Origin of the sequence: Micromonospora noduli (assembly GCF_003264365.1) — a bacterium.
GTDB classification, from domain to species: Bacteria; Actinomycetota; Actinomycetes; order Mycobacteriales; family Micromonosporaceae; genus Micromonospora; species Micromonospora noduli.
The window spans coordinates 1-108,638 of record NZ_PYAK01000015.1; the positions used below are offsets into that span (position 1 = coordinate 1).

The 108,638-nt window shown below is 71.5% G+C and carries 122 protein-coding genes, 1 tRNA gene, 1 pseudogene and 1 riboswitch (1 of these 125 running past the window's edge); of the genes and pseudogenes, 79 read left to right on the plus strand and 45 right to left on the minus strand.

Annotated elements, in window-relative coordinates:
- Positions 1 to 74, plus strand: a pseudogene (locus tag GUI43_RS34580) (DinB family protein); the annotation flags it as partial.
- A gap of 239 nt (positions 75 to 313) precedes the next feature.
- Positions 314 to 1,216, plus strand: a complete 903-nt coding sequence (locus GUI43_RS14130; RefSeq protein ID WP_112698987.1) for an SDR family oxidoreductase — start codon at positions 314 to 316, stop codon at positions 1,214 to 1,216.
- Positions 1,217 to 1,414: 198 nt separating this feature from the next.
- On the opposite strand, the gene GUI43_RS14135 is transcribed toward GUI43_RS14130, so the two are convergent.
- Both GUI43_RS14135 and GUI43_RS14140 read right to left on the minus strand, forming a co-directional pair.
- Complete coding sequence (locus GUI43_RS14135; protein WP_112698988.1) at positions 1,415 to 2,074, minus strand: nucleotidyl transferase AbiEii/AbiGii toxin family protein; 660 nt, start codon at positions 2,072 to 2,074, stop codon at positions 1,415 to 1,417.
- Positions 2,071 to 2,412 (minus strand): hypothetical protein, encoded by a 342-nt coding sequence (locus GUI43_RS14140; RefSeq protein ID WP_091400038.1) that lies wholly within the window; start codon positions 2,410 to 2,412, stop codon positions 2,071 to 2,073. The genes GUI43_RS14135 and GUI43_RS14140 overlap by 4 nt, the downstream gene beginning before the upstream one ends.
- A gap of 780 nt (positions 2,413 to 3,192) precedes the next feature.
- Between GUI43_RS14140 and GUI43_RS14145 the strand changes: the two genes are divergently transcribed.
- The 11 genes from GUI43_RS14145 to GUI43_RS14200 all read left to right on the plus strand — a co-directional run bounded on the left by GUI43_RS14145 (position 3,193) and on the right by GUI43_RS14200 (position 16,089).
- On the plus strand, positions 3,193 to 3,753 hold the full coding sequence (locus GUI43_RS14145) for a hypothetical protein (RefSeq protein ID WP_112698989.1): 561 nt from the start codon (positions 3,193 to 3,195) through the stop codon (positions 3,751 to 3,753).
- A gap of 854 nt (positions 3,754 to 4,607) precedes the next feature.
- Entirely contained in the window at positions 4,608 to 7,880 is a 3,273-nt protein-coding gene (gene fdh / locus GUI43_RS14160; RefSeq protein WP_249037748.1) for a formate dehydrogenase, read from the plus strand.
- On the plus strand, positions 7,870 to 8,982 hold the full coding sequence (locus tag GUI43_RS14165) for a 4Fe-4S dicluster domain-containing protein (RefSeq protein WP_428842211.1): 1,113 nt from the start codon (positions 7,870 to 7,872) through the stop codon (positions 8,980 to 8,982). The genes fdh and GUI43_RS14165 overlap by 11 nt, the downstream gene beginning before the upstream one ends.
- The gene (nrfD, locus tag GUI43_RS14170) at positions 8,979 to 10,238 is read left to right on the plus strand and encodes an NrfD/PsrC family molybdoenzyme membrane anchor subunit (RefSeq protein ID WP_211326692.1); all 1,260 of its coding nucleotides are present in this window, start codon (positions 8,979 to 8,981) and stop codon (positions 10,236 to 10,238) included. Before GUI43_RS14165 ends, nrfD begins: the two co-directional genes overlap by 4 nt.
- Positions 10,239 to 10,251: 13 nt before the next feature.
- A tRNA-Sec gene (locus GUI43_RS33855) sits at positions 10,252 to 10,347 on the plus strand.
- Between the two features lie 23 nt (positions 10,348 to 10,370).
- Entirely contained in the window at positions 10,371 to 11,675 is a 1,305-nt protein-coding gene (selA, locus tag GUI43_RS14175) for an L-seryl-tRNA(Sec) selenium transferase (RefSeq protein WP_112587061.1), read from the plus strand.
- A 2-nt stretch (positions 11,676 to 11,677) separates the two neighbouring features.
- Positions 11,678 to 13,432 (plus strand): selenocysteine-specific translation elongation factor, encoded by a 1,755-nt coding sequence (gene selB, locus GUI43_RS14180; protein WP_112698992.1) that lies wholly within the window; start codon positions 11,678 to 11,680, stop codon positions 13,430 to 13,432.
- Between the two features lie 54 nt (positions 13,433 to 13,486).
- Positions 13,487 to 14,221 carry a hypothetical protein gene (locus tag GUI43_RS14185; RefSeq protein ID WP_112698993.1) on the plus strand — a complete coding sequence of 245 codons (735 nt, stop codon included), beginning with the start codon at positions 13,487 to 13,489 and terminating at the stop codon, positions 14,219 to 14,221.
- Between the two features lie 58 nt (positions 14,222 to 14,279).
- The gene (locus GUI43_RS14190) at positions 14,280 to 14,477 is read left to right on the plus strand and encodes a hypothetical protein (protein WP_112587850.1); all 198 of its coding nucleotides are present in this window, start codon (positions 14,280 to 14,282) and stop codon (positions 14,475 to 14,477) included.
- Between the two features lie 75 nt (positions 14,478 to 14,552).
- Positions 14,553 to 15,830: a hemolysin family protein gene (locus tag GUI43_RS14195; RefSeq protein ID WP_112587055.1), complete on the plus strand. Its 1,278-nt coding sequence runs from the start codon at positions 14,553 to 14,555 to the stop codon at positions 15,828 to 15,830.
- 73 nt (positions 15,831 to 15,903) lie between these two features.
- A complete protein-coding gene (locus GUI43_RS14200) occupies positions 15,904 to 16,089 on the plus strand; it encodes a hypothetical protein (RefSeq protein WP_036410487.1) in 186 nt (61 codons plus the stop codon).
- 5 nt (positions 16,090 to 16,094) lie between these two features.
- Here the strand turns inward: GUI43_RS14200 and GUI43_RS14205 are convergent, their stop codons facing one another.
- Complete coding sequence (locus GUI43_RS14205; protein WP_112587053.1) at positions 16,095 to 16,745, minus strand: hypothetical protein; 651 nt, start codon at positions 16,743 to 16,745, stop codon at positions 16,095 to 16,097.
- Positions 16,746 to 16,879: 134 nt separating this feature from the next.
- Between GUI43_RS14205 and GUI43_RS14210 the strand changes: the two genes are divergently transcribed.
- On the plus strand, positions 16,880 to 17,083 hold the full coding sequence (locus GUI43_RS14210; protein WP_091397934.1) for a hypothetical protein: 204 nt from the start codon (positions 16,880 to 16,882) through the stop codon (positions 17,081 to 17,083).
- An 8-nt stretch (positions 17,084 to 17,091) separates the two neighbouring features.
- Here the strand turns inward: GUI43_RS14210 and GUI43_RS14215 are convergent, their stop codons facing one another.
- The 3 genes from GUI43_RS14215 to GUI43_RS14225 form a co-directional block, all read right to left on the minus strand.
- A complete protein-coding gene (locus GUI43_RS14215) occupies positions 17,092 to 17,568 on the minus strand; it encodes a hypothetical protein (RefSeq protein ID WP_112587051.1) in 477 nt (158 codons plus the stop codon).
- Positions 17,565 to 17,777: a phosphatidylethanolamine-binding protein gene (locus GUI43_RS14220; RefSeq protein WP_088948250.1), complete on the minus strand. Its 213-nt coding sequence runs from the start codon at positions 17,775 to 17,777 to the stop codon at positions 17,565 to 17,567. Before GUI43_RS14220 ends, GUI43_RS14215 begins: the two co-directional genes overlap by 4 nt.
- 100 nt (positions 17,778 to 17,877) lie before the next feature.
- Positions 17,878 to 18,759 carry a universal stress protein gene (locus GUI43_RS14225; protein ID WP_112587049.1) on the minus strand — a complete coding sequence of 294 codons (882 nt, stop codon included), beginning with the start codon at positions 18,757 to 18,759 and terminating at the stop codon, positions 17,878 to 17,880.
- Positions 18,760 to 18,871: 112 nt separating this feature from the next.
- On the opposite strand from GUI43_RS14225, the gene GUI43_RS14230 reads away from it, so the two are divergent.
- The 19 genes from GUI43_RS14230 to GUI43_RS14315 all read left to right on the plus strand — a co-directional run bounded on the left by GUI43_RS14230 (position 18,872) and on the right by GUI43_RS14315 (position 33,576).
- On the plus strand, positions 18,872 to 19,618 hold the full coding sequence (locus tag GUI43_RS14230; RefSeq protein WP_112698994.1) for an SAM-dependent methyltransferase: 747 nt from the start codon (positions 18,872 to 18,874) through the stop codon (positions 19,616 to 19,618).
- Positions 19,619 to 19,689: 71 nt separating this feature from the next.
- A complete protein-coding gene (locus tag GUI43_RS14235; protein WP_112698995.1) occupies positions 19,690 to 20,862 on the plus strand; it encodes a PP2C family protein-serine/threonine phosphatase in 1,173 nt (390 codons plus the stop codon).
- Positions 20,863 to 20,918: 56 nt separating this feature from the next.
- On the plus strand, positions 20,919 to 21,380 hold the full coding sequence (locus tag GUI43_RS14240) for a MarR family winged helix-turn-helix transcriptional regulator (RefSeq protein WP_112587043.1): 462 nt from the start codon (positions 20,919 to 20,921) through the stop codon (positions 21,378 to 21,380).
- Positions 21,381 to 21,675: 295 nt separating this feature from the next.
- Positions 21,676 to 22,308, plus strand: a complete 633-nt coding sequence (clsA, locus tag GUI43_RS14245) for a cardiolipin synthase ClsA (protein ID WP_112698996.1) — start codon at positions 21,676 to 21,678, stop codon at positions 22,306 to 22,308.
- Positions 22,305 to 23,249, plus strand: coding sequence for a DUF881 domain-containing protein (locus tag GUI43_RS14250; RefSeq protein WP_112602420.1), 945 nt, complete (start codon positions 22,305 to 22,307; stop codon positions 23,247 to 23,249). Before clsA ends, GUI43_RS14250 begins: the two co-directional genes overlap by 4 nt.
- Entirely contained in the window at positions 23,246 to 23,578 is a 333-nt protein-coding gene (locus GUI43_RS14255; protein ID WP_030327710.1) for a small basic family protein, read from the plus strand. The genes GUI43_RS14250 and GUI43_RS14255 overlap by 4 nt, the downstream gene beginning before the upstream one ends.
- An 11-nt stretch (positions 23,579 to 23,589) precedes the next feature.
- Positions 23,590 to 24,621 (plus strand): DUF881 domain-containing protein, encoded by a 1,032-nt coding sequence (locus GUI43_RS14260; protein WP_112698997.1) that lies wholly within the window; start codon positions 23,590 to 23,592, stop codon positions 24,619 to 24,621.
- A gap of 60 nt (positions 24,622 to 24,681) precedes the next feature.
- Entirely contained in the window at positions 24,682 to 25,062 is a 381-nt protein-coding gene (gene gcvH / locus GUI43_RS14265; RefSeq protein ID WP_091397961.1) for a glycine cleavage system protein GcvH, read from the plus strand.
- A 214-nt stretch (positions 25,063 to 25,276) separates the two neighbouring features.
- On the plus strand, positions 25,277 to 25,729 hold the full coding sequence (gene odhI, locus GUI43_RS14270) for an oxoglutarate dehydrogenase inhibitor Odhl (RefSeq protein ID WP_007071101.1): 453 nt from the start codon (positions 25,277 to 25,279) through the stop codon (positions 25,727 to 25,729).
- 50 nt (positions 25,730 to 25,779) lie between these two features.
- Positions 25,780 to 26,481: a transcriptional regulator FtsR gene (gene ftsR / locus GUI43_RS14275; protein WP_181518541.1), complete on the plus strand. Its 702-nt coding sequence runs from the start codon at positions 25,780 to 25,782 to the stop codon at positions 26,479 to 26,481.
- Positions 26,482 to 26,666: 185 nt separating this feature from the next.
- Positions 26,667 to 27,131: a bifunctional nuclease family protein gene (locus GUI43_RS14280; protein ID WP_030327706.1), complete on the plus strand. Its 465-nt coding sequence runs from the start codon at positions 26,667 to 26,669 to the stop codon at positions 27,129 to 27,131.
- A 159-nt stretch (positions 27,132 to 27,290) separates the two neighbouring features.
- On the plus strand, positions 27,291 to 27,887 hold the full coding sequence (locus tag GUI43_RS14285) for a MerR family transcriptional regulator (RefSeq protein WP_112587035.1): 597 nt from the start codon (positions 27,291 to 27,293) through the stop codon (positions 27,885 to 27,887).
- A 259-nt stretch (positions 27,888 to 28,146) separates the two neighbouring features.
- Positions 28,147 to 28,545 (plus strand): group I truncated hemoglobin, encoded by a 399-nt coding sequence (locus GUI43_RS14290; protein WP_112587033.1) that lies wholly within the window; start codon positions 28,147 to 28,149, stop codon positions 28,543 to 28,545.
- A 2-nt stretch (positions 28,546 to 28,547) separates the two neighbouring features.
- Positions 28,548 to 29,729, plus strand: coding sequence for a globin domain-containing protein (locus GUI43_RS14295; RefSeq protein WP_112587031.1), 1,182 nt, complete (start codon positions 28,548 to 28,550; stop codon positions 29,727 to 29,729).
- A 52-nt stretch (positions 29,730 to 29,781) separates the two neighbouring features.
- Entirely contained in the window at positions 29,782 to 30,477 is a 696-nt protein-coding gene (locus GUI43_RS14300; RefSeq protein WP_112587029.1) for a DivIVA domain-containing protein, read from the plus strand.
- 76 nt (positions 30,478 to 30,553) lie between these two features.
- Positions 30,554 to 31,132, plus strand: coding sequence for an IS607 family transposase (locus tag GUI43_RS14305; protein ID WP_112698998.1), 579 nt, complete (start codon positions 30,554 to 30,556; stop codon positions 31,130 to 31,132).
- Positions 31,129 to 32,016, plus strand: coding sequence for an IS607 family element RNA-guided endonuclease TnpB (gene tnpB / locus GUI43_RS34915; RefSeq protein ID WP_211326693.1), 888 nt, complete (start codon positions 31,129 to 31,131; stop codon positions 32,014 to 32,016). The genes GUI43_RS14305 and tnpB overlap by 4 nt, the downstream gene beginning before the upstream one ends.
- Entirely contained in the window at positions 31,926 to 32,513 is a 588-nt protein-coding gene (locus tag GUI43_RS34920) for an RNA-guided endonuclease TnpB family protein (protein WP_211326701.1), read from the plus strand. The genes tnpB and GUI43_RS34920 overlap by 91 nt, the downstream gene beginning before the upstream one ends.
- Positions 32,514 to 32,616: 103 nt before the next feature.
- Entirely contained in the window at positions 32,617 to 33,576 is a 960-nt protein-coding gene (locus GUI43_RS14315; protein ID WP_208646741.1) for a class I SAM-dependent methyltransferase, read from the plus strand.
- 25 nt (positions 33,577 to 33,601) lie between these two features.
- Here GUI43_RS14315 and GUI43_RS14320 read toward each other — a convergent pair whose 3' ends face one another.
- Complete coding sequence (locus GUI43_RS14320) at positions 33,602 to 33,880, minus strand: DUF1905 domain-containing protein (RefSeq protein ID WP_112698999.1); 279 nt, start codon at positions 33,878 to 33,880, stop codon at positions 33,602 to 33,604.
- Positions 33,881 to 33,908: 28 nt separating this feature from the next.
- On the minus strand, positions 33,909 to 34,565 hold the full coding sequence (locus tag GUI43_RS14325) for an SDR family oxidoreductase (RefSeq protein ID WP_112699000.1): 657 nt from the start codon (positions 34,563 to 34,565) through the stop codon (positions 33,909 to 33,911).
- Between the two features lie 120 nt (positions 34,566 to 34,685).
- Here GUI43_RS14325 and GUI43_RS14330 point away from each other — a divergent pair, with 120 nt between their 5' ends.
- The 3 genes from GUI43_RS14330 (at position 34,686) to gcvP (ending at position 39,763) form a co-directional block, all read left to right on the plus strand.
- Complete coding sequence (locus tag GUI43_RS14330) at positions 34,686 to 35,753, plus strand: MerR family transcriptional regulator (RefSeq protein ID WP_112699056.1); 1,068 nt, start codon at positions 34,686 to 34,688, stop codon at positions 35,751 to 35,753.
- Between the two features lie 99 nt (positions 35,754 to 35,852).
- A complete protein-coding gene (locus GUI43_RS14335) occupies positions 35,853 to 36,695 on the plus strand; it encodes an NAD-dependent protein deacetylase (protein WP_112699001.1) in 843 nt (280 codons plus the stop codon).
- Positions 36,696 to 36,769: 74 nt separating this feature from the next.
- Positions 36,770 to 36,868: riboswitch (glycine riboswitch) on the plus strand.
- 72 nt (positions 36,869 to 36,940) lie between these two features.
- Positions 36,941 to 39,763: an aminomethyl-transferring glycine dehydrogenase gene (gene gcvP / locus GUI43_RS14340; protein ID WP_112699002.1), complete on the plus strand. Its 2,823-nt coding sequence runs from the start codon at positions 36,941 to 36,943 to the stop codon at positions 39,761 to 39,763.
- A gap of 150 nt (positions 39,764 to 39,913) precedes the next feature.
- Here the strand turns inward: gcvP and GUI43_RS14345 are convergent, their stop codons facing one another.
- On the minus strand, positions 39,914 to 40,114 hold the full coding sequence (locus GUI43_RS14345) for a DUF5999 family protein (protein ID WP_007460326.1): 201 nt from the start codon (positions 40,112 to 40,114) through the stop codon (positions 39,914 to 39,916).
- Between the two features lie 123 nt (positions 40,115 to 40,237).
- On the opposite strand from GUI43_RS14345, the gene GUI43_RS14350 reads away from it, so the two are divergent.
- Together GUI43_RS14350 and GUI43_RS14355 are read left to right on the plus strand one after the other, a co-directional pair.
- Positions 40,238 to 41,512: a chorismate-binding protein gene (locus GUI43_RS14350; RefSeq protein WP_112699003.1), complete on the plus strand. Its 1,275-nt coding sequence runs from the start codon at positions 40,238 to 40,240 to the stop codon at positions 41,510 to 41,512.
- 32 nt (positions 41,513 to 41,544) lie between these two features.
- Positions 41,545 to 42,054: a peptide deformylase gene (locus GUI43_RS14355; RefSeq protein WP_112699004.1), complete on the plus strand. Its 510-nt coding sequence runs from the start codon at positions 41,545 to 41,547 to the stop codon at positions 42,052 to 42,054.
- Here the strand turns inward: GUI43_RS14355 and GUI43_RS14360 are convergent.
- A complete protein-coding gene (locus GUI43_RS14360; protein ID WP_263972109.1) occupies positions 42,051 to 42,821 on the minus strand; it encodes a sulfite exporter TauE/SafE family protein in 771 nt (256 codons plus the stop codon). The two genes, GUI43_RS14355 and GUI43_RS14360, sit on opposite strands and share 4 nt — an antisense overlap.
- A gap of 183 nt (positions 42,822 to 43,004) precedes the next feature.
- Between GUI43_RS14360 and GUI43_RS14365 the strand changes: the two genes are divergently transcribed.
- The 4 genes from GUI43_RS14365 (at position 43,005) to GUI43_RS14380 (ending at position 47,802) form a co-directional block, all read left to right on the plus strand.
- Positions 43,005 to 43,784, plus strand: coding sequence for an endonuclease/exonuclease/phosphatase family protein (locus GUI43_RS14365; RefSeq protein WP_112587017.1), 780 nt, complete (start codon positions 43,005 to 43,007; stop codon positions 43,782 to 43,784).
- A gap of 108 nt (positions 43,785 to 43,892) precedes the next feature.
- Positions 43,893 to 44,693: an alpha/beta hydrolase gene (locus GUI43_RS14370; protein ID WP_112699005.1), complete on the plus strand. Its 801-nt coding sequence runs from the start codon at positions 43,893 to 43,895 to the stop codon at positions 44,691 to 44,693.
- Positions 44,694 to 44,922: 229 nt separating this feature from the next.
- A complete protein-coding gene (locus GUI43_RS14375; RefSeq protein WP_112699057.1) occupies positions 44,923 to 47,019 on the plus strand; it encodes a M14 family zinc carboxypeptidase in 2,097 nt (698 codons plus the stop codon).
- A gap of 93 nt (positions 47,020 to 47,112) precedes the next feature.
- Positions 47,113 to 47,802: a fasciclin domain-containing protein gene (locus tag GUI43_RS14380; RefSeq protein ID WP_146765906.1), complete on the plus strand. Its 690-nt coding sequence runs from the start codon at positions 47,113 to 47,115 to the stop codon at positions 47,800 to 47,802.
- Positions 47,803 to 47,808: 6 nt separating this feature from the next.
- Here the strand turns inward: GUI43_RS14380 and GUI43_RS14385 are convergent, their stop codons facing one another.
- On the minus strand, positions 47,809 to 48,804 hold the full coding sequence (locus GUI43_RS14385; RefSeq protein ID WP_112699006.1) for a tyrosine-type recombinase/integrase: 996 nt from the start codon (positions 48,802 to 48,804) through the stop codon (positions 47,809 to 47,811).
- Between the two features lie 60 nt (positions 48,805 to 48,864).
- Between GUI43_RS14385 and GUI43_RS14390 the strand changes: the two genes are divergently transcribed.
- The 3 genes from GUI43_RS14390 to GUI43_RS14400 all read left to right on the plus strand — a co-directional run bounded on the left by GUI43_RS14390 (position 48,865) and on the right by GUI43_RS14400 (position 50,913).
- Entirely contained in the window at positions 48,865 to 49,272 is a 408-nt protein-coding gene (locus GUI43_RS14390) for an AAA family ATPase (protein WP_211326694.1), read from the plus strand.
- 140 nt (positions 49,273 to 49,412) lie between these two features.
- Entirely contained in the window at positions 49,413 to 50,174 is a 762-nt protein-coding gene (locus tag GUI43_RS34590) for a hypothetical protein (protein ID WP_249037749.1), read from the plus strand.
- A gap of 310 nt (positions 50,175 to 50,484) precedes the next feature.
- Positions 50,485 to 50,913 (plus strand): hypothetical protein, encoded by a 429-nt coding sequence (locus GUI43_RS14400; RefSeq protein ID WP_112699007.1) that lies wholly within the window; start codon positions 50,485 to 50,487, stop codon positions 50,911 to 50,913.
- Here GUI43_RS14400 and GUI43_RS14405 read toward each other — a convergent pair.
- The gene (locus GUI43_RS14405; RefSeq protein WP_249037750.1) at positions 50,838 to 51,575 is read right to left on the minus strand and encodes an alpha/beta fold hydrolase; all 738 of its coding nucleotides are present in this window, start codon (positions 51,573 to 51,575) and stop codon (positions 50,838 to 50,840) included. The two genes, GUI43_RS14400 and GUI43_RS14405, sit on opposite strands and share 76 nt — an antisense overlap.
- Before the next feature lie 135 nt (positions 51,576 to 51,710).
- Between GUI43_RS14405 and GUI43_RS14410 the strand changes: the two genes are divergently transcribed.
- Positions 51,711 to 52,679 (plus strand): PhzF family phenazine biosynthesis protein, encoded by a 969-nt coding sequence (locus GUI43_RS14410; RefSeq protein ID WP_112699059.1) that lies wholly within the window; start codon positions 51,711 to 51,713, stop codon positions 52,677 to 52,679.
- A gap of 61 nt (positions 52,680 to 52,740) precedes the next feature.
- Here GUI43_RS14410 and GUI43_RS14415 read toward each other — a convergent pair whose 3' ends face one another.
- Entirely contained in the window at positions 52,741 to 54,336 is a 1,596-nt protein-coding gene (locus tag GUI43_RS14415; RefSeq protein WP_249037751.1) for a beta-N-acetylhexosaminidase, read from the minus strand.
- 213 nt (positions 54,337 to 54,549) lie between these two features.
- Between GUI43_RS14415 and zwf the strand changes: the two genes are divergently transcribed.
- Complete coding sequence (gene zwf / locus GUI43_RS14420; protein ID WP_112699010.1) at positions 54,550 to 55,929, plus strand: glucose-6-phosphate dehydrogenase; 1,380 nt, start codon at positions 54,550 to 54,552, stop codon at positions 55,927 to 55,929.
- A gap of 36 nt (positions 55,930 to 55,965) precedes the next feature.
- Here the strand turns inward: zwf and GUI43_RS14425 are convergent, their stop codons facing one another.
- Positions 55,966 to 56,643 (minus strand): TetR/AcrR family transcriptional regulator, encoded by a 678-nt coding sequence (locus GUI43_RS14425; protein ID WP_112602409.1) that lies wholly within the window; start codon positions 56,641 to 56,643, stop codon positions 55,966 to 55,968.
- A gap of 101 nt (positions 56,644 to 56,744) precedes the next feature.
- Here GUI43_RS14425 and GUI43_RS14430 point away from each other — a divergent pair, with 101 nt between their 5' ends.
- The 3 genes from GUI43_RS14430 (at position 56,745) to GUI43_RS34925 (ending at position 60,006) form a co-directional block, all read left to right on the plus strand.
- Complete coding sequence (locus GUI43_RS14430; RefSeq protein WP_112602408.1) at positions 56,745 to 58,172, plus strand: DHA2 family efflux MFS transporter permease subunit; 1,428 nt, start codon at positions 56,745 to 56,747, stop codon at positions 58,170 to 58,172.
- Between the two features lie 263 nt (positions 58,173 to 58,435).
- Positions 58,436 to 59,884, plus strand: coding sequence for an OFA family MFS transporter (locus GUI43_RS14435; RefSeq protein WP_249037752.1), 1,449 nt, complete (start codon positions 58,436 to 58,438; stop codon positions 59,882 to 59,884).
- Entirely contained in the window at positions 59,881 to 60,006 is a 126-nt protein-coding gene (locus tag GUI43_RS34925) for an MFS transporter small subunit (protein WP_256442137.1), read from the plus strand. Before GUI43_RS14435 ends, GUI43_RS34925 begins: the two co-directional genes overlap by 4 nt.
- A gap of 63 nt (positions 60,007 to 60,069) precedes the next feature.
- Here GUI43_RS34925 and GUI43_RS14440 read toward each other — a convergent pair whose 3' ends face one another.
- Positions 60,070 to 60,798 carry an SDR family oxidoreductase gene (locus GUI43_RS14440; protein ID WP_112699011.1) on the minus strand — a complete coding sequence of 243 codons (729 nt, stop codon included), beginning with the start codon at positions 60,796 to 60,798 and terminating at the stop codon, positions 60,070 to 60,072.
- 88 nt (positions 60,799 to 60,886) lie between these two features.
- Here GUI43_RS14440 and GUI43_RS14445 point away from each other — a divergent pair, with 88 nt between their 5' ends.
- From GUI43_RS14445 to GUI43_RS14455, 3 genes are all read left to right on the plus strand, one after another.
- Positions 60,887 to 61,720: a patatin-like phospholipase family protein gene (locus GUI43_RS14445; RefSeq protein WP_112699012.1), complete on the plus strand. Its 834-nt coding sequence runs from the start codon at positions 60,887 to 60,889 to the stop codon at positions 61,718 to 61,720.
- Positions 61,721 to 61,765: 45 nt separating this feature from the next.
- Entirely contained in the window at positions 61,766 to 62,227 is a 462-nt protein-coding gene (locus GUI43_RS14450; RefSeq protein WP_283016231.1) for a peroxiredoxin, read from the plus strand.
- An 83-nt stretch (positions 62,228 to 62,310) separates the two neighbouring features.
- The gene (locus GUI43_RS14455; RefSeq protein WP_112586986.1) at positions 62,311 to 62,994 is read left to right on the plus strand and encodes a hypothetical protein; all 684 of its coding nucleotides are present in this window, start codon (positions 62,311 to 62,313) and stop codon (positions 62,992 to 62,994) included.
- Positions 62,995 to 63,000: 6 nt separating this feature from the next.
- Here the strand turns inward: GUI43_RS14455 and GUI43_RS14460 are convergent, their stop codons facing one another.
- A complete protein-coding gene (locus GUI43_RS14460) occupies positions 63,001 to 63,453 on the minus strand; it encodes a MarR family winged helix-turn-helix transcriptional regulator (protein WP_112699014.1) in 453 nt (150 codons plus the stop codon).
- 97 nt (positions 63,454 to 63,550) lie between these two features.
- Between GUI43_RS14460 and GUI43_RS14465 the strand changes: the two genes are divergently transcribed.
- Positions 63,551 to 63,991: a winged helix DNA-binding protein gene (locus GUI43_RS14465; RefSeq protein WP_112602404.1), complete on the plus strand. Its 441-nt coding sequence runs from the start codon at positions 63,551 to 63,553 to the stop codon at positions 63,989 to 63,991.
- 121 nt (positions 63,992 to 64,112) lie between these two features.
- Here the strand turns inward: GUI43_RS14465 and GUI43_RS14470 are convergent, their stop codons facing one another.
- From GUI43_RS14470 to GUI43_RS14480, 3 genes are all read right to left on the minus strand, one after another.
- Positions 64,113 to 65,306 carry a GNAT family N-acetyltransferase gene (locus GUI43_RS14470; RefSeq protein ID WP_211326696.1) on the minus strand — a complete coding sequence of 398 codons (1,194 nt, stop codon included), beginning with the start codon at positions 65,304 to 65,306 and terminating at the stop codon, positions 64,113 to 64,115.
- 73 nt (positions 65,307 to 65,379) lie between these two features.
- Entirely contained in the window at positions 65,380 to 66,378 is a 999-nt protein-coding gene (gene cydB / locus GUI43_RS14475) for a cytochrome d ubiquinol oxidase subunit II (protein WP_112586980.1), read from the minus strand.
- A 14-nt stretch (positions 66,379 to 66,392) separates the two neighbouring features.
- Positions 66,393 to 67,805, minus strand: coding sequence for a cytochrome ubiquinol oxidase subunit I (locus tag GUI43_RS14480; protein WP_170158729.1), 1,413 nt, complete (start codon positions 67,803 to 67,805; stop codon positions 66,393 to 66,395).
- Between the two features lie 162 nt (positions 67,806 to 67,967).
- On the opposite strand from GUI43_RS14480, the gene GUI43_RS14485 reads away from it, so the two are divergent.
- The 6 genes from GUI43_RS14485 to GUI43_RS14510 all read left to right on the plus strand — a co-directional run bounded on the left by GUI43_RS14485 (position 67,968) and on the right by GUI43_RS14510 (position 73,590).
- Positions 67,968 to 68,738: a lysophospholipid acyltransferase family protein gene (locus tag GUI43_RS14485; RefSeq protein ID WP_112699015.1), complete on the plus strand. Its 771-nt coding sequence runs from the start codon at positions 67,968 to 67,970 to the stop codon at positions 68,736 to 68,738.
- 56 nt (positions 68,739 to 68,794) lie between these two features.
- Positions 68,795 to 69,370, plus strand: coding sequence for a TetR/AcrR family transcriptional regulator (locus tag GUI43_RS14490; protein WP_146765907.1), 576 nt, complete (start codon positions 68,795 to 68,797; stop codon positions 69,368 to 69,370).
- 48 nt (positions 69,371 to 69,418) lie between these two features.
- Positions 69,419 to 70,378: an SDR family NAD(P)-dependent oxidoreductase gene (locus GUI43_RS14495; RefSeq protein WP_112699017.1), complete on the plus strand. Its 960-nt coding sequence runs from the start codon at positions 69,419 to 69,421 to the stop codon at positions 70,376 to 70,378.
- A 262-nt stretch (positions 70,379 to 70,640) separates the two neighbouring features.
- Positions 70,641 to 71,408 carry a glycerophosphodiester phosphodiesterase family protein gene (locus tag GUI43_RS14500; RefSeq protein WP_112586971.1) on the plus strand — a complete coding sequence of 256 codons (768 nt, stop codon included), beginning with the start codon at positions 70,641 to 70,643 and terminating at the stop codon, positions 71,406 to 71,408.
- A 17-nt stretch (positions 71,409 to 71,425) separates the two neighbouring features.
- Complete coding sequence (locus GUI43_RS14505; protein WP_112586969.1) at positions 71,426 to 72,817, plus strand: MFS transporter; 1,392 nt, start codon at positions 71,426 to 71,428, stop codon at positions 72,815 to 72,817.
- 56 nt (positions 72,818 to 72,873) lie between these two features.
- The gene (locus GUI43_RS14510) at positions 72,874 to 73,590 is read left to right on the plus strand and encodes a thymidine kinase (RefSeq protein ID WP_112699018.1); all 717 of its coding nucleotides are present in this window, start codon (positions 72,874 to 72,876) and stop codon (positions 73,588 to 73,590) included.
- Here GUI43_RS14510 and GUI43_RS14515 read toward each other — a convergent pair.
- Positions 73,557 to 74,777 (minus strand): low temperature requirement protein A, encoded by a 1,221-nt coding sequence (locus GUI43_RS14515; protein WP_170158730.1) that lies wholly within the window; start codon positions 74,775 to 74,777, stop codon positions 73,557 to 73,559. The genes GUI43_RS14510 and GUI43_RS14515 overlap by 34 nt on opposite strands.
- Entirely contained in the window at positions 74,764 to 75,222 is a 459-nt protein-coding gene (locus GUI43_RS14520; RefSeq protein WP_373861155.1) for an Rv0361 family membrane protein, read from the minus strand. Before GUI43_RS14520 ends, GUI43_RS14515 begins: the two co-directional genes overlap by 14 nt.
- Positions 75,223 to 75,368: 146 nt before the next feature.
- Here GUI43_RS14520 and GUI43_RS14525 point away from each other — a divergent pair, with 146 nt between their 5' ends.
- Entirely contained in the window at positions 75,369 to 77,072 is a 1,704-nt protein-coding gene (locus GUI43_RS14525; RefSeq protein WP_112699020.1) for an acyl-CoA dehydrogenase family protein, read from the plus strand.
- Positions 77,073 to 77,103: 31 nt separating this feature from the next.
- Complete coding sequence (locus GUI43_RS14530) at positions 77,104 to 78,267, plus strand: outer membrane protein assembly factor BamB family protein (protein WP_112699021.1); 1,164 nt, start codon at positions 77,104 to 77,106, stop codon at positions 78,265 to 78,267.
- A gap of 7 nt (positions 78,268 to 78,274) precedes the next feature.
- Here GUI43_RS14530 and GUI43_RS14535 read toward each other — a convergent pair whose 3' ends face one another.
- Complete coding sequence (locus GUI43_RS14535; protein WP_112668670.1) at positions 78,275 to 79,120, minus strand: LLM class flavin-dependent oxidoreductase; 846 nt, start codon at positions 79,118 to 79,120, stop codon at positions 78,275 to 78,277.
- An 88-nt stretch (positions 79,121 to 79,208) separates the two neighbouring features.
- Between GUI43_RS14535 and GUI43_RS14540 the strand changes: the two genes are divergently transcribed.
- On the plus strand, positions 79,209 to 79,580 hold the full coding sequence (locus GUI43_RS14540) for a VOC family protein (RefSeq protein WP_112586954.1): 372 nt from the start codon (positions 79,209 to 79,211) through the stop codon (positions 79,578 to 79,580).
- 32 nt (positions 79,581 to 79,612) lie between these two features.
- Entirely contained in the window at positions 79,613 to 80,020 is a 408-nt protein-coding gene (locus GUI43_RS14545) for a RidA family protein (protein ID WP_112673263.1), read from the plus strand.
- Between the two features lie 28 nt (positions 80,021 to 80,048).
- Here the strand turns inward: GUI43_RS14545 and GUI43_RS14550 are convergent, their stop codons facing one another.
- The 8 genes from GUI43_RS14550 to GUI43_RS14585 form a co-directional block, all read right to left on the minus strand.
- A complete protein-coding gene (locus GUI43_RS14550) occupies positions 80,049 to 81,047 on the minus strand; it encodes a tyrosine-type recombinase/integrase (RefSeq protein ID WP_112586952.1) in 999 nt (332 codons plus the stop codon).
- A 71-nt stretch (positions 81,048 to 81,118) separates the two neighbouring features.
- The gene (locus GUI43_RS14555) at positions 81,119 to 81,544 is read right to left on the minus strand and encodes an Hsp20/alpha crystallin family protein (protein ID WP_112587834.1); all 426 of its coding nucleotides are present in this window, start codon (positions 81,542 to 81,544) and stop codon (positions 81,119 to 81,121) included.
- Positions 81,545 to 81,616: 72 nt separating this feature from the next.
- Positions 81,617 to 82,141 (minus strand): GNAT family N-acetyltransferase, encoded by a 525-nt coding sequence (locus tag GUI43_RS14560; protein ID WP_249037753.1) that lies wholly within the window; start codon positions 82,139 to 82,141, stop codon positions 81,617 to 81,619.
- Entirely contained in the window at positions 82,138 to 83,847 is a 1,710-nt protein-coding gene (locus tag GUI43_RS14565; RefSeq protein WP_112699022.1) for an ABC-F family ATP-binding cassette domain-containing protein, read from the minus strand. Before GUI43_RS14565 ends, GUI43_RS14560 begins: the two co-directional genes overlap by 4 nt.
- A 246-nt stretch (positions 83,848 to 84,093) precedes the next feature.
- Positions 84,094 to 84,507: a DUF6069 family protein gene (locus GUI43_RS14570; protein ID WP_112699023.1), complete on the minus strand. Its 414-nt coding sequence runs from the start codon at positions 84,505 to 84,507 to the stop codon at positions 84,094 to 84,096.
- A 76-nt stretch (positions 84,508 to 84,583) separates the two neighbouring features.
- The gene (locus tag GUI43_RS14575; RefSeq protein ID WP_112586945.1) at positions 84,584 to 85,060 is read right to left on the minus strand and encodes a MarR family winged helix-turn-helix transcriptional regulator; all 477 of its coding nucleotides are present in this window, start codon (positions 85,058 to 85,060) and stop codon (positions 84,584 to 84,586) included.
- A gap of 52 nt (positions 85,061 to 85,112) precedes the next feature.
- Complete coding sequence (locus GUI43_RS14580; protein ID WP_112699062.1) at positions 85,113 to 85,628, minus strand: DUF2087 domain-containing protein; 516 nt, start codon at positions 85,626 to 85,628, stop codon at positions 85,113 to 85,115.
- A 72-nt stretch (positions 85,629 to 85,700) separates the two neighbouring features.
- Positions 85,701 to 86,216 carry a MarR family winged helix-turn-helix transcriptional regulator gene (locus tag GUI43_RS14585; RefSeq protein WP_211326697.1) on the minus strand — a complete coding sequence of 172 codons (516 nt, stop codon included), beginning with the start codon at positions 86,214 to 86,216 and terminating at the stop codon, positions 85,701 to 85,703.
- Positions 86,217 to 86,284: 68 nt separating this feature from the next.
- Here GUI43_RS14585 and GUI43_RS14590 point away from each other — a divergent pair, with 68 nt between their 5' ends.
- The gene (locus GUI43_RS14590; protein ID WP_112699024.1) at positions 86,285 to 87,517 is read left to right on the plus strand and encodes an MFS transporter; all 1,233 of its coding nucleotides are present in this window, start codon (positions 86,285 to 86,287) and stop codon (positions 87,515 to 87,517) included.
- Between the two features lie 94 nt (positions 87,518 to 87,611).
- Here the strand turns inward: GUI43_RS14590 and GUI43_RS14595 are convergent, their stop codons facing one another.
- Complete coding sequence (locus GUI43_RS14595; protein WP_112699025.1) at positions 87,612 to 87,803, minus strand: DUF397 domain-containing protein; 192 nt, start codon at positions 87,801 to 87,803, stop codon at positions 87,612 to 87,614.
- Positions 87,794 to 88,561, minus strand: coding sequence for a DUF5753 domain-containing protein (locus tag GUI43_RS14600; protein WP_112699026.1), 768 nt, complete (start codon positions 88,559 to 88,561; stop codon positions 87,794 to 87,796). Before GUI43_RS14600 ends, GUI43_RS14595 begins: the two co-directional genes overlap by 10 nt.
- Positions 88,562 to 88,679: 118 nt before the next feature.
- On the opposite strand from GUI43_RS14600, the gene GUI43_RS33860 reads away from it, so the two are divergent.
- The 4 genes from GUI43_RS33860 (at position 88,680) to GUI43_RS14615 (ending at position 91,354) form a co-directional block, all read left to right on the plus strand.
- On the plus strand, positions 88,680 to 88,823 hold the full coding sequence (locus GUI43_RS33860; RefSeq protein WP_170158731.1) for a hypothetical protein: 144 nt from the start codon (positions 88,680 to 88,682) through the stop codon (positions 88,821 to 88,823).
- Positions 88,823 to 89,068 (plus strand): flavin reductase, encoded by a 246-nt coding sequence (locus GUI43_RS14605; RefSeq protein ID WP_112699027.1) that lies wholly within the window; start codon positions 88,823 to 88,825, stop codon positions 89,066 to 89,068. Before GUI43_RS33860 ends, GUI43_RS14605 begins: the two co-directional genes overlap by 1 nt.
- Before the next feature lie 104 nt (positions 89,069 to 89,172).
- Positions 89,173 to 90,474: a hypothetical protein gene (locus GUI43_RS14610; RefSeq protein ID WP_112699028.1), complete on the plus strand. Its 1,302-nt coding sequence runs from the start codon at positions 89,173 to 89,175 to the stop codon at positions 90,472 to 90,474.
- Positions 90,461 to 91,354 carry a hypothetical protein gene (locus tag GUI43_RS14615; protein WP_146765908.1) on the plus strand — a complete coding sequence of 298 codons (894 nt, stop codon included), beginning with the start codon at positions 90,461 to 90,463 and terminating at the stop codon, positions 91,352 to 91,354. The genes GUI43_RS14610 and GUI43_RS14615 overlap by 14 nt, the downstream gene beginning before the upstream one ends.
- Here GUI43_RS14615 and GUI43_RS14620 read toward each other — a convergent pair.
- The 6 genes from GUI43_RS14620 to GUI43_RS14645 form a co-directional block, all read right to left on the minus strand.
- The gene (locus tag GUI43_RS14620; protein WP_112699030.1) at positions 91,348 to 92,106 is read right to left on the minus strand and encodes a GNAT family N-acetyltransferase; all 759 of its coding nucleotides are present in this window, start codon (positions 92,104 to 92,106) and stop codon (positions 91,348 to 91,350) included. The genes GUI43_RS14615 and GUI43_RS14620 overlap by 7 nt on opposite strands.
- An 81-nt stretch (positions 92,107 to 92,187) precedes the next feature.
- Complete coding sequence (locus GUI43_RS14625; RefSeq protein WP_112699031.1) at positions 92,188 to 92,874, minus strand: Type 1 glutamine amidotransferase-like domain-containing protein; 687 nt, start codon at positions 92,872 to 92,874, stop codon at positions 92,188 to 92,190.
- Between the two features lie 241 nt (positions 92,875 to 93,115).
- Entirely contained in the window at positions 93,116 to 93,622 is a 507-nt protein-coding gene (locus GUI43_RS14630; RefSeq protein WP_225855067.1) for a mycothiol transferase, read from the minus strand.
- Positions 93,619 to 94,650: an aldo/keto reductase gene (locus GUI43_RS14635; protein ID WP_112699032.1), complete on the minus strand. Its 1,032-nt coding sequence runs from the start codon at positions 94,648 to 94,650 to the stop codon at positions 93,619 to 93,621. Before GUI43_RS14635 ends, GUI43_RS14630 begins: the two co-directional genes overlap by 4 nt.
- 111 nt (positions 94,651 to 94,761) lie before the next feature.
- Positions 94,762 to 95,589 (minus strand): DUF4232 domain-containing protein, encoded by an 828-nt coding sequence (locus GUI43_RS14640; protein WP_112699033.1) that lies wholly within the window; start codon positions 95,587 to 95,589, stop codon positions 94,762 to 94,764.
- The gene (locus GUI43_RS14645; RefSeq protein ID WP_112586924.1) at positions 95,582 to 96,094 is read right to left on the minus strand and encodes a SigE family RNA polymerase sigma factor; all 513 of its coding nucleotides are present in this window, start codon (positions 96,092 to 96,094) and stop codon (positions 95,582 to 95,584) included. The genes GUI43_RS14640 and GUI43_RS14645 overlap by 8 nt, the downstream gene beginning before the upstream one ends.
- A 158-nt stretch (positions 96,095 to 96,252) precedes the next feature.
- On the opposite strand from GUI43_RS14645, the gene GUI43_RS14650 reads away from it, so the two are divergent.
- The gene (locus GUI43_RS14650; protein ID WP_112699034.1) at positions 96,253 to 97,815 is read left to right on the plus strand and encodes an ArnT family glycosyltransferase; all 1,563 of its coding nucleotides are present in this window, start codon (positions 96,253 to 96,255) and stop codon (positions 97,813 to 97,815) included.
- 33 nt (positions 97,816 to 97,848) lie between these two features.
- Here GUI43_RS14650 and GUI43_RS14655 read toward each other — a convergent pair whose 3' ends face one another.
- The gene (locus tag GUI43_RS14655; protein WP_211326698.1) at positions 97,849 to 98,331 is read right to left on the minus strand and encodes an RrF2 family transcriptional regulator; all 483 of its coding nucleotides are present in this window, start codon (positions 98,329 to 98,331) and stop codon (positions 97,849 to 97,851) included.
- Between the two features lie 125 nt (positions 98,332 to 98,456).
- On the opposite strand from GUI43_RS14655, the gene GUI43_RS14660 reads away from it, so the two are divergent.
- Positions 98,457 to 99,197, plus strand: coding sequence for an SDR family oxidoreductase (locus GUI43_RS14660; RefSeq protein ID WP_112699035.1), 741 nt, complete (start codon positions 98,457 to 98,459; stop codon positions 99,195 to 99,197).
- Positions 99,198 to 99,333: 136 nt separating this feature from the next.
- Positions 99,334 to 99,807, plus strand: a complete 474-nt coding sequence (locus tag GUI43_RS33865; protein ID WP_170158732.1) for a GNAT family N-acetyltransferase — start codon at positions 99,334 to 99,336, stop codon at positions 99,805 to 99,807.
- A 27-nt stretch (positions 99,808 to 99,834) separates the two neighbouring features.
- Here the strand turns inward: GUI43_RS33865 and GUI43_RS14670 are convergent, their stop codons facing one another.
- Positions 99,835 to 100,419: a GNAT family N-acetyltransferase gene (locus GUI43_RS14670; protein ID WP_112699037.1), complete on the minus strand. Its 585-nt coding sequence runs from the start codon at positions 100,417 to 100,419 to the stop codon at positions 99,835 to 99,837.
- Positions 100,419 to 101,666, minus strand: a complete 1,248-nt coding sequence (locus GUI43_RS14675) for an MFS transporter (protein WP_249037754.1) — start codon at positions 101,664 to 101,666, stop codon at positions 100,419 to 100,421. Before GUI43_RS14675 ends, GUI43_RS14670 begins: the two co-directional genes overlap by 1 nt.
- Before the next feature lie 132 nt (positions 101,667 to 101,798).
- On the opposite strand from GUI43_RS14675, the gene GUI43_RS14680 reads away from it, so the two are divergent.
- The 4 genes from GUI43_RS14680 to GUI43_RS14700 all read left to right on the plus strand — a co-directional run bounded on the left by GUI43_RS14680 (position 101,799) and on the right by GUI43_RS14700 (position 104,482).
- Complete coding sequence (locus GUI43_RS14680; RefSeq protein ID WP_112699038.1) at positions 101,799 to 102,737, plus strand: LysR family transcriptional regulator; 939 nt, start codon at positions 101,799 to 101,801, stop codon at positions 102,735 to 102,737.
- Between the two features lie 281 nt (positions 102,738 to 103,018).
- On the plus strand, positions 103,019 to 103,429 hold the full coding sequence (locus GUI43_RS14690; protein ID WP_112602425.1) for an ArsR/SmtB family transcription factor: 411 nt from the start codon (positions 103,019 to 103,021) through the stop codon (positions 103,427 to 103,429).
- Positions 103,429 to 103,917, plus strand: coding sequence for an SRPBCC family protein (locus GUI43_RS14695; RefSeq protein WP_112699039.1), 489 nt, complete (start codon positions 103,429 to 103,431; stop codon positions 103,915 to 103,917). Before GUI43_RS14690 ends, GUI43_RS14695 begins: the two co-directional genes overlap by 1 nt.
- A 4-nt stretch (positions 103,918 to 103,921) precedes the next feature.
- Positions 103,922 to 104,482, plus strand: coding sequence for a dihydrofolate reductase family protein (locus tag GUI43_RS14700; RefSeq protein ID WP_112586912.1), 561 nt, complete (start codon positions 103,922 to 103,924; stop codon positions 104,480 to 104,482).
- Between the two features lie 87 nt (positions 104,483 to 104,569).
- Here GUI43_RS14700 and GUI43_RS14705 read toward each other — a convergent pair whose 3' ends face one another.
- Positions 104,570 to 104,962, minus strand: coding sequence for a hypothetical protein (locus GUI43_RS14705; RefSeq protein WP_112586910.1), 393 nt, complete (start codon positions 104,960 to 104,962; stop codon positions 104,570 to 104,572).
- 135 nt (positions 104,963 to 105,097) lie between these two features.
- On the opposite strand from GUI43_RS14705, the gene GUI43_RS14710 reads away from it, so the two are divergent.
- Both GUI43_RS14710 and GUI43_RS14715 read left to right on the plus strand, forming a co-directional pair.
- Complete coding sequence (locus tag GUI43_RS14710) at positions 105,098 to 105,559, plus strand: HNH endonuclease (RefSeq protein ID WP_112699040.1); 462 nt, start codon at positions 105,098 to 105,100, stop codon at positions 105,557 to 105,559.
- A gap of 13 nt (positions 105,560 to 105,572) precedes the next feature.
- Positions 105,573 to 106,097, plus strand: a complete 525-nt coding sequence (locus GUI43_RS14715) for a hypothetical protein (RefSeq protein WP_112699041.1) — start codon at positions 105,573 to 105,575, stop codon at positions 106,095 to 106,097.
- A gap of 46 nt (positions 106,098 to 106,143) precedes the next feature.
- On the opposite strand, the gene GUI43_RS14720 is transcribed toward GUI43_RS14715, so the two are convergent.
- A complete protein-coding gene (locus GUI43_RS14720; protein WP_249037755.1) occupies positions 106,144 to 106,824 on the minus strand; it encodes a nucleoside/nucleotide kinase family protein in 681 nt (226 codons plus the stop codon).
- A gap of 325 nt (positions 106,825 to 107,149) precedes the next feature.
- Here GUI43_RS14720 and GUI43_RS14725 point away from each other — a divergent pair, with 325 nt between their 5' ends.
- Complete coding sequence (locus GUI43_RS14725; RefSeq protein WP_112699042.1) at positions 107,150 to 107,935, plus strand: phosphotransferase; 786 nt, start codon at positions 107,150 to 107,152, stop codon at positions 107,933 to 107,935.
- A gap of 146 nt (positions 107,936 to 108,081) precedes the next feature.
- On the opposite strand, the gene GUI43_RS14730 is transcribed toward GUI43_RS14725, so the two are convergent.
- Positions 108,082 to 108,483, minus strand: a complete 402-nt coding sequence (locus GUI43_RS14730) for a VOC family protein (RefSeq protein ID WP_112699043.1) — start codon at positions 108,481 to 108,483, stop codon at positions 108,082 to 108,084.
- Positions 108,480 to 108,638 carry the 3' end of an arsenate reductase/protein-tyrosine-phosphatase family protein gene (locus tag GUI43_RS14735; RefSeq protein ID WP_112699066.1) on the minus strand. Its footprint extends 618 nt past the window's final position, so 159 of the gene's 777 nt are visible here — the last part of the coding sequence; its start codon lies off the right edge, out of view; the stop codon is at positions 108,480 to 108,482. Before GUI43_RS14735 ends, GUI43_RS14730 begins: the two co-directional genes overlap by 4 nt.

The following is a 108,638-nucleotide window of genomic DNA, read 5'->3' on the forward strand; positions in this document are numbered from 1 at the left end:
TCAACAGGGAGCTGATCCATCACGGCGCCGAGATTTCCCTGCTGCGCGACCTCTACCGGTGGCAGGACGGCGCCGCGGCCGCCGCGGCGACGAGCACCTGGCGGCGCGACGGGCCGGAGGGAGAGGTCATGACGTGCCTTTCCATGGGTGGACGCGCCTCGTGAGCGCCTTGCGCACCATAACCAGCATCAGTCACTGCTGCCACGGCAGCCCCGATCGTTGCAGCGGTTTCCGCAGGCCGACGCAGGGTAGGGCGGTCAGGGACGGCATTCGCGGGAGAGTCCCGCTTCCCGCGCGCAGCGAGGAGATTTCAGTGAGCGAGGACCAGCACACCCAGCAGGACCCGACCAGCCAGTACGGCCAGCAGTCCGGTCAGCCCGCACAGCAGCAGTCGGCGCCCGGCTCGACCGGGGAGATGACCCCGAAGCCGGACCACGGCGAGGAGTCGTACCGGGGCAGCGGCAAGCTCGACGGCAAGCGGGCGCTGATCACCGGCGGTGACTCGGGGATCGGCCGGGCCGTAGCGATCGCCTTCGCCCGGGAGGGCGCTGACGTGCTCATCTCCTACCTCGGCGAGGAGGAGGACGCCGACGCCCGGGAGACGATCCGGCTGGTCGAGGCCGCCGGCCGGCGCGGCGTCGCGGTACGCGGTGACATCACCGACGAGGCGCACTGCCAGGAACTGGTCGACCGGGCGGTGCGCGACCTGGGCGGTCTCGACATCCTGGTCAACAACGCGGCGTTCCAGATGTCGCAGGACAAGGGGATCCTCGGCATCAGCACCGAGCAGTTCGACCGGGTGTTCAAGACCAACCTGTACGCGATGTTCTGGCTCTGCAAGGCCGCCATTCCCCACCTGGCCGAGGGGTCGGCGATCATCAACACGTCGTCGATCCAGGCGTTCGACCCGTCACCGCAGCTGCTGGACTACGCGACCACCAAGGCGGGGATCGCCAACTTCACCAAGGCCCTCGCCGCCGACCTGGCCGAGCAGGGCATCCGCGTCAACGCTGTCGCACCTGGACCGGTGTGGACGCCGCTGATCCCCTCCACAATGCCGGAGGAGAAGGTGAAGCAGTTCGGCACCGACACCCCGGAGGGGCGTCCCGGGCAGCCCGCTGAGCTGGCGCCCGCCTACGTCTTCTTCGCCTCGCAGGAGTCCAGCTACGTGACGGGCGAGATCCTGGGGGTCACGGGCGGCCGACCGACCAAGTGACCCGCCGTCGGGTGGGCGCCCGCGCGGGATGCCCACCCGGCGCTGTGGCCCGCTCGCGTCGCCTGTTCACGCGGCCGTGCGTTGGTGCGGCTTATTGGCGTGGCCCGTTGGTGGTGAAGCTTGTTCGCGCGGCCCGTCGTTGGTGCGGCCTGTTCGCGCGGCCCGTTGTTGGTGCGGCCTGTTCGCGTGGCTCGCTGGTCAGCGTGGCCAGGTGGCGAAGCGTTGCCGGATCTCGGCGACGTCGGCGGTGCCCAGGCCGTACCGGCCGAAGCGCTGGTCGGAGAGCCGGTCCAGGTAGCGGCCGGCGGCGCGCACGTCGTCCGGGTCCAGCGCGGGGTCGACCTGCCGTGCCAGCACCAACAACTCGGTCACGTCGTAGTGGTCGAGGGCCGCTGCCACGTCGATGAAGTCGCGAACCTCCCGCCGGTTGACCAACGCCGCGATCTTGTTCGCTACCAGGTCACGAACGTCCATCACCGGGCCCAGGTCCATCACCACAGGGCTCTGCTGGCGGTCCAACCGGGCGAGGCTGAGCCGGATCTGTCGTCCGTCGCGGCTCACCACGAAGTCCTTCATGTCCTGCTCGTACCCGTCGAACAGCTCGGCCAGCTCACTGTCCGGGTCGGCATCACTGACGATGAACCCGGCCCGCTCCAGGGCAACCCGCACCCCGGCGGACGCCGCCGCCGCAGCGCCCTCCACGTCCGCGAAGAGGTCCACGTCCTCCGTCGGTCGGGCGACCAGGCCGTGCGCCGCCCACGCCACCCCACCACCCAGAACGAACCGGTACGGCCCGGCGGCGGCCAGCGCCACCCGGGCCACCTCCCGGTAGAACTCGTGCAGATGAGGTTCGATCACGCCGCGCGCAGGCCGCGGTGCCGGCTCTCCCACGCTTGGCGTACGCCCCGAGGCAGGTTGAGCAGTCGCCACACCCGACGCAGCGTCCGCCCGTTGATCAGAGCGCGCAGATCGTCGGCCCGAGTGGTCTCGCGGAGCACGTTCTCGTACATCCAGAGCAGTTGGTCGGGGTCGCCGAGGTCGAAGGTGCGCTCGGCGTTCCACATCAGCCGTACCGGCAGTTCCACCACACCTCGGGTGGGGCCGGCCAGCTCGGCGAGCGTCCGCGCCACCACAGCGGGGCGACCCGGGCGGGCCAGAAAGGCCACGCCGGTCGCGGTGGGGGAGACGGCCTGCATGGTGTCAGGGTAACGCCCACCAGAGCCGGTGTCGCTCAGGTCGATCCCGGAGCGCTGCTCCAGGCGCGCCGGCCTGGCCCTCATCACCTCCGAGTTTGTCCGGTTTGCGGCGAGGTGGTGCGCTCGGCCTGTCGTGATCGACTCGGGTTCCTTGATGTCGGGGTGTCTGGGCGTCCGGGATGCCCCGACTTCCGTGAACCCGAGTGGATCACCCGGTGAGGCCCGGTTCGGCGCTGCGAGCCCGACGTTGTGTGGGCCATTTGTCCGTTGGTGGGGGTGTGTGGGTGGTGACTGGGCGCACCCGCGGGCTGGAATCATGGCCGGGTCGGGGTCGTTACATACCCTGACGATCGCAGTACCACCGACCCGCCGCCCGACCCCTGAGGGCTGGTCGCGCAGGCCGGAATGCCAGCCTCCGCCCGGTCGTTACAGTCCCCATCAACGACCGACGGGCACCGCCACGACGAGGGTGCCGACGGGTTGGGCCACGGAATGACCCCGGCCCCCCGGTCGTTACAGTCCCCACGAACGACCACCTGGCACCGCCCTGATGAGGGTGCCGGCAGGTGGGCCACCCCGGAATGACCCCGGCCCGCCGGTCGTTACACAGGGACCCGGCGCCACGAGCCCCCGCTCGCAGGTACGCCGACCCGACGCCCGACAGGGCGTCACCCCCCAAACTTTTTCCCCTTTGTTTGTGCAGCGCCGGACGAGGTGCTCACACCCTGCCGCCGCCCCCTGGTGGTCGGGTGTTTCCTACCCCCGAAGGAGCTACCCCTCATGAACACGATCTTCCGTAAGAGCATGCTGTCTGTTGCTGGTCTCGCGTTCGCCGGTGGTGTGTTCGCCGGTCCGATCGCCGCCCACGCCAACCCGGTCGATGCCAAGCCCGTCGCGGTGGCTGTGCAGTCGGCGGCGCCGAAGCCGCAGGGCGAGCAGTCCCACATCACCCTCAACGATGAGCAGACCGCGAACGTCAAGGCGATCATCGCCGCGACGAAGAAGGCCGGTCTCCCGGAGCGGGCCGCGGTGATCTCGATCGCGACGAGCCTGCAGGAGTCGAAGCTGGAGAACCTGGGTCACCTGGGCGACATGAACGACCACGACTCGCTGGGCCTGTTCCAGCAGCGCCCGAGCTCGGGTTGGGGCACGCCGGAGCAGATCACGAACCCGGAGTACTCGACGACCGCGTTCCTCAAGGGTTTGAAGCAGGTTGACGGGTGGCAGGACATGCCGCTGACCGACGCCGCGCAGACCGTGCAGGTATCGGCCTACCCGGACGCCTACGCCCAGTGGGAGCAGCAGGCCACCGACCTGGTCGCCCAGCACTGGAACAGCTGACCCGCGACACATCGCAGAACCAGCGCACTAAGCAACACAGCACGACACCGACCGCTGGCCGGCACCCCAACCCGGGGTGCCGGCCAGCGGCACTTCCGTTTCCGTGGGACAAGGTCGCTGGTCGCGGACGTCGCGACGCCGGCCGGGAGCGGACGCTGCGGCGCCGGGTGCCGTTTCCGTCCGGTAGGCACCTGGTCGTTGGTCGCCGGTCGTTGGTCGCTGGTCGTTGGTCGTTGGTCGCTGGTCGCTGGTCGCCGGTCGCCGGTCGCCGGTCGCCGGTCGCTGGTCGTTGGTCGCGGACGTCGCGATGCCGGCCGGGGCGGATGCCGTGGCGCCGGGTGCCGGCCGGGGGTGGATGCCGCGATGCCGGCGTGCCCGTCGGAGGTAGTTGGCGGGTCGCCGGAAGCGGATGGCGCGGTCCGGTTGGTGGCTGCCAGCAGATCTTGGACAGTTTCCGTTCCGCGTGAACGGAAACTGTCCAAGATCTCGTGGGTTGCGGCCGAAGCGCGCCGCGATGGTGGGTGTCGTGGTCGCGAGTCGACCGGCGTGCAGCCAGCGAGGGAACCCGGCGGCGGGACGGCCCGGCGGGTGCGGGAACAACGCCGGGTGCGGGCTGGTTGTGGAGGGTGTCGGTGTGACTCAGTGTCCCCGGGCCTCACCTAATATCGCCCTCGCGGAATACCGTTCGGCTGGAGCCGCGTCGTGCCACTCGCCGAGAGGCGACCTGCACACCGACACCAGCGCCGCCCCCAGCCCACCGGCCGGGGGCGGCGCTGTCTTGCTTCCTCGGTTCGCGAACCTGCCTCAGTTGACCTATCTTCAGAGGGTCGCTCGCGTGGGAGGGGGTGTCGGGGTTGGGTCTACGGACCTTTATCGAGGGTTGGCCGGTCTATCGCCAGCTCACCGGCACGGACCCGCTGGGCCGGGGTGCCGCGGCGAAGTCCGACGGGTCCCGCGCGCTCACCGCCCGCACCGACACCGCCGATTCGATGGCCCGGTCCGTGTGCCCGTACTGCGCTGTTGGTTGTGGTCAGCGGGTGTTCGTGAAGGACGGGCAGGTCAGTCAGATCGAGGGCGATCCGGACAGCCCCATCTCGCGGGGTCGGCTCTGCCCGAAGGGCGCGGCCAGCAAGAGCCTGGTCACCAGCCCGCTGCGGCAGACCACGGTCCGCTATCGCCGGCCGTACTCGACGCAGTGGGAGGATCTGGAGCTCGACACCGCGCTCGACATGATCGCCGACCGGATGCTCGCGGCTCGTGAGCAGACCTGGGAGGACGTCGACACGCAGGGCCGGCCGCTCAACCGGACGCTGGGTTTCTCCAGCCTGGGTGGGGCGACGCTGGACAATGAGGAGAACTACCTCATCAAGAAGTTGTTCACCGCGATGGGGGCTCTTCAGATCGAGAACCAGGCCCGTATTTGACACTCCGCTACCGTCCCCGGTCTGGGGGCCAGCTTCGGTCGTGGCGGTGCGACGGATTTCCAGCAGGACATCGCCAACGCTGACGTCATCGTCATTCAGGGTTCGAACATGGCCGAGGCGCACCCGGTGGGTTTCCAGTGGGTGATGGAGGCCAAGCGTCGCGGGGCGAAGGTCTTCCACGTCGACCCGCGGTTCACCCGTACCAGCGCGGTGGCTGACTCGTACCTGCCAATCCGGGCGGGCACCGACATCGCGCTGCTCGGTGGGGTGGTGCGCTACATCCTGGACAACGAGTTGGACTTCCGGGAGTACGTGCTCTCGTACACCAACGCGGCGACGATCGTGAGCGAGGAGTTCAGCGACACCGAGGACGGCGACGGGTTCTTCTCCGGGTTCGACCCGGAGACCGGCACCTACGTGCAGGACAGCTGGCAGTACGAGGGCAACGAGGGCTCGTCCGGCAGTGGGCACACGGCCAAGGAGCGCGACAGCGCGTCCGGGCTGGAGCACGAGTCGCACGGCGCGCAGGTCGACGGGGACACCCCGCGGGACGAGACGTTGCAGCACCCGCGCTGCGTCTACCAGATCCTCAAGCGACACTTCGCCCGCTACACCCCGGAGATGGTCGAGCGGGTCTGTGGCATTCCACAGGACAAGTTCCTGGAGCTGGCCGAGGCGTGGACCCGAAACTCCGGCCGGGAACGCACGGGGATGCTGATCTACTCGGTGGGCTGGACGCAGCACAGTGTGGGTGTGCAGTACATCCGCACCGGCGCGATCATCCAGCTGCTGCTCGGCAACATGGGTCGTCCCGGTGGTGGGGTGATGGCGCTGCGGGGGCATGCCAGCATCCAGGGCTCCACGGACATTCCGACGCTGTTCAACCTGCTGCCGGGCTACCTGCCGATGCCGCACCACGCCGACCACCCGACCTTCGACGAGTGGGTGGACAGCATCCGGCACCCCGGCCAGAAGGGCTTCTGGGGTAACGCCGGATCGTTCGCCGCCAGCCTGCTGAAGGCGTACTGGGGTGACGCGGCGACACCGGAGAACGACTACTGCTACGGGTACATGCCGCGGATGACCGGTGACCACGGCACCTATCAGCAGGTGCTGAACATGATCGACGGCAAGATCAAGGGCTATTTCCTGCTCGGGCAGAACCCGGCGGTCGGGTCGGCGCACGGCCGGGCGCAGCGTCTGGGCATGGCCAACCTCGACTGGTTGGTGGTCCGGGACCTGTTCATGATCGAGAGCGCGACGTTCTGGCAGAACGGCCCCGAGGTCGCCACCGGCGAGATCGTGCCGGAGGAGTGCCGCACCGAAGTGTTCTTCCTGCCCGCCGCGTCGCACGTGGAGAAGGAGGGCACCTTCACCCAGACGCAGCGGTTGTTGCAGTGGCGGGAGAAGGCCGTCGAGCCACCAGGTGACGCCCGCTCCGAGCTGTGGTTCTTCTATCACCTGGGCCGCAAACTGCGCGAGAAGCTGGCCGACTCGCCGCTGCCGCGCGACCGGGCGTTGCTCGACCTCACCTGGGACTACCCCACGCACGGTCCGCTCGCGGAGCCGAGCGCCGAGTCGGTGCTGCGCGAGATCAACGGGTACGACGTGGCCACCGGCCGTCCGCTGTCCAGCTTCGCGGAGGCCCGCGCGGACGGCTCCACAGCCATCGGCTGCTGGATCTACACAGGGGTGTACGCCGACGGCGTGAACCAGGCGGCCCGGCGCAAGTCCCGACACGAGCAGGACTGGGTGGCCGCCGAGTGGGGGTGGGCGTGGCCGGCGAACCGGCGCATCCTCTACAACCGTGCGTCGGCCGACCCGGACGGCAACCCGTGGAGTGAGCGCAAACGCTACGTGTGGTGGGACGCGGAGAAGGGCGAGTGGACCGGCTACGACGTGCCGGACTTCGAGAAGACCAAACCGCCGTCGTACCGGCCGCCACCCGGCGCGTCCGGGACGGAGGGCATCGCCGGCGACGACCCGTTCATCATGCAGGGCGACGGAAAGGGCTGGCTGTACGCGCCCAGCGGTGTCCTGGACGGGCCGCTACCGACGCACTACGAGCCGGTGGAGTCGCCGGTGCGTAACCCGCTCTACGGTCAGCAGGCCAACCCGACCCGCAAGATGTACGCGCACCCGGTGAATTCGGTGAACCCGAGCCCGCCGGAGCAACACAGTCAGGTGTTCCCGTACGTGTTCACTGTCAGCCGGCTCACCGAGCACCACACCGCCGGTGCGATGAGCCGGACGGTGTCGCCGCTGGCCGAGTTGCAGCCGGAGATGTTCGTGGAGGTGTCCCCGGAGTTGGCCGTCGAACGCGGCCTCGCCCACCTGGGCTGGGCGCACCTGGTCAGCGGTCGTGCGGTGATCGAGGCGAAGGTGTTGGTGACCGACCGGCTCACCCCGTTGCGCGTCGAGGACCGGTTGATCCACCAGGTCTGGTTGCCGTACCACTTCGGTTTCGAGGGTCTGGTGACCGGCGACTCGGCCAACGACCTGTTCGGTATCAGCCTGGACCCGAACGTGCTGATCCAGGAGAGCAAGGTCGGCACCTGCGACGTGCGGCCGGGCCGCCGACCGACCGGGCCGGCGCTGCTGGACCTGGTGGCCGACTACCAGCGGCGCGCCGGGATCAACCCGGGCCACAATGCCCCGGCGGTCACCACCGACAGCGAGGGAAAGGAGCAGGGTGCTTCCTGACCCGAACAGCCTGTACGGCCCGCTGGACCCGGCGCCTGACGCGGGCTACGAGAACGCGCCGCCGCGGATGGGGTTCTTCACCGACACCAGCGTCTGCATCGGGTGCAAGGCCTGCGAGGTGGCCTGCAAGGAGTGGAACGGCGTCCCGGAGAGCGGGCTCGACCTGCTGGGTATGTCCTACGACAACACCGGCGCGTTGACAGCGAACTCCTGGCGGCACGTCGCGTTCATCGAGCAACCCCGGCCGGCCGGTCACCGCACGCCACCGTTCGCGGGAACGCCGACCGACGGTTCGGTCAGCGCGGCGTCGGCTGCTGGTGCGGCTGGCACCAGCGAGCGCACCGGCACGGACCCGGGTGTGCCGACCGGCACGCCGTCCGCCGCCGCCCGGATGGCCGGGGGCGGGCCGGCGGACGTGCTCGGCCCGATCGCGGCCGATCCGACCGCCGCGGGCCGGGGTGCCGCGGGGCCGCAGTTCCTGGGGATGCCGGGGGCCCAGCCGCCGGGCCGGGGCACGGGCGTCGAGGAGCGTACGGATTTCCGGTGGTTGATGATGTCCGACGTCTGCAAGCACTGCACGCATGCGGCGTGCCTGGACGTCTGTCCGACGGGCTCGTTGTTCCGGACCGAGTTCGGCACGGTGGTGGTGCAGGAGGACATCTGCAACGGCTGCGGTTACTGCATCTCCGCCTGCCCGTACGGCGTCATTGACCAGCGCAAGGACGACGGTCGGGCGTGGAAGTGCACGCTGTGCTACGACCGGTTGGGCGCGGGCATGACACCGGCGTGCGCGCAGGCGTGCCCGACCGAGTCGATCCAGTACGGGCCGCTCGACGAGCTGCGTGAACGCGCCGCCGCCCGAGTGGCGACGCTGCACGAGCGGGGCGTCCCCGAGGCCCGCCTGTACGGCCATGACCCGAACGACGGCGTGGGCGGGGACGGGGCGTTCTTCCTGCTCTTGGACGAGCCCGAGGTGTACGGGCTGCCACCCGACCCGGTCGTGACCACCCGTGACCTGCCGAAGATGTGGAAGCGCGCCGGCCTCGCGGCCCTCGCCATGGCGGCGGCGACCGTCGCCGCATTCGTCGGAGGTTCCTCATGACCCCACCGGGCCCCGTGGGCGACCGGTTCCGTCGCTTCCGGGAGCGGCTCGCCGCCGAGGGCGACGACCGACCACAGGTGAGCGACGACCGCCCCAGCGCCACGAGCGGTGCTGCGGCCACGAGCGGCGAGGAGTTCGCGAGCGGTGGCGACCATCCGAGCGACAGGGGCACCGCCGCCAGCAGCCGCCGGGGCGACCTGACGGCGCGGCGGAGCACCGAAGCCGGGGGCCGGCAGGGCCGGCGGCGCAGGCGGCGCGGCGGTGGTGGCGGTGAGGAACTGCGGGTGCCGGAGGCGGAGTTCACGTCGTACTACGGTCGGCCCATCCTGAAGGGGCCGGTCTGGAAGTGGGACATCGCCGCGTACCTGTTCACCGGAGGGCTGGCCGCCGGCTCGTCGCTGCTGGCCGCCGGTGGGCAGCTCACCGGGCGGCCCGCGTTGCGGCGCGCCGGTCGGGTCACCGCGTTGGCCGCCGTCAGCGCCAGCGCCGTCTTCCTGGTGAAGGACCTGGGCCGGCCGGCGCGGTTCCACCACATGCTGCGGGTGGCCAAGCCGACCTCGCCGATGTCGATGGGCACCTGGATCCTCACCGCGTACGGGCCGGCGGCGGGCGTCGCCGCGATCGCCGAGGCGGCCGGTGTGCTGCCCCGGCACGGTCTGCTCGGGCTGGCCGGCCGGGCGTTGCCGCCGATCGGGCACGTCGCTGGGCTGCTCGCCGCCGGCACCGCGCCGGCGCTGGCCACGTACACCGGGGTGTTGCTGGCCGACACGGCGGTGCCGTCCTGGCATGAGGCGTACCCCGAGCTGCCGGTGATCTTCGCGGGCAGCGCGTTGGCCAGCGGCGCCGGCGTGGGTCTGCTCGCCGCGCCGCCGGCCCAGGCCGGGCCGGCCCGCCGGATGGCGGTGGCCGGCGCGGCCCTGGAGCTGTACGGCGCGCATCGGGTGGAGACCCGCCTCGGTCTGCTCAGTGAGCCCTACCGGTTGGGTCGGCCGGGTCGGTTGCTGCGCGCCGGGCGGTTGCTGACCGCCGGCGGGGTGGCGGGTGCTCTGCTGGGCCGGCGCAGCCGGGTGGTCGGGGCGCTCTCCGGGACCGCGCTGCTGGCCGCGTCGGTGCTGACCCGGTTCGGCATCTTCTACGGCGGCGTCGCCTCGGCCCGCGACCCCCGCTACACGGTGGTGCCGCAGCGCGAACGGGTCGAGGCGCGGCGAATCGGCATGGATCTTCCATCTGATCGGGCGGTGCCGCCCACGGTGTGATCGAATGTCCGGTGGAGGCGTTCAGGCGGCTGGTGCCCCTCCCGGTCTTCAAAACCGGAGTGGTCCGGGACCCGGGCCAGGCGGGTTCGATTCCCGTCCGTCTCCGCCACACCGCTTGCAGGAGATGACGTGATGGGCGACGGCCCGGTGGATCCGCGACGTCGGGTGCCCCGTACGGACACGCTGCTCGCCGACCCGGTGCTGGCCGCCGCCGCCGTGACCCTCGGTAGGGAGCAGGTCAAGGCGATCGTCTCCCACGCGCAGGGCCGCGCCCGCCGCGGTGAGCTCAACCCCGACGAGGTACGCGACGCGGCGGTCGCCGCGCTGCCCACGCCCGGCCCCCGGGTGGTGCTCAACGCCACCGGTGTCGTGCTGCACACCAACCTGGGTCGGGCGCCGTTGTCGTCCGCCGCGGTCGCCGCGGTGGTGGCCGCCGCCGGGCACACCGACGTCGAGTTGGACCTGGTTACCGGCCGGCGGGCCCGTCGCGGCCGGGGCGCGCTCGACGCGCTGGCCGCCGCGGTGCCCGACGCGGGCGCCGTGCACGTGGTCAACAACGGCGCCGCCGCGCTGGTGCTGGCCGCCACCGCGTTGGCCGCCGGCCGGGAGATCGTGGTCAGCCGGGGCGAGCTGGTCGAGATCGGCGACGGTTTCCGCCTGCCCGACCTGCTGGAGAGCACCGGTGCGCGGCTGCGCGAGGTGGGCACCACCAACCGCACCACACTCGCGGACTACGCCGCCGCGCTCGGTCCGCAGACCGGCTTCGTGCTCAAGGTGCACCCGTCGAACTTCCGGGTCACCGGATTCACCTCCGCCGTCGGGGTACGGCAACTGGCCACGCTCGGGGTGCCGGTGGTCGCGGACATCGGCTCCGGGCTGCTCGGCGCGGACCCGCTGCTGCCCGACGAACCCGACGCGGCCAGCACCCTGCGCGCGGGCGCCGCGCTGGTCACCGCCAGCGGCGACAAGCTGCTCGGTGGGCCGCAGGCGGGGCTGCTGCTGGGCGACGTCGAGGTGATCGAGCGGTTGCGTCGCCACCCACTGGCGCGGGCGCTTCGGGTGGACAAGCTCACCCTGGCCGCGCTGGCCGCCACAGTGCACCAACCGGACACTCCGACCCGGGCGGCGCTGCACACCGACCCGGGTGCCCTGCGTGAACGGGTGGAGCGGCTGCGGGACCGGCTCGGCGCGGACGGCCGCAAGGCGGAGGTGGTGCCGGCCGTCGCGGTGGTCGGCGGGGGCGGCGCCCCCGGGGTGGAGCTGGACTCGTGGGCGTTGAGCCTGCCCGAGCGGTACGCGGTGCCGCTGCGCACCGGAGACCCGCCGGTCCTGGGTCGGGTGGTGCGCGGCCGCCTCCTGCTCGACCTGCGCTGTGTGCCCGCCGACGCGGACGAGGCCGTTCGCGAGGCGGTGCTGCGCGTACCCGGGGAGGACTGAGCGTGTTCGTCGTCGCGACCGCCGGGCACGTCGACCACGGCAAGTCGACACTGGTCCGGGCGTTGACCGGGATGGAACCCGACCGGTGGGCCGAGGAACGCCGCCGGGGGATGACCATCGACCTGGGTTTCGCCTGGACGACGCTGCCGTCCGGCGGCACCGTCGCGTTCGTCGACGTACCCGGGCACGAGCGGTTCGTGCCGAACATGCTCGCCGGGGTCGGCCCGGTCCCGGCGGCGCTGATCGTGGTGGCCGCCGACGAGGGCTGGATGCCGCAGTCCGCCGAGCACCTGGCCGCGCTCGACGCGCTCGGCGTCGCGTACGGCCTGCTGGCGGTGACCCGCGCGGACCTGGCCGATCCGGGGCCGGCGACGGCCCGTGCCCGCGCCGAGATCGCCGAGACCAGCCTCGGCGCGGTGCCGGCGGTGGCTGTCAGTGGCCTGACCGGTGCCGGCCTGCCGGAGCTGCGGGCGGCCCTGGACCGGCTCGCCGCCCAACTGCCCGCGCCGGTGGTGGACGACCCGGTCCGGCTGTGGGTGGACCGCAGCTTCACAGTGCGGGGCAGCGGCACCGTCGTCACCGGCACCCTCGGCGCCGGGCGGTTACGGGTGGGCGACGAACTGGAGCTGGCCGGCGCCGACGAACCGGTCCGGGTCCGTGGCCTGCACTCCCTGGGCGAGGCCCGCCCGGAGGCGGTGGCGGTCGCCCGGGTGGCGGTCAACCTGCGCGGTACGCCCCGCGACCGGCTCGGCCGGGGCGACGCGTTGCTCACCCCGGGCCGGTTTCACCACACCGACCTCGTCGACGTCCGGCTCGCCGGCGACCCGGCCGCCGACCTACCAGCCACCCTCACACTGCACGTCGGGTCGGCGGCGGTGCCGGTACGGGTGCGCCCGCTCGGCCCGGACACCGTCCGGCTGCGGCTGGCCCGCCCACTGCCGTTGCTGGTGGGTGACCGGGCGCTGCTGCGGGACCCGGGCCGCCACCACGTCAGCGGCGGGGTGCGGGTGCTGGACGTGGAACCCCCACCGCTGGCCCGACGGGGTGCGGCCGCCGCCCGCGCCCAGGTCCTCGCCGAGTTGGACGGTCGACCCGACCTGGCGGGGGAGCTGCGCCGTCGTCGGCTGATCCGGGCCGGCGCGTTGATCCGGATGGGCGTGCCGGTGCACGCCGAACCGGTGGCCGGTGACTGGCTGTCCGACCCCGACCACTGGCGGCGGCTCGGCGAGCGGCTGACCGAGGAGGTCGCCCGGCACGCGCGGGAACACCCGTTGGAGCCTGGGATGCCGGTGGACGCGCTACGTCAGCGCCTCGCCCTGCCCGACCGGGTGCTGGTCGAGGCGCTGGTCCGGCCGCCGCTGCGGATCCACGCCGGTCGGGTCGGGGCGGCGAGCGCCAACGCGCTGCCCGAACCGGTGGCCCTGGCCGTGCAACGGGTCCGCGCCGAGTACGGCGACCGGCCGTTCCGCGCCCCCGAGGCGGACCGCCTCGTCGACCTCGGCCTGGGCCCCCGGGAGATCGGCGCCGCGGTGCGGGCCGGCGCCCTGCTGCGGTTGGCCGACAACGTGGTGCTGCTGCCCGACGCGCTCGACGACGCGGTCCGGGTGTTGGCCGGGTTGCCGCAGCCGTTCACCCTGTCGGCGGCCCGGCAGGCGTTGGACACCACCCGCCGGGTGGCGGTGCCCCTGCTGGAGTTGCTGGACCGGCGGGGCGCGACCCGCCGGCTGCCCGACGACGCTCGCATCGTCGTCACCTGAGCGTGCACGCCGTCCGGGGCTGACACTGTGGCGTCGAGGTGCGACCGTGGCGGGATGCTTGAGGTGTCCCCGTCGCGGCCGTCCGGTGGTCGGTGGCGTGCGGTCGTCCCGGTGGTGTTGCGCTGGGGGCTGCCGGTGCTCTGGGTGCTGTGGGCCGGTCTGGCGTGGTGGGTGGAGCCCCGCCAGTCGACCGAGGCCCAGCTCGACCGGGATCTCGCGGCCGGCCGGGTGGTGAGCTACCAGCGTTCGTCCGGCTGGGCCGATGACGACGCGTACTGGGGGAGCCGGCCGCGTGTGCAGTACGCGGCCGACGGGGGGATGCTGACCTGGACCGTGTCGAACGGCCAGAACCGGTACGCCGCCGGGGGGCCCTTCGCCTCGGACTCGTACACCGTCGGGCCGGACTCGTCGGCGAGCACCGGGTGGGACGCGCGGCGTGCCGCTGTCGACGATTCGTGGCAGGCCGGGGGCGGCACCGCGCACCGGATCCGGAACGCCGCGGCTCTGCTCGCCGGTGTGCTGACCGTGCTCTGGCTGGGTCGCTTGATCGCTGGCGCGCCGCCGCTGGTCGGCACCCGGTGGTTCTGGTTCTGGGTCGGGCTCCTGCCGTTCGGGGTGGGTGTGCTGGCCTGGACCTACCGGGAGCTGTGGAGACCACCGCCGGTGCCGGTGCCCGGCCGGGGCTCGGGGTGGCGTGGGTTCGGCTGGCTGATCCTCGCCGCAGTCGGCATCAGCCTCCTGGTGTCCGTTGCCCGCATCGTGTTCGGGACGACTGTGGTGCCGGGATGACCCGGCGATGCCGGGCCAACCGGCCCCCAGGTCGACGACGGTCACCTACGGTGACGCCATGGACCCTTCGGCGGTCTGGCGGGACCGGCAGCACCGGTGGCGGATCGAGGCGTACCGCGCGCCGGACCTGCGCTTCGCCGTCTACGCCACCAACGGCCCCACCGAGTCGGTGCCGCTGTGGCTGTTCGGGATGTCGGCGCTGGCCCGGTGGCTGATGACCCACGCCATCTCGCTGGACGACCTGGAGGTCGACTGAGCGGGGGCGGCAAACCGGGCCCGCGCCGCGCCTCGCTGGGGTTGAGTGACCTCAGGCGGCGGACGGGGGTACGCGATGGGCGGTCAGCTCGGGCAGTTGGCGTTGGTGGCCGTGCTGGTGCTGGTCAACGCCGCGCTCTCCGGCAGCGAGATGGCGCTGGTGACCCTGCGGGAGGGGCAGTTGCGGCGGTTGGGCCGGCGCAGCCGCGCCGGCGACCGGTTGGTGCACCTGTCGCGCGACCCGAACCGCTACCTGGCCACGATCCAGCTCGGCATCACCCTGGCGGGGTTCCTGGCCTCGGCGGCGGCCGCGGTGTCGTTGGCCTCTCCGCTGGTCGGGCCGTTGGGCTTCCTCGGCGGGGCGGCACGTCCCGCCGCGGTGCTGCTGGTGACCGTGCTGCTGACGTTCGTCACGCTGGTGCTCGGCGAGTTGGCCCCGAAGCGGCTGGCCATGCAGCGGGCCGAGCGTTGGGCGCTGCTGAGCGCCGGCCCGCTGGATCTGCTGGCCCGGGTGTCCCGGCCGGCGGTGTGGCTGCTCAGCCGGGCCACCGACGCGGTCGTGCGGCTCGCCGGTGGTGACCCGCGGGCCAACCGGGAGGAGATGACCGAGGAGGAGCTGCGGGAGATGCTGGCCAGCCAGCGCGGCCTGTCGGCCCAGCAGCGGGAGATCCTGACCGGCGCGTTCGACATCGCCGGCCGGACGCTGCGGGAGATCCTGGTGGCCCGGCGGGAGGTGACGACGCTGCCCGCCGGTCTGGCCGCCGACGAGGGGGTCCGGCGGCTGGCCGCCGCCGGGCGGTCCCGCGCTCCCGTCACCGGACCCGGCGGCCTGGACGAGGTGCTCGGGGTGGTGCACATCCGCGACCTGGTACGGGCCGGCACCGCCCCGGTGGGTGAGCGGGTCCGGGATCCGCTGCTGCTGCCGGTGACCCTGCCGGTCGCCGACGCGATGCGTCAGCTGCGGCAGGAGCATCAGCAGCTGGCCCTGGTGGTCGACGAGCACGGGGGCATCGACGGCATGGTCACGATGGAGGACCTGCTGGCCGAGGTGGTCGGCGAGTTGTACGACGAGACCGACCGGGACGTGCGCGGGGTCGTCCGGGAACCGGACGGGTCGCTGCTGGTACCCGGCGATTTCCCACTGCATGACCTGCCCGACCTGGGGGTGCGGCTGAGCTTTCCGTTGTCCCGGGACTACACGACGGTGGCTGGTCTGGTGCTGGCCCGACTGCGGCACCTGCCGGACGCCCCGGGTGAGACGGTGCGGCTGCCCGGGCTGACCCTGCAGGTGGTGGAGGTCGCCGATCGGGCGGTGCGCCGGGTGCGCCTCTGCGGGTTCGTCACCGAGCGCTGAGGGTTCACCCGGAAGGCTGACAAAAGGCTCAAATCGACAAAGCCGGGAACGTGGTCCGCCTACGGTGCCAGACGTGAAGGACCGAGGTTTGCGTACGTTCGTCACGGTGCTGGCCGGCCTCGCGGTGATCTACTTCGGCAGCGCCGGCCGCAGCCCCGAGGAGGGCCGTGGCATCTCCGGCGGGGTGGTGGTGCTGGCGTTGCTCGCCGCGCTGCTGGTGTGGCACCTGACCCGCCCGGGGGACAAGACGGTCAAGTGAGCGCCTCAGCGGGAGGCGACTCGGGTGACCTCACCGGCGGACTCCTCACCCAGCGCCACCCGTACCAGCGCTGACGCGAGCCGGCCGAAGTCCGGTTCGTCGACGAGACCGGCGAGCCGGTCCGGTGATCCCGGCAGGCCCAGCCGCTTCGCCCCGGCCAGCGCCCGACGGTCGGCGTACGGGCGCACGTCCGACCAGACCGTCTGCGCCTCGCGCAGGTAGATGTCCGCGCCGGTGGGGCCGATGCCGGGGAACTCGGTGAGCCGCCGCCGCAGCCCGGCCGGGTCGCCCTGGGCCTCCCGGTGCAGGCGTCGCAGGTCGCCGTGCCAACGGTCCAGGCACAGCCGGGCGCCGGTGCCGAGCATGGTGGCGGTCCGCTCGTCGTAGCGGCGGTAGTGGCCCCGACCCAGCGCGTCGACGCGCTCCTGCCAACTGGCCGCCTCCATGGCCTGTGGGGTGCGGTAGCCGGCGGCGAACAACTCCCGCGCGGCGTCCACCGCCACGCACGCGCGGATCCGGGTGCTCAGCAGCGTGGTCAGCACCAGCAGCTGATACAGCGGACCGGGCCGGTCGGAGAGCCGGATGCCGGCCTCCTCCGCGTACGTGCGGCCACGCCGGTCGAGCAGCACCCGCACCACACTTCGGTCATTGCCCATCCCGTCGGGTTACCCACTTGAGGACCCGCTAGCCGTCGCACCGCTGACCACGGCCGGAATGCCACCGGGGCGGGCGGGTATGCCGAGGTGTGGAGGCGGTCGATGCCGCCCCCGTACCCGGAAGGGAGACACCGGTGGTCAATCCGCAGCAGGAAGAGTTCCGGCGCAACGCCAAGGGCGCCACCAGCCAGGACAGCAAGGGGCCCAAGCCGACCGGGCACCCGCTCAACCGTGGCTCGTCGCGGGGCGACGAGGGTCGACCGGTGCCCAAGGGGCAGGTGTCGCCGTACGGCCCGGCCGGCGAGCCGGTGGCCGAGGACGACAGCGACACCCGCTGACCGATGAGCTAGCGACCGCGGGCTGGCGGCCGCCGCAACCTGTTCCAGGTGGCGGCGGCCGCCAGCCCGTACGCGAGGTGCGGGATGATGTCGGAGATCCAGTCGGAGCGCCGCCACGTACGCGGGTCGCTGATCCCGAGCACCGTGATCGACCCGTCGGTCATGGTCATCACGCCCGCGCCGAGCAGACCGGTGGCCATCGGCAACGGCTGACGTCGACCACCGGCGTAGAGCGCGAACCCGACGCCCGCGGCGACGCCCAGCCCGTAACCGATCAGCGGGCCGAGGCCCGAGCGGCGGTTGGCCGCCCGAGCCCCGTTCCCCAGGTCCACGTGCGCGATCCCGGCCAGCCGGTCGACGGTCTCCTGGGGGACGTCGCTCTCCGGACGTCCCCGTAGCGCCATGTCGAGGTAGGTGACCACGTTCAGCGCGGTGCTGCCGACGGCGCCCGCGATCGCGCCGTCGGCCACGTCGACAGTCCTCACTTCGGGTCGCCCGGTTCGCGCTCGCTCTTCGGGCCGTAGGTCCGCTCACCGCGCACCACGCCCCGTTGGCCGCGATCCTCCTGCAGGATCCGGTTCGCGACCTGGTTGGCCTTGCCGTCGGGTACCCGACGCCCGGAGTCGTCGATCGCGTTGCGCAACCGCGCGCGCTGCTTGTCGTACGCGTTACTGCCCGGCCGTGGTCCTGGCATCTGTGCCTCCTTCGTCGGTCTGGGCACCTGGTGCTGCCCACCGTCCGCTGGGCGTACCGCGGCCGTCTACCCGTCTGGTGGCGGACCAACCCCCGGCGCGCTACCGGGGCGCGCGGACCACGACCACCGGGCACTGCGCGTGGTGCAGCATCGACTGGCTCACCGACCCCAGCAGCAACCCGGTCACCTCGCCGCGCCCACGCCCACCGACGACCGCCAGTTGGGCGGAGCGGGACGCCTCGGCGAGCACGGTGCCGGGTCGGCCATGCACCACCTGGCACGTCAACCGCAGACCCCGATGGTCCTCGGTGAGCCCGGTCAGCCACCCGGCGAGCATCCGCTCCTGCTCGCCGTGCAGCTTCGCCTCGTCGTACACCAGGGGTTGCATGTCGCCCGGACCGCTGCTGCCGGGGTGTCGGTAGGCGTGCACCGCCACCAGCGGCACGCCGAGCGACACGGCGGTCTCGGCGGCGAAGTCCGCCGCCCGCCGGGAGGCGTCCGAGCCGTCCACCGCGACCAGGACCGGCTCGTCGGGTCGTTGCGTGCCGCGCGCGACCAGCACCGGGCAGTCGGCGTACGCGGCGACCTGCACCGCGACCGAGCCGACCAGCAGCGCGGAGAACCCACCCAGCCCGCGGTCGCCGAGCACGATGAGCGCGGCGGTGGGGGACTCGCCCACCAGCACCGCGGCGGCCTCACCGTCGATGATCTCGCCGGAGATCGACAACCCGGGCACTGTCGCCTCGGCCTCGCGCACCGCGGCCTCGACCAGCTCCTCGGCCCGGTGGCGCAGCCCACCGCCGGGCGGCGCGTCCGGGGCGGGGGAGACCGGTACGTGCAGCAGCGGCCAGATGAAGCCGTGCACGACCCGCAGGGGTCGGTGCCGGCGTGCCGCCTCGGTGGCGGCGAGGCGTACGGCGCGCAGCGCCGACTCCGAGCCGTCGACGCCGACCACCACCGCCGCGTTGTTCGCCGAGTTCACCGCCCACCTCCGCTCGCGGCCAGTATCGCGGGCCCGGACGCCCTCGCGCCGCGATACCGCTGAGCGCGTCCCGGTCGGTACGCTGGCGACGACCGGGGAGGGAGCGCCGCCGATGGGTGAACCAGACCAGCCGAGCACCGCTCGCATGATCGACTTTTGGCTCGGCGGGCAGCATCACTTCCCCGTGGACGTGGCCGCCGCGAACGCGTTCGAGCAGGCGTACGGGCCGTGCGCGCCGGTGTTCCGCGAGCTGCGGGCGTTCCTGGGCCGGGCGGTGCGGGCGATGGCCGCCCACGGCGTGGACGGGTTCCTGGTGTTCGGCGCCGGGGTGCCGACGATGGGCAACGTGCACGAGGTCGCCACCGACGCGACGGTGCTCTACACCGACGTCGACCCGGTCACCATCCGACTGGGACAGAGCATCCTCGCCGGCAGCGACCGGGCCGGCTACGGCTTCGGCGACGCGACCGACATCGGCACTGTCGACCGGGCGCAGCTGCACCGTTTCGTGCCGGGCTGGGGTCGACGGCCGGTCGGGGTGGTCTTCCTCGGCCTGGCCGCGTTCCTCGACGACGCCACACTGACCCACACCCTCGACGAGCTGTACGCTGCCGCGGCGCCGGGCAGCCTGCTCGCTGTGGACTTCGACACCGAGGAACTGGCCGGCCACCCGCAGGCGCTGGCCATGATGGGACCGCAGTTCCGGATGCGTCCACCGGCGGCGTTCGCGCCCCTGCTGGGTCGGTGGGCGCCGACGGCGGACGGGATCGTCCCGGTCGCCGAGTGGCGGCCGGACGGCCCGCCTGCGCGGGTGCCAGACGCGTTCCACGGTGTGCTCGCGACCCGCGCGGGCGACTGACCGCGCCGATCATCCGTCCGGTGGCGTCCGTATGATGCTTGCCCTATAGCAAGCTTCTGGGGAGGACGACGATGGCAGACGCGCCGGACGTGGTGTCGCGCGCGTTGCGCGAGGCTCCGCCCGACCAGTTGGCGGAGGCGGCGGACCGGGCGATCCGGTCCGTGATGGGCGCGCTGCGCACGGACGTCTTCGTCGCCGACTACCGGATCAGCGGCCTCTGGCCGGTGCTGGACCCGGACCTGCCTGCGGGCGGCTTCCTGGCCTGCCACACCATGGCGCAGCGATGCTTCAGCAGTCAGCAGCCGGTACGCGACGGTGAAGGCCCGTGCCGGCTCTACCTGCCCTTGACGGTGTGGGGGGAGCGGCTTGGCGTGCTGCTGATCGAGCTTCCGACCGTACCGAACGCGACGGTCACCGGTCGGGCGACCGACATCGCCGGCACCCTGGCCGTGGCGATGCGCGCGGCGGACCGGGAGACCGACCGTTACCGGCGGGCCCGCCGTCGGGAGCGACTGACGATGGCCGCCGAGATGCAGTGGGACCTGCTGCCCGGTCGTGGTGTGTCCCACCACGCGTTCGAGCTGGCCGGCCAGCTCGAACCGGCGTACACGGTCGGCGGTGACCACTTTGACTGGTCGTTGGACGGCGACCGTCTCACCGTGACGGTCCTCAACGGTGAGGGCAGTGGGCTGGCGGCGTCCCTGTTGACCGCCGTCACGGTCAACGCGATGCGCAACGCGCGGCGCTCCGGTGGCGGTCTGGTGGAACAGGCCGAGCTGGCCTCGGACACGGTCTTCTACCAACACCGCGGCGCCCGGCATGTGGCCACCCTGCTGCTCGAGGTGGACACTCGCCTCGGCCGGGTGCGGGCGGTCGACGCGGGCTCCCCCCATCTGTTGCGGATGCGGGGGTCCACGGTCGAGCCTCTGAAGCTGGATCAGCAGTTGCCGCTGGGCATGTTCGCCGAGACCCGCTACGAGCTTCAGGAGGTGCAACTCGCCCCGGGTGACCGGCTCTTCGTGGTCAGTGACGGGGTGTGGGCCGCCGAGCCGCCGGGTCAGGAGCCGTACGGGCAGCGGGTGATGGCTCGTTCCCTGCGCGCCACGCGGTTGCAGCCGCCGGCCGAGGCGGTTGGTACGGTGATGCGCGAACTGCACGCCTATCACGCGGATTCCGATCTGCGCGACGACGCCGTCGTGGTCTGTCTGGACTGGCACGGTCCGCGCGAACGGGGCACGGGGTGAGATTCGCCGCCGCGTTGCCGGGCGGGCACCAGCGCGACGACGGCAGGGGACATCAGGTGGAGCGACCTGCGGATCTCGCCGCGGCGATCGACGCGGCCGCCGGGACGCTGATCGCCGTTCTGGAGTCGGCCGCGTCGCGGCATCAGGTGCCGCCCACCCAGCTGAGAGTGCTCACGCTGATCAGCGGTCGTCCCGAGACCAACGTCAACGGGCTGGCGGAGTTGCTGGACGTGGTGCCCTCGTCGGCGAGCCGCCTGTGCGACCGGTTGGAGGCGACCGGGCTGTTGCGTCGGGTGGCCGATCCGCGTGACCGGCGTGAGGTGCGGTTGGTGCCGACAGCTGCGGCGCTGACCCTGCTGGGGGAGTTGGCCGAGCGGCGGCAGCGCGCGGTGCAGGCGGTGTTGGACCGGATGCCGGTGCGGATGCAGCACGAGCTGTTGCTGGCGCTGGCCGGGTTCGCTCGGGCGGCGACATCGGTGCCCGAGCAGCAGACCGATCCTGCCGTCCAGACGGCCTGAGCGCCGTTCCCCCCTTCCACTAGTATCCTAGGACGCTTTAGGCGTGGTGATCCACGCCACAGTGCGGCAAGGCCGCACCAACAGGCCACGGCGGCGCCCGGCCAGCGAGGGGAAGCCCGATATAGTGGCAGCGCACCTACCCGGCCCGCGATCATCGAGATCGCGGGCCGCATCAGGGGAAGGGGCCCCGCCCGGGGCCGCAGGGGAGAGCCGGCGCTGGTCGGCCCGACAGCGCGTACGACCCTCAGCCGCGCCCCGCGCCGGCCGGGGGCCCGCGTGCCGTGGAGGAGGATCGGTGTCGCGTCGGCCGGCTCGGGCAGAGCAACCGCGGGACACCGGTGACGAGACTCCCGGCAACCAGGTGCTCACCCTGCCCAACCTGATCAGCTTCGGGCGGTTGCTGGGCGTGCCGCTCTTCCTCTACCTGTTCCTGGTGGCGCGGGCCGACGTGGCGGCGGTCGTGGTGCTGGCCATCGGCGGCACCACCGACTGGGTCGACGGCTGGATCGCCCGTCGCCTGCACCAGGTCAGCCGCCTGGGCGAGCTGCTCGACCCGCTCGCCGACCGGCTCTACATCCTCGCCACCCTGGTCGCCTTCACCGCGCGGGAGGTGGTGCCGTGGCAGTTCACCGCGGCGCTGTTGGCCCGTGAGGTGCTCCTGCTGGCCTCGCTGGCGGTGCTGCGTCGCTACGGGTACGGGCCGCCGCCGGTGCACTACGTGGGCAAGACCGCCACGTTCCTGCTGCTCGCGGCGTTCCCGGTGCTGCTGCTGGCCAGCGCGGCGACCGACGTGGCGACGGCGGCGAGCGCGATCGGTTGGGCGTTGGCCTGGTGGGGGCTGGTGCTGTACTGGGTGGCCGGCGGGATGTACGTCGTGCAGGCGGCCCGGCTGGTGCGCGCGGCGCGCAGTTCGGGAGCGGCGGCGTGAGCGCGCCGCGGCTGGGAAAACCCGGCCAGGACCGGGTGTACGCGCCGGACTTCCTCACCGAACTGTTCCGCAACCCGCTGGATCCGGGGTACGCGGACGCGGCTGCCGCGCGTCGGCGCTCGGCGCAGTCGGCGCCGGCGCGCGGGTGGCGGGCGTTGCCGGCACGGTCGGTGAGCCTGGTCGTGGTGGTGATGCTCGGTTTCCTGTTCGCGGTCGCGTACCGGCAGACGATGGCGGACGAGCCGGGGCGGAGCCAGGCCCGTTCGGGTCTGGTGACGCAGATCAAGGAACGGGAGAGCCAGACCGATCGGTTGTCCACGCGGGCGGACCAGCTGCGCGAGGAGGTCAGTCGGCAGCGGGACGCGGCGTTGAGCGGGTCGGCCGCCGCCCGGTTGCGCAACCTGGAGGCGAGCACCGGGCTGGGTCGGGTGCGCGGTGATGGTGTGGTGGTGCGGTTGGCGGACGCGCCGGACAAGGCGGACGCGGTCACCGGTGCCGGGGCTGGGCCGCCGCGGGTGCTCTACAGCGACCTGCAGGGTGTGGCGAACGCGTTGTGGAGTGCTGGCGCGGAGGCGATCGCCATCAATGGGCAGCGGTTGACGTCGACGTCGACGATCCGGTCGGCGGGTGAGGCGATGCTCGTGGATTTCCGGCCGGTGACCGGGCCGTACGAGGTGTCGGCGATCGGGCCGGGTTCGATGCGGCGCGACTTCGAGGACAGCCGCAACGCGGCGCTGATGCGGAAGGTCGCGCAGGGGACGGGGTTGTCGTTCGGTGTGCGGGAGGCGGATGACCTCACCCTGCCGGCGGCGCCGGAGCCGCAGCTACGCTACGCCAAGCCGTCGGTCAGTCCGAGCCCTTCCGCGTCGGGTGTCCGTTCCGGCAGTCCCGGGTCGTCCGGTCCGGCGACGACTGTTAGCCCCTCCGGAGGTGGCCGATGATCGCGGTGCTGGCGTTGCTCGCCGGTGTGGTGCTGGGCGTGTGGCTTGATCCCACGGTGCCGGCGGCGTTGCAGCCGTACCTGCCGATCGCGGTGGTGGCCGCGTTGGACGCGGTGTTCGGTGGGGTGCGGGCCCGGTTGGACCGCATCTTCGACGACAAGCAGTTCGTGGTGTCGTTCATTTCGAACGTGCTGGTGGCTGGTCTGATCGTGTATCTGGGTGACCAGTTGGGGGTGGGTGGGCAGTTGTCCACCGGTGTGGTCGTCGTGTTGGGTGTGCGTATCTTCGGCAACGTGGCGGCGATCCGTCGGCACCTGTTCCGGGCGTAGGTTGGGTTGCGATGAGTGACGAGCAGACCGACACGGGGACCGGGTGGCCGCAGCCGGCCGGTCCGGTGCGGCCGGGTGGGCCGGCGGGTGAGCCGGATCCGCGGCCGGATGCGCCGGATCCGGATGAGTTGAGCCCGTTGGCGCCGCAGGAGCCGGCGCAGCCGTCGGATGACGAGCCTGCGGCGGAGCCGGGTGTGGAGCCGGTCGACGATGGTGCGACGGTGGACCTGAACGCGGTGTCGCGGTCGGGGGAGCCGGCGGTCGCGGGTTCCGACGGGTTGGCGGAGCCGGTGGTTGCCGGTTCCGACGGTTCGGCGGAGTCGGTGGCGCCGGTAGCGGCTGGTCGGTCCCGGTGGAGTGCAGCCGGGGTGATGATCGCCGCGTTGTTGGCGTTGCTGGGGTTCACGTTGGTCGTGCAGTTGAAGACGACGTCGACGGACCCGACCCTGGGGGCCACCCGGCAGGAGGACCTGGTCCGGATCCTGTCGGATCTGGATGCGCGGGAGAACCGCCTGCAGCAGGACATCCGGGCTCTGGAGGACAGTCAGCGGCAGTTGCAGTCGGGTGAGCAGGGTCGTCAGGCGGCGTTGGATGAGGCGACGCGGCGGGCGGACGAGTTGGGCATCCTGGCGGGGACGTTGCCGGCGGTGGGTCCGGGGTTGACGGTGCAGTTCGACGCCGGGGTGAAGCCGATCTCGGCGAACCGGGTGTTGGACGCGGTGCAGGAGCTGCGTGGTGCGGGCGCCGAGGCGATGCAGATTTCCGGTGGGGATCGGGCGACGGTGCGGATCATCGCGTCGACGTACTTCCTCGATGGGGACAACGGGTCGTTGATGGTCGAGGGGCGCCGGTTGTCGGGGCCGTACACGATCACGGTGATCGGTGATCCGGCGACGATGCGTACGGCGTTGAACATTCCTGGTGGGGTGGTGGCGTCGGTCCGGGGTGACGGCGGTAACGTGACGTTTGGGGAGCGTGAGGTTGCCGAGGTTTCGGCGCTGCACGTGCCGATCAAGTTGGAACACGCCCGTCCGGTCTCCTGACCGGCGCGGCCGCGCCGGACCCGGGTGGTCCGGGGCACCGATGGATGAAGGACGCGTCTGGTGATTCCCGAGGATCTGCGATACACCGCCGAGCATGAGTGGGTGGCGGGTGACGGCACGGCTTCGGTCCGGGTCGGCATCACCCACTTCGCGCAGGACGCGCTCGGCGACATCGTGTACGTGCAGTTGCCCGAGGCGGGTGCGGTGGTCGCGGCCGGTGACTCGTTGGGTGAGATCGAGTCGACCAAGAGCGTGTCGGAGATCTACGCGCCGGTTGCCGGTACGGTGGCGGCGCGCAACGACGCGTTGGCTGACACGCCTGAGCTGATCAACACTGATCCGTACGGTGAGGGTTGGTTGGTGGAGATCACGCCGAATGATCCGACTGCGACGGATGGGTTGCTGACGGCGGCCGCGTATCAGAAGATCACCGAAGGCTGAGTGTGCTTGATCCGGTGCGTGGGATGTCTGCGCGCGTCCGGTTGCCCTGCATTTCGGCGCTGGCTAGGCTCGCCCAGTCGACCGAGAACCCAATAGTTGAGCGTTGCGGAATTGCCTTCCCGGGCACGGGGAGCCAGCCGCCGGGTGTTCAAGTGCCCGGCGGCCAGACCCGCCATTACCCGACGCCGACCGAACAGATCCGTGAGGTGGTCCCATGACGCGGCCAGACGACGAGTTCCCCCCACTCGACGTCACTTCGACGCTCAATCTCGGTTCGCTCGACGAAGTGCTGGAGGGGCCGGATACCGATGTGGTGCCGAGCCGGATGTCCGGTTCGTTGCCGCCGGGTATGGCGCTGCTGGTGGTTCGTCGAGGCCCGAATGCGGGTGCCCGGTTCCTGTTGGACCACGATGTGACGACCAGTGGCCGGCACCCGGACAGTGACATCTTCCTGGACGACGTGACGGTGTCGCGTCGGCATGCGGAGTTCCACCGCGATGGTGGGACGTTCACGGTGCGGGACGTGGGCAGCCTGAATGGCACGTACGTCAATCGTGAGCGGGTTGAGGCGGCCACGTTGAGCAATGGTGACGAGGTCCAGATCGGTAAGTTCCGGGTGGTGTTCATCGCCGGTCCGCGCCCGGAGGAGGAGGCCGGCCGGGGGTGAACGAGCCTGCGGCCTCCATGTCACCCGGGGCGGCTCGGTCTGAGCCGCTGATGAGCATCGGTGAGGTGCTTGGGCAGTTGCGGGTGGATTTTCCGGATACCACGATTTCGAAGCTGCGGTTTCTTGAGGCCGAGGGTTTGGTCGAGCCGCAGCGGACGGCGGCGGGTTACCGGAAGTACAGCTGGGACGATGTGGCGCGGTTGCGGTTCGTGTTGACCGCGCAGCGGGACAAGTACCTGCCGTTGCGGGTGATCCGGGAGCAGTTGGCCCAGTGGGATTCGTCCGGTGAGCAGCCGGGGCGGTCGCGGCCGGCGTTGGTGGCGGTTGGTCCCGATGGTGCGGTGCCGGGTCGTGAGTTGGCGGAGCCGGCCGAGTCGTCGCAGGTGCGGCTCGGCCGGGCGGATCTCGTGGCGCGCAGTGGGATCGACGAGTCGACGTTGGTGGAGTTGGAGCGGCTCGGTGTGCTGGTCTCAGATCCGCCGGGGTGGTATGACGCGGATGCTCTGATCATTGCGTCGGCGGTGGCGGGGTTGGCGGCGTACGGCTTGGAGCCGCGGCACCTGCGGGGTTATCGGACGGCGGCGGACCGGGAGGTCGGTTTGTTCGCGCAGTTGGTGGCCCCGTTGGCGCGGCAGAGTGATCCGGCGGCGCGGGCGCGGGCGGCGGAGACGGCGCGGGAGTTGGTGGCGTTGTCGGAGCAGTTGCACGCGGCGTTGGTGCGGGTGGGGCTGCGGTCGACGTTGGGTCGGTGAGGGTGCCCGGTGGGTGGCGGTTGAGCGGAAAGATCTCTTCCGGGAAGCGTGCCGTAGGCTTGCCGGGGTAACCCCTTTTCGGCGCGGGCGTGGTGCTGTAGCGCATGGGACGGCCGTGTTGCGGTCCGTGTACCGTGCAGGGAAGGGCGCGGTGCGGCGTAGGTGACAACGACACGGAGGCGGCGGTGCGCGAGCTGAGCGTGGTCGGAGTTCGGGTGGAGCTGCCCAGCAACCAGCCGATCGTCCTGCTCAGGGAGGTCGAGGGGGACCGCTATCTGCCGATCTGGATCGGCGCGGTCGAGGCCACGGCTATCGCTTATGAGCAGCAGGGGGTCAAGCCGGCCCGGCCGTTGACGCATGATCTTCTGCGGGATGTGTTGGCGGCGTTGAAGGCGCCCTTGCAGGCGGTGGAGATCACCGAGCTGAAGGAGAACGTCTTCTACGCGGATCTGTTGATCGGCGATGGGGTGCGGGTGTCGGCGCGGCCGAGCGATTCGATCGCGTTGGCGTTGCGGGTTGGTGCGCCGATTCGTTGTGCGGAGCAGGTCCTCAGCGAGGCGGGGATCGTTATCCCTGATGAGCAGGAGGACGAGGTGGAGAAGTTCCGCGAGTTCCTGGAGCAGGTGCGTCCGGAGGATTTCGCGGGCTGAGGTGTGCCCGTGCTCGGTTGGTGATCTTTCTCGGTGGCTGCGCGGCGTGTCGCGTCGGTTCCTCCGTGGTAACCCCTGACGGTGGCGATAGGGTTTCCATGTCGAGGGGTGCGCGTCCCGGAAACGATGCGTCGCCACACTGACGGGGAGGTTGTCCGGATGCACGAGCCGCGGGATTCCGATCCGGGTGCAGAGTTCGACGAGTCGGGTGCCTCGTCGCCAGGTGTGGCGGCTGAGGGTGACGGTTCGGTTGGCTACCGGGGTGTGACGGCCTGCCACGCGGTGGGCATCAGTTACCGGCAGTTGGATTACTGGGCGCGGACGACGCTGGTGGTGCCGAGCGTTCGTGATGCTTCGGGTTCGGGGACGCAGCGGTTGTATTCGTTCCGGGACCTGGTGGTGTTGAAGGTCGTGAAGCGGTTGTTGGACGCGGGGGTGTCCCTGCAGAACATCCGTAAGGCGATCGAGGCGTTGCGGTCGCGTGGTGTGGAGGATCTGGCGGGGATCACGCTGATCTCTGATGGGACGACGGTGTACGAGTGCCGGTCTCCGGAGGAGGTGGTCGACCTGTTGCAGGGTGGCCAAGGGGTCTTCGGCATCGCGATCGGTGGGGCTTTCAAGGAGATCCAGGGGTCGTTGTCGCATCTGCCGGCGGAGCCTGCGACGAGTGGCCCGGTGGAGCCGGCGGTGGTGTCTGGCCCGGATCCGGTGGGTGACGAGTTGGCGGCGCGGCGCGCGCGGCGGCGGGCCGGCTGAGCGTTCCAGCTTCCGGGTTTTTTCCGGTTGGTTTTCTCGCGACCGTCGGTGACGGTTCCAGGGTTTGTTCGGCTGATGCGGTCCACTGTGGATACTGTGGGTGTCGTTTCGGTGGCCGATTGTGGAGATACCCATTGGTAGCGGTTACGTAGCGTGGTGTCGTTTTGTCGGGAATCCGATAGGGGGGCGCTGACCGGAGGCGGTCGACACGCTATGGTCCCTCACGGTTCTGGACCCTTCATCCCCGGAAGGAACGACCGTGACGGTTACGGAAGAGACTGCTCCCGCCTCGCACTACGACCGCATTGGCGGTGCCAGTTCGGTCAAGGCGGCGGTTGAGCTGTTCTACGACAAGGTGCTCGCGGACCCGGAGTTGGCGGGCTACTTCGCTGACGTGGACATGGCCGGTCAGCGGCGGCACCTGGCGTTGATGTTGACTGTGGTGCTGGGTGGCCCGAACGAGTACACGGGTCGCGGGTTGGCCGAGGCGCACCAGCCGTTGAACATCACGGTGGAGCACTACGCGAAGGTGGGCGAGCACCTGACGGTGACGTTGACCGAGTTGGGGGTGCCGGCGGACATCCTCGCCGACGTGCAGACAGTGCTGGGGCAGGTGCAGGGCCAGGTGGTGGCTGCCGGGAACAGGTCGGGCGCCTGAGCGTGGACGCGGCTCGCCTCAAGCAGAGCTGGTCGGTGGTCGCCGGTCACGGCGACCAGGTGCCGCTCTACTTCTACTCGACGTTGTTCCTCGCTCATCCTGAGACGCGGCAGATGTTCCCCACGAACATGGCCGGTCAGCGGGACCGCCTCGTGACCGCGTTGGGTCACATCGTGTCCAACGTGGACCAGGTGGATCGGCTGGTGGGTTTCCTGCAGGATCTCGGCGCCGATCACCGCAAGTTCGCGGTCCGCGCGGAGCACTATCCGGCGGTCGGTGAGGCGCTGGTGGCGACGTTGCAGCATTTCCTCGCCGAGCAGTGGACCGACGAGTTGGCTGCGGACTGGACTGCCGCGTACGGGTTGGTCGCCCAGGTGATGATGGAGGCCGCGCAGGCCGCTGAGGCGGTCAATCCGCCGTGGTGGGTGGCGGAGATCGTGGCCCATGAGCGGCGGGCGTTCGACGTGGCGGTGTTGACGGTGCGTCCGCAGTATCTGTTGCCGTTCACGCCGGGTCAGTCGATCGGGGTGTCGCACCCGTCGGTGCGGTCGTGGCGGTACTACTCGCCGGCGAACGCGCCGCGGGCGGACGGCACGTTGGAGTTGCATGTGCGGGCCGCGCCGGGTGGCGCGGTGTCGTCGCGGCTGGTGTACGGGTCGGCGGTGGGCGATCGGATCCACCTGGCGGCGCCGGTGGGGGACCGGCTGGGGTTGCGGTCGGCGGGCTCCAGTGACCTGTTGCTGTTGGTTTCGGGTACTGGCTGGGCGCCGGTGAAGGCGTTGGTGGAGCAGGTGGCCGCGGAGGGTTCCCGTCGGCGAGTGGACCTGTACGTGGGGGCCCGCTCCCGTAGCGAGTTCTACGACAGTGACGCGATGGACAAGTTGGCGTCGTCGTATCCGTGGTTGACGGTGACGTACGTGGTCGGTGCCGACGTGCACCGGCCGGGGGAGTTCGTCCAAGCGGTGGACCGGGCGTTGGCCGACGGTGACTGGCGGTCCCGGCACGTGTTCGTGTGTGGGTCGGACGAGATGGTGTCGCACGCGGTGCGGACGTTGGTGCAGGCGGGTTACCACGCGGGTCAGGTGCACCACGAGGGCCTGGGCGCGCAGTGGTACGGCCCGGCGTGGCGGACGGCGGTGCAGCAACCGGCTGCGGGTGACACTTCGGGAGGTGGGCACAGGTGAGCGCGAGCAGTGAGCTTGCGAGCCCGGCGGTCGCGAACGGAGGTCTGCACAGGTGAGTGCGACGCCGATCAGTCGGTATGACGGGGTGCAGGTTTCCGGCGGTGTGCAGGTGCGGATGACCGCCGACCGGGTTCGGCGGTGGGAGTTCGGTGCGGCGTCGTTCGCTCGGCGCGGTTACGACAACGCCGACGTGGACCGGTTCCGGGTGCAGGTCGCTGACGAGTTGGACCTGTTGGCGACGCAGATCGCGACGTTGCGGGCGGAGAACGAGCGGCTGACCGACCGGGTGGAGTTGCACCGGCACGGGGTGATTCCGAGTACGGGCGCGGCGGCGAAGGTCCCGGCGGCGCGGGAGGTGAATCTGCTGTCGGCGGCGCAGCGGGAGGCCGAGCAGATCATCGCGCAGGCCCATGACTACGCGCGTCGGGTCGCCGAGTACGCCCGGGTGCAGTACGAGAGTTACCTGCACGCGGCGGAGGCGGAGGCGAAGCAGGAGGCGGAGCGGGCGGTGGCGGAGTACCGCAGCGCGGCGGGGTCGAGCTTCGACGACACGGTGGCGACCCGGGAGGCGTTGCGGATCTTCGGCGAGATGATGGTGTCGCACATGCAGGCGGCGGCGCGGCATCTCGACGATGGCAGTGAGCAGTTGGCGCGCACGATGGATCGGATCGCGGCGGAGACGCCGGGGGCGCCGTTCGTGGGTGGCGTGGTGGGCCAGTCGGCGTTGCCGCGGCACCAGCAGCGCTGAGTGGTCGCCGGGGTGGGGCTGCTAGCAGGTCTCGTCGTGATGGGCGGGAGTGCTCATTAGAGTGCTTGGTGCGGGCGTGAACTTGAAGGAGTGGGCGGCGGCCACCGGCGTCTCGTACGCGACCGCGCGGCGGCGTTACGAGGCCGGGGCGCTGCCCGTTCCGACGTATCGGCTCGGCCGGCTCATCATGGTCGGCGAGCCGGTGACGGGCACGCCGGCTGAGGTTGGTCGGGTCGTGGTGTACGCGCGGGTGTCGTCAGCAGACCAGAAGACGGACCTCGACCGGCAGGTCGCCCGGGTGACCGTGTGGGCCACTGGGCAGGGGTTGGCTGTCGATAGTGTCGTCACCGAGGTTGGCTCCGCCCTCAACGGGCATCGCGAGAAGTTCCTCGCCCTACTGCGTGATCCTGCCGTGACAACCATTGTCGTCGAGCACCGCTACCGGTTCGCTCGCTTCGGCGCCGAATACGTCGAGGCCGCGCTGAGCGCACAGCGCCGCCGCCTACTGGTGGTGGACCCCGCTGAGGTGGATGACGACCTCGTCCGGGACATGACCGAGACCCTCACCTCGCTGTGCGCACGCCTACACGGTCGCCGTGCCGCGGCGAACCGAGCTCAGCGCGCGGTCGAAGCGGCTACAGAGGGACCGTCGTGAAGACGTTGCAGGCGTACCGGTTCGCGTTGGACCTGTCACCGCGCCAGGAGCGGGCGGTCCTCGCCCACGCTGGAGCGGCTCGGGTCGCGCACAACTGGGCCCTGGCTCGCGTGAGGGCAGTCATGAGCCAGCGCGCTGCCGAACGCACTTACGGCGTGCCAGACGAGCTGCTGAGCCCGCCGATTTCGTGGTCGCTGCCGTCACTGCGTAAGGCGTGGAACGCCGCCAAGGATGAGGTCGCACCGTGGTGGGCGGAGTGCTCGAAGGAGGCGTTCAACACCGGTCTCGACGCCCTCGCGAGGGCGCTGAAGAACTGGTCTGACTCGCGCAAAGGTGCTCGTAAGGGTCACGCGGTTGGGTTTCCCCGCTTCAAGTCCCGGCGGCGCAGCACCCCGACGGTCACCACCGGCGTGATGCGGATCGAGGCCGACCGCCGGCATGTGGTGCTACCCCGGCTGGGCGCGCTGCGGCTGCATGAGTCGGCGCGCAAGCTGGCTCGGCGGTTGGAGGCGGGCACCGCGCGGATCATGTCCGCGACGGTGCGGCGCGAGGGCGGCCGCTGGTTCGTGTCGTTCACCTGCCAGGTCGAGCGCGCCGTGCGTGCACCAGCCCGGCCTGGCTCGATGGTGGGGGTGGACCTTGGTGTGAAGCACCTCGCGGTGCTGTCGACTGGCGAACGGGTGGCCAACCCGCGGCACCTCGTGGTGGCCGCGCGCCGGATGCGCCGTCTGGCCCGGGCGGTGAGCCGATGCGTCACTCCTGACCGTCGGGTGCGTCGGGTCGGGTCGAACCGCTGTCCCGGGCGCAGCAAGAGCTTTCGCGGGCGCACCCGCGCGTCGTCGGGCTACGCCGCGACGGTTTACACCAGTTCACCACCCGGCTGACCCGCGAGCACGGCACTGTCGTGGTCGAGGACCTGAACGTCGCGGGCATGTTGCGTAACCGCCGGCTGGCCCGGCACGTCGCGGACGCAAGCTTCGCGGAGGTCCGGCGTCAACTGACCTACAAGAGCGAGTGGAACGGTGGGCGGCTGGTCACCGCCGGCCGGTGGTATCCGTCGAGCAAGACCTGCTCCGGCTGCGGCGCGGTGAAAACCGAGCTGACCCTGGCCGAGCGGACCTACACCTGCACCGCCTGCGGGTTGAGTCTCGACCGGGACCTCAACGCCGCACTCAACCTCGCCGCCCTCGCGCGTGAGGTAACCGACGACCGGAGTGGCCGGGAGTCGCTAAACGGACGTGGAGCCGACCAGAAGACCCGCAGCCGCGGGCAGGTGGCTGTGAAGCGTCTACCCGGCACCGCGCGAGCGGGCCAGGCCGGGACCGTCCCACCGCAAGGCGGGACTACCGCACAGCGCTCACTTCTGAGCACTCGCCGGTAACGGTGCGCTGACGTGGACCCCACCCGGCGCGCTGGCGGCGGTGGCATAGTCGGAGGGGCCAGGCGGGGCTGACCGGTGGCCCGCCCCTGGGAGAGGCACCATCGTGTCGGTATCACCGTCCCCACCCGGCGGGTCAGCGGACCCGCTGGCCGCGTTGGAGGCGTCGGCGTGGGCGCTGGCGGCCGCGGTCGGCACCATGAGTGACGCCCTGTCGGCTCCGCTCGCCGAGGTCCTCGCGGCGTCGCCGCACCGCAGCGCGGTGCTGCAGGCCGCCGGTCTGCTGTCCTGGGAGGGTGGGACGCCGGTCGCGCACCCGTCGCTGGTGCCCGCCGACGGGCCGACCGGGCGCAGCGCGGTGCAGGCGCGGTTGAGTTCGCTGCGGCAGGCGGTCGCCGCGGCGGCGCAGGAGCCTTCCGGCGGGGGTGGGGTCGGCTGGGCGCAGGTGGACGACGAGGTGTTGCTGCATCAGGGTCGGGCGTCGGCGGCGACCGGCCGGGCGTTGGCGACCCGGGTGGTGCCCGAGTTGCCGGGGTTGGCGGAGCGTTTGGACTCGGCGGACGCCCGGGTGTTGGACGTGGGCACGGGTGTGGCGGCGTTGGCTGTCGCCCTGGCCCGCGCGTTGCCCCGGGTGTCGGTGGTGGGTATCGACGTGCTGCAACGGGCGTTGGACCTCGCGGTCGGGGAGTTGGCCGAGGCCCGCGATGTCGCGGATCGGATCACGCTGCGCCTTCAGGACGTCGCGGAGGTGGCCGAGCCGGGCGGGTACGACCTGGTCTGGGTGCCGGCGCCGTTTCTTCCTCAGCAGACGTTGACGCTCGCGTTGCCCCGGCTGGTGCAGGCGCTGCGACCCGGTGGTTGGCTGGTGGCCGGCACCAATCCGCCGGCCGGGGACCCGTTGCGGGCGGCCGTCGACCGGTGGAACGCGGTACGCAACGGCGGCAACGCCTTCGACGCCGACCGGATGGCGCAGGTGCTGGCAGGGGCCGGGTTGGGTGACGTTCGGCGTTTTCCGACCGTCCCCGGCGGGCCGGTGTTGGTCGCCGCGCACCGCGCGGGCGGCTGAGGGCGACAGTTGGTGCGGCGGGTGGTCAGCTGAGCCGTTGTTCGAGGTGGAAGGTGACCTCGGTGCCGGCGGCGCTCTTACCGATGGTCTTGCACAGGGCGGCGCGGATGGGCAGCCAGTGGGGGCCGGCGCCGGAGGGCATGAGGGTGGCGTTGAACGGGTGCCCGTCGATGGTGCCGGTGACCTTGACGGCGCGTCGGGTGCCGAGCAGGTCCGCGGAGTCGAGCACTGTGACGTAGGTGGCGAACGCGCCGTCTTTCTCGATGGGCGCGGTGAAGCGGTAGTCGAGTGGTTGCGGGTCCATGGGTGGTTCTCCTCGGCGCGGCGGGTGGTCAGCTGGCGGCGGCGCGGACGGCCTCGGCGATCGGGGTGGGTCCGTCGACGAGTTCCAGTGTCGCGCCGGTGGTGCCCGGTTCGTCGAGCAGGGCGGCGAGGACGTGGGCGACGTCGGTGCGGCTGATCGCGCCACGGCCGGCGTGTGGGGTGAGGCTGACCCGCCCGGTGGGTGGGTCGTCGGTGAGCCGGCCGGGTCGCAGCACCGTCCAGGCCAGGTCGCGGCCGCGCAGGTCGTCCTCGGCGGCGCGTTTGGCGCGCAGGTACGCCGCCCACACGTCGTCGGTGCCGGGGGCGGGTGGTGTGTCCACGCCCATGGAGGAGACGAGCAGGTAGCGGTGGACGCCGGCGCGGGTGGCGGCGTCGGCGAGCAGCGCGGCGGCGGCCCGGTCGACGGTGTCCTTGCGGGCGGCGCCGCTGCCGGGGCCGGCGCCCGCGGCGAAGACCACCGCGTCGGCGCCGTCGAGGTGCCCGGCCACCTGTTCGAGCGGGGTGTGTTCCAGGTCGCAGACGACGGGGGTGGCGCCGGCGGCGCGCAGCGTCGCGGTCTGCTCGGGGTTGCGGATGAGGCCGACGGCGGTGTCGCCGCGCCCGACGAGGTGGCGTTGCAACAGCAGGGCGATCTTGCCGTGGCCTCCGGCGATGACGACGCGCATGCGCCCAACCTACCGGCGCCGCGGGGTGCAGGCGGTGTCACCGGCTTGACCTTGACCTTCGGGTAACCCTGAGCCTGGTGGGTGCCGGTCGCCGTGACCGGCTGCGAGGAGGATGTCGACGTGGGGCTGATGACCATCGGGGCGTTCGCCCGGGCGGCGAGGCTGACACCGAAGGCGTTGCGCCTGTACGACCAGGTTGGGTTGCTGGTGCCGGCCGCTGTCGATCCGGAGTCCGGTTATCGGCTCTACGACCCGGCTCAGCTGCCGGTGGCTCGGCTGGTCGCCCAGTTGCGTCGGCTCGGTATGCCGCTGGCGACGATCCGGGTCGTGTGCGGCTTGGAGCCCGCGGCGGCGGCTGAGGCGGTCACCGCGTACTGGCGGCAGGTCAGCGCCGACACCGCGGCGCGTGCCCGGCTCGCCACCCTCCTCGTGGATCACCTGTCTGAAGGGGGCGCCACCATGTCCGACCCGAATCCCACAGTTGCCGTCCGTTGCGCCGCCGGTTGTGACACCGGGCTGGTGCGCGACAGCAACGAGGACACCGCGTACGCCGGCGAGCGGTTGCTCGCCGTGGCCGACGGTATGCGGGGGCCCGGTGGTGCGGCCGCCAGCGCCGCCGCCGTCGACGCCCTGAAGCCGTTGGCGTTCACCGACGTGCCGGCCGCCGACCTGCTGGCGATGCTGGCCGGCGCGGTGAGCGACGCCGACCGCGCCGTGCACGGGTTGGCCACCGACACCGACCAGCCGGTCACCACGCTGACCGCGCTGCTGCTCAGCGGTTCCCGGCTGGCGCTGGTGCACGTCGGTGACACCCGGGCCTACCTGCTGCGCGGCGGTGAGCTGTCGCTGCTCACGCAGGATCACACCTGGGTGCAGGCCCAGGTCGATCAGGGGCGGCTCGACCGGGACCAGGCCGCGACGCATCCGCAGCGCGCGGTGCTGGTGCGCGCCCTCGGCGGCGGTCGGCAGGTCGAGGCGGATCTGGCGCTGCGTACCGCGTTGCCGGGTGACCGGTATTTGTTGTGCTCCGACGGGCTGTCCGCGGTCGTCGACCGGGCCGATCTGGGGTCGGCGTTGGGTGCGACGGACGATCCCGAGGACACGGTGCGGGCGCTGATCGATCTGGCGCGGGCCGAGGGGGCGCCGGACAACATCGCGTGCGTCGTCGCCGACGTCGTCGCGGTATAGCCGTCGTCTTCGCCGCCGACGCCACCCGCGCCGGGTGGGGCCGCCCACCCGGCGCGGGGCTCGGCGTTGGTGAACCGGTTGAGGCAGCATGGAGAGGTGATGGAGAGCTTCGACGCGTTGACCTCGCTGGTGACCGGTGGTGGGGTGGTGGTGCTCAGCGGCGCCGGCCTGTCCACCGAGTCGGGAATTCCGGACTACCGGGGGCCCAGCGGGGTGGCGCGGCGGCACACGCCGATGACCTTCCAGGCGTTCACCCGCGATCCCCTGGCCCGGCGGCGCTACTGGGCGCGCAGCCACCTGGGCTGGCGGCTGATCGCGGGCGCGGCGCCCAACGCCGGGCACCGGGCGGTGGCCGGGCTGCAACACGCCGGGCTGGTCGACACGGTGATCACCCAGAACGTCGACGGTCTGCACGGTGCGGCCGGCAGCCCGTCGGTGATCGAGCTGCACGGCCGCCTCGACGAGGTGACCTGCCTGGACTGCGGCAACCTGACCTCCCGGGAGGAGCTGCATCGGCGGCTGCGCGAGGCCAACCCGGAGTTCGTGGCCCGCGTCGCCGCGGTCAACCCGGACGGTGATGTTGATCTCCCCGATGAGCAGGTGGCGGCGTTTCGGCCGGTGGACTGCGGGATCTGCGGCACGGGGATGCTGAAACCGGACGTGGTGTTCTTCGGTGAGACGGTCCCGGCGCAGCGGGTGGCGCGGTGTTTCGCGGCCGTGGAGCAGGCCCGGTCGTTGCTGGTGCTCGGGTCGTCGTTGACGGTGATGTCGGGTCGCCGGTTCGTGATTCGGGCCGCGAAACGGGGCATCCCGGTCGCGATCGTCAACCAGGGGCCGACCCGGGGTGACGGCCACGCCACCGTGTGCGTCGACGCGCCGCTGGGCGTCGTGCTGCCGCAGCTCGCCGCGCGGGTCGCCACTGGAGCCCCACTCAAGGTGTGACGGCGGGGCCCTGGGGGCCCGGGGGTAGGACATCCGCCGGAAACACCAACGCTGGTAGCGTTGACCATGCCGGTAACACCCACGTGGGAGAGACCGCCCGACAGCACGCAGGGCGGCGCCGAAGGGGCAAATCCTCCCCGGAACCTCTCAGGCAAAAGGACCTCGTGGGCAGGCACTGTGGAGTGCCCCTGCGGGTGCGACAGAGGGGGAGGCCGACACGTCGACCTCGCCCCGGGAGTGCCCCTATGACCGTAGAGCAGTTCGCCACCCGTCACATCGGTCCCGGCCCCGACGATGAGCGTCGAATGCTGGAGGTCGTCGGGCACGACTCGATCGACGAGCTGATGGACGCCGCGATCCCCGAGGTGATCCGCTGGCACGGCACCCTCGACCTGCCCGACCCGGCCACCGAGGCCGAGACGATCGCCGAGCTGCGGGCCCTCGCGGCACGTAACACCGTCGCCGTCTCCATGATCGGGTTGGGGTACCACGGCACGCACACCCCGGCGGTGATCCGCCGCAACGTGCTGGAGGACCCGGCCTGGTACACGGCGTACACGCCGTACCAGCCGGAGATCAGCCAGGGCCGCCTGGAGGCGCTGCTGAACTTCCAGACCATGGTCACCGACCTGACCGGGTTGGCCACCGCGAACGCCTCGATGCTCGACGAGGGCACCGCTGCGGCGGAGGCGATGACCCTGGCGCGGCGGGCCTCCAAGAGCAAGAGCGGCGTGTACGTCGTCGACGCCGACGCGTTGCCGCAGACCATCGCGGTGATCACCAGCCGGGCCGAGCCGCTCGGCATCGACGTGCGGGTCCTCGACGTGCAGCGCGACGAGTTGCCGGCGGAGTTCTTCGGCCTGCACCTGCAGTACCCGGGGGCGTCCGGGGCGGTGCGCGACCACGCGGCGCTCGTGGAGGCGGCGCACGCCGTCGGCGCTCTGGTGACCGTGGCGGCGGACCTGCTGGCGTTGACGCTGCTGCGCGCACCGGGGCAGATCGGCGCGGACATCGCCGCCGGCACCACCCAGCGTTTCGGCGTACCGATGGGCTTCGGTGGGCCGCACGCCGGTTACCTGGCGGTGCGCTCGGGCCTGGAGCGGATGCTGCCCGGGCGCCTGGTCGGAGTGTCGCGCGACGCGGACGGCAACCCGGCCTACCGGTTGGCGTTGCAGACCCGTGAGCAGCACATCCGCCGGGAGAAGGCGACCAGCAACATCTGCACCGCGCAGGTGCTGCTCGCGGTGATGGCCGGCATGTACGCCGTCTACCACGGCCCGGACGGGCTGCGGGACATCGCGACGCGTACCCATCGGATGGCGGCGCGGCTCGCGGCCGGGTTGCGCGCCGGCGGGGTGGACGTCGCGGACGTCGCGTTCTTCGACACCGTCACCGCGACCGTGCCCGGGCGGGCCGCCGAGGTGGTGGCCGCCGCCGCGGACCGTGGTGTGAACCTGCGGCTGGTCGACGCCGACCGGGTGGGGGTGTCCTGCGACGAGACCACCACCGACGCGCACCTGGCGCAGGTGTGGGCGGCGTTCGGGGTGCCCGCGTTCGACGGCGACGTGGACACGGCCCTGCCGGTCGACCTGACGCGCGGCAGCGACTTCCTCACCCACCCGGTGTTCCGCAGCCACCACTCGGAGACGGCGATGCTGCGCTACCTGCGGCGGCTGTCGGACTTCGACTACGCCCTGGACCGGGGCATGATCCCGCTCGGGTCGTGCACGATGAAGCTGAACGCGACCACCGAGATGGAGCCGGTCAGCTGGGCGGAGTTCGCGAACATCCACCCGTTCGCGCCGGACGCGCAGACCGTCGGGTACCGGGAGATGATCGGTCAGCTGGAGTCGTGGCTGGCCGAGGTGACCGGCTACGACGCGGTGAGCGTGCAGCCCAACGCCGGTTCGCAGGGCGAGCTGGCCGGGTTGCTGGCGATCCGCTCGTACCACGCGTCGCGGGGTGAGACGCACCGCGACGTGTGCCTGATCCCGTCGTCGGCGCACGGCACGAACGCGGCGTCGGCGGTGATGGCCGGCATGCGGGTCGTCGTGGTGGCCTGCGACGACGACGGCAACGTCGACCTCGTCGACCTGGACGCGAAGATCGACAAGCACCGGGACGCGCTCGCCGCGATCATGGTGACGTACCCGTCCACGCACGGCGTGTACGAGACGGGCATCGCGTCGTTGTGCGCGAAGGTCCACGACGCCGGCGGGCAGGTGTACGTCGACGGGGCGAACCTCAACGCCCTGGTCGGGTTCGCCAAGCCCGGCAAGTTCGGCGCGGACGTGTCGCACCTGAACCTGCACAAGACGTTCTGCATCCCGCACGGCGGCGGTGGCCCCGGGGTGGGCCCGGTGGCGGTCCGCGCGCACCTGGCGCCGTTCCTGCCCGGTGACCCGCTGGGCGCGCACGTGGACGCCACGCCGGCGATCTCGGCGGCGAAGTACGGGTCGGCGGGGATCCTGCCGATCCCGTGGGCGTACCTGCGGATGATGGGCGCCGAGGGGCTGACCCGGGCCACCGGTGTGGCGGTCCTCGCGGCGAACTACGTGGCGGCGCGACTGCGGGGGCACTTCCCGGTGCTGTACGCCGGCAACAAGGGCCTGGTGGCGCACGAGTGCATCCTCGACCTGCGGCCGTTGACGAAGGCGACCGGGGTGAGCGTCGACGACGTGGCGAAGCGGCTGATCGACTACGGCTTCCACGCGCCGACGATGTCGTTCCCGGTGGCGGGGACGCTGATGGTGGAGCCGACCGAGAGCGAGGACCTGGCCGAGCTGGACCGGTTCTGTGACGCGATGATCGCGATCCGCGCGGAGATCGAGCAGGTGGGTTCCGGGGCGTGGCCGGCGGGGGACAACCCCCTGGCCAACGCGCCGCACACCGCGGCGATGGTCAGCGGTGACGAGTGGTCACACGCGTACCCGCGGTCGGTGGGCGCGTATCCGGCCGGGGTGGACCGGGCCGGGAAGTACTGGCCGCCGGTGCGGCGCATCGACGGCGCGTACGGCGACCGGAACCTGGTCTGCTCGTGCCCGTCGCCGGAGGCGTTCGAGGACTGACGACGCCGCAGCCGGTCGAGGACTGACGACGGCGCGCCGGGGCGGGCGGTACGGCCTGCCCCGGCAGCCGCTGCGACCTGGGCGGGGACGTCCCTTACCGGGGGACTAGCCTGGGTCGACGGCGGCTAAACGGTGACGCTGAGTGGTCGGTCAGGCCACGAGAGCGTGGCGGGCGGGGCCGCGGTGCGGTGCGATGCTGCTGCCGTCGGGAAGCAGCTCGCCGGTGTCCTCGAAGACGATGACACCGTTGCAGAGCAGGCTCCAGCCCTGCTCACGGAAGCAGGCGAGGACCCGCGCGGCTTCCCGGTCGGTGGCTTCAGCGGAGGGGCAGGTCGGTTGGTGCTGGCACATCGGGTTCTCCGGACTGTGGGGGCACTGTGTCATGGTTCACATGACCAGTGACGCACAGTACCAAGCGAAAGTGTCCAGCATCGAGCAGGTGCCCGCCTGGTGCACGGGAAATCCACTGAACGGATGAGGAAGGTTGGACCGTACGGCGTGGAAACGCTCCCACAGGTGTGTGCCGCGGGCAGCGGCCCGGCTGGCTTGGCCGCGGGCAGCGGCCCGGCGGCGTTGGCCGCCCACCGCGGCCCTGCTGCGTCGATCGATGTACCCGCCGCGCCGGCAGTGTGCCGGGGAGCGCTGACCGAACGCGCCCGCCTGCACTGGTCCCTCGGCGACGGCGGCGACCCCGCAGCCCTCGCCGAGGAGTTCCTCGCGGCGCACGGTTTACCCCTGCACGACCTGACCCGACCCTCCACCGGCCAGCACGGCACCGGGGTCTGCGGCGCGGCGCTGTACCTGTCCGCCGCCGCCGGGGCGCTGCTGGCCGGCGCACCCACCGGGGCGCCCGAACCCGCACCGGCCCTGCCCGACCTCGCCGTCGTCGTCTACCAGCACGGCCCCACCCCTGTCGCCCGGCCCGGCCCGCCGCCGCCGTGGTGGCTCGGCGAGTGGGTCGAGAGCTGGACCCCCGGCCAGCACGCCGCCGCCGTCGACGCGGTCCGCGCCGCCATCGGCCGCGGCGACGTCTACCAGAGCAACCTCGTCGGCCACGCCGCCGCCTCCTACACCGGCGACCCGCTGCCGGCCCTGAGCCGCCTCGGCGCGCTCCCCGGCGCCCGCTACGGCGGCGTCCTCACCGGCGACGGCTGGGCCATCGGCTGCGCCTCCCCGGAAACCCTCGTCGAGGTCACCGACGGGCAGGTGATCACCCGCCCGATCAAGGGCACCCGCCCGGCCACCGCCACCGGCCGCGCCGAACTGCTCGCCAGCGCGAAGGAACGCGCCGAACACATCATGATCGTCGACCTGGAACGCAACGACCTCGCCCGCATCGCCCGCACCGGCACCGTCACCGTCGACGAGCTGTTCGCCGTGCGCCGCTGGTGCGACCTGTGGCAGGCCGAGTCGACAGTCCGCGCCGCCGCCGCCGACGGCCTCGGCCTCGCCGACCTGCTGCGCGCCACCTGCCCCGGCGGCTCCGTCACCGGCGCCCCGAAACTCGCCGCCCTGACCCAGATCAGCGCCCTCGAACCGGTCGGGCGGGGCGCCAGCATGGGCGCGCTGGGCTGGGTCGCCCCGGGCCACGTCGACCTGGGCCTGACCATCCGCACCGCCGCCGCCGACGGCCAACGGCTGCACACCTGGGCCGGCGGCGGCATCACCTGGGACAGCGACGCACACGCCGAGGTCGCCGAGGCCGCCGCGAAGACCACCCCGATCCGCGCCACCCTGGCCGGGCGCTGACCGCCGCACGGCACGGCGATACGCTGAACCCCATGACCATGCGGCCCATCCGGATCATCGGCGACCCTGTCCTGCGCACCGGATGCGAACCGGTCACCACCTTCGACGCCGAGCTGCGGGCCCTCGTCACCGACCTGATGGACACCCTGCTCGGCGCCCCCGGCCGCGCCGGCGTCGCCGCACCGCAGATCGGCGTCAGCGCCCAGGTGTTCGTCTACGACGCCGACGGGCACCGCGGCCACCTCATCAACCCCACCCTGGAGCTGTCCGACGAGCTCCAGGACGACGAGGAGGGCTGCCTGTCCATCCCCGGGCTGTACTTCCCGACCGTGCGGGCCCTGCACGCCACCGCCCACGGCGTCGACCAGCACGGCGAGCCGCTGACCATCGCCGGCAGCGGGTTCCTGGCCCGCGCCCTGCAACACGTGACCGACCACCTGGGCGGGAAGCTCTACGTCGACACCCTGCGCGGCGACACCCGCCGCCGGGCCCTGCGCGAGATCCGCGCCGGGCGCTTCGACTCACCCAGCCGCCGCGGCTAGCTCACCCACTGGTCGTGGCCCAGCTTCGCGACCAACGCCACCACCACCACCAGCAACACCACCCGCACGAACCCGGAGCCGCGGCGCAACGCCATCCGCGCCCCCAGCACCGCGCCGGCGATGTTGCACACCGCCATGCCCGCGCCCAGCAGCCACCACACGTGCCCGGTCACCCCGAACACCACCAGCGCGCCCAGGTTCGTCCCCGCGTTGACAACCTTCGCCATCGCCGAGCCGTGCACGAAGTCCGCGCCCACCAGGGCGGTGAACGCCAACACCAGAAACGTGCCGGTGCCCGGGCCGATCAACCCGTCGTACAGGGCGATCCCCACCCCGGCCACCGCGATCACCACCGCCACCCGCACCGGAGTGCGCTTCGCCGGCACCGCCACCACCCCCATCCGGGGACGCAGCAGCACGAACACCGCCACCGACACCAGCACCACCAACACGACCGGCCGGTACGCCGACGCCGGCACCGCCCCGGCCAACGCCGCGCCGACACCCGCGCTGAGCACCGCTAACCCCGCCGCCGGGCCCGCCACCCGCCAGTCGACCTTCGTCCTGCGGGCGTACGTCGCCGCCGCAGTGGCCGTACCGAAGATCGCGGCCAACTTGTTCGTGCCCAACGCGGTGGCCACCGGCAACCCCGGGGCGGCCACCAACAACGCCGGCAGCAGCAACAACCCACCACCACCGACCACGGCATCGACCCACCCGGCCATCGCGGCGGCGGCCAGCAGGGTACTCAGCGTCACGGCGTCCACGGGCGGCAATTCTGCCCACCCGACGCGCCTCACCGGCACCCGAGTGGCCAGCCTCACCCGGTCACCGACCCCGCGTACGCCGCAACCACACCCCCAACGCGCCGACCGCCACGAACACCAGCACCGAACACAGCAGGACCTTCACCACCCGGCAACCATGCCACGGGCACGTAAGGTGCAGGAGTGCGCCTGGCCACCTTCAACCTGCTGCACGGACGGTCCCTCACCGACGGGCTCGTCGACTCCGACCGACTCGCCGCCGCCATCGGCGCCCTCGACGCCGACGTGCTCGCCCTGCAGGAGGTCGACCGCGACCAACGCCGCAGCGGCAACCTCGACCTCACCGCCATCGCCGCCCGCGCCCTCGGCGCACCCCACCACCGCTTCGCCGCCGCCGTCGTCGGCACCCCCGGCGAACAGTTCCGCCCACTGCGCCACGACGACGACGGCCACGGCGAACCCTGCTACGGCATCGGGCTGATCAGCCGATACCCCGTCCGCAGCTGGCAGGTCACCCGACTCAAGCCGGCGCCGGTGCGCTCACCGGTCTACGTGCCCGGCCCCCGCGGCGGCCTCATCCTGCTGCACGACGAACCCCGCGTGGTCCTCGCCGCCGTCCTGGACACCCCGCACGGCCCCCTCACCGTCGCAGCGACCCACCTGTCCTTCGTGCCCGGGTGGAACGCCCGCCAACTACGTCAGACCGTCCGCGCCCTGCGCGCGCTACCGGGGCCCCGCGTCCTGCTCGGCGACCTCAACCTGCCCGCCGGCGCGGCCCGGCTCATCTCCGGCTGGCGCCCCCTGGGCCGACGCCCCACCTACCCGTCCGGGCAGCCCCGCGTCCAACTCGACCACATCCTCGCCGACCGGCACGCCCTCGACCAGCTCCCACCCGTACGCGCGGTCACCGCGCCGGCGTCCACCATCTCCGACCACCGACCCCTGCTGGTCGACCTCGGCTGAGCATCATCGCCCAACCGGCCGCATCGCGGCTCACGAATGCCTAGGGTGGGCTCGCCGACAACCACGCTGTCGCGCCATCGCCACCCCCGACATGACAGGGAGCTGACCATGAGCGACACGCCGGACACGATCGTCCTCATCCACGGGTTCTGGGTCACCCCCCGCAGCTGGGAACACTGGGTCACCCACTACCAGGACAAGGGCTTTCGGGTGTTCACTCCCACGTACCCCGGGCTGGAAGGCGAGGTCGAGGCGATCAACGCCGACCCCAGCCCCCTGGAGACGCTGACCGCGCCACAGATCATCGCGCACCTGTCCGCGGTGCTCGACGCGTTGCCCACGCCACCCATCCTCATGGGCCACTCCGCCGGCGGGGCGTTCACCCAGGTGCTGCTCGACCGGGGGTACGGCGCCAGCGCCGTCGTGCTCAACTCGGCACCCACCGAAGGGGTCCGGAACATCCCCTTCTCGCAACTGCGCTCCACCTTCCCGGTGCTGCGCAACCCCGCCAACCGGCACCGCGCCGTCGGGTTCACCTTCGAGCAGTGGAACTACGCGTTCACCAACACCTTCGACGAGCAGGAGGCCCGCGCTCTGTACGAGCGCTACGCCATCCCCGCGGCCGGCGGCATCCTCTGGGACAGCGTCCTGGCCAACCTGCTGCCCGGCCCCCAGGACATCGCCGTCAACTACCACAACGACCAGCGCGCGCCGCTGCTGTTTATCTCCGGCTCGCAAGACCACATCCAGCCGCCCAGCGTGCAACGCGCCAACGCCGCCCACTACAAGGGCGACACCATCACCGAGGTCGAACTCTTCGAGGGATACGCGCACCTGCTGCCCGCCCAGCAGGGCTGGCAGCGCATCGCCGACGTCGCCCTCGACTGGGCCCTTCGCCACGCCCGCTGACCGCGACGCCTCACCGGCGCCGACCGTTCGGCCTGACGCCGCCCCCGGCTTCGTGAAATCAGGGGCATCCCCGTGCCCCGGACACCGCGCCTTCCTGAAAACCGAATCAATCAAGGGTCGGCGGGGGAGCGGACCGCCAAGTCGCAAGATTCCCTCAAGATCATTGCATCGATGGACTTCGACAACCATGCTGGTCGACACGCGCCACGATCAACTCGTCGGAGGCCACATGAGACGCCAGCGACCCACCCTCATCGCCGTGTCCACCCTCATCGCCGTCACCCTCACCACCGCACCCACCCCCGCCAACGCCGCACCACCCGACCAGGTCACCGCCCTCACCGCCCACCAGGCCGACGGATACACCACCCTCGCCTGGCAACCCGTCGACGGCGCCACCGACTACCAGATCGAACGCACCCCCGTCGACGCCGACAACACCCCCACCGGCGCACCCACCATCGTCGGCATCTGGCGACCCAACCGCCAGATCAACCAACACGCGCCCACCTTCGCCGACGCCGGCTACAACCCCGGCGACACCTTCCAATGGCGCGTACGCGCCCGCACCGGCACCACCGAACAGCCCTACTCCGACCCGGTCACCGCCACCACCACCGCCCCCTGGGGCAACCCCACCACCCCCGGCGAGCAACTGCGCACCGGCTGGGAGACCACCCACGCCGCGCAGTACACCACCGACACCGACGAGTACGCCTACACCGCCGCCATCGACGCCCTCAGCGACCGCGTACGCGTCGTCGAACTCGGCCGCACAGTGCAGAACCGACCCATCAACATGATGGTCATCGGCCACCCCACCCCGGCGGCCACCCCGGAAGCAGTCGCCGCCACCGCACCCGTGGCCATCAACTGCAACGTGCACGGCAACGAACCCGGCGACCGCGAAGCCTGCCTCATCATGGCCCGCCAACTCGCCTTCAGCACCGACCCCCGCATCACCGACCTGCTCAGCCACACCACCGTCCTGATCGTCCCCACCATCAACGGAGACGGCCGCGCCAACAACACCCGCGGCAACTCCACCGGCCAGGACCTCAACCGCGACTACTCCCTGATCCGCCAACCCGAGACCACCGCGTACATCACAATGGTCCGCGACTACCGACCCGTCGCCGGCTACGACGGCCACGAGTTCGGCAACTCCCGCGCCGGCGACCTGCCGATGCTGCCCCCACGGCACCAGAACGTCGCCCAACCCATCTTCGACCAGTCCCAGGACATGATCGAAGGCCACATGTACGCCAAGGGCGCCGAAGCCGGCTGGTGGGCCTGCCCCTACGGCTGCGAAGGCGGCGGCAACGTCGGCCTCAGCGAGGAAACCATCCTGCGCAACACCCTCGGGCTCAAGAACGTCACCAACTCCCTGCTGGAACTGCGCAGCTCCGGCGGCCAGACCCGCCCCGACGAGGGCAACACCACCAACAACCGACGCCGCAAGACCTACTCCGCCCTGTGGACGTTCCACCAGTTCCTCGACTACCACCGCGCAGACCGCGCCGACATCCTCAAGGCCCGCAGCGAGGCCATCGAAACCCAGGCCGCCAACACCGGCCGGCTGGTCTTCCGCGGCTCCCGCCCCATCCCCGCCCACCCGGCACCGCACCCCGGCGACAGCCCGCCACCACTCGACGCGCCCCCCGCCGACCTGATCCTCGACAACCCGCCCTGCGCCTACAAACTCACCGACGCGCAGTACAACGACGCCCGCACCGACGGACCCGGTGGCGTCGGCACCACCGTCGCCCAGCGCATCGCCGCCCACGGCTGGAAGGTCATCACGATCGGCGACGACCACTACATCCCCCTCAACCAACCCGAACGCGGCCTCATCCCCCTGCTCCTCGACGGCAAGGGCGTGGAGAAGCTGACCGACGGCGAACGCGTCTATCCCACCCTCACCGGCCGGCGCAACGGACCCCTGGCCGTCACCGGCTTCACCTGCGCCGACGACGCCACCATCAACGGCCCGGTCACCGTCCGGACCGGCGCGGCACTCGTCACGACGGCAACGACCATCAGCGGCCCGCTCATCGCCGCCGGCGCCGCCGGCATCCTCCTCGCCGACAGCACCATCAACGGCCCCGTCCGCATCGCCACCACCGGCACGATCTCCATCATCGACGCCACCATCGCCGGCCCCGTCGACCTGTCCGGCAACACCGCCGGCACCGACGCACCCGTACTGGCGGGCACCACCATCCGCGGCCCACTCAACTGCACCGGCAACAACCCCACCCCGCACAACCTCGGCATCGTCAACACCGTCCACGGCCCCCGCACCACCCAGTGCGCGGCACTGTGACCGACAACTAGCGAGCCATCACGCCGGCGGCGCGGGCCCGACACCCGCGCCGCCGGCACCTCACCACCCACCCCCGCACCCGTGGAGGCCGCCGTGTCGCACCCCGCCACCCCACCGCGACACCCCCGACGATTTCGCGGACCGCACGGCGCTCGACGCGTCCAACGGACGCTCGGCCTGCTCCTGCCGACCCTGCTGCTGGCCGCCTGCACCGGCAGCCCCGCAGCTCCCCGCACGGACGCCGCGCCCGCGAGCGCCGCACCCCAGCCCACCGGGCCACTCTGCGCCGCCCTGCCCACCGGCACCGACCCCGGCAACCCGAGCTTCCTCGCCGGGCAACCCGTCGACCAGGCGCTGCGCTGGATCCCCACCCTCACCACGTTCGAAGCGGCCCTGCGCACCAGCGGCGTCCTCACCGACCTGCCCGCCGGCGACGGCGTCACCGTCCTGGCGCCCTCCGACGACGCCTTCGCCGCCACGTTCTCCGAGGACAACTGGGACGACCTCATGACCCACCACACCGACCAGCTCCGCACCCTGCTGAAAGCCCACCTCATCACCGGAAGCCACCCGATCGCCGACCTCACCACCGCCGGCACCGCCACCACCCTCGACGGCGTCACCGTCACCGTCACCCGCACCGGGCCCACCACCCGCCTCGGCGACCGCGCCGACACGGTCTGCGCCGACTACCAGGCCACCAACGCCCGCATCCACATCATCAACGCCGTCCTCGGCCCACTGCCCGCCACCGCCGACGGCACCGGCCACCGCGCACACTGACCGCGCTCACCCGGGCGGCACCAGACCTGCCAGCGCGCGGTTGGTCCTGTTGGCGCGGACCGCGTCGCGCTGCTGCCCGGCCGTCACCTCGATGTACGTCTGCGATGACGCCAGCGACGCGTGCCCCAACAACCGCATGATCTCCGCCGCGCTCGCACCGTCCTCCGCCAACCGCGTCGCGAAGGTGTGCCGCAGCGCGTGCAGCCGCGCACCACGCGGCACCCGGTCGCCGATGCCGGCCCGCCGGTAACACGACTCGACGAGATACTGCAGACCACCACGGCGCAACGGCTCACCACGCCGATCCACCAGGAACGGCGAGTCGGGGCGTACCGACCGCGAACCGAAGCGCCGCACCCGACTGTCCAGGTAGTCCCGCAGCAGCCGGTCCAGATCCGCCTCGATCGGCACCACCCGAGGCCGCCCACCCTTGCCCGCCACCTCGACTCGCCGCTCACCGGGCCGACCGCCGAGCGAGTCGACGCGCAACGCCAGCAGCTCCGACAGGCGCAGCCCGGCGCAGAGCGCCACCGCCAACACCGCCACGTCGCGCTCCGGCCACGGGTCGCGTTGCCGACCGTCGTCGCGCGCGGCGGACGCGAGCAGCACCTCGGGGGTGTCCGCGCCGCGCAACGGCTTCGGCTGGGGGAGTAGCGCCCGAGGACGCCCGACCGCCGGCATCGGGTTGCCCGCCACGAACCCGTCAGCGACCAGGAACGTGAAGAAACTGTTCCAGGTGGACCAGGCCCGATGTACCGACGCGGGCGCCCGGGGAGCGGCGAACCGGGCGAAGGCCGCCCGCATCACCCGGGGGGAGAGGTCGGTGATCGACAGCGCGTCGAGGGGGAGGGGAGGGGTGGCTGCCTCCGCGACCAGGGTGGCCACCGCGTGCAGATCCCTGCGGTACGCGGCAAGGGTGTGCGGGGAGGGCTTGCGGGTGGCCCGCGCGGTCAGGAACTCCTCGATCAGCACTGCGAGCGATTCGTCCTGTTTGTCATGCATAAGGGATATTATGCAGCATTTTCGCGTTCCCTGGAAGGGGGACCGGGAGAGGGGGAGAAGATGCCAGAACCCCGGCGGTACGTCCTCACGGGAGCGCCCGGCGCCGGCAAGACCAGCGTGATCGAGGCGCTGCGCCACAGGGGACACGTCACCGTCCGAGAGGCCGCCACCGACCTCATCGCCGAGAGGCAGGCACAGGGGTACGCCGAGCCGTGGTACGACCACGGCTTCGTCGACGCCGTCGCCGCGCTGCAACACCACCGGCAGGCCGGAGCCGACGCGCGGCAGCCGGTCCAGTTCTACGACCGGTCGCCGCTCTGCGCCCTGGCACTGGCCCGCCACCTGGGCAGACCGATCGGCCCGGTGCTGACCGCCGAGGTGGACCGCATCATGCGCGAGCGCACCTACCAACGCGTGGTGTTCCTGATCAGCCCGCTGGGTTTCATCCGACACACCGCGGCGCGCTAGATCAGCTACGCCGACGCGCTGGCCTTCGCCCGCCTGCACCGTGAGGTGTACGAGGAACACGGGCACCAACTGGTCGACGTGCCAGCCGGATCGGTGCGGACACGGGTGGCCCTGATCGAGGAACGCGTATCGTGCGCGACATGACGTCGCCCGGTGCCACCTGCCCCGAGTGTGGTCAACCCGGCACACCCACCGTGTACCGAGACCCGGACGATCCCATGGCCTGGGTCTGTCCCGAGGGGCACCGGTGGCGGGCGACCGACCGGCCCGGGTGGTCTCCATGGGCGACGCCCGCCGCCGTCACCACACCCCACGACGCCAGTGACACCACAACCCGGACCGGCCCCGTCCAGGTCCACAAGGACGGGCGGAGCTGGCGGATCGGCACGGCCACCGACGTCGCCTGGCTCGCCGGGCGCACCACGCAGGGTTTCTCGGTCACCACCGCGATTCCGCCGGTATTCGAGGCGTACGCCACGTTCCACCCGCCCGCCGGGGTCGGTATCGGCGCCCACGAACACGCGGTGGTCGACGAGCTGGCGGCGCGTACGCCCGATCAGCCCTGGTGGCTGGGCTTCCTCGACACCGGCGCCCACGACGTGGTCTTTCCGCACGCCTCGAGGGTGTCCCTCTACTGGGACTGGTCGTACGTGCTGGTCGAGGCCGGGCCGGAACAGGCCCTCAGTTGGCGGACCGGTCACATGCGCGGCGACGGGGCGCTGCCGGATCTGTTCTTCCCGGCGGATCGCTCCTGGCTGGTCTCGACCCTGTGGGACGACACCTGGACCGACATCGGCGCCAGCGCGGCCGTGCTCACCGCGCTGCGACGCAACCCGCTGGTGAACGCGCGTCTCGTCGGGCCGGACGAGGACGCGTGCCCGCCCGGCCTGACCCGCGACTGACCCCGATCAGGGGACCCCCAGAACGCCCTGCTTTACATAATGTGCATTATCGAATCCTGCTCTGGTGAGTCGAAGTCGTCGAGAAGCGGTGACACCGTCCCGGCCCGCGCTCGGTCGACGATAAATTCGCGAGGAATCATGGGACGTGTCCGAGCACCGTGGTCCCACAAGACCAGATCCCGTTCTCTACCCGGACGTCGCTCGCGTGGGCAGCCTCAGCGCCATCCTGCAAACCGGGTTCGCAGGCGTCGCCCCGCTCCGGCGGGCCCTTCCCGAATCAGCACCCGGTTGGCGTTTCGTGGGTGCGCGAGTGCAGGACGGCGAGCGCACCGCCACTGCCCTGATGGGCGGTGGCGAGCGAGTCTTCCTGATGCGGTTCTGGGCGCGTGGGGTCTGCCTGGCGCGGGGCGACACCGACGATCTGCACGCCGTGGCCGGCGCGATGCGGGCCTGGCAGTCCGGGTCGCGACTTCGGGAGCTGGGTCACGAGTGGCCGTTCGTCGCCTTCAGTCCGCTCGCCGAGGCGCACGAACGCGGCGAAGCCGCCGAGTACACCTGGTCGCAGTACCACAGGAACACCCGGACGCTGCTCGCTGCGTGGCCCTGGTCCTGGCCGGGTTGGCGGATTGACCACAGACGATGCACTCCCCTGCCGGCGCGTCGTCAGTCCGGTGAGTTGCTACGCGTACGGCGCAGCCAGTCCTGGGTGAGCGCGCGCAGCAGGGTGGGTTGTTCGTAGGGCAGGTAGTGTCCGGCCGCGTCGATCACGGTGTGGGTGCCACGCGGATAGCGGCGCATGGCGCGGAACTGGTCGGCGTAGCCGACGATCCGGTCCTGTCGGCCGGTGATCACGCTGACCGGGCCGTCGAAGACGACCTCGGTGTTCTCGTCGGGTAGCGCGTAGCCGGGGCCGTTCTGCAACTCCTGTTGGAAGGTCGGGTCACCGGGTCCGCCGGAGTTCAGTGCCGCGAGCACCGTCGCGACGACGGTTGGGGTGCGGTGGCCCAGGGCGGCGTCGAGGTGTGGGTGCAGTGCGGTGGGAGCGGCGTCGAGCCAGCCCGTGGGTGCGTCGAGTGGTGGTTCGTCGGGCAGGTTCCGGCTGTGCCGGGCGATGGTGACGCCGGGGCAGACCAGGAGCAGGCCGCGGACGAGGTCGGGTCGTTGGCGTGCGATGCCGGCGGCCAGGTAGGCGCCGTAGGAGCCACCCGCGAGCAGGACTGGCGTGTCGAGGTGGTGGTCGATCCATGCGCAGACGGTGTCCAGTACGGCCTGGGACGTGGCCGGGCAGTTCGCGGGGGTGTCTCCGTGGCCGGGCAGGTCCAGGTAGACCTCTCGCAGGTCCGCGCCCGCGAAGGCGGGGCGGAAGGCGGCGGCCATGGCGGCCCGGGTCATGCTGAACATCGGTAGGCACACCACGGGTGGTCCGGTTTCCGCTGACTGATCGACTGCCAGGCTCATGGTGGAGATGCTAGTGAGAGACGATTCCTCTGACTGAGGGGTGGCGGAGTCGTGGGGTGCGGTGAGGACACATCGACGGTGGCTGCTTCCGATGACTCGGTTGTCGTCACCATCGTCACCGCCTGCCCTCGGGACGGGCGTGGGGGCAGTCCAACGTCTGTCGTCGATGAGTACTTCTACCCCGCACCGCGTCATGTGTTGAGCGACGCCGAGCGCAGCCGGGTGCCGGTCCGGATGGGCACGTCGCATGCCGTGTTCGTGGGGCCAGTCGTGGGCGACGAGCCTGTGGACCTGCGGTTCTTCACGGCCGAGGGGGAACTGCCTGCGTGTGGGCATGGGACGGTGGCGGCGGTGGCGTTCCTCGCCGGGCGTCGTGGCGGCGGCGAGCACGAGTTCAGGCTGCGCGTGTCGGGGCGGACGTTCGTTGGTCGTGCGGTCCGCGACGGTGACCAGCTCCGTGCCGCCTTCGACCCGGGTCCGGTGGCCGTACGGGACGCGACCTCGGTCGAGACCGACCTCGTCGTCGACGCTCTCGGTGTCGCTGCGGGTGATCTGCTTGCCGGGGCATGTGTGGCCTCGTTGGGGCGGGCGCGGATACTGGTGCCGGTTCGCACGCCGGGTGCCGTCGTGGCCCTCGTCCCGCACCTGGACCGCCTGCGCGCGGTGTGTGATCAGTTGGGGTTGCTGGGCTGCTACGTCTTTTCGGCGCCCACACGCTCGGGTGGTGTGGTGGCGCGGATGTTCGCGCCGTCGATTGGGGTTCCTGAGGACATCGCCAATGTGAACAGCACGGCTTGTCTGGCCGCCCGCATGGCGGGTAGCGGCTGCACCGAGTTGGCCGTTGACATGGGCGACGTCCTCGGTGAGCCGGCGACCATCACCGCCTCCGTCCGCCCGGGTCCCACCGGACCGCGAGTCCTGGTGGGGGCCGCCGCGATGGTGGTCCGCACGGCGTCGCATCCGGTGAGCGGTCCGAAGGCCACCGAGGTGGAGGCGCCGGATCTCGACCCGCCGCTGAAGGCGTTGGGCGACGCCTGCGGTCGCTGACGTTCGTGGGCACCGGCCGGGTCGGCCGGTGCCCACGAACGGCGTGCGCCGGGGGTACGGGTCAGATCCAGGGCACCTGCAGGGACGGGTAGAAGTCGACCTGTTGCAGTCGCCAGCGGGGTGCCTGCTCCCCCAGTCGGGTCCGGAACGATTCCCAGTCGTGGCTGGCGGTGGTGGACCAGCCGAGTTCGGCGATCGCGGGTAGGCGCGGGAAGGCCATGTATTCGATGTCGTCGAGGGTGCGCAGCGTCTCGGACCACAGTGGGGCCTCGACGCCGAGGATGGCGTTCTCGCCGACGCCGGTGACCCGGGTGGCGGGGTCCCAGCCGTAGGCGTCGGACACCTCGATCAGGCCGGCCCAGCGCAGGCCGAGGCGGGTGTTGGCGTCGTACTTCATGTCCAGGTAGGCCTTGTTCGCCGGTGACATGATGATCTTGTTGCCGCGGGCGGCGGCCGCGGCGAGGCTGGCGTTGGTGGTGCCGGTGCCCCAGAACTGGGCGACGGCGTCGGTGGGCAGGTCGGACTGGGTGATCTCGTTCCATCCGGAGGCGCGCTTGCCGTACTTGGCGACCAGGGGCAGGACCCGGTTCATGAAGGTGCGGTAGTCCTCGTCGGTGGTGGCGTGGGCTTCGTCGCCGCCGATGTGCAGGAATGGTCCGGGTGTGATGGCGGCGAGTTCGCGGATGACGTCCTCGACGAAGCGGTAGGTGAGTTCGTCGTTGATGCAGAGGGAGCTGTAGCCGACCGCGATGTCGGTGCGCGGGGGCGGTGCGACGCCGTCGCAGTTGAGTTCGGGGTACGTCGACTGGGCGGCGTTGGTGTGTCCGGGCATGTCGATCTCGGGGATGATCGTGATGTGTCGTGCGGCGGCGTAGGCGACGACGGCCTTGTAGTCGGCCTTGGTGAGGTATCCGGGGCCGACGCCGTCGACTCCGGTGCCGGGTCCGCCGCCGACTGTGGTGAGGCGGGGCCAGGAGTCGATCTGGATGCGCCAGCCCTGGTCGTCGGTGAGGTGCAGGTGCAGGTAGTTGATTTTGTACTGGCTGAGCAGGTCCACGTAGGCGGTGATGTCGTCGACGGTGTGGAAGTGGCGTGCGAGGTCGAGCATCGCGCCTCGGTAGGCGAAGCGTGGGTAGTCGACGATTCGTCCGCCGGGGACTGTCCAGGTGGTCCGCTGCCGGTCGGGTGCCTCGATCTCGGCGGGGAGCAGTTGGCGCAGGGTCTGGGTGCCGGCGAACAGCCCGGCGGGGGTGTTGGCGCGGATCGTGACGCCGCGGCGGGTGACGTCGAGCTGGTAGCCCTGTTGGCCGATGCGGTCGTCGGCGCCGCCGATGAGCAGGGCGATCTCGGGTAGCGGGGTGGAGCGTACGGGCAGGACGGGCAGGGGGTGGCCGGTGGCGGGGCGCAGTGTGGTGGCGAGTTGGTGGCCGACCTGCCAGGCGGCGGCTGAGCCGGGGGTGGTGCGGATGACGGTCAGGGGGGTGATCCGGAATGTGTTGTGCGCGTCGGGGTGGGTTTCGACCGGTGCGGGGATGACGTCGCTGAGGTGTCGGGCTGGTGCGGTGGGTGCTGCGGCGGCGGGTGTTGCGGGCAGGATGACTGGCAGCGCGAGTGCGGCTATGGCCAGCAGCCGCGTGGTGGTGTGTCGGCGACGCACGGTACCTCCAGGCCTCGTCATGATCGACCTTCGTCGATTAGAGTCGCAGGCTACCGGCGTTTCGCCTGTACTGTAAACCTTCCTTAACATAAGGGCTCGTCGAGACAGTGTTGTCACCGACCTCACGTACGCCGCACGCTGGGGAATTCCTGGGGTGCGTCGTGCCGTTGTCCGTTCGGAAGATCAGGTTCGGATGATCGAATGGGAAGTGCCATGCACGTGCGCTCAGACGCGGTAGTGCTGTTCGGCGTCACGGGAGACCTCGTCTCGAAGAAGCTGTTTCCGGCGCTGTACGAGTTGACCCGGCGCGACCGCCTCGACGTTCCGGTGATCGGCGTGGCCCGCTCCCCCTGGGATGATCAGCAACTGGTCACCATGGCCCGCAAGTCGGTCAACGAGGCCGATGACGAGATCGACGACGAGACCTTCGATCGGCTGGCGGACAACCTTTCGATGATCTCCGGCAACTACGCGGACCCGACGACGTACCAGCGGCTGGCTGAGCGGCTGCGCGACGCCGAGCGGCCGGTCTTCTACCTGGCGATCCCTCCGGCGGTGTTCGGCTCCGTCGTCGAGGGCCTGGCTGCCGTGGGTCTGGCCGACCGGGGCCGAGTGATCGTGGAGAAGCCGTTCGGGCGTGACCTGGAGTCCTCCCGCGAGCTGGACCGCACCCTCGGCGCGGCCTTCGCGCCGGAGCGGGTGTTCCGCATCGACCACTACCTCGGCAAGGAAGCCGTCGAGGGTCTCTACGCCTTCCGGTTCGCCAACCGGCTGTTCGAGCCGCTGTGGAACAACGAGCACATCGACAACATCCAGGTGACCCTCGCCGAGGGTTTCGGCACCCAGGGCCGGGCCGGCTTCTACGACACGGTGGGCGCGACCCGGGACGTGCTGCAGAACCACATCCTGCAGGTCGTGGCGCTCATCGCGATGGAGGCGCCGGCCAGCGAGGACACCGCGGCGTTCCGGGAGGCGGAGGCCGCGGTGCTGCGGCAGATCGCACCGCTGTCGCCCGAGTCCACTGTCCGGGGGCAGTACGCCGGTTACCGCGACGAGCCCGGCGTGGCTGCGGGCTCGAACACGGAGACGTTCGTGGCGACCCGGTTGACTGTCGACTCCCCCCGCTGGGCGGGCGTGCCGTTCTACCTGCGCACCGGTAAGTCCCTGCCGGGGACGGCGACGGAGGTCGTGGTCGAGTTCAAGCAGCCGCAGCGCTCGCTGATCCCCGCCGAGCGGGGCACGGCGAGGGCGGCGAACCTGCTGCGGTTCCGCCTCGGGCGCGGTGACGGCATCACGATGTCGATCCAGGCGAAGAGCCCGGGTGCTGAGGTGGCGAGCCGTCCGGTGGACCTGTCCGTCGACTTCGGCTCGGCTTTCGGTCGCCGGCAGGAGGCGTACGAGCGGCTGCTCGACGATGCGATGGACGGGCAGCACCTGCGCTTCGCGCGTGCCGAGACGATCGAACAGGAGTGGCGCATCGTCGAGCCGATCCTGGATCTGCCGACGGCGGTGCAGTCGTACGAGAAGGGCAGCTGGGGTCCGGCGGACGCCGACGCGTTGGCCGGCGACTGGCACCTGCCGGAACTGCGGTAGCGGCGGGCCGCACCGCTCGCGGGCGGTGCGGGTGCGTCATCCGGTGGTACGGGTCGCCGGGCGGATGCCGCGGATGCCGGCGACGGCGAACTCGATGCCCAGGTCGTAGTAGCCGTCGCGGTCACCGCAGATGGTGAGCGCGTCGGCGGCGGCGAGGACGTGCGGGAAACGCTGCGGCGGCAACGCTTGCAGCGCCGCCCGCTTGGCGCGGACGGCGTCGTCGCGGATCTCCGGGTCGGTGCTCTCGGTCGCGCCGGGTTCGGTGGCGACGAGGGTCACCAGGGAGCAGAGGGCCTGGCTGCCGATCTCGGTGGCCTGCTCCGGGGGGTAGCCCGCCCCGTCGAGCAGGGCGAGGAGGCGTTCCACCAGGATCAGGCCCGGCTCGGACAGCAGGATGCGGGTGGGGACGAGCCCGGCGACGGTGGGATGTGGGCGTAGCGCGTCGAGGCAGGCGGCCAGGATGGCGCGGACCTGCTCGTCCCAGGGTGCGGTGGTCGGCTCGGGCAGGCGGATGTCGGCGAGCAGGCGTGCGGCGAGCGCGTCGAGCAGGTCGCCCTTGTCCCGGAAGTGGCGGTAGAGCGCCATCGGGGTGACGCCGTGTTCCTGGGCCAGCCGGCGGATGGTGATCGCGGACAGGCCCTCGGCGTCGGCGATGCGCAACGCGCTCGCGACGATCGCTGTGGGGTCGAGACGCTGCGGGGTGTCCTTGCTCATACTGGCCACCAGGCCAGTGTACTACGTACACACGCCAGTCTACGTTGTAGATGTACGGCGTATACCGCGTCGTGCGACGTCCTCTCTCCGATGGGATAGGCATGCGACGTAGTCCCTGGGCAACACTGGCGGTGCTGTCGGTGGCGCAGTTCATCGTCATCCTCGACGTGACGATCGTGAACGTGGCGCTGCCCAACATCCAGACCGATCTCCGCTTCACCGCTGACGACCTGCAATGGGTGATCAGCGCGTACACCCTGCTCTTCGGTGGTTTCCTGCTGCTCGGCGGTCGCGCCGCCGACCTGCTCGGCGCCCGCCGGATCTTCATCGTCGGTCTGGTGCTGTTCGGGGCGATGTCCCTGCTCGCCGGCCTCGCGACCTCGCCCGGCCTGCTGATCGCCGCGCGCGCCGTGCAGGGTCTGGGCGGCGCGTTGCTCTCCCCCGCGGCGCTGGCCATCCTCACCGTCACGTTCGCCCACGGACGGGAACGCAACATCGCCATGGGCATCTGGGGTGCCCTCGCCGGGCTCGGCGGCACCCTGGGCGTGGTCGCCGGAGGCCTGCTCGTCGACGCGCTGAACTGGCGGTGGGTGTTCTTCGTCAACGTACCCATCGTCATCGCGCTCGTGGCGATCGTGCCGACCTTCGTGGCGGCCGTACGACACTCCCAGCCCGGCCCCCGCACCTTCGACGCGCTCGGCGCGGTCCTCGGCACCACCGGCCTGCTCGCCGTCGTGTTCGGCGTGGTCCGGGCCGAGTCCGCCGGCTGGGGCTCGGCGCAGGTGCTCACCGCCCTCATCGGCGGGGTCGCGCTGCTGGCGGTCTTCGTCGGTGTCGAGGCGCGCTCGACCGCGCCGCTGGTGCCGCTGCGGCTGTTCCGCTCCCGGGCGCTGAGTGTCTCCAGTGGGGCGCTGGCGCTCAACGGGGCCGCGTTCCTGTCGATGTTCTTCCTCACCGCGATCTACCTTCAGCAGGTACGCGGCGCCTCACCGCTGACCGCCGGCCTGCAGTTCCTGCCGATGGGTGCGACGGCCATCGCCGGCGCCGCCCTCGCCACCCAACTGGTGCACCGACTCGGCACCCGCACCCTGCAGATCATCGGCGCGCTGCTCAGCGTGATCGGCCTTCTGCTGCTCAGTGGGGCGAGCGCCACCGGCTCCTACGCCGGCGAGTTGCTGCCCGGCCTGCTGCTGTTCGGTCTGGGCATCACCACGTTGGGCGTACCCGCCCAGATCTCCGCGATCTCCGACGTCGAACACCATGAGGCCGGTGCCGCGTCCGGTGTGGTCACGGCCGTGTACCAGGTCGGCGGCGCGCTGGGGTTGGCCATCGTCACCACACTGTCGGTCACCCATGTCACCGACGCGCTCAGTCGCGGCGCCGGTCAGCAGCAGGCGCTGGTCGACGGGTTCCACCGCGGGCTGTTGATCGCCGCCGTCTTCGCGATCGTCAACCTGGTCATCTCGCTCGCCACCCCGCAACTGCGCCCCGACGCCGAACGGGTCGCCGAGGCGGCGGTCGCGGCCTGAGCCGGCGCTACTGGAAGCCCGGCACGGCAGGCCTCCAGTAGCGCCGTGATCGACTCGGTTCTCCGGCATGTCGCGGTGTCCGGCCCTGCGCGACACCCCGACCTTCCGGAAGTCGAGTCGATCACGGCGCGCACCGCGCGGTCGCTGACTGACCGCTCAGCTCAGCGGAACGACCGTCCGGCGACGGTGAGGTTTGCCGTTGACGAGTGGTGTGGGCACGTTGGGTGCGACGTTTCTCGTCCTCATCGGAGAGGAAGCAGCGCATGCTTTCCGCACTCGATCGTCGGCACACCGTCGCCCCACCCGGCTACAGCCGGTGGCTCATCCCCCCGGCGGCGTTGGCCATCCACCTCTGCATCGGTCAGGTCTACGCGACCAGCGTCTACAAGAACTCGCTGATCGCCCACTTCGACACCAGCCAGACGGCGATCGGGGTGATCTTCAGCATCGCGATCGTGATGCTCGGGTTGTCCGCCGCGGTCGCCGGGACCTGGGTGGAGGCGAACGGGCCGCGGAAGGCCATGTTCGTCTCCGCCTGTTTCTGGGGGGCGGGTTTCCTGGTGGGCTCGCTGGGCATCGCCACGAAGCAGCTGTGGCTGTTGTATCTGGGCTACGGGCTGCTCGGTGGCATCGGCCTGGGCATCGGCTACATCTCCCCCGTCTCCACCCTGATCAAGTGGTTCCCGGACCGGCCGGGGCTGGCCACCGGGTTGGCGATCATGGGGTTCGGTGGTGGGGCGATGGTCGCCTCTCCCCTGTCGCGGCAACTGTTGTCGTTCTACGACGCCGGCTACGACCCGGCCAACGCGGGGTCGACGGCGTCGGGCAGCGCCCTGGTGTGGCTGTTCGTGACCCTCGGCCTGGGCTACTTCGTGATCATGATGTTCGGGGTGGCGAACGTGCGGGTGCCGGCGCAGGACTGGCGTCCGGCCGGCTTCGACCCGGCCAGCGTGGCGGCGAAGCCGCTGGTCACCACGGCGAACGTGTCGGCGGCGAACGCGGTGAAGACCCGATCCTTCTGGCTGCTGTGGGTGGTGCTGTTCTGCAACGTGACCGCCGGCATCGGCATCCTGGAACAGGCCAGCCCGATGATCCAGGACTTCTTCCGGGACAACGGCACCTCGGCGGTGACAGTCGCGGCGGCCGGCGGGTTCGTGGGTCTGCTGTCGCTGTTCAACATGGCCGGGCGGTTCGTGTGGTCGTCCACCTCGGACGTCATCGGCCGCAAACCGATCTACCTGGTGTACCTGGGTGTCGGCATGGTGCTCTACGCGCTGCTGGCGCTCGTCGGGCAGACCTCGACGGCCCTGTTCGTGCTGCTGGCCTGCGTGATCCTGTCGTTCTACGGCGGTGGCTTCGCGACCGTGCCGGCGTACCTGCGGGATCTGTTCGGCACCTTCCAGGTCGGTGCGATCCACGGTCGGCTGCTGACCGCGTGGTCGGCGGCGGGGATCGCCGGTCCGCTGATCGTCAACGGGTTCCTCGACGCGCAGGGCGAGCCGGGCTCGCTGACCGCCGCGGCGTACCGCCCGGCGCTGTTCACGATGGTGGCTGTGCTGGCCGTTGGCTTCGTGGCGAACCTGCTGGTGCGGCCGGTGCCGCAGCGCTACCACGAACCGGCGGTGGAGCAGAACCCGCAACAGGGCACGGATGAGAACGCGGATCGGGACGTGGACGAGGACACGACGGCGCAGAGGAGTGGTACGCGATGAGTGAGGACAGCCGACCCGGGCAGCAGGCCCGGTTGTGGATCTCCTGGTTGGTGGTGGCGGCGCTGCTCGGCTACGGGGTCGCCCAGACCGTCGTCACCGCGGCGAAGCTGTTCACCCACTGAGCCGGATCCGGCGGTCTCCGACCGCGTGAACGCCCGGCGGTCTCCGACCGGGTGAAGGCGTGGTCAGAGACCGCCGGAGACGCGCAGCACGGTCCCGGTGGCGTACGAGGCGTCCGGGCCGAGCAGCCAGGCGATGGCGGCGGCGATCTCGTCGGGTTCGCCGGCGCGGCCCAGCGGGATGCGACCGACGGCGGAGTCGGCGCGGTCGGGCACCCCGGAGTCGGCGTGGATGTCGGTGCGCACGATGCCGGGGGCCACGGCGTTGACCCGGATGCCCTTCGGGGCGAGTTCCTTGGCCAGGCCGACGGTGAGGGTGTCGGTGGCGGCCTTCACGGCGGCGTAGTGCACGTACTCCCCCGGGCTGCCGAGGGTCGCGGCCGCCGACGAGACGTTGACGATCGCCCCACCGTCGGTGAGCCGGCGGGCGGCCTGCTGGGCGCAGAGGACGTAGCCGACGAGGTTGACGTCGACGACCCGGCGCAGGTCCTCGACACGCAGCTCGGTGAACGGCCCGATCAGGCTGGTGACGCCGGCGTTGTTGACCAGGCCGGTGAGCGGGCCGAGTTGGGCGGCCGCGTCGAACAGGGCGTGCACCTGCCCGGGGTCGGTGGTGTCGGCGCGTACCGCGATGGCCTGCGCGCCGGCAGCCCGCAGGTCGGCCAGGACGGCGGTGGCGGCGGCCTCGTCGCGGCGGTAGCACAGGGCGACGTGGTGACCGGCGGTGGCGAGCCGGCGGGCGGTGGCCGCGCCGATGCCGCGGCCGCCGCCGGTGATGACGGTGACGGGTGCCACGGTGCCTCCCGGGGGGTCTGACGGCTGCGCGATGGTCGTGCCGACGCTACCGTGACCGGCGCGGGTCGGTCGTCGAGAGGAGCGTCACATGCAGCGCGCGTTGGTGCTCGGCGGTGGCGGGGTGACCGGGGTGGCCTGGGAGTTGGGGCTGCTGGCCGGGTTGGTCGAGCGGGGTGTGCCGGTCACCGAGGCGGACCTGGTGGTGGGCACGTCGGCGGGTTCGTTGGTCGGCGCGCAGGTGTGCTCCGGGTTGCCCGTCGAGCGTTTCTACAGCGAGCAGTTGGCGCCGCCGTCGCGTGAGCTGGCGGCACGGTTGGGCTACGCGACGCTGGCGCGGCTGATCTGGGCCGGTGGGCGGACCCGCGACGCGGTGCGCTCGCGAGCCCGGATCGGGGCGATGGCGGTGGCGGCGCGTACCCAGTCGGAGGCGTCGCGGCGCGTGGTGATCGAGGCCCGTCTGCCGGACCGGGAGTGGCCGCAGCGACGGCTGCTGATCACGGCGGTGGACGCGTCGTCCGGTGAGTTCGTGGTGTTCGACCGCGACAGCGGCGTGTCCCTGGTGGACGCGGTGGGCGCGAGTTGCGCGGTGCCCGGGGTGTGGCCGCCGGTGACGATCGGCGCGCGCCGCTTCGTCGACGGTGGGATGCGCTCGACGGTGAACGCGGACCTGGCGGCGGACGCGCGCAGGGTGCTGGTGCTCGCGCCGACATCGGCGGCGTTCGGGCCGATGCCACGGCTGTCGGCGCAGGTGGACGCCTTGCGGGCGGCCGGGTCGCGGGTGGTGGTGCTGACGCCGGACGCGGCGGCGCGCACCGCGATCGGCCGCAACGTGCTGGACCCGGCCCGGCGTGCGGGCGCGGCGCGAGCCGGGCGGAGCCAGGCCGACGTGGTGGCCGACGAGGTGGCGGCGCTCTGGGCGTGATCGCTTACGCTCACCGCGCGGTCGATCAGACGATGGAGGTGCGCGGTGGCGGGTGTGGGTGTCGGCGACGTGGTGCAGGATTTCGAGCTGCCGGATGAGACGGGAACGCCGCGGCGGCTGTCGGAGTTCCTGGCGGCCGGGCCGGTGGTGCTGTTCTTCTACCCGGCGGCGATGACCCGGGGATGCACGGCGGAGAGCTGCCACTTCCGCGACCTCGCGGCGGAGTTCACGGCGCTGGGCGCGACACGGGTGGGCATCAGCCGCGACCCGGTGGCGAAGCAGGCCGAATTCTCGAAGCTGCACGGCTTCGACTATCCGCTGCTGTCGGACGCCGACGGCGCGGTGGCCCAGCAGTTCGGGGTCAAGCGGCGGGTGCCGTTGGGGCCGTTGAGCATGAAGCGCATGACGTTCGTCATCGGCACCGACCAGCGGGTCATCGAGGTGATCCACAGCGAGGTCAGCATGAACGACCACGCGGACCGGGCGCTGCGGGCGCTGGGCGGCTGAGCGGGCGTGAGCCCCGTGCGACGGGTGTCGCAGCCGGCTGGTATCAAGACAGCAATCAAACAGGTGTACGGAAGAGGGTTGTGATGGATGCCGGCCAGGGTTTGTCCACTAGCGAGGTGCAGAGCATCCGGGAGTCGTTGGCGGCCGGGCGTAAACCGCGGGTGGTGTTCACCGCGTCGGCGGGGCAGATCGCCGGTCAGGTCGGTCAGGTGATCGAGCTGACCGACCCCGAGGTGTCCGACGAGTTCGTGGTGGTGCGCTTCGGCCGCGACGAGTTGCCGTTCTCCCCCGCCGACCTGGCCGTGGCGCCCAAGGGCGTCACTCGTCGAGTGGTGGAGCCGAAGCCGGAGCCCGAGCCCGAACCGCCAGCGGCGGCCGCGCCGGAGTTCGTGTTGGACACGCCGCGGGTGCCCGCGCAGCGACAGGAGGAGCCGAAGGTGGAGCAGACGGAGAAGCCGCCGGCGCGGCGGGCGGTCAAGGCCGTCAAGCCGAAGGGCCCCGCGGGCCTCACCGTGACCCTGGCGTACGCCGACGGTGAGTGGACCGTCGCCGCGCAGCAGGGCAGCAAGGCACTGGCGAAGCCGTACGTGGTGAAGCCGGCGGAGGCGTTGAAGATGGTCGCTCTGGTCGACGTGCCGGGGGTGCAGGAGGCGGTGGAGCAGATCCTGGGCACCGAGCGGGCCGAGGCGGAGCAGCAGGCCGAGAAGCTGCGCGCCGAGCTGGCCGAGATCGAGGCCCGGCTGGCGGAGCTGCGCGAGGCCCGCTGAGGCGGGTCAGTGCCGGCTGTGGTGGCGCAGCAGTCGGGTGAGCAGTCGCGTCAGCTGCTCGCGCTCGGTGGCGGACAGCGGGGCGAGCAGGTCGGCTTGGACGCGCTCGAGGGTCGCGCCCATCCGGCGGGCCTCGTCGGCGCCGCCGTCGGTGGCGCTGATGACGTTGCGGCGGCGATCGGCCGGGTCGGGGGCGCGCACCACGAGCCCTCGGCCGGCCAGGTCGTTGATGGCAGCCACCACGTCGCTGCGGTCGATCCCGCAGCGCCGGCCGAGGTCGGCCTGGCTCGCGGGCCCGTCCTCGGCCAGGCTGGCGAGCAGTCGGTAGTGGTAGCCGCGCAGGTCGTGCGCGGCGAAGCCCTCGCTGAGCAGACGGGCGGCGTGACTGGCGGTCTGGTTGAGCAGCCAGCTCGGGCTGGTGCTGAGCCCGGCGGGTGACTGCGGGGCCGCGTTGTCCATGCGGCGCAGCCTACCAGTAATCGTTGGCGCGACCCACGATCGGGTGTTACGTTGGTGCGACCAACGTTGGTTCTGCCAACGTATCGAAGGAGGCGTCATGTCCACCATCCCCACCCTCAACGGCCAGGTCATCGGCCAGGCCCACTACGCCACCCGGGCCCTGCTCGAACGGGCCACCGCTCCCCTCGGCGTCGAGTTCAACCAGGTGCTCGCCCTCAACGTCCTCGCCAAAGGCCCGGCCGAACGCGCCCACCTCACGCACCGGATCACCAGCACCCTCAAGGTCGACGAACAGGAGGTGCAACGGGTGCTCGCCACCCTCGTCGACGCGAACCTCGCCCAGGCAGACGACGACGCACCACGGCTGCGGCTCACCGACGCCGGTCACGCCGTGCAGGCCCGCATCGCCGACGCCGTCGCGGACATCAGCGCCCGCCTCTACGCGGACATCCCCACCGACGAGGCGAGTGCCGCCGCCCGGGCGCTCACAGTGGTCACCCAGCGCGCCAACGCCGAACTGGCCGCGACCCCGACCTGACGGGCAAGAGCCCGACGGGTGCGCGGGCTCGGCCCGATCCGGCCAACCTGTCAGCAGCCCACCGACCGGGCCTGGTCGGTCAACACCAACCTGGCGGCGGCCAACGGGCCGGACCGGTCGGTCAGAAGTAGTCGAGCAATTGTGCGGGCCCTCCCGCGCCGAGCAGGTCGAGCGCGGCCGGGTCGACACCCGGGCTGTGGTGCAGCAGGCCGGCCTGCGCGACCGACCGGGCCTGCGCCGCTCCGGCGTAGAGCAGGGCGAAACCGCGCACGTCCAGCCGCAGGTCCGCGTCGGCGTCGATCCGGGTCAGCTCGGCGGCGCCGTCGGCGACGGTCAACCGCCAGGTGCCGGTGTTCCAGTCGGCGAGCGGGTCGACGAGGCCGAAGTCGACGGTGCCCCGGGCGTGGGTGGGCCACCCCCGCGCGCTCACCGCGCGGGCGACGTCGACCGGTCGGTGCATCCACAGGTCCCGCTCGTGGTCACGGGCCGACTCCAACGGCAGGACGGTGCTGACGGCGTCGCCGTCGAGCGGGCACAGCCGCAGGGCCGGCGCGACGCTGGCCCAACTGCCGAGCACCCCGACGAGTTCCCGGGCTGCCTCGGCGGTGACGGCCAGCGCCTCGTCGACGGTGAGCACCGAGTCGGACCCGTAGCCCCGGCCCCGCTGCCAGGTGGCGTAGCCGACCAGCTCGCCGTCGGCCTCGACGAGGGTGACCCCGTCGCCGGGCAGGCCCCGGTCGGCGGCGAAGAAGTCGTACAGCTCACCCCGGCGGGTCAGCATGCCGTTGCGGTGCCGGGCGACCCGCTCGTACAGGTCGGCGACGGCGGGTAGGTCGGCCACCGCGCCGGCCCGCACGGTCAGGTCCGGGGAGGGCCGGTGCCGGGGCAGCGCGGCGGTGGCCAGATCGACGGTACGCAGCACACCGGCGGCCTCCCACCCGCAGGCCCGGTACGGGCCGGCGACGGTCGGGTAGAGCGCGCTGACCGCCGCCCCCCGCTCGTAGGCCCCGCGCAGCAGACCGGTGAGCATGGCGCGGGCCACGCCCCGACCCCGGGCCTCGGGGGCGACGGCCACCCCGGCGACGTCGGCGGCTGACACCGCCCGGCCCGACCACCACTGGTCGTGGTGCAGGTCGACGGCCTTGCCGACGAGCCGACCGGCGTCGTCGAACGCGCCGTAGCGGCTCATGCCGGGCACTGCGACGGTGGTGCTGGCGTGTCGCTCCGCCGCGGAGCCGAACGCGATCCGTCCCAACTCCCAGGCGGCGTCGAGGTCATCGGTGCTGAGTTCACGTACGTGCACGGGGTCGGGCATCGGGACACCCTAGCGGGGCCGACTCCCGAGGACCGCCAATTTTTCCGGCGGGCGGCGACTCCGCGGCTGTCGGTCAGTGCTGCGGGATGTTGGCCACGCCTATGCGCTTGCGGAACACCCAGTACGTCCACCCCTGGTAGGCGAGCACCACCGGTGTGAAGATCACCGCCACCCAGGTCATGATCTTCAGGGTGTACGGGGTGGACGCGGCGTTGGTGGCCGTCAGCGTGCCGGCCGCGTCCAGGGTGGAGGGCAGCACGTTCGGGAACAGCGCCGCGAACAGGGTCGCCACCGCGAGACCGATCGCCACGGCGGTGCCGGTGAACGCCCAGCCCTCCCGGCGTACCCGGGCGGCGGCCAGACCACCGAGCAGGGCGAGGGCCGCGCCGACGGCGAGCACGACGGCGGCCGCGCTGGAGCGGATGCTCAACGTCCAGGTCAGGAACCCGACCGCGAGCACGGCGGCGCCCACACCCAGGCGCACGGCGAGCGCGCCCGCGCGCTCGCGGATGTCGCCGGTGGTCTTCAGGGCGATGAACACCGCGCCGTGGGTGAGGAACAGCGCGAGGGTGGTTGCGCCGCCCAGCAGGGCGTACGGGTTGAGCAGGTTCAGCAGGCCGCCGACGTACTCGTGGTCGGCGTCCAGTGGCACGCCGCGCAGGATGTTGGCGAAGGCGACGCCCCACAGGATCGCCGGCAGCAGCGAGCCGACCACGATCGCCGCGTCCCAGCGGCGCTTCCAGGACGCCTCGGGGCGCTTGTGCCGGTACTCGAAGGCGACCCCCCGGGCGATCAGGGCCAGCAGGATCAGCAGCAGCGGCAGGTAGAAGCCGGAGAAGAGGGTGGCGTACCACTCGGGGAACGCGGCGAACATGGCGCCACCGGCGGTGATCAGCCACACCTCGTTGCCGTCCCAGACCGGGCCGATGGTGTTGATCAGGACGCGGCGTTCCCGGTCGTCGCGGCCGAGCACGGGCAGCAGCATGCCGACGCCGAAGTCGAAGCCCTCCAGGATGAAGTACCCGGTGAACAGCACGGCGACGAGGAGAAACCAGATGGTGGTCAGTTCCACGATGGGCTCCGGGATCAGTAGGCGAAGGCGAGCGGGCGCTCGGCGTCGTCGGTGTCGTCGGTGGGGGGTTGCTCGCTGACGTCCGGCACGCCGGCCTTGGCGTAGCGCAGCAGCAGCTTGACCTCGATCACGGCGAGGGTGGCGTAGATCAGCGTGAAGGCGGTGAACGAGGTGAGCACCTCGGCCAACGAGACGCTGCGGGACACCCCGTTGCGGGTGAGCATCTCGCCGAAGACGATCCACGGCTGACGGCCCATCTCGGTGAAGATCCAACCGAAGGAGTTGGCCAGCAACGGCAGCACCGGCATGGCCAGCCCGGCGCGCAGCAGCCACTTGCTGCTCGGGGTGCGGCCCTTGCGCTGGCTCCAGAGCACCAGCAGGGCGATCGCGCCGGCCGCCATCCCGAAGGCGATCATGAAGCGGAAGCTCCAGTAGGTGACCGGGATGATCGGGGTGTAGCTGCCCGCGCCGTACTGGGTGGCGTACTGGGCCTGCAGGTCGTTGATGCCGTGCACGGTGCCGTTCGGGTCGCCGGTGCCCAGGTAAGACAGCAGGTACGGGATCTTGATGGCGAACACCTCGCGGCTGCCGTCGAGGCTGCCGACGGTGAGCACGGAGAACGAGGCGGGGCTCTCGGTCGTGTAGAGGCCCTCGGCGGCGGCCATCTTCATCGGCTGCACGTCGGTCATGATCTTGCCCTGGATGTCGCCGGTGAACAGCACGGCCGCGGAGGCGACCAGGACCACCCAGGAGCCGAACTTGGTGGCGAAGCGGTACGCGCCGGTGTCGGCCGAGCCGCGGTTGCGGATGACGTGCCACAGGCCCACGGCGGTGACCAGCGACCCGGCGACCAGGAACGAGCCGGCCAGGGTGTGTGGGAAGGTGATCAGGGCGACCTTGTTGGTCAGCACGGCCGGGAAGTCGGTCAGCTCGGCGCGACCGGTGTCCGCGTTGATCCGGTAGCCGACCGGGTTCTGCATGAACGAGTTCGCCGCGAGGATGAAGTACGCGCTGAGGTTGGTGCCGATCGCGGCGGCCCAGATGCTGGCCAGGTGCGCCCGCTTGGGCAGCCGGTCCCAGCCGAAGATCCACAGGCCGATGAAGGTGGATTCGAGGAAGAACGCGACGAGCGCCTCGATGGCCAGGGGTGCGCCGAAGACGTCGCCGACGAAGCGGGAGTAGTCGCTCCAGTTCATGCCGAACTGGAACTCCTGCACGATTCCGGTGACCACGCCCATGGCAAAGTTGATCAGGAACAGCTTGCCGTAGAACTTGGTGAGCTTGAGGTAGCGCTCGTTGCCGGTGCGGTGCCACATCGTCTGCAGGATGGCCACCAGCACGGAGAGGCCGATGGTCAGCGGTACGAAGAGAAAGTGGTAGACGGTGGTGACACCGAACTGCCAGCGGGCAACGTCCAACGCGTCCACCTGAAAACCCCCAACCATCCGTACTACGCGACGTAGTAAATACTACTGCTCGTCGTAGAGGATTGGGCAGGGCCGGGCGGCCCGAACGCACCCGGGACCAATGACCCTGATCACCCGACCCGCCCTCGCAGCCCTGCCGGGGCGTGCGACGATGGCGCGCTGATGAACACCGCACACACCACCTGGCGGCCGCCGCTGATCTGGCGCGCGGCCCTGCTGCTGGCCCGGGGCCTGGTCGGCCTGCTCGCCCGCCTCGAGGTCACCGGCGATGTCCCGGCGCACCTGCGTCGCGGCCCGCTCGTGCTGGCCGCCAACCACATCAGCCCGTTCGACCCGGTGGTCATGGCCGCCGCCTGCCAGACCCGTGGCGTCGCTCCGCGGATCATGGCGACCGCCGGACTGTTCCGCGTCCCGGTGTTCGGTGCCGCCATGCGCCACGCCGGGCACATCCGGGTCGACCGGGGCACCAGCGCCGTGCACCGGGCCCTCGACGACGCCGCCACGGCCGTCGCCCGCGGCTCGGTGATCCTCATCTACCCCGAGGGGCGCATCGGCCTGGACCCCGGCCTGTGGCCCGAACGTGGCAAGACCGGCGCCGCCCGCCTCGCCCTGGCCTGCGGCGCCCCGGTCGTCCCGGTCGCCCAGTGGGGCTCGCACGAGGTGCTGCCCTACCAGGCGCCCCGCGGAATGCTGCGGGGCATCGCCCGCTCGCTGTGGCGTCGACCGGTGATCCGGGTGCACTTCGGCACCCCCGTCGACCTGGGCGAGACGGCTGCGGCCCACCCAGGCGCGGCCCGCCGCGCCACCGACCGGATCATCGACGCGCTCACCGACACCCTCGCCCCGCTGCGCCCCGACGAGCCGGACCTGCCCCGACACATCGACCCCGGCCGCCCGAGCGACAGCAGTCGCGTCCACCGACGCTCGGCCTGAGGCCTACCCGGTGAACGCGTTAGACAACTTTTGGAAAACCGTCTAATCTGTCTAGCGTGAGCACTGCAGAGATGGATGCCGAGGACCCGAAGCGCGCCGCCGTCCTGGCGGCGGCGGTCGCGGTGTTCGGGCGCTACGGCTTCCAGAAGACGTCGATGGAGGCGGTCGCCAAGGCGGCGGGCATCTCCCGGCCGGGCCTGTACCTGATGTTCCCCAACAAGGAGCAGCTGTACCGCGCCACCATGCAGGGCGTCATGGAACGCGCCCAGCACGCCATGGAAGCCTGCCTCGCCGACCAGTCGACGAGCTTCGACGAGCGGGTCGTGGCGGGGCTGGACGCCCTGATGGGCTCGTACATCGACACCCAGATGGCCCGCGACCTCAACGACCTGCTGGAGAACAGCGAGCCGCAGCTGGGCTCGATGTTCCACGACTACCAGGTGCGGGCTCAGGCGGCGCTGCGAGCCCACATCGACGCCGCTGCCCCGGCTGGTCTGCTCGACGAGGGACGGACCGCGGACGACGTCATGGACCTGCTCTTCTCCGCGGCGCTCACCTGGAAGTCGACCTCGACCTCCAGGGACGAGTTCCGCGACCGGCTGCGCCGGGCTCTGCGGCTGCTCCACCGCTGACACGCCCCGCCCCGAAACGCCATGATCTTGCACCCCTGGAGGCCCGAAATGTCACGAATCATCACGCCGTACTCGGCTCAGTCGACCGCCGCTGAGGTGATCGACGGCGTCGACCTCACCGGCCGGCGGGCCATCGTCACCGGCGGCGCGTCCGGGATCGGCCTGGAGACCGCCCGCGCACTGGCCGACGCCGGCGCCGAGGTCACGTTGGCCGTCCGCGACACCGCCGCCGGTGAGCGCGCTGCCGCCGACATCACGGCCGGCGGGGCGCCCGGCAAGGTCCGGGTCGACCACCTCGACCTGGCCGACCGCGCCTCCATCGACGCCTTCGTGGCCGGCTGGACAGGCCCGCTGCACATCCTGGTGAACAACGCCGGCATCATGGCCGTGCCCGAGCTGACCAGGACAGCCGACGGCTGGGAGGCGCAGTTCGCCATCAACCACCTCGGTCACGCCGCACTGACCCTGGGCCTGCGCGACGCGCTGGCCGCCGCGCGGGGCGCCCGCATCGTCGTCGTCAGCTCGTCGGCCCACCAGCAGTCCCCGGTCGTTTTCGACGACATCCACTTCACCGCCCGCCCCTACGAGGCGTGGTCGGCGTACGGCCAGTCGAAGACCGCCACCATCCTGTTCACCGTCGCCCTGGCCAAGAAGTGGGCCGCCGACGGCATCACGGCCAACGCCCTGCACCCCGGCGGCATCATGACCAACCTGCAACGGCACCTCGACGACGCGCAGTTGCGCTGGGTCGGCGCGCTCGACGAGCAGGGCAACCGCCTGGAGGTACCGCCGGGCTGGAAGACCCCCCAGCAGGGCGCGGCCACCTCGGTCCTGCTGGCCGCCAGCCCCGAGGTCGAGGGTGTGACCGGCCGCTATTTCGAGGACGGCAACGAGGCCCCGGTCATCGCCGAGCGGGCCGACGGCAGGAGCGGCGTGCTCCCGTACGCCCTCGATGACAAGGACGCCGACGTCCTCTGGGACGAGACGCTGCGGCTCCTGGGGCGCTGACCGGATCGGCTCACGTGCCCGGGCACCTGAGCCGTACGCCGAACTGCTGGGCCTGTTACGCCACGACGGCTACCACACTGACTGGAGCTGAGACAGGCAGGAAGATCGACTCGGTTTCCTGCAAACCGGGGCATGCCCGCGCCCCGGACACGCCCCGACTTTCAGGAAGCCGAGTCGATCACCGGGCGGGGCGGCGGCGCGAGCGGGCGACAGACGCCGGCCGGCCACCCGCCGGCCACCAACCGGGGGCATACTGCGTCGCGTGTTGACCCGATTCGGCTACCTCGACGCGCCGGCGCCGCTGGCGTTCGCCCACCGTGGCGGCGCCGCCGAGGGCGACGAGAACACCACCGAGGCGTTCACCCGGGCCATCGGGCTGGGCTACCGGTACGTGGAGACCGACGTGCACGCCACAGCGGACGGCGTGGCGGTGATCTTCCACGACCCGACGCTGCGCCGGGTCACCGGTGAGGCGGGACGCATCGCCGACATGAGCTGGGCCGACCTCGCCTCGGTACGGGTTGGCGGCGCTGCCGTCGTACCCCGACTCGACGAGGTGTTGGGGGCGTGGCCGCAGGTCCGCTTCAACATCGACGTGAAGGCCGACGGCGGCGTCGAGCCGACGGTCGCGACCGTGACCAGGGCCGGCGCCGGCGACCGGGTGCTGCTCGCCTCGTTCAGCGACGCCCGGCTGACCCGGCTGCGCGCGCTCACCGAGGGTCGGGTCGCCACCAGCCTGGGCATGCGCGGCGTCGCCCGGCTGCGGCTTGCCTCCCTGCACGGGCGGCCACTGCGGCTGCCCCCGTCGGTGGTCGCCGCGCAGGTGCCGCCCCACTACGGGCGGGTGCCGGTGGTGGACCGCCGGTTCCTCGACTACTGCCACCGGATCGGCCTGCAGGTGCACGTCTGGACGATCGACGAACCAGCCCAGATGCACGACTTACTGGATCGTGGCGTGGATGGCATCATGACCGATCACGTCGGCGTGCTGCGCGACGTCTACCGCAGCCGCGGCCACTGGGCCGCCTGACCATCGAAGGACCCCCGATGGCCGAGACCGTGACCCCCACGGTGGACGACACCCCGCCTCCGGCGAGCACCCGCCGGGAGCGCAGGGGCTGGTACATCTACGACTGGGCCAACTCCGCGTTCCAGACCACCGTGATCACCGTGTTCCTCGGCCCGTTCCTGACCACCGTCGCCGAGTTGGCGGCCGGCTGCGAACTCGGCGCGGACTCCTGCGACGGCTCCGTCTACCCCCTGGGAATCAAGATCGCCGCCGGGTCCTACTACCCGTACCTGATCTCGCTGTCGGTGTTCCTCACCGTGTTCGTGCTGCCGGTCATCGGGGCGATCGCCGACCGCTCGGCACACAAGAAGCGGCTGCTCGGCGGCGCCGCGTTCACCGGCGCCGGCGCCACCATCGCGATGGCCTTCGTCACCGGTGACCGCTACCTGCTCGGCGGGGCGCTCTTCCTGGTCGCCAACATCTCCTTCGGCGCGGCGATCGTGGTCTACAACTCGTTCCTGCCGCAGCTCGGCGGCCCCGACGAACGCGACGGCATCTCCAGTCGCGGCTGGGCGCTGGGCTACCTCGGCGGCGGTCTGCTGCTGGCACTCAACCTCGTCGCGATCACCCTGCTCGACGAGGGCGACAACCCGCAACGCACCCTGGACCTGGCCCGCTGGTCGATCGTGTCCGCCGGCGTGTGGTGGGCGTTGTTCACGCTGGTGCCGTTGCGCTGGCTGCGCGAACGCCCCAGCGTCGCGGCCCTGGCCAGTGGCGGCAACGTGCTCACCGACGGGTTCCGGCAACTCGCCCGCACCATGCGCGAGGTCAAGGCGTACCCGTTGACGCTGTACTTCCTGCTGGCGTTCCTGGTCTACAACGACGGCATCCAGACCGTCATCACCCTGGCCAGCCAGTACGGCACCGAGGAGTTGCGGCTGGAGCAGAGCACCCTGATCATCACGATCCTGCTGGTGCAGTTCCTCGCCTTCGGCGGCGCGTTGAGCCTGGGCGCGCTGGCCAAGCGGATTGGCGCCTGGAAGACCGTGCTGCTCAGCCTGGTGCTCTGGACCGGTGTGATCATCGCCGCGTTCCGGCTTCCCGCCGAGGCGCCGGTGCCGTTCATGGTCCTCGGCGCGGCCATCGGCCTGGTTCTCGGCGGCAGCCAGGCGCTGAGCCGGTCGCTGTTCAGCCAGCTCATCCCGGCCGGCAAGGAGGGCGAGTACTACGGCTTCTACGAGATCAGCGACAAGGGCACCAGCTGGCTCGGCCCGCTCGCCTTCGGCCTGGTGTTCCAGCTCACCTCCTCGTACCGGGTGGGCCTGGTCTCACTGCTGATCTTCTTCATCGTCGGGTTCCTGCTCCTCGCCGCCGTGCCGATCCGCCGTGCCATCGTGGCCGCGGGCAACACACCACCCCGGGTGCTCTGAGCACGCGTCCCGCACCCAACAGATCAGGCACGGTCGATCGGCTAGGCTGCCCGACCGTGACCGACGACGCCGCCACCGCCCCGACCTGCCTGGCCCACCCGTTCCCCGGCCAGCCGCACGCCCCGGCCGGGTGCGCGGCCGCGCGCGGGCTCGACGGGCGTCCGGTGCACGCCGCGGCGTTGAAGTTCTTCTGGGGGCCGATGGACTGCGGCAAGTCCACGATGGCGTTGCAGATGAACTACAACCACGCCCGGCAGGGCCGGCGCGGGCTGGTCACCACCCGCATCGACCGGTCGCTGGGACCACAGGTCACCACCCGCATCGGCCTGGCCCACGAGGCCATCGAGGTCACCGACGACCTGGACCTGCGGGCCCTGGTGCGCGGCCGGTGGGCCGACGGGGTACGCGTCGACTACCTGATCTGCGACGAGGCGTGCTTCTACACCGTCGAGCACGTCGAGCAGATGGCCGAGCTGGTGGACAGCTACGACGTCGACGTGTTCGCGTTCGGCCTGGCCACCGACTTCCGGTCGCGGCTGTTCCCCGCCACGCAACGCCTGTTCGAGCTGGCCGACGAGGTGGCCCGCATCCAGGTCGAGGTGCTCTGCTGGTGCGGCCGCGAAGGGTTGCTCAACGCCCGGGTCGTCGACGGGCGGGTCGTCCGTGAGGGCGCACAGGTCGTCATCGGCGACACCGTCGACACCGCCGAGGTGCGCTACCAGGTGCTCTGCCGCCGGCACTACCGCAGCGGCGACCTCGGCCCCCGCGACTGAGACGCCCGCCGCGCCGACGCCCGGTCGGTCAGGATCACGGCGACAGTCACCGCCAACGCCACCGCGGCGCACACCGCGACGGGTGCCCCCGGCACCACACCGACCGGCATCAGGGCCAGCAGGACCACCACCGCGGTGAGCCGGCTGGTCGGCAGGGTCCGCCACAGCAGCGCCTTGTAGGCGGCGTGCCCGGCCAGGAACAGCGCGGGACCTCCGAGGGTGAGCAGCACGTCGACCGTGGTGGCCGGCGCGCCCGGCTCGCGCAGCAACCGCTCGTCGGCCGCCGACGTGACGACGACCCCGGCGACGATCACCGGGTGCAGGTAGTTGAAAGCGACTCGGCTCAATGCGCCGGTGCGCTCTCCGGCCTGGGCGATGACCTCCGTGGCGGCCGAGGCCGAGCGGGCGAAGTACACCCACCACAGCGCCACCGAACCGCCGAACGCCAGCAGGAATGCCCCGGACGTCACCAGGTCCACGTGCGAGGTGAGGGTGCTGCCGGTGACCAGGATCGACTCCCCCAGCGCGATCAGGACGAACGCCGCGCACCGTTCGGCCAGGTGCCCTCCCTCCACCATCCACCGCTCGGGTCGGCTACGTCCCCGCCGCGGCAGCGGATAGCCGATCGAGAGGCCGACCACCTCGATCACGATCACCGCCGCCCACACGGCCTCGCGCGCGGCCCCGCCGACCAGGCCACCGAGGAGCATGAGCAGTGACGTCCCGGCGATCCACGGCAGCGACTGCCGGAAGCCGGCGACCAGCCACGGGCTGCCCTGTACCGCCCACAACGAGAACAGGGTGCGTCCCACCTGCACGGTCACGTAGACCACCGCGAAGAGCAGACCGGTCGAGCCGAACGCCTCCGGGATCGCCGCCGACAACAGCAGGCTGCCCAGCGTCACCCCGATCAACATCGTCCGCACCGGCCCCTGGTCCGGTTGCAGCCAGTTGGTCACCCAGGTGGTGTAGACCCAGACGAACCACACCAGCGCCAGCAACAGGGCGGTACGCCCGGCGCCCCGCCAGTCCAGGTGCGCGATCAGGTAGTGCGACAACTGGGTGATGGTGAAGATGAAGACCAGGTCGAAGAAGAGTTCCGTCGAGGTGGTCGGCTGCACCCCTTCGCGTGGTCGCAGCAGCTGTGGGCGTAGCGGGGCGGCGACCGGGGGCTCAGAAGGGGTCACCGCACACCCGCCAGTTCCCGTCCTCACGGACCACCGGCAGGCGACGTTCTTCGCTGATTCCACCGTCGCGGGTCACCTTCACGGTCACCGTGCCGTGCGGTCGTCCGCTGCGGGTGGCGACCGACACGTCGGTGATCTCGTAGTCGGTGACCATCGGTGGTGTCCGCACCCAACTGGTGAAGCCGATCGCGCTCCAGCGGCTGCGCGCGTCCTCGCAGAGCCGCTCGTACGCCCGGTCGCTGTCGCCGAGGGCCACCTCGCTGAGGAAACCGTCGGCGGTCTCCCGGATCGGGCCGGCGGCCTGCCGGACGGTCTGCAGGTTCCAGGCGCCCAACCCGGCCACCCCCACGCAGCACAGCGCCACGCCGAACCCGGCGAACGCCAACCCGGTGCGCATCGGGCGGTGACGCCGGGCCGGTCGGCTCCACGACTGCCCCGCACCCACGACTACCGACCGTAGAGAAGACGCTCACGCCGACGGGCGACAAGCCGGAAACTGGGTGCGCCCGATGGGCGGGTGTGCCCTGTTCGCGGCGGCCTCGCATCGTCTACCGTCGGCGCACACCCCCGAGCAGTGCCAGGAGCCGATCGATGAGCCGCTTCGTGCAGCCGGTACCACCTCCCGTCGACCCGTACGCCGGCGATGGCCTGCTGCGGTCCTGGCTGGAGCGTCACCTCGGCCCGGGCGGGCACGCCGCCGCGAAGGGCCGTCTCGCAGACCTGGCCGCCGACGTCGCCGGGCCGCTGCGCGCGGCGCACGCCGACGCGGAGGCGCACCCGCCGACGTTGGTCCGCTACGACCCGTGGGGTGCCCGGATCGACCGCATCGACACCTCCGCCGGTTGGCAGGCGCAGCGGGCCGCCGCCGCCCGGCACGCCGTGGTGGCGCTGCCCTACCTGCCGGACGCCCGGGGCACCTGGGGTGCCGCCGCGCGGGTCGTTCAGCACGCCCTGCTGCACCTGTACGGGCCGGAGTCGGCGACGTTCTCCTGCCCGGTGGCGATGGCCGACGGGGCGGCGGCGCTGCTCAGCATGCCCGACGTCGACGCCACGGTCCGCGACGCGTGGCTGCCCCGGTTGATCTCCACGGACCCGGCCACGGCGATCACCAGCGGGCAGTGGATGACCGAGTCGCAGGGCGGCTCCGATCTGGGCCGCTCCAGCACGCTCGGCCGACCCGCGGCGGACGGTTCGTGGCGGTTGACCGGGGAAAAGTGGTTCTGCTCCGCCGCCGACGCGGCGATGGCGGTGGCGCTGGCCCGGCCGGAGGGCGCCGGGCGGGGCAGCCGGGTGCTCGCCCCGTTCCTCGTTCCCCGGTACGCGGTCGACTCACCGCTGGCCGACGGTGCGGCGCCGGGCGCACCCGCACCGGGTGTCACAGTGCACCGGCTCAAGGACAAGCTCGGCACCCGGGCGCTGCCCACCGCCGAGATCGGCCTGCACGACGCGTACGCCCTCCCGCTGGGTGACCCGGCGGTGCCCGGTCTGGTCCGGGCGATGACCCTCGTCGTGGTGACCCGGGTGCACAACGCCGCGGCCGCGGCCGGCGGGATGCGACGCGGTCTCGCCTACGCCCGCGCGTACGCCGAGGTCCGGCACGTCGCCGGCGGCCCGCTGGTGTCCTCGCCCCTGCACCGGGCCACCCTCGGCACCCTCGCGGTCGACGCGGCGGGCGCGTTCGCTCTGGCCGGGCACGCCTTCGCCCTGCTCGGGCGGGTCGAGGTCGGCGCCGACCCGGAGGCCGCCGCCGAGCTGCGCATCGTGGCGCCGCTGGCGAAGCTGGCCACCGGCCGGCTCGCCGTCAGCTCCGCCAGCGAGTACGTGGAGAGCTTCGGCGGTGCCGGCTACGTGGAGGACACCGGCGTGCCCCGGCTGCTGCGCGACGCCCAGGTGCTGCCGATCTGGGAGGGCACCACCAATGTGCTGGCCCTGGACGTGCTGCGCGCGTTGACCCGGGAGGACGCCGGTGCGCCGCTGCTGAGCCGGCTGGCCGCCGCCGCCGACCTGGCGCGGCCGCTGTCGCCGGTGCTGGCCGACACCCTGGCCACCGCCGCCGCGCAGTTGGCGGAGACCATCACCGCGGTGACCGTCGACCCGGGTGCGTCGGCGGTGCTCGCGGGCGCCCGCGGTCTGGCGTTGCGCCTGGCGTACGCGCTGACCACCGCGTTGCTCGTCGAGCACGCCGCGTGGGGCGACGAGCAGGCGGAGTTGGCCGCCCGACTGTGGGCGCGCCGCTGGCTGCGGCACGAGGAGATCGCCGAGGACGCCCACCACCACCTCGACCTGCTCTGCTGACCGGCCGGCGCGAGCGGACGGGTGGGCGCCCATGTCGGTGCTGATCGAGCTGGGTGACGACCGGGGCGCGCCACTGGAGGAGCGCCGCCCGCCTCCGCAGGTGTCCCGCCGGTGGCGGGTGGCGGCGCTGGTGGCGGCCTGTGTCCTGCTCGGTGGTGCCGCCCCGGCCGCGCGCCTGACGCCTCAGCCCGGGCCGGCGGTGCCCGCTCGGGCGACAGTGCTCGGCGCGGGGCCGCTGCTGCTGGTCGTCGACCCCGAGCCGAACCCGCCGACGCTGAGCGCCTACGACTCGGCCGCGCCGGACGGCCCGCCGCGGTGGCGGGTGACCGTGCCGCCCGCCGCCGGGTGGTCCGCCGAGGTCGCCGGTGACTTGTTGCTGCTGGTCGAGCGCGACCAGGCGCTCGGGGCGCGGGTCACCACCGGGCGGTCGTTGCGTACCGGCCAGCCGGTGTGGCGGCGACCCGAGCGGGTGTACGCGGCCGGAAACGAGGCGGTCGCGGTGAGCGAGGTGCGCAGCGCCTCCGAACCGGGTCGGCGGGTCGAGGGCACTGTGCACGGCGTCGACCCGGCCACCGGCGCGACCCGGTGGTCGGTCCCGCTGCCCTCCACGGCGGTGCTGCGGGCGCTACCCGGGCGGGTGCTGCTGGTGCAGGACGACGGATTGGTCCGGCTGCTCGACGCCCGTGACGGCACCGAACGCGGACGGGGGCAGCTTCCGCCGGCCGACTACGGCCCGGACAATCCCCAGGTCGTCGGCGCGTACCTGGTGCTGCGCCACCCGAGCGGCGGCGCGATGGCGCTGACCGGCTACGACCTGCCCGGGCTGGCGCGACGCTGGCAGGTGCCGGTGCAGCCGGGTGAGCTGATCCTGCGGCCCTGCCAGGGTCTGATGTGTGGGCAGGACGAGCAGGGACGCTGGGCGATCGACCCGGGCACCGGGGTGCGGGTGTGGACGTGGCCGGCCGGGGCGCGCTGGCGAACGGTGGCTGGCCCACGGGTCGCTGCGGAACCCCTGGTGGTGCTGGGAATGGCGGCGGACGGCAGGCGCTCCCTGGTCGCGACGGTGGGACGCGACGGTCATCAAGTGTTCGCGGTGCTCCCGGCGGGTGTGACCGACTGCCGCCGGGTCGGCGCGGGGTTGATCTGCCGCGACGGCACGGCCCGCGTGACGTTCTGGCCCATCGAGGGCCCTTGACCCCGGGTCAGCGCAGAGGGCCTCGGGCAACGGCTGCGCGCATCGTCGCCGGATCGCCCGCCGGGACGAACTCCAGCCACCAGGTGGCCCCGGCGGCGGCCAGCTCACCCAGGTAGGCCCGTTCGGTGCGCTCGTCGGAGCGGCGCCGCCGGCCGCCGACCGCCACGTCGAACGGCTGACCGTCGGCGCGCGTCGCCGGCAGGGCGTTCGCCAGGTCGTGTACCTCGTCGGGGGTGAAGTCGGACCACCCGTCGGTGTTGGTGAGCTTGTACGGCACGATGCCGTCGGCGCGGGCGGCTCGGCGGCGCACCGCTCCGGCCTGGGTGCTCCCGCCGACCCAGACCGGCACCCGCGGCGACTGCACCGGCGCAGGCCGCAGCGACACCCCGTCGGCGCTGTAGTGGGTGCCCTGGTGGCTGACCCGCTCACCGCTGAGCAGCCCCGTCAGCAGGTCGAGACCCTCGTCGAGCATCGCGGCCCGCACGGACACCTCGGTCTGCTCGCCGAAGGCGGCCAGGCCCCGATCGCCGGGGTCGCCGACACCGACCGCCACGGTGGCCCGGCCCGCGCTGAGGTGGTCGAGGGTGAGGACCTCCCGCGCCAACTTCGCCGGGCGACGCCGGGGCAGCGCGGTGACAGTGGTGCCCAGTCGCACCCGGTCGGTGCGCCCGGCGATCGCGGCGAGGACCAGCCACGGGTCGTAGGTGAACGGCTCGTCGCCGGAATAGTGGATCAGATAGTCCTCCAGGAACACGCCGTCCCAGTCGGCGCGTTCGGCCAGCTCACCCAGCTCGACCAGGGTGGACACCGCGACCGAGGCCCCGCCGCAGGAAATCTCCAGACCATGTCTCATCCGCCGACCGTAGGGCGGGGGCCCGACACCAGGCCGCGGCGAGTGTCGCGGGGCCGGAGTTGTCGGGCCCCGGCGGCATACTGCCGGCGTGACGACTTCTGCCGACCTCGCGATGGTCAACCTCGACAGTTCCGATCCCGCCGGCCACGCCGCGTTCTACCACGAGGCGCTGGGCTGGGAGGTCACCCACAGCCAACCGGAGTACGCGATGATCAGCTCCGGTGGCGTCTCCATCGGCTTCGGGCTGGTCGAGGGCTACCGACCGCCCTCCTGGCCGGACCAGACCGGCGACAAGCGATACCACCTGGATCTCTACGTCGACGACCTGGCGGCGGCGGAGGAGAAGTTCGTCGCCGCGGGCGCGTCGAAGCCGGCCTTCCAGCCCGGCGGCGAGCGGTGGGTGGTGCTTCTCGACCCGATCGGGCAGCCGTTCTGCATCTGCCCCCGCCCACAGAGCTGAGACGGCCCGGCGCGACGACAGAAGGAGTCAGCATGGCCATCACCCTCGTCAATCCGGACGGGCTACCGAAGCCGGACGTCTACCGTCAGTTGTCGATCGCGACCGGGTCCAGGCTGGTCTTCCTCGCCGGTCAGGTGGCCCGCGACGTCGAAGGGCGCAAAGTCGGCGAGGGAGACCTCGCCGCCCAGGTCGAGCAGTGCTATCTCAACATTGGCACCGCCCTGGCCGAGATCGGTGGGTCCTTCGGCGACGTGGCGAAACTGACCATCTACGTCGTCGACTGGTCGCCCGACAAGATGCCCCTGTTGGGCGAAGGCGTCGCTCGGGCGGGTGCGAAGCTGGGAGCTGACCTGGTCAAGCCCATCACGCTGCTGGGTGTTAGTGCTCTCGGCGAGCCTGATCTCCTCGTCGAGGTCGAAGCCACTGCGGTGCTCGACTGATAACAACCCGACGTCGGGCGTCCAGCAGTCAGCCGCGACGACGCGACCGGGCCGCCCACACCGCGTAGGCCGGGTCGCGGTCGAGGTTGTGCCGGTCCCGGTCGTAGCGGCGGGTGGTGCGCGGGTCGGCGTGCCCCATGGCGTCCTGCACGTCCTCCAACGGCACGCCCTCCGAGCGGGCCGTGGTGGCGAAGGCGTGTCGCAGCGAGTGTGGGGACAGCTTCGCCCAGGCCGGGATGCCGGCGGCGCGGGCGAGCCGACGGACCATCCGGAACACCGAGTGCCGGTCCAGCCGGGCGCCGCTGGCGGTGACCAGCAGCGGGCCGGTGAGCTGCGGCACCGGCACGCCGGTGGTGGCGGCCCGCTGGGCCAGGTAGGCGTCCACGGCGTGCCCGGTGCCGGGGGTGAGGGCGCGGCGACGTTGTTTGCCGCCCTTGCCGATGAAGCGCACGCTGCGGTGGCCGCGTTCGGTGCCGAGGTCGGTCAGGTCCAGCGAGATCAGCTCCCCGACCCGCAGACCCAGGTCGGCGAGGAGCGCGAGCGCCGCCCGGTTGCGTACGGCGGTCGCGCCGGTGTCCGCGTCGGCGGCGCTGAGCAGGGCGTCCACCTCCTCGGGGGTGAGCCCGACGGTGGCGGAGTGGTCCCGGTCGACGCGGGGGCGGTCGGCGCCGGAGACCGGGTTGGCTGGCACAGCGCCCAGTTTGACCAGGAAGTCGTACCAACTGGACAGCGCCGAGAGTCGGCGCGCGACGGTCGCCGGGGTCAGTGTGCGGCCGCTGCGGGCGTCGACGCGGCTCTCCAGCGCGCGGGCGTACTCGTTGACGTGCAGGAACGTGGCCCGCAGCGGGTCCAGGTCGTGACCGGCGCACCAGGTGAGCCAGCCGGTGACGTCACGTCGGTAGGCGTCGCGGGTGTGTTCGGACAGCCGCCGGTTGCGCAGCCACGCCTCGGTGACCTCGACCGGCCCGCTCGGCAGCGCCGGTGGCGCGGACGGGCGGGCGAGCACCGGAGCGTCGGAGAACACCATGTGAAAAAGGCTCTCAGCCTCGGGTGGGATCGGCGTGCAGGCGCGCCGGTCCCACCCGTCACTGTGTCGGATCAGGCGTTGATCTCTCGGCGGGCGCCGCCGTTGGCCTGGATGGTCACCCGGCGGGGCTTGGCGCGCTCGGCGACCGGGATGCGCAGCGTCAGCACCCCGTTCTCGTAGCCGGCTTCCAGCTTGTCGGTGTCGAGCGTGTCGCCGAGGAACAGCCGCCGGGTGAAGGTGCCCATCGGGCGTTCGGCGGCGACCAGTTCGACGCCGTCGCCGGTTGGCCGGCGACGCTCGGCGCGGACGGTGAGCACGTTGCGCTCGACGGTGCAGTCGATGCTGTCCGGATCGACGCCGGGCAGGTCGAACGCCGCGTAGAAGTGGTCGCCGTCGCGGTAGGCGTCCAGGTGCATCGTCGCGGGACGGGCCGCCGTACCGAAGAACTGCTCGGCGAGCCGGTCGATCTCGCGGAACGGGTCGGTACGCATCAACATCGTCATGCCTCCTCGGTTCTCCTGGCCGAAGGTGATGAGTTGAGCCGGGGTGACTCAACTTCCTCTTCTTATTTAGCGCGTCCGCGCGCCGACGTCAACTGCTCCGGACAGCCGCTTTTCAAACCAGTGTTCGGCGTAGGGGCCCCGCGAGTACGCCGGGATCTCGGCGTAGCCGTGCCGGGCGTACAGGGCGCGGGCCTCGACCAGGTCATGGCGGGTGTCGAGCCGGATCCGGTCCGCCCCGGCCGCGCGGGCCTGCTCCTCGACGGCGGCCAGCAGCACGGCACCCCCACCGGCACCGCGGTGCTCGGGGCGGATGAACACCCGGGTCAGCTCGGCCCAGCCGGGTTGCCAGCGCAGCCCGGCGCAGCCGGCCAGGTCGGTGCCGTGGTGGGCGAGCAGGAGCAGCCCGCTCGGCGTGGTCAGGTCGTCGCTGGGTAGCTCGGCCAGCGCCGCGTCGACCTCGCCCGGCAGGGCCGGGCGACGGTGATAGCGAACCACCATCTCGGTCATGTACTCGCGCAGCAGCAGCACCGCGTCGGGGTGGTCGGGCCGACTGGTGCTGGTCGTCCAGGTGGGCCGGGCGGTAATGGTCACCTGTTGATCATCACCGCCCGGTCAACGGTTTTATCCGGTCGCCCGGTTCGCGTACCCGGTCTCACGGCCTTGCCCACCCGTAGCAGCGGCCAGTCGGCCAGATCCCGCAGCAGTTGCCGGTCGTGGGTGGCGACGACGACGGCGGCGCTCGTCGCGCGGATCGCGGCGGTCAGCTCGTCGGCCACTGTCGACGAGAGGTGGTTGGTCGGCTCGTCAAGCAGGATCAGCGTGGGCCGCCCGGCCAGCACCAGTGCCAGGTCGAGGCGGCGCTGCTGCCCCTGCGACATCCGCCCGACGGGCGTACGCGTCGCGGCGGAGTCCAGCAGCCCGAGCGATCCGAGCGGCACTGTCACGGCGGCGGGCAGCACTCCACGCGACACCAGCCGTCCCACCTGGCGGGCGTACACCTCGTCGGCGGTGAGGTCGGGGGCCTGCCCGGCGGTCTCCTGGGTGAGCCGGGCGACCCGCGCCTCCTTCGCCGTCCAGGCGTACCCGTCGGTGGGTTCGAGCGCTCCGGCGAGCACCGCGAGCAGTGTGGACTTCCCGGCGCCGTTGGGCCCGGTGACGAGCAGCCGGTCACCGCCACCGATGGTGAGGTCGACCGGGCCGGCGAGTCGCCCGTCGACGGCGACGCCCTGCGCGCGTACCTGCGGTGCGCCCTGCCGTACACCAAGGTCCGGCAACCGCAGCGTCGGCGGTGGTTTCGGTACGTCGACCCGGTGCGCCTGGAGCGCGTCCTGCTGCCGGTTCAGGGCCTGTACGACGCCCGGCGCGCGGGACTGGCGCTGGTGCTTGCCGGTCCCCTTGTCCGGCCGCCAGCCGGTGGAGAGCCGGTCGCGGGCCTTCGACACCGCGTCCTGGAGTCGTCGACGCTCGGCCTGCTGCTGCTCGTACTCCTGCTCCCAGTGCTCCCGCTCGCGGCGCCGGGCGTCCTGCCAGGCGTCATAACCGCCAGCGTAGAGCCGTGCCTTCGCGTCGTGGTTGGGATCGAGGTCGAGGAACCGGTCCGCGACGTCGCGCAGCAGCGCCCGGTCGTGGCTGACGATGGCGAGACCGCCGTCGTGCTCGCGGAGCCGGCGGGTCAGGAAGTCCAGCCCGTCGGCGTCGAGGTGGTTTGTCGGCTCGTCGAGCAGCAGCACGTCGTGGCGCGCGCCGAGCAGGCATGCCAGCCGCACCCGGTAGCGCTGCCCCACCGACAACGTCGCCAGGGGACGGTCGCGGTCGGTGCAGGCGTCGAGGGCCTCCAGTGCCACGTCGACGCGGCGTTCGGCGTCCCACGCGTCGAGTCGGGTGGCCGCGTCGAGCGCGGCGGCGTAGCGGTCCTCGGCGCTCGGATCGCCAGCGGTCAGGGCGAGGGTCGCCTCGTCCAGGGCGGCGAGGGCGGTGAGCGACGCGGCCAGCGCCTCGGACGTGAGGGTGCCGACCGTCTCGCCGTCGCGGGCGGGTAGCTCCTGGCGGGCCAGGCCGATCGTGCCGGCCCGCTGCACGGTGCCGCGCTCCGGCGTGATCAGCCCGGCGAGGACGTGCAGCAGCGTCGTCTTGCCGCGACCGTTCTCGCCGACGACCGCCACCCGCGAACGGGCGGAGACGGTGACCGAGACGTCGGTCAGGACGCGACGGGACCCGCGGGTCACTGTGATGTTCGTGGCGCGCACGTGCGCGCTGCCGCCGGCCTCGGCCGGCAGGGAGATGACTTCGGGGTTCAATGGTGCTCCGCAGCTCGCGATGGAGCCGGGCAGCAGTTAGCGGCCGCCCGGCGGGAACCGGGACGGCGAGCGCGGATTCAGCAGAGGAAGGGCGCCGCCGTCAGCGGGCGGAGCGGACCTTCTGCGACCAGATACCTCGTGCCATGACGGCGATGCTAGCAATCTCGGCGCATCGACTCACGAGGGTTTCGCCCACCCCGTGGTCAGCGCGACACGAGGTGGGCGGGGGGAATACCAGCGGGCCGCCTACCGGCGGGGGCGGGGCAGCAGGGCGATCAACGCGACCGCCACGGCCACGTGCGTCGCGCCGAGGGCCAGCTTGGCGCCGCCGGTGGCCTCGACGCTGAGCACGGGGACGAAGGACAGCACCGTCACGACGATGGCCAGCGAGATCCAGACCGGTCGGGCGACGCGGGGGGCGAACCGTTCCAGCAGCGCCAGCGCCGCCCAGCCGAGCAGGGCGGCTCCCAGGGCGATCATGACGATCGCGCCGGCCCCGATGACGGTGGCGGGCTGACCTGGGCTCTCGACTGTGTAGTCGACTCCGGCCAACGCGCCGATCGCCCAGATGGCAAGGGGGGCCACGACGGCGGCGGCGACGCCGAGGGCGCGCCGGCGCAGTGGTGAGGGGGCGGGGGTCGTGACGGTAACAGCACTCATGACGGCTCCTCGTTCAGGGGAAACGAACGAGTACGACCGTAACAGATAGTCTTGTTCGGAACTATCTTTCTCGGAACTAGCAGCCGGAACGGGCCCCCGGCGCGTACGGGGAGGTGTTGGCCAGTGGCCCGCTCACCAGCGCCAGGAGAGCCCGCAGGAACACCTCCCGGTCCTGCTCGGGCAGGGTTGCCAGCAGGTCGTCCTGGATGCGCCGGACCACCTGTTGCGCCTGCCGCAGCACCTGCTCCCCCGCTGGCGTCACCGCGACCATCCGGGCCCGTCGGTCTGTCGGCACCGGACGGCGCTCGGCCAGCCCGGCCCGCTCCAGCTGGTCGAGCGTCACGACCATCGTGGTCTTGTCCACACCGCACCGCTCGCCGATCTCCCGCTGGGTCAGCTCACCGGTGTGGGCCTGTGCCAGCACGTAGTGCGCCCGCGGCGAGATGCCCAGCTCGGCCAGCCCGGCGGCGTGCTCGGTCTGCAACGAGTGACTCGCCCAGGAGAGCAGGAACAACAGGTCCGGCGGGCCATCGGTGGGCGTGCAGGAGGTCATGCGCCGAGGCTAGCAAGATCCTCCGCAACCAGACGGTTCGCGCAGCCGGCGTTCAGAGCCGCTGGTAGATGCCGTGCTCGCGGGTGAGCAACTGCTCGTCGATCAGATACCGGCGCAGCGTCGCGTGATCCGACCCGCCTGCGGCGCACCACGGCTTGAGCGCGTCGTCGACGGCCCGCTCCGGATAGCGGATGCCCGGCTCGAACGACTGCTCGGCGATGTGCGCCAGAAGCACCCGCCGTCGACCCCGCTGCGCCGGAAGGCTCACCAGGACGCCGGCCCGCAGGAAGGTCCGCAGCACCGGGTCGACGCCGGGTTCGGCGTCGACGGCCGGGCCGCCGTCGCGCGCGGTGGCCCGCAGCGACGCCTCGTCGGCCGCGAGCGCGCCGTCCGCGCCGGTGACGAGGCCCGCGTCGGTGAGCCGGCGGACCCCGGTGAGCACCACCCGCGCCGGCAGGCCGGTCCGCTCGGCGACCTCGGTCGCGCTGGTGGCACCCAGCACGATCGCCGCGAAGATCCGTCGCCGTCCGTCGTCGGCCAGGGCCCCGGCCAGCACATGCGCAGTCACGCCGGTCACTCTTGCATCAGCGGTACGCCGACGCCACGCGATTTCCAGTCCGCTCGGTCGGCGGCGGTCCGCTCAGTCGGTCTCCGGCGTGCTCTGCGGCTGCTCGGCGACGAGCAGCACCCGGCGCAGCAGGTCGGAGAGGTGTCGCCGTTCAGTCGCGGTGAGCGCGCCGAGCAGGCGGTGCTCCTCGGCGCCCTGGACCTCCATCGCCCCGCGCCACGCGGCCTGACCCGCCTCGGTGAGCTCCACGTCGACGCGTCGACGGTCGACTGTCGACGGGATCCGGTGTACGAAGCCCCGCCGGAGCAGCGCGTCCACCCGCGCGGTGATCGAGGCGGGGGCCATCGTGAGGTCCGCGGCGAGGTCCGAGGGTGCGGCCCGACCACCGCGGCCGGCCAGGGCGTGCAGGGTGTCGTACTCGTGGGCCGGCAGGTCGAGGTCGACCAGGACCCGCTCCTTGACGGTCCGCAGATGCCGGGTCAGTCGGATCATCCTGGTCACCGCCCCCTCGACGTCCGGGTCGAGGTCGGGCACCACGGGCAGCCAGCGTTCGATGTGCCGGTCGACGGCGTCCGGAGTGGTGGTCACCGCGCCAGCTTACCTCAGCACCGAAATATTCATTGCCGAAATATTCGGTGTCGAAGTAGGTTGTGGTCATGGCTCACCCACTGCGCGACCACTCCTTCCGGCTGCTCTTCCTGGGTCGCACCATCTCCGCGCTCGGCGACGCGGTGGTGCCCGCCGCGCTGGCGCTGGCCGTGCTGCGGGCCACCGGCTCCACCGGCGCGCTGGCCGTCGTCCTCGCCGCGGCGGTCGTGCCCCGGCTGGTCCTGTTGCCGTTGGGTGGTGTGGTGGCCGACCGGTTCGACGCCCGCCGGGTCGCCCTCCTGGCCGACCTGGTCCGCTGCGCCACGCAGCTCGCGGTCGGCGTGGAGCTGCTCGGCGGCGACCCGTCACTGACCACAGTGGTGGTGGCGTCCGCGCTCGGCGGCACCGCCTCGGCGTTCGCCATCCCGACCGCGTCTCCGCTGGTCGCCGGCACCGTCGAACCGGCGGACAGGCAGCGGGCCAACGCCCTGATGGGGATCACCGCCAACACCAGCCGCCTCGCCGGCCCGGCCCTGGCCGGCGCGCTGATCTGGGCCGCCGGACCCGGTTGGGCGTTCATCCTGGACGGCGTGTCGTTCGCGCTCAGCGCCACGCTGCTCGCGCTGGTGCGGGTCCGCCACGTGCCGGTGCCCCGCCGTTCCGTCCTCGCCGACCTTCGGCACGGCTTCGGCGAGGTACGCGCCCGCGACTGGTTCTGGACCAGCCTGCTTGGACACGGCGTGTGGAACGGCGCCGCCGCCGTGCTGATGACCCTCGGGCCGGCCGTCGCCATCGACCGCCTGGGGGGCGAGACGACCTGGGTGCTGCTGTTGCAGGCCGGCGCGATCGGGATGCTCACCGGATCGCTGCTGGCCGGGCGGGTCCGGCTGCACCGGCCGGTGCTGCTGGCCAACCTCGGGCTGGCCTGCTACGCCGCGCCACTGTTCCTGCTCGCCGTGGCCGCGCCCGCCCCCGCGGTGATCGTCGCCTACGCGGTGGCGCTGACCGCCCTCGGTTACCTCAACCCGGTGTGGGAGACAGTCGTGCAGCACCACTTCCCGCCGGAGGTCCTGGCCCGGGTCACCTCGTACGACTGGCTGGTCTCGCTGGGCGCCATGCCGCTGGGCTACGCCCTGGCCCCGTTGGCCGCCGACGCGTTCGGCGCACCCGTCCCGCTGGCCGTCGCGGGCCTGCTGGTCCTCGCCTCCTGCGCGGGCACCGCGCTCGTTCCCGGCGTACGCCGACTCACCTGGCCGGCGACCCCGCAACCACGACCGGCCGAACCCACCGTCGTCCGTTGATCCGATCGATCGTCGGTGCGCGACGGTCGATGCCCGGCCCAACCACGACGGAGGCTCCCGGCCGATGCCGGGAGCCTCCGTGCGATGTGGTCCGTCAGCCGGCGTCGCGGGTCATCGCGACGAAGCCACGCCACGACTGCGGGCTGAACGTCAGCGTGCCACCGTCGCGGTCCTTCGTGTCCCGAACCAGGACCACGCCCGGAAGGTTGTCGGCAACCTCGACACAGTTGCCACCGTTGCCGCCGCTCTTCGTGCTCTTCCGCCACCGCGCACCGGTCATGTCCATGATGCTGCCGCTTCTCTGAGGAGTTCCAACGAACGCCCTCGGGGCAGGGCCTCGCCGCGAATACGTTCCCACCGTCGTTCCAGGCTAACAAGATCCGACGTTTGATCGAGGATCTGCGCCCGTGCCGCGCTGTCGACGTGCGCGACCCGCGACCCGTCCGGCATGTCGGCGATGGTGAACGGTCCGTCGAGTCCGGGGTAGCTGGGCGCGTCCGACGGGACGATGTGGAGTTGCACGGCGCCCGTCTCGGTGTGCCCGAGCAGGCGCGCGAGTTGCACCGCCATCAGCCCGCGGTTGTCGCCGACACGCCGCCTGAGCACCCCTTCGTCCAGCACGGCGATCAGCAGTGGCCCACCTCCCCGGCCGAGGATCGCCTGCCGGTTGATCCGCGCCTCGGCGAACTCGGCGACCGCCTCCGGTGTCAGCACCCCACCGGCCAGGGTCGCCCGGGCGTACGCCTCGGTTTGCAGCAGTCCGGGCACCCACGCGAGCTCGAACGACCGCAGTGTCACGGCCTCGCGTTCGAGGTCGACCCACGGCCGGAACCACACCGGCTCGCGGCGACGGACCACGTCCGGCCACAGCGCGTCGGCGTCCTTTGCCAGCAGCCCGGCCACTGTCGCACGGTGTCGGCTCTGGGGAATGTGCCCCGGGTTTGCCCACCTGGCGACGGTCTTCGGGTGCACACCGAGCTGACCTGCGAGGCTCTCGGCAGTGTGACCCGCCGCGGCCAGCGCCGCGACAAAGGCGTGGTTCATGCCGTCCCTCTCTTGGAACAAATCAGCTGCTCCGAAGAGATTAGTTAACGCTGTGTGTTTGTCCAGCCACCCCCGGCAAAGTGCGGTGTAGACGGCGCTGCAACGAGGAGGAGAAGCTGTGCAGAACGAGGTACGAGGCGCACTCAGGACCGGGGACGTGGTCCTGTCGACCACCGCCGCGAGCGTCCAATTCCGCACGTCGATCGTCGTCCGGGTCATGTCCACACCGGAGCGGCGTCGCGCAACCGTGGCGGTCAGCTGATGCCCGAGCGTCCGAAGCACTCCCCGTTGCGACCGTCGTGGCGCTGCCCGGTCTGCGGCATCCTGTGGCCGTGCTCCGCCGCCAAGCTGCGCCTACTCGGCGAGTACCGCGGAGATCGGCCGGGCCTGTTGATCCACCTGGCGAAGGTCCAGGAGACAGCCGAGGCCGACCTCGCCAAGCTCAACCCGGGCGTCGCGCTGCCCGACCTGACCCCGCGTTTCGTCGGCTGGGCGGAAGCCCGCTGAGACGTCGCCGACCCGCTCCCGGAGCGGATGGACGGGCCCGTGGGAACCAGCGCGATGCGAGAGACTGACGGCGTGACGACCCGCCCCGGGATGAGGCCGGCCAGATGAGCCGGCCATTCAGGATCGTCGTGGCCGTGCTCGCCACGGTGGCCGCCATCCTGATGTACCTGGGCGTCACCGCCGAGCTGAACTCCATGTCGGGGCCGTTCACCGTCACCCGGACCGCCGTCGACTCCCGGACCCTCGTCGCGAAGGGGGTGGCCTTCTTCGCCCCCCTCGACCCCATGACCGCCCCCATGATGGACGCGGTGACACCGCTGATCCGCTGGGTCGTGATCTTGCTGATCGGGGTGTCGACGTACCTGGCCTGCGGCCTTGTCACCCGACGGACGCACCCGTTCATCGCGGCGATGGTCGGCGCGGCCGCCGCCCTCACCGCCACGGCGATCGGGGACCTGCTCTGGTGGGCCACCCTTGTGGTCCGCGTCCACACCGCCCCCACCGGTTGGTACGCCAACGAGGCACTGGACCACTCCACCCTCCTCGCCAGCGCGCACCTGACGCTGACGGGCTGGACGTCCGACGCCCTCTTCCTCGGCTGCCTGCTGGCGGGCACGAACGCGTCCCTGGTGGGTTGCACCAGCCTGGCGATACTGCTGCTGAACCGGCTGAACACAGACACCGACGACGGTGAAGACGAGGCCCAGGACGCGGTCGACGACGAGGGTGACGGCGGGGGTGACGGTGAGGCGCAGGACGCGGTCGTCGATAACCAGGCCCGCGTTCCGCTGATCGGCGACGTGCCGAGGCGCAGCGCGAACCTTGCCCTGGCCGGCGTCCTTCCGGTGCTGGTGCTCATGCTGGTCAACGGCACCCAGGCGGTGTGGGACAGCTACTCCGAAAGAGGTTTCCTGGCGCTGCTCAGGGTGTTCCTGTACCGCCCCGCCCTGTCCCCACCCCCACGCGTCCGCGATGACGTCGAGTACCGGCTGACTCACGAGATCGAGCTGAATCCCCTGTCGATGGACGTGTGGGTGCACAGGTCGGTGCTCGCCCTCGCCCTGCTGTTGGTGCTGTGGCTCCTGCTCCGGGCGCTGCTCGCCGGCCTGCCGAACTCCGGGCATCGCCTCGGGCTCGTCGTCGTCTGCTGGGGTGCCACGATCGCGGCGTCCGCGCTGACCGCAACGTCCGACGTCGTGGTCGACTGCGCGAGCTCGGACTCCCCCACCGGCTGCGCGCCCTGGCAGTCCCTGGGCCTGCAACTGACCTCCGCGCTGCGCTTCGGCGCGGCCTGGGGTTGGCTCGTCGCGCTGCCCGTGCTGCTGGCCCGTCGGCTCCTCGACACCGACACCTCCACCGACACGTCCACCGATACGCAGGAGACTCCGGTCCATGAGTCCACGTAACAAGCGTCCGCGTCGCCGTAGGGCCCCCGCGCCGGCACCTGTCGCCTGGTGGAAACGTCCCGTCACCTGGCTGCTGACAATCGTGGTCGGTGCGGTCGCCACCTGGCTCGGCGCCGTCGTTCTCGGCATGATCAACCAGTGGAAACCGGCGGACAAACTGGCCGAGGAGTTGGCCGGCCGGGGGCCACTGGTCGTCCTCGACCTGAGGCACGTCCCCTACCCGGACGAGGGCGCGCTCGACTACGTCTACCCCGCCGACGCCGACCTTTCTCGTCTGGACGCCAAGCGGCCGGACGATCCGACAGTCGAGGCCGGCGCGGTCGACATCGAGCGGAGCACCTGGGAGATCACCCTCGTCGGCACCCGGGACGAGGCCGTGGAGGCCGTCGACCTTCGGCCGGTCCTCGTCGAGCCCTGCCGCCCCCCGCTCACCGGGATCCGGGAGCCCAACGAATCCCAGGGCGCCTCCGAGAAGGTCGTCCTCGTGACCCATGTGGATCGACCGAATCCCCGGATGCTCGTCGAGGACACCGGTGGCGAGGATGGCGGTGCCCCGTTCTTCGCCACCCACAAGATCACCTTGCCCAGGGGTGAGAAGAACGTCATTCAGGTACGAGCGCTCAGCGCCAAGCAGCACTGCCGATGGCGACTGGAGTTGGACTACCTCGCCGACGGACGACGCCAGACGATGGTGATCTCGGCACCCGGCGACAAGCCGTTCGAGGTGACCGGGCAAGCGGACGACGCGGCCCACACCTGGATCTACCTCAATTCGCTGAACGAATGTCGGGCCAAGGACGGCACCAAGACCGACCGGCTGCGCATCACCGGCGCCGAGTACGCGCAGATGGTGCGCGACCGGCGCACCTGCCCCTACTGACAACCGGCCGTCCACCAGTCGCCGCCGAGGGGTCGGTACTGAGCTACCGGGTCGGCGACGGCCAGTGGACGGACGCCGGCCGTACGGCGGCGCTGCTGCCGGCGACCGCCACCGAGGTCAGGGTCACCGACACCGACGGAACGACCACCAGCGTCCCGGTCGGCTCCTGATTCCATGGAGGTCGCCAGCCGTGCGTGCCGGTGCATGTCGTGCCAGCCGTCGGCGTGACGCACCGACAGGCGGGCCACGCCCTCCTCGGTGAAACCGGCCCGCCCGGCCACCCGGCAGGACGCCTCGTTGCCGGTCGAGTGCTCCAGCGCCAGCCGGTGAAACCCGCCCCGGGTGAAGCTCCACCGGGTCAGGGCGAGCAGCGCCTCGGTGGCGACCCCCCGGCCGCGCGCAGTGGGCACCACCCAGTACGACACCTGCGCCGACGCCTCGGTCAACAGCACGTCGCGCAACCCCACCTGACCGACGGGCCGGTCGTCGGCGGCGACGACCGCCCAACTGGCGGCGCTCTCGTCGCGCCACCGGCCGGCCCACTGCGCTGTCCACGACAGTGCCTCGTCGTCGCTGTCGAGGCGACGCACGTGCCATCGCTGGATCACCGGACAGTCGAAGGCGGCCCGGACGGCCGGGGCGTCGTCGTCACGCCACGGCCGGAGCGCCAGCCCGGGGCGTACCGGAAGGTGGGGTTGCTCCTGGGCGGCGAGGCTACCGGCGGGCAGGGCGGGTGCGACGAGCAGCGGCATTCGCCCATTATCGAGCCGACGGCCTCGCGAGTTGCGGCCCCGCCCTGTCCAGGGCCGGCTCGGGCTGAAGGGACGTCCCGGTCAGGGGTTGATCAGTCTCCAGTCGCCTTCGGAGACGACGTCAACGGTGCCATCGACCACCTTGATGGCGGTGTTGTCGTCGATGGCGTAGGTCGGAACCGGGATTCCGGACGCCCACTTCTGAATGTCGGACAGCGCGGTGTCCTCCATGTCCGGGTGGTTGAGGTGGGGGTACAGCGTGAAATCCACAAGCCCCAGCGCCCGGTCGGCGTCCTGCGCCATGTCGCTGCCGTCCGGGACGAATCCAAGATTGAATTCGGCGTCGCAGTTGTACGGGGTGACAGCGATGCTCCCGGCGCTGACCCCCACATAAACCGTGTCAGTCAGCGACGGCAGGAGGTCGGCCAGGCCCGACTGGCGCAGCCAGTAGGTCAGGTAGAGCACGTCGCCGCCCCAGACGAGGAGAGCATCGGCTTCCCGGACCGCCGGTACCCAGTTCTCTTCTCGAATGGTCGGCAGCGCGGTGAGTTCCAATATCCCCAGGGATTTCCAACCGAGCTGGGACAACGGGATCGAAGCCGGGCCGTGGACCGCCTTCCAGGCCCTCTCGGCTCCGCCGGGAAAGGGGTAGACAGCGGTGGGGATGAACAGGGCCGTGGACTCGGCGATCGGCTTGCCCAGCAGGTCGACGAGCGCGTCGGAGATGCTCGGGTTGCAGATGCCCGACGACGTGAGAAGGAACTTCATGGAATCCGCTCTCCTGAAGCCACCGCCATGACGGCGATCGAGTTGTCCATTCAAGCCAGCGTCCCGCTCGCTGAATCCGAGCGACACATCGCTGGATCATCCGCTGGCGGCCATCGAACCGTCAATCGTCCGAACCAACCGCTACTTCGCGCAGATCTTGGACAGTTTCCGTCAGGGCGTAACGGAAACTGTCCAAGATCTGGTGGTGTCGCTGCCCGACAAGCCCCTCGAGCCGACGGCCTCACTTCCCGGTCGGGCCGCCAGCGAGTTCGGCGACCACGTCGAGGTGGCCCAGGTGGCGGGCGTACTCCTGCACCAGGTGGAACAGCACCCGCTCCAGTGACGCCGGGTCCGCGCCGTTCCACCGCGGGCCCGGCGCGCCGATCTCGGCCAGGTCGTGTGCTGTCACCACGGCCGTGGTGTGCGCGCCCTGCGCCCGCAGCGCCGCCACCAGGTCCGCGCGGGTCTCGTCGGGGGCGACGTACCAGCGGTCGTCGCGGCGGTCGCCCCACGGCTCGGCGACGTCCCGGCCCTGGAAACCCCACTCGATCCAGCGCAGCTCGACGTGGCGCAGGTGGGTGAGCAACTCCAGTGGCGTCCACCCGGACGGCAGCCGGCTGCGCCGCAGTTCCGGCTCGGCCAGCGCCGACACCTTGGCCACCGCGGACTCGCGGAAGTAGTCCAGGTAGCGCAGGAAGACCTCGGTGCGGCTGCCGGCCGGGTCGGTGGGCTCGGGGAACGAGGTCATGATCCGACCGGCAGGTCACGGGCGCGCTGGCGCACCCCGGCCGCGCCGTACGGGTAGTCGCCCACCAGCGGGGCGCTCGCCTCGTCCAGCAGCCGCATCTGCTCGGCGTCGAGGACCAGGTCGGCGGCGGTCAGGTTGTCGTCGAGCTGCTCGGTGGTACGCGCGCCGAGGATCACCGAGCTGACCGCCGGTCGGGCCGCCAGCCAGGCCAACGACACCGCCGACATGGACACGTCGCGGTCCCCGGCGATCTGGCGGACCGCGTCGAGCACCCGCCAGGTGCGCTCCTCGGCGTTGCGACCCGCGTACGCCTCGACGCCGCGCTGCGGGTTCTCGCCGAGCCGGGTCGCGCCGGTGGGCGTGCTGTCGCGCTGGTACTTACCGGTCAGCCAACCGCCGCCCAGCGGTGACCACGGCAGGATGCCGATGCCCTCGTTCTCGCAGACCGGCACCAACTCGAACTCGATCTCCCGGGCCAGCAGGTTGTACTGCGGTTGCAGGGTCACGATCGGGGTGAGGTTGAGGTGCTGGGTGAGCAGGGCGGCCTTCTGCAACTGCCAGCCGGTGAAGTTGCTGACCCCCGCGTAGCGGATCTTGCCGGCGCTGACCGCGTCGTCGAAGAACCGCAGCGTCTCCGGCAGCGGGGTCAGCGGATCCCAGGCGTGCGCCTGGTACAGGTCGACGGCCTCGACGCCGAGGCGGCGCAGGCTGGCGTCCAGGGCGCGGGTGAGGTGCACCCGGGACAGGCCGGCGTCGTTGGTCCCCGGGCCCATCGGGAACCGCCCCTTGGTGGCGATCACCAGGCGGTCGCGCAGGTCGGGTCGGCTGCGCAGCCAGCGCCCGATGATGTCCTCGGAGACGCCGGTGGAGTAGACGTCAGCGGTGTCGATGAAGGTGCCGCCGGCCTCGACGAACCGGTCCAGTTGGGCGAAGCTGCCGGCCTCGTCGGTCTCCGCGCCGAAGGTCATCGTGCCCAGACACAGGGTGGACACCAGGGTGCCGGTGTTGCCCAGAGTGCGATAGCGCATATCGTCCTTTCGGTCCGAGTGACAAAGCTGATCTTCGCACCCGGTCCGACCACCCGCACGGGGCGGACCGCCGCGGCGCTCAACGCGCCGCGGCGGTCGCGCTCCGTACGGTCACGCCAAGCGACCTGTGGTTCCGGCGACCAGCGGATGCACCTCCAGATCGCTGCAACTGTCGGTCTCCCACCTCAGCCGTACCGACCGGACGTCGTCCGGCGGCGTGATCAACAGGCTCACGTACGGTTTGCACGCGGCGCCGTCGGCGCGGAAACCCGACGCCTCGACCAACGCCGACGCGGACCTGCCCGGATGCAACGTCACCGTCGGGGGCCGCCCGGTCCCCGCCGGACCACCCATATAGCCGCGCCGCGTGCGCTCGGCATGCGCCAGGGTCCTGCCGTCGCCACCCAGCGCGTCGACCCCCGGGTAGCCGGTCAGTCGGCAGGTGGCGCCTCCACTGTTGCGGAACACCACGGCCACGCTGCGGTGTCCGCTCGCGGCGTCCTCGGACGCGAGCGTGACCGTCAGCTGCGCCGTCGTGCACCGGCCCGGCGTCGAGTCGGGCGCGCCCGGCGGCCGGGCGCCGACGGTCCCGGCCGCCGAGCTGGGCACCTCGGGAGAACCGGTCGTCGGCGACTGAACGGTGGGCGACGGCGTGGTCGGCGCCGGGGTGCTCGGCGGGGTCACCGGAGAGGGCGTCACCGCCGGCGGTACCGCGTCGTCGAAGGACGAACGCCACGCGCCTCCGACCGCGATGGCGCCCAGTACCGCCACCGCCAGGGCCCCGGTGCCAAGCCGTCGGCGCGCCGTCCGGTGCCCGGCACGGCGTCGGACGGCCGCCGGGGACTCGGGTCGCGCCACGGCCGCCGCACTCCCGGCCAGGTCGGCCAGCCTCTCCTCGAACGGGGCCGGCTCGCCGGGCGCCCGATGCAGGTCAGACATCTTCCGAGATCCTTCCGTCAGCGCTGTCCGTCAACTCCGTGAAGTGCTGGGCCAGCGCCTGCCTGCCCCGGGCGAGCCGGGACTTCACCGTCCCCAGTGGCGTTCCCGTCTCGCGGCAGATGTCGGCCAGTGGCAGGCCGACGAGGTGGTGCAGCACCACCACCCGCCGCTGCTCGTACGGCAGTCCCGCCAGGGCGCCGATGAGTTCCAGATGACCGGAGCCGGTCGACTGGACAGGATCCTGCGGACCGTGCCGCCGGTGGGCGGCCAGCCGGTTTCTCGCTCGACGCCAACTGCTCACCGCGATGCGGTAGGCGACCGTGCGGACCCACGCCTCGGGACTGTCGTACTCGTTCAGCTTCGTCCGTCGCTGCCACGCACGGCAGTACGCCTCCTGTACCGCGTCCTCCGCCTCGTTGAGATCCCCCAGCATCGCGTACAGCTGCCCGACCACGCGTCGATACGTGCTGGTGTAGAAGTCGTCGAACTCGTCGACATGCAACATCCCTTCGCCCCCCGCCCTTCCGGCGTCCCATCGACGTCCACCGCACTCACGCCTCGACCGCCGCCGAGGTTCCGCCGAGCAGGATTCTCGTTCTGTCCGGACGGCGACAGCGCGCACCACGGGCACCACGCGGCGACGCGGCCCGCGATGATGAGCGGGTGAGCGAACACGCAGTCGACACCGACAGTCCCCGTCGGCCTGCCACGGTCGGCCCACCGGGCGAACCGGACGTACCCGGTCCGCGGGCGCTCGGCCCGTGGTGGGTGGCCGCGGCGACCACAGTGACGCTGCTGCTGCTCGCGGGCCGTTACGGCTATCACCGCGACGAGCTGTACTTCCTGCTCGCCGGCCGGCACCTCGACTGGGGCTACGTCGATCAGGGGCCCCTGGTCCCGGCGCTGGCCCGGCTGCTCGACACGATCGCCCCGGGCAACCTGGTGGTGCTGCGTACCCCGTCGGCGGTGCTGGCCGGCGGCGCGGTGCTGCTGGTCGCCGCCATCGCCCGGGAGCTGGGTGCCGGCCGGGGCGGGCAGCTCTTCGCGGCGGTGCTCGCCGCGCTCTCCGGCATCGTGCTCGCCAGTGGCCACCTGCTCAGCACCACCACCGTCGACCTGCTGGTCTGGTTGGTCACGGCGTGGTGTGCGGTGCGGTTGCTGCGTACCGGTGACAGCCGCTGGGCGCTGGGCATCGGGCTGGCGCTCGGTGTGGGCATGCTCAGCAAGCTGCTGCCCGCGCTGCTGGCCGTCGGCCTGGTCGCCGGGGTGCTCATCGCCGGGCCGCGTCGGCTGCTGCGCGACCGGTGGGTGCTCGCCGCTGCCGGGATCACCGTGCTCCTGGCCGCGCCGAACCTGATCTGGCAGGCGGCCAACGGTTTTCCGCAGCTCGGCGTGGCTTCTTCCATCTCCGACGGCGACAGCTCCTACAGCGGCCGCCTGGAGTCGTTCACCCTTCACTTCGTCATCATCAGCCCGTACGCCGTACCGATCTGGATCGCCGGCCTCGTCGCGCTGCTACGTCGGCCCGAGTGGCGGGCGTACCGGGCGGTGGGGTGGGCCTGGGTGGTCGTCGTCGGCATCGTGCTGATCGCCGGCGGCAAGGGTTACTACGACGCGCCGCTGTTGCTGGTCCTCACCGCCGCCGGGGCGCTGGTCACCGTGGCGTGGGCCTCGCGCGGGTCGCTCTGGTGGCGTCGTGGGCTGCTCGCGCTGGGCGTGGTGCCGTTCCTGCTGCCCAACGTCGTGCTGCTGCTGCCGGTGCTGCCGGCCGACCGGTTGCCCGGGTTCGTGGTCGACGTCAACTACGACGCCGGCGAGACGATCGGCTGGCCGGAGTTCGCCGACTCGGTCGCGAGAGTCCATCGTGGGCTGCCGCCCGAGGAGCGGTCACGGGCGGTCGTCCTGACCGCCAACTACGGCGAGGCCGGCGCACTGGCGCGTTACGGTCCGGCCCGTGGTCTGCCCCGCGCGTACTCCGGGCACAACAGCATGGTCGACTTCGGTCGCCCGCCCGCCGACGCTGACGTGGTCATCGCCGTCGGTTGGGTTGGTGGTGAGCCTGGCGACCCGCTGGGCGCCTGGTTCGAGCGGTGCACCCTCTCCGGGGTGGTGGACCAGCGGGTCGAGGTGGACAACGACGAGAACGGCGGCCCGATCCACGTGTGCCGAGGGCTGCGGCGTCCGTGGTCGCAGATCTGGGACACCGAGGTACGCCACACCGGCTGACCGTGCACCACAGGCTTCCCCGGTCAGCCAGGGTCAGCTGGCGCCGCCGGTCAGCCAGGCCTGGATGCCGACCAGGGCCTCGGGGCCGGAGGTGGCGTCGACGTCGCGGGCGAGATCGGCGATCGTGACCGCGGCGAGCGCCTGGTGCCACGCGTCCTCGGCCGCCCACATCGCGCGGGAGACGGGGCACGGCGTGGTGCAGGCGTCGGCCGGCGTCGCGAACGGGCCGCGCTGGCGGATCTCGGTGCAGACGAAGGTCCGGCCGGGACCGTCGACGGCCTGGACCACGTCGAGCAGGGTGATGCTCTCCGGTGCGCGGGCCAGCACATAGCCGCCGGACTTGCCCTGCACGGAGTGGATCAGGCCGGCGCGGGCCAGCGCCTGGAGCTGCTTGGCCAGGTAGCTGCTGGAGACGTCGTGCAGTTCCGCCAGCTTGGCCGCCGGAACGGGCGTGTGGCTGACGGTGAGCACCACGCAGCAGTGCAGCGCCCACTCGACCCCGCCGGACATCTTCATGACGTCACCCTAGTCACCCCGTTACTCGGACTCGTTGTGTCCGAGTATAGTTCTCGGACAAGGAAGGTCCGAGTTTCGGCTGAACCTCAGCAGTCGGACCACACAGTCACGGGAAGGTGCAAGGGATGAAGATCGCCGTACTGGGCGGGACCGGCCTCATCGGATCGCAGGTCGTCAAGATCCTGCAGGCCGCGGGGCACGAGGCGGTGCCGCTCTCGCCGTCCACCGGGGTGGACCTGCTCACCGGGCAGGGCCTGTCCGACGGGCTCGCCGGCGCCGAGGTCGTCGTCAACCTGACGAACTCGCCGACCTTCGACGAGGCCTCGCCCGCCTTCTTCCAGACGACCATGGACAACCTGCTGGCCGCAGCCGCTCGCGCGGGCGTCGGCCACGCGGTGATCCTCTCCATCGTCGGCGTCGACCAGGTGCCGGACCTGGACTACTACCGCGCCAAGACCCTCCAGGAGGGGATCCTCACGGCCGGTCCGATTCCGTACTCGATCGTCCGCGCCACCCAGTTCTTCGAGTTCGTCGAGGCGATCCTGTCCTGGACGGCCGACGACACCACCGTCCGCCTGCCCAGCACGCCGGTGCAGCCGATGGCCGCCGCCGACGTGGCGCAGGCCGTCGCCGAGGTCAGCATGGGCGCGCCGCTGCGGGGCATCCGCAACGTGGCCGGGCCCGACGTCTTCGCCCTCGACGAGCTGGGGCGGATCACCCTCGAAGCCCGCGGTGACCAGCGCACCGTCACCACCGACAACACCGCCGGGATGTTCGCCGCCATGTCCGGCGATGTCCTCATCGCAGGCGACGACGCCGTCATCGCGCCCACCGCCCACCGGGAGTGGCTGGCGCGCCGGGCCTGAGCAGGCACACCCCGCGTCTCGCGGCGGCGATCGACCGCCGCCGCGAGGCGCGGGGATACGGCGATACCGTGCTCTCGGCCGTATCCCCGAGCCCCGGAGAGCCGACGCCATGAGCAGGAAGACATCGGATTCCCACGTGACCGTCCGGATTGCGGTCGCCGACGACGCGCCGTTCGTCAACGAGGCCTTGGCCGACACGTTCGGCAGCACCATGATGGCGGTGCACGACGAACTCCTGGACGCCACCGGTGATGCTGCCGCCGTAGCCGAGCGGGACGGCCGTCGCGTCGGGGTGATCACCTACCGCCACGACGGCGCCCAGACCTGGGAGATCCTCTCGCTCGCCGCCACCGAGCCAGGGATCGGTGGCGGCAGCGCCCTCCTCGACTGGCTGCGGGCCGAGGCGATCCGTCACCGCGTCATACGGCTCTGGTTGGTGACCACCAATGAGAATCTGGCGGCGTTGCGCTTCTATCAGCGGCGCGGCTTCGACCTGGTACGCGTCGAACGGGATGCCGTGACCCGCGCCCGGCGGCTCAAGCCCAGCATCCCGCTGGAGGACGACGGCATTCCCATCCGGCACGAACTGGTGCTCGAGTTGCGTCTCTGACCAGGGCTTCAGCCGACGCAAGGCCGGTTACCGGCGCATCCCACCGTGTGACGTGCTGGTCCCGGCCCGCCACTCGTGCGCCAGGATCGCGAAGACGAGCTGGTCGGCCCACTCCCCCTGGAACAGGTAACTCTCGACGTGGCGGGCCTCCTGTCGCATACCGAGACGCGCCATCAGTCGGGCCGACGCGGTGTTGCGACAGTGGCACCGGCCGTAGACCCGGTGCAACCCGAACTCGGTGAAACCCCAGTCCAGCACCGCGGTGGCGGCCTCCGTGGCCAACCCGCGACCGCAGTGGTCGGGGTGGAAGACAAACCCGAGTTCGGCGGTACGCTCCAGCCGGCTACGCCACACCAACTCCACGATCCCGATCACCCCGGCGTCGGTGACCACGGCCACCGTCAGGCAGTCGCCCTCCGCGCGCCACGCGTCCTCGCCCGCCATGGCGAGCACCGACACCCGCGACTGCTCCCGGGTACGCGGCTCCGCCCCGAGCATCCAGCGCACGACGTCGGGTCGACGCTGAAACGCGTACACGTCGTCGAGGTCGTCGATCGTGACCGGGCGCAGGACGAGCCGTGCGGTGCGGATCGGGTAGGTCGGCTGGAACATCACGCGATCGTAGAGACCCGTGCGGAGAGCTCCGGTGCCGGTCGTTCGGCGTCCGTGCTCCGGGGCAGCAGCAGCGGGCTCGCGAGGATCACCAACCCGGCGACCGCGATGGCCGTGCGCGGGCTGGTGGCCTGCGCGAGCAGCCCACCGAGCGCGCTGAGGATGGCGATGGCCGCGCTGCTGCCGATCGACCAGGCAGAGAGGGTGCGGACGATGCGGTCCTTCGGAGTCTGTTGAAGGCGGTAGGTGGCGAGCACCGGGTTGTACAGGCTCATGCTGATGATGATCGCGAACTCGACGGCGATCACCGTGGCGAGGCCGACCACGCCGGGCTGGACGAAGGCGAGGCCGATCAGCCAGATCGCGCGCAGCGTGCCCACGGTGCGGATGATCCGGTGTTGGCCATGGCGTGCCACCACCCGACGGGCCAGGCGTGATCCGACGAGCCCGCCGACGCAGGGCACGGCGAAGGCGAGGCCGTACTGCCACGGCGGGAAGCCCAGCTCGCCGAGCAGGAGCACGGCCAACAGCGGCTCGGTGGCCATGATCAGCCCGGCGACGATCAACTGGTTGAGGTAGAGCGCCCGCAGACCGGGGTGGGTCAGCAGGTGCCGCCAGCCGTCGAGCAGCTCACCGGCCCGGACCCGGCCTGCGCCGGTGCGCCGGGGGTGGTCTTCGGGGCCGCGAATGGCGGTGAGGCCCAGCGCGGAGAGCAGGTAGCTGAGCGCGTCGGCCACGACGGTGACGACCGGCCCGAAGAGTCCCACCGCGGCGCCGCCCAGCGGCGGCCCGAGCGCGATCGAGCTCCAGGTTGTCGACTCGAACCGCGCGTTCGCCACCAGCAGGTCGTCCGGTCGCACGAGGGCCTTGAGGAAGGCGCCGCTGGCCGCGTTGAAGGCGATCTTGGCGGTGGCGAGCACGGCCGAGACGACCAGCAACTGCTCGAAGCTGAGCCGGCCCAGCGCGTACGCGACGGGGACGGTCAGCAGGACCGCGAACCGGGCCAGATCCATCGCGATCATCACGTGCCGCTTGCGGTGGAACTCCACCCACGGCCCGATCGGCAACGCGATCAGCGCGCCCACCGCCGGCCCCAGCGCGGCCAACACGGACACCTGAGCGGGGCTGGCCTGCAACACCAGCACGGCGATCAACGGCAATGCCCCGAAGCCGAGCCCCGAGCCGTAGGCGCTGACCGCGTACGACGCCCACAACCACCCGAACCGCCGACCCAGGGATCGCCTCACGGACAAGCCCACACCCCACTTCCGACAACTCGTCGTTGACCCCCGCGATCAAAGCAAGCCCAGTGATCAGGGATCAAACAACCGCATGGGCGACGTGCCACAACCAGAGGTTGTGTCAGTAGGGTTTGCCGGGTGAACCTCGACGCCGTCCGTACGTTCGTCGCCGCCGTCGACGCCGGCCAGTTCCAGGACGCCGCCGCCGCGCTGTCGATCACCCAGCAGGCCGTCTCCAAGCGCATCGCCGCACTGGAGAAGGACCTCGGGGTACGGCTGTTCACCCGCACCGCGCGCGGCACCCACCTCACCGTCGACGGTCAGACGTTCCTGCCGCACGCCCGTGAACTGCTCCGGGCCGAGGCGCGCGCTGATGCCTCAGTACGCCCCGGCCGACGGGCACTGCGCGTCGACGTGCACAGTCGACGGATCGCACCGGCGGTGCTGTTGCAGGACTTCCACCGCGCGCATCCCCGCATCGAGCTGGACGTCGTCACCCTCGACGCCGACGTCCACGCCGCGATGGCCGCCGTCGAGGCGGGGACTGTCGACGCCACCTTCCACGCCGTCACCGTCGCCGCGCGTCACCTGCCCGCCGCGATCAGAACCACCCGCGTGATCGACGAACACCACGAACTGCTCGTCGGCCCCCGCCACGCCCTGGCCAACGCCCCCACCGTCACGCCCGCGCAACTCGCCGAGCACCCCATCTGGATGCCCGGCATGGCTCCCGGCACCGAATGGGCCGACTACTACGACGAACTCGCCGCCGCGTTCGGCCTCACCATCGACCTGGTCGGGCCGGTCTTCGGCAACGAGGCGCTGCTGGCCGAGATCGCCGACTCCGCGGAGCTGGCGACCCTCGCGGGGGAACGCACCCGGTACCTGTGGCCGGACAGCTACGACCTGCGGCGCGTACCGGTGCGCGGCCCGGCACCCATCTACCCCATGTCACTCATCTGGCGCGACGACAACCCGCACCCCGCGCTGGCCGCACTTCGCGACCACCTCGGCTCCCGACTGGTGCAGGCACCCGGCGCCGAGGTCTGGCTACCGGCTTGGGCGCACCTCAGCTAGCCAGGTCGGCGGACAACTGATCGTCGTGACGGCGGCGGGCCCGACCAACGGCAGCCATGTGGTGCTCGGCCCACGCGCGTACCGCTGCCAGCGGGGCGTCCGCGCGAGGGCAGCGGCAGCCACGCCGCGAGCCCGGGGTTGCCCAGTGCCGCGGCCACCGCCGGGTCGGCGCCCGCCGGCACCTCGACGAGGCTGCACGTCTACCCGCGATGTCTCGGCGTGTTGACACGCGTTCATCCGGCACTACATTTAACGTGTTGGTTAAGTGATTGGAGGCTCTGGTGTCTGGCAGCGATCAACTCAGCGCGGTGTTCTCGGCGCTCGCCGACCCGACTCGACGGGCGATCCTCGCCGAGCTGGCCGACCGCGACGCCACGGTCACCGAACTCACCGCTCCGCTCCCGATCTCGATGCCGGCGGTGTCGCGGCACCTGAAGGCGCTTGAGCGCGCTGGGCTCATCTCACGCACCCGGTCGGGGAAGTTGCGGATGAGTCGCATTGAGGCCGCCCCGCTGCGCGAAGCCGCCGAGTGGATCGAGCGCTACCGGCGGTTCTGGGACACATCCCTCACCCGCCTCGACGCCCACCTCGCGGCCGTGCAGGCCGCCGGCCGACCAACGGACCGAACGACCCACGGCTCGGCGTGTCCCGACAGGGAATCCCCGAGCAAGGCTCACGACAAGGAGAATTGATGGACAGCGACAAGCCGCCAATCGTCATCTCACGAGTGGTGGACGCGCCACGGGAGCTGGTCTACCGAGCTTTCACCGACCCGGACCACCTGGCCGCATGGTGGGGACCGATCGGCAACTCACTGCCCCGCGGCGAAATGAAATTCGACGTTCGGCCTGGCGGCTACCAGCGGTGGACCGAGGTCTTCCCGACCCAACCCGACCTTCGAGTCGACGTCCACATCGACCTCACCGACGTCGTCGACGGCGAACTGCTCGACGGCGTCGCGCACGTCACCGGGCAGCTGCCGGAGGGCATTGAGCCGCACGAGACAAGGATGCGGGTCGAGTTCCACGACGAGGCCGATGGACGGACGCGCCTTGAGATCCGTCAGTGGCTCCCGGGGAGGGTGGTTGGCCCCGCCGAACAGGGTTGGAACGAGGCCTTCTCCAAACTGGACGCCACACTGCGGAATGCCCACCCCGTCGCAGTCGACGTCGAGGCGTAGCGCCATGGCCAAGCTGATCTACGTGAACAACGTGTCCCTCGACGGTTACATCGAGGACGAACACGGCAGATTCGACTGGACTCCACCCGACGACGACTACCTCACGTTCATCACCGACCTCGTCAGGCCCATGGGCACCTACCTCTACGGCCGGCGTCTGTACGAGTCGATGTCCGTCTGGGAAACCGACCCTGCCCTGGCCGCACATTCGAAGCTCACTGCCGACTTCGCCGACGTCTGGCAGGCAGCGGACAAGATCGTCTACTCCACCACGCTGGACGCGACCTCGACCGCCAAAACCCGGCTCGAAAGGAACTTCGACCCCGCCTCGGTACGCGCCATGAAAGCCTCGGCCACCAGTGACCTCACCATCGGAGGCGCACACCTCGCGGCGCAGGCATTCCAGGCCGGGCTGATCGACGAGTGCCACCTGCTGATCCATCCCATCCTCACCGGCGGAGGCAAGCCCGGGCTGCCCAGCGGCATCCGCCTTGACCTGGAGCTACTGAGCAACCGCCGATTCAGCAACGGCGTGGCGTCCCTGCATTACGGCATCCGCACCTGAGACGGTCGTCGGCGTCACCGACCCGGAGGTGTGTCGGTGACGCCGACGGGGCGTCCAGCTCGTTCTGTGCGACCTTTCGCATCTCGGTCAGTCTCCATACCAGTGCAGCGTCAGGCCAGGCTCGTCACGCCACCGCGCCAACAACGCCTTCAGCGCCGCCACCAGCTCACGCTCCGCGTCGTCAGCCGCCGCCGCCGCGAGACGGTCGACGTCAGCGTCGAGCTGCGGCAGATCCTCACGAACGAGTACGCCATCTGACCACGGGCTGAGCTGACCCAGGATTGGAAGTCGGTTACCGCCGGCGGCGTTCAGCAGCGCCAGCAACTCCTCCACCGGCACGTCGAGCAGCAAACCGCGCTCCTGCGCCGCGGTCCACTCGTCGGCGTCGGCGCGATGGCGCTCCCGCCGCTGCGCGCGGGTAGCCCGACGCAGGCTCTTCGGACGCGGCAGCGGAGCGCGCAGCACCAACAGCAGACCCACCCCGGCGAGGCTACGGCAGCTCTGGTGTGGACAGCGCGGCCGGCTACCGGCCGGAGCGCGACCATTCGCCGAGCGGGCGCGCCGTCGGGTCCGCCGTCGTTCGACGAGGCTGTGCGACCTGGGTACGGTGACCCTGTGCTCTCGGCCGTGAAGGGTCTGTCCCGGTACCACACCGAGGAGTCGCTGCGCGTCTACCTGCTGGAACGCTCACACCGTACCGAGCACGGCTGCCTGGTCATCGAAGGTTACGGGCGGCGACGCGGGGTGCACCAGAAGGTCGCCGGTCGCGCGTGGGCGCACATCGCCGCGTACGTCGTCCTCGTCGGCGGGTACGACCCCGCCCTCGACGTCGATCAGACCTGCGGTGCCGCCGACTGTATCGAGCCGACACATCTGCGCCAGCTCAGCCGGGCCGAGGCCTGCCGCGGCCGCAACCAGTTGGCACAGTGCCGCAACGGCCACGACCGTGAGCTCGACCCGGCCACCGGCCGGTACCGTCGGGTCTGTCGCAGTTGCAACCGGGAGGCCCAACGCCGCTGGCGTGAACGCGAGGCCGCCGAGGTAGCCCAGGCCCGCGCTGCGTACGGCCGCTCGTAGTGATCGTCCTGAGATGACCAGTTTCCCCGCGACCGCCCGCCGGGTGCGTGACGAGAGCCTCAGCCCTCGACGGCGCCGTTCGCATCTACGGGACTGCCTCTACCACTTCGCGCCGTACGGCTTCCACGCCACCTGGCATCACCTGGCGACCCGGCACCGCATCCCCGGCGACATTGAGGTTGACCCCCCGTCGCTGGTCCGGGCCCTCGGTGAACTCGAGACAGCCCGCGTTCTGGTGCTGGCCAGGGCAGTCGCTTTCGCGGCCCAGCGGCGACTGCAGAAGCAGGAGGGCCGACGAGTCCCCACGACGCCGCATCCGTGGGACTCGTGGGGTTGCCATGACATCGCCTACTGCCCCGATCCGCAGAAGCATCCCACCGAGGAGCTCTCCATCGTGGTGGAGCGGGTGCTCGATACGTACGCCGCAGGGGTCGACCCGGCTGGACGTTGCCTGGCCTGCGGCGACGAGAACCCCCGCCCGGGAAGGGCCTGCCGAAACTGCGGTGTCCTACCCGGCGGGTATGGCAACCCGGTCTGAAGCATCAGGAGCAGAGCAGGTGCTGCGGTAGCAGGCACCCCGCAACTCACCTCGATGATCGTCGGCCGATGTTCACCTTGGCGAGGACCGGTCTGGTCACATCCTGATTGTCGATGACGACGTCAGCGCGTTCGTGAGGCGCGCAGGCGGCGAAGTACAGCCGCTGGCCGCCGACGTAGCGGCTGAGGCTGGGATGTTCGGGATCCGGATGCGAGCCGTCGCGTCGGGCCATCCGGGCCACGGTGACCGCGAACGGCGCGTCAAGAAAGACGGAGAAGTCCCAGAACTCCACCAGCTCGTCACGGTGCAGGAACAGCCCGTCGACGATGAGTACCGCGCCAGGCGCCGCGGTCCGCCACGCAAGATCCAGGACCTCGTCTCTCCGAAGATCATGGACAGCAGGACGGTAACGGCGAGAGCCTCCGAGACCGAACGGCTCCAGCACGTTGTGGACGAGGGCTTCGTAGTCGTAACTGTCGAGCCAGAAGCCTTCCGGCGAATCCCGGCCCCGGCGATGCCGCGCAGCCCGACGGTGATGAAAGTCGTCCGCCGACACGTGCACGACATGACGCCCTCGGCTGCTCAGCAACGCGGCCAACTCGTCGGCGAACGTGGACTTACCCACCCCATCGACCCCGTCAACGGCCACCCGTACGCACTGCGGCGCGGGGAACGTCGGAACCATGTCAGCGACATCGTCAAGCAACTGCTCCCGCGCGACGCTCACGCCGTTCCTCCGTCCATGGACCGGAAGCGCCGCACGCCCCCACGGATCGAGGAAGTCATTCTGGCAGAAGCCTCACCACCAGCGACCCGCATCAAGTCCCGTCGGGACAGGACAGGCGGCTCGTCCGGCCACTTACACCAGTCTCATTCGTTACACAGCATAACTGTCATTATGGTGCCTGCACGTTTCGCACCTTTCGTCCCGGGTAATTAGCGGATTATCGTTAATAACAATCCAGTATTCGGCTCCCTAGAGCTCAGGCCCACTCGTCGGCCGCCTCGGGAACGCTGTGGCTTTGCGGCCCCCACGCGTTGAGGATGTCGGCATGAATGACCACAGCGCGAACGCGGTCGACGAGCAGGAGGAAGCGCTACCGGGCGGCAACATGGGGGGTGTAACTCGTGTCGGTGCCACTGTGCGGCGCGGTGCCGGGACCTGGAGCCCGACGATTCAACGCCTGCTCCGACATCTACGTGAGCGTGGGGTCACCTGGGCTCCGCAACCGCTTGGGACCGATGAGCACGGACGCGACAGCGTCTCGTACCTGCCGGGCATCGTGCCGCAGTACCCGTTGCCGGACTGGGTCTGGAGCGATGACGTCCTCACCGATGCAGGTGTCCACCTTGCACAACTTCACCAGGCCACCGCCAGCTTCGACACCGTCGGCGGAGTTTGGCAGTTCCCGGTGCGACAGCCAGCTGAGGTCATTTGTCACAACGACTTCGCGCCGTACAACATGGTCTTCACCGACCGGCGGCTCACCGGAGTCATCGACTGGGACACGGCCTCGCCCGGTCCCCGGTCGTGGGATCTGGCCTACCTTGCCTACCGGCTGGTGCCGCTGGCCCATCCCGACAACGGCGACGCAATCGACAGTGACGTACGCGAGCGGGCACGTCGGCTGCGCATGCTCTGCGATGCCTACGGCTCGGGGCAAGACCCTGCTCACGTCCTTCAGGCCGCGGTCCATCGACTACACGACCTCGCCGCCTTTACCGAGGCGCGAGCCGATCAGGGACAGGAGAGCATTCGCAGTCACGTCGGGCTCTACCGACGCGACGCGAGGTGGATCACCGCGCACGCCGATCAGTTGGGCCGAGATGTCGCCTAGGCCACCAGCGCCCCCATTGGCCCCGCACGGCGTGCGTTGGATGCGCGAGAGATCCCGGGCATGAGCGGCTGGGCTGCGGCGGAGTCGACGCTGAGGAACATCGACTTTGCCCTGGCGGGCTGCGCGGCAGCGAAGTGCGACCGGCTTCAGGTGTTGGCGCGGGTGGCTTCGCGGACGGGTTGGAAAAGTTCGATGAGGTTGCCAGCGGGGTCGGCGAGCAGGATCTGACGGCCGCCGGGCCCGGAGACCAGTTCGCTGCGGAACGCCAGGCCAGCGTCGCGGAGCCGGTCGATCTCGGAGTCCAGGTCGTCGACGATGAGGTGGATACGGTTGCGGCCGGGGCTGGTGGCGTCGTTCGGGGTGGCGCGGGCGCCGGAGCTGGCGGGTCCGGACAGCAGCAGTCGTAGCGGGCCGCGGACCACGTCGGCGAAGGCGGGGGCCGCGCTGATCTTGAGGTGAAAACCGAGGTGGGCGGTGTAGAAGTCGACGGCGGCGTCAACATCGTCGACGAGGTAGCGGACGCTGACGTACTGCTCAGGTGTGCTCACGGTTTGGTCTCCTGGGGATCGGTGGCGAGGACGGGCAGCAGATGCCGCACGCGGGTGTCGATGTCGGCAGCAACCTGCAAGAAGGCGGGGTAGTCGTCCCTGGTGCCGGCTGCGGCGGGGTCGGGGATGCTCCAGTGCAGCTGACCGGCCGGGTT

What these genes read in the sequence shown, in the direction of transcription:
- GUI43_RS14140 (WP_091400038.1), bottom strand. Translation starts at nt 2,412, where the DNA reads ATGCAGGCCGTCTCCCCCACCGCGACCGGCGTGGCCTTTCTGGCCCGC.
- GUI43_RS14145 (WP_112698989.1), top strand. Translation starts at nt 3,193, where the DNA reads ATGAACACGATCTTCCGTAAGAGCATGCTGTCTGTTGCTGGTCTCGCG.
- nrfD (WP_211326692.1), top strand. Translation starts at nt 8,979, where the DNA reads ATGACCCCACCGGGCCCCGTGGGCGACCGGTTCCGTCGCTTCCGGGAG.
- selA (WP_112587061.1), top strand. Translation starts at nt 10,371, where the DNA reads ATGGGCGACGGCCCGGTGGATCCGCGACGTCGGGTGCCCCGTACGGAC.
- GUI43_RS14185 (WP_112698993.1), top strand. Translation starts at nt 13,487, where the DNA reads ATGCTTGAGGTGTCCCCGTCGCGGCCGTCCGGTGGTCGGTGGCGTGCG.
- GUI43_RS14190 (WP_112587850.1), top strand. Translation starts at nt 14,280, where the DNA reads ATGGACCCTTCGGCGGTCTGGCGGGACCGGCAGCACCGGTGGCGGATC.
- GUI43_RS14195 (WP_112587055.1), top strand. Translation starts at nt 14,553, where the DNA reads ATGGGCGGTCAGCTCGGGCAGTTGGCGTTGGTGGCCGTGCTGGTGCTG.
- GUI43_RS14205 (WP_112587053.1), bottom strand. Translation starts at nt 16,745, where the DNA reads ATGGGCAATGACCGAAGTGTGGTGCGGGTGCTGCTCGACCGGCGTGGC.
- GUI43_RS14220 (WP_088948250.1), bottom strand. Translation starts at nt 17,777, where the DNA reads ATGCCAGGACCACGGCCGGGCAGTAACGCGTACGACAAGCAGCGCGCG.
- GUI43_RS14230 (WP_112698994.1), top strand. Translation starts at nt 18,872, where the DNA reads ATGGGTGAACCAGACCAGCCGAGCACCGCTCGCATGATCGACTTTTGG.
- GUI43_RS14235 (WP_112698995.1), top strand. Translation starts at nt 19,690, where the DNA reads ATGGCAGACGCGCCGGACGTGGTGTCGCGCGCGTTGCGCGAGGCTCCG.
- GUI43_RS14255 (WP_030327710.1), top strand. Translation starts at nt 23,246, where the DNA reads ATGATCGCGGTGCTGGCGTTGCTCGCCGGTGTGGTGCTGGGCGTGTGG.
- GUI43_RS14260 (WP_112698997.1), top strand. Translation starts at nt 23,590, where the DNA reads ATGAGTGACGAGCAGACCGACACGGGGACCGGGTGGCCGCAGCCGGCC.
- odhI (WP_007071101.1), top strand. Translation starts at nt 25,277, where the DNA reads ATGACGCGGCCAGACGACGAGTTCCCCCCACTCGACGTCACTTCGACG.
- ftsR (WP_181518541.1), top strand. Translation starts at nt 25,780, where the DNA reads ATGAGCATCGGTGAGGTGCTTGGGCAGTTGCGGGTGGATTTTCCGGAT.
- GUI43_RS14285 (WP_112587035.1), top strand. Translation starts at nt 27,291, where the DNA reads ATGCACGAGCCGCGGGATTCCGATCCGGGTGCAGAGTTCGACGAGTCG.
- GUI43_RS14320 (WP_112698999.1), bottom strand. Translation starts at nt 33,880, where the DNA reads ATGGACCCGCAACCACTCGACTACCGCTTCACCGCGCCCATCGAGAAA.
- GUI43_RS14325 (WP_112699000.1), bottom strand. Translation starts at nt 34,565, where the DNA reads ATGCGCGTCGTCATCGCCGGAGGCCACGGCAAGATCGCCCTGCTGTTG.
- GUI43_RS14335 (WP_112699001.1), top strand. Translation starts at nt 35,853, where the DNA reads ATGGAGAGCTTCGACGCGTTGACCTCGCTGGTGACCGGTGGTGGGGTG.
- gcvP (WP_112699002.1), top strand. Translation starts at nt 36,941, where the DNA reads ATGACCGTAGAGCAGTTCGCCACCCGTCACATCGGTCCCGGCCCCGAC.
- GUI43_RS14345 (WP_007460326.1), bottom strand. Translation starts at nt 40,114, where the DNA reads ATGTGCCAGCACCAACCGACCTGCCCCTCCGCTGAAGCCACCGACCGG.
- GUI43_RS14350 (WP_112699003.1), top strand. Translation starts at nt 40,238, where the DNA reads ATGAGGAAGGTTGGACCGTACGGCGTGGAAACGCTCCCACAGGTGTGT.
- GUI43_RS14355 (WP_112699004.1), top strand. Translation starts at nt 41,545, where the DNA reads ATGACCATGCGGCCCATCCGGATCATCGGCGACCCTGTCCTGCGCACC.
- GUI43_RS14370 (WP_112699005.1), top strand. Translation starts at nt 43,893, where the DNA reads ATGAGCGACACGCCGGACACGATCGTCCTCATCCACGGGTTCTGGGTC.
- GUI43_RS14375 (WP_112699057.1), top strand. Translation starts at nt 44,923, where the DNA reads ATGAGACGCCAGCGACCCACCCTCATCGCCGTGTCCACCCTCATCGCC.
- GUI43_RS14385 (WP_112699006.1), bottom strand. Translation starts at nt 48,804, where the DNA reads ATGCATGACAAACAGGACGAATCGCTCGCAGTGCTGATCGAGGAGTTC.
- GUI43_RS14390 (WP_211326694.1), top strand. Translation starts at nt 48,865, where the DNA reads ATGCCAGAACCCCGGCGGTACGTCCTCACGGGAGCGCCCGGCGCCGGC.
- GUI43_RS34590 (WP_249037749.1), top strand. Translation starts at nt 49,413, where the DNA reads ATGACGTCGCCCGGTGCCACCTGCCCCGAGTGTGGTCAACCCGGCACA.
- GUI43_RS14405 (WP_249037750.1), bottom strand. Translation starts at nt 51,575, where the DNA reads ATGTTCAGCATGACCCGGGCCGCCATGGCCGCCGCCTTCCGCCCCGCC.
- zwf (WP_112699010.1), top strand. Translation starts at nt 54,550, where the DNA reads ATGCACGTGCGCTCAGACGCGGTAGTGCTGTTCGGCGTCACGGGAGAC.
- GUI43_RS14425 (WP_112602409.1), bottom strand. Translation starts at nt 56,643, where the DNA reads ATGAGCAAGGACACCCCGCAGCGTCTCGACCCCACAGCGATCGTCGCG.
- GUI43_RS14430 (WP_112602408.1), top strand. Translation starts at nt 56,745, where the DNA reads ATGCGACGTAGTCCCTGGGCAACACTGGCGGTGCTGTCGGTGGCGCAG.
- GUI43_RS14435 (WP_249037752.1), top strand. Translation starts at nt 58,436, where the DNA reads ATGCTTTCCGCACTCGATCGTCGGCACACCGTCGCCCCACCCGGCTAC.
- GUI43_RS34925 (WP_256442137.1), top strand. Translation starts at nt 59,881, where the DNA reads ATGAGTGAGGACAGCCGACCCGGGCAGCAGGCCCGGTTGTGGATCTCC.
- GUI43_RS14445 (WP_112699012.1), top strand. Translation starts at nt 60,887, where the DNA reads ATGCAGCGCGCGTTGGTGCTCGGCGGTGGCGGGGTGACCGGGGTGGCC.
- GUI43_RS14455 (WP_112586986.1), top strand. Translation starts at nt 62,311, where the DNA reads ATGGATGCCGGCCAGGGTTTGTCCACTAGCGAGGTGCAGAGCATCCGG.
- GUI43_RS14460 (WP_112699014.1), bottom strand. Translation starts at nt 63,453, where the DNA reads ATGGACAACGCGGCCCCGCAGTCACCCGCCGGGCTCAGCACCAGCCCG.
- GUI43_RS14465 (WP_112602404.1), top strand. Translation starts at nt 63,551, where the DNA reads ATGTCCACCATCCCCACCCTCAACGGCCAGGTCATCGGCCAGGCCCAC.
- GUI43_RS14470 (WP_211326696.1), bottom strand. Translation starts at nt 65,306, where the DNA reads ATGCCCGACCCCGTGCACGTACGTGAACTCAGCACCGATGACCTCGAC.
- GUI43_RS14485 (WP_112699015.1), top strand. Translation starts at nt 67,968, where the DNA reads ATGAACACCGCACACACCACCTGGCGGCCGCCGCTGATCTGGCGCGCG.
- GUI43_RS14495 (WP_112699017.1), top strand. Translation starts at nt 69,419, where the DNA reads ATGTCACGAATCATCACGCCGTACTCGGCTCAGTCGACCGCCGCTGAG.
- GUI43_RS14505 (WP_112586969.1), top strand. Translation starts at nt 71,426, where the DNA reads ATGGCCGAGACCGTGACCCCCACGGTGGACGACACCCCGCCTCCGGCG.
- GUI43_RS14525 (WP_112699020.1), top strand. Translation starts at nt 75,369, where the DNA reads ATGAGCCGCTTCGTGCAGCCGGTACCACCTCCCGTCGACCCGTACGCC.
- GUI43_RS14530 (WP_112699021.1), top strand. Translation starts at nt 77,104, where the DNA reads ATGTCGGTGCTGATCGAGCTGGGTGACGACCGGGGCGCGCCACTGGAG.
- GUI43_RS14535 (WP_112668670.1), bottom strand. Translation starts at nt 79,120, where the DNA reads ATGAGACATGGTCTGGAGATTTCCTGCGGCGGGGCCTCGGTCGCGGTG.
- GUI43_RS14545 (WP_112673263.1), top strand. Translation starts at nt 79,613, where the DNA reads ATGGCCATCACCCTCGTCAATCCGGACGGGCTACCGAAGCCGGACGTC.
- GUI43_RS14550 (WP_112586952.1), bottom strand. Translation starts at nt 81,047, where the DNA reads ATGGTGTTCTCCGACGCTCCGGTGCTCGCCCGCCCGTCCGCGCCACCG.
- GUI43_RS14555 (WP_112587834.1), bottom strand. Translation starts at nt 81,544, where the DNA reads ATGTTGATGCGTACCGACCCGTTCCGCGAGATCGACCGGCTCGCCGAG.
- GUI43_RS14570 (WP_112699023.1), bottom strand. Translation starts at nt 84,507, where the DNA reads ATGAGTGCTGTTACCGTCACGACCCCCGCCCCCTCACCACTGCGCCGG.
- GUI43_RS14575 (WP_112586945.1), bottom strand. Translation starts at nt 85,060, where the DNA reads ATGACCTCCTGCACGCCCACCGATGGCCCGCCGGACCTGTTGTTCCTG.
- GUI43_RS14590 (WP_112699024.1), top strand. Translation starts at nt 86,285, where the DNA reads ATGGCTCACCCACTGCGCGACCACTCCTTCCGGCTGCTCTTCCTGGGT.
- GUI43_RS14595 (WP_112699025.1), bottom strand. Translation starts at nt 87,803, where the DNA reads ATGGACATGACCGGTGCGCGGTGGCGGAAGAGCACGAAGAGCGGCGGC.
- GUI43_RS14600 (WP_112699026.1), bottom strand. Translation starts at nt 88,561, where the DNA reads ATGAACCACGCCTTTGTCGCGGCGCTGGCCGCGGCGGGTCACACTGCC.
- GUI43_RS14605 (WP_112699027.1), top strand. Translation starts at nt 88,823, where the DNA reads ATGCCCGAGCGTCCGAAGCACTCCCCGTTGCGACCGTCGTGGCGCTGC.
- GUI43_RS14610 (WP_112699028.1), top strand. Translation starts at nt 89,173, where the DNA reads ATGAGCCGGCCATTCAGGATCGTCGTGGCCGTGCTCGCCACGGTGGCC.
- GUI43_RS14615 (WP_146765908.1), top strand. Translation starts at nt 90,461, where the DNA reads ATGAGTCCACGTAACAAGCGTCCGCGTCGCCGTAGGGCCCCCGCGCCG.
- GUI43_RS14620 (WP_112699030.1), bottom strand. Translation starts at nt 92,106, where the DNA reads ATGCCGCTGCTCGTCGCACCCGCCCTGCCCGCCGGTAGCCTCGCCGCC.
- GUI43_RS14625 (WP_112699031.1), bottom strand. Translation starts at nt 92,874, where the DNA reads ATGAAGTTCCTTCTCACGTCGTCGGGCATCTGCAACCCGAGCATCTCC.
- GUI43_RS14630 (WP_225855067.1), bottom strand. Translation starts at nt 93,622, where the DNA reads ATGACCTCGTTCCCCGAGCCCACCGACCCGGCCGGCAGCCGCACCGAG.
- GUI43_RS14635 (WP_112699032.1), bottom strand. Translation starts at nt 94,650, where the DNA reads ATGCGCTATCGCACTCTGGGCAACACCGGCACCCTGGTGTCCACCCTG.
- GUI43_RS14640 (WP_112699033.1), bottom strand. Translation starts at nt 95,589, where the DNA reads ATGTCTGACCTGCATCGGGCGCCCGGCGAGCCGGCCCCGTTCGAGGAG.
- GUI43_RS14645 (WP_112586924.1), bottom strand. Translation starts at nt 96,094, where the DNA reads ATGTTGCATGTCGACGAGTTCGACGACTTCTACACCAGCACGTATCGA.
- GUI43_RS14655 (WP_211326698.1), bottom strand. Translation starts at nt 98,331, where the DNA reads ATGAAGATGTCCGGCGGGGTCGAGTGGGCGCTGCACTGCTGCGTGGTG.
- GUI43_RS14660 (WP_112699035.1), top strand. Translation starts at nt 98,457, where the DNA reads ATGAAGATCGCCGTACTGGGCGGGACCGGCCTCATCGGATCGCAGGTC.
- GUI43_RS14670 (WP_112699037.1), bottom strand. Translation starts at nt 100,419, where the DNA reads ATGTTCCAGCCGACCTACCCGATCCGCACCGCACGGCTCGTCCTGCGC.
- GUI43_RS14695 (WP_112699039.1), top strand. Translation starts at nt 103,429, where the DNA reads ATGGACAGCGACAAGCCGCCAATCGTCATCTCACGAGTGGTGGACGCG.
- GUI43_RS14700 (WP_112586912.1), top strand. Translation starts at nt 103,922, where the DNA reads ATGGCCAAGCTGATCTACGTGAACAACGTGTCCCTCGACGGTTACATC.
- GUI43_RS14715 (WP_112699041.1), top strand. Translation starts at nt 105,573, where the DNA reads ATGACCAGTTTCCCCGCGACCGCCCGCCGGGTGCGTGACGAGAGCCTC.
- GUI43_RS14725 (WP_112699042.1), top strand. Translation starts at nt 107,150, where the DNA reads ATGAATGACCACAGCGCGAACGCGGTCGACGAGCAGGAGGAAGCGCTA.